At 33.4% G+C, this 94,664-nt stretch carries 75 protein-coding genes and 1 other RNA gene; 47 read left to right on the forward strand and 29 right to left on the reverse strand.

Features of this window, described 5'->3' with window-relative positions; translation table 11 throughout:
* Positions 1-37: 37 nt before the first annotated feature.
* Both IRZ99_RS20295 and IRZ99_RS20300 read right to left on the reverse strand, forming a co-directional pair.
* On the reverse strand, positions 38-316 hold the full coding sequence (locus tag IRZ99_RS20295) for a hypothetical protein (protein WP_194659209.1): 279 nt from the start codon (positions 314-316) through the stop codon (positions 38-40).
* 46 nt (positions 317-362) lie between these two features.
* Entirely contained in the window at positions 363-641 is a 279-nt protein-coding gene (locus tag IRZ99_RS20300) for a hypothetical protein (RefSeq protein ID WP_194659210.1), read from the reverse strand.
* 238 nt (positions 642-879) lie between these two features.
* Between IRZ99_RS20300 and IRZ99_RS20305 the strand changes: the two genes are divergently transcribed.
* From IRZ99_RS20305 to IRZ99_RS20355, 11 genes are all read left to right on the forward strand, one after another.
* A complete protein-coding gene (locus IRZ99_RS20305) occupies positions 880-1,470 on the forward strand; it encodes a TetR/AcrR family transcriptional regulator (RefSeq protein WP_194659211.1) in 591 nt (196 codons plus the stop codon).
* Positions 1,471-1,578: 108 nt separating this feature from the next.
* Positions 1,579-2,343, forward strand: a complete 765-nt coding sequence (locus IRZ99_RS20310) for an SDR family oxidoreductase (protein ID WP_194659212.1) — start codon at positions 1,579-1,581, stop codon at positions 2,341-2,343.
* Between the two features lie 24 nt (positions 2,344-2,367).
* On the forward strand, positions 2,368-3,369 hold the full coding sequence (locus tag IRZ99_RS20315; RefSeq protein WP_194659213.1) for an NADP-dependent oxidoreductase: 1,002 nt from the start codon (positions 2,368-2,370) through the stop codon (positions 3,367-3,369).
* Between the two features lie 302 nt (positions 3,370-3,671).
* Positions 3,672-3,863, forward strand: coding sequence for a cold-shock protein (locus IRZ99_RS20320; RefSeq protein ID WP_056194237.1), 192 nt, complete (start codon positions 3,672-3,674; stop codon positions 3,861-3,863).
* Between the two features lie 251 nt (positions 3,864-4,114).
* Positions 4,115-4,936, forward strand: a complete 822-nt coding sequence (locus IRZ99_RS20325; protein WP_194659214.1) for a phospholipase A — start codon at positions 4,115-4,117, stop codon at positions 4,934-4,936.
* 326 nt (positions 4,937-5,262) lie between these two features.
* The gene (locus IRZ99_RS20330) at positions 5,263-5,784 is read left to right on the forward strand and encodes an RNA polymerase sigma factor (RefSeq protein WP_194659215.1); all 522 of its coding nucleotides are present in this window, start codon (positions 5,263-5,265) and stop codon (positions 5,782-5,784) included.
* Positions 5,785-5,830: 46 nt separating this feature from the next.
* Positions 5,831-6,070 carry a hypothetical protein gene (locus tag IRZ99_RS20335; RefSeq protein WP_194659216.1) on the forward strand — a complete coding sequence of 80 codons (240 nt, stop codon included), beginning with the start codon at positions 5,831-5,833 and terminating at the stop codon, positions 6,068-6,070.
* Positions 6,052-6,897 (forward strand): FecR family protein, encoded by an 846-nt coding sequence (locus IRZ99_RS20340; protein WP_194659217.1) that lies wholly within the window; start codon positions 6,052-6,054, stop codon positions 6,895-6,897. The genes IRZ99_RS20335 and IRZ99_RS20340 overlap by 19 nt, the downstream gene beginning before the upstream one ends.
* Positions 6,898-6,995: 98 nt before the next feature.
* Positions 6,996-9,608 carry a TonB-dependent receptor gene (locus IRZ99_RS20345; protein ID WP_194659218.1) on the forward strand — a complete coding sequence of 871 codons (2,613 nt, stop codon included), beginning with the start codon at positions 6,996-6,998 and terminating at the stop codon, positions 9,606-9,608.
* 5 nt (positions 9,609-9,613) lie between these two features.
* Positions 9,614-10,456 carry a DUF4249 domain-containing protein gene (locus IRZ99_RS20350; RefSeq protein WP_194659219.1) on the forward strand — a complete coding sequence of 281 codons (843 nt, stop codon included), beginning with the start codon at positions 9,614-9,616 and terminating at the stop codon, positions 10,454-10,456.
* Positions 10,457-10,684: 228 nt separating this feature from the next.
* Positions 10,685-11,788, forward strand: coding sequence for an acyl-CoA desaturase (locus IRZ99_RS20355; RefSeq protein WP_194659220.1), 1,104 nt, complete (start codon positions 10,685-10,687; stop codon positions 11,786-11,788).
* A 152-nt stretch (positions 11,789-11,940) separates the two neighbouring features.
* Here the strand turns inward: IRZ99_RS20355 and IRZ99_RS20360 are convergent, their stop codons facing one another.
* Positions 11,941-12,471 (reverse strand): hypothetical protein, encoded by a 531-nt coding sequence (locus IRZ99_RS20360; protein WP_194659221.1) that lies wholly within the window; start codon positions 12,469-12,471, stop codon positions 11,941-11,943.
* A gap of 201 nt (positions 12,472-12,672) precedes the next feature.
* On the opposite strand from IRZ99_RS20360, the gene IRZ99_RS20365 reads away from it, so the two are divergent.
* Complete coding sequence (locus IRZ99_RS20365) at positions 12,673-13,326, forward strand: M15 family metallopeptidase (protein ID WP_194659222.1); 654 nt, start codon at positions 12,673-12,675, stop codon at positions 13,324-13,326.
* On the opposite strand, the gene IRZ99_RS20370 is transcribed toward IRZ99_RS20365, so the two are convergent.
* The 8 genes from IRZ99_RS20370 to tsaD all read right to left on the reverse strand — a co-directional run bounded on the left by IRZ99_RS20370 (position 13,327) and on the right by tsaD (position 20,339).
* The gene (locus IRZ99_RS20370) at positions 13,327-13,893 is read right to left on the reverse strand and encodes a hypothetical protein (protein ID WP_194659223.1); all 567 of its coding nucleotides are present in this window, start codon (positions 13,891-13,893) and stop codon (positions 13,327-13,329) included.
* 2 nt (positions 13,894-13,895) lie between these two features.
* Positions 13,896-15,083, reverse strand: coding sequence for a class I SAM-dependent methyltransferase (locus IRZ99_RS20375; protein ID WP_194659224.1), 1,188 nt, complete (start codon positions 15,081-15,083; stop codon positions 13,896-13,898).
* Positions 15,084-15,085: 2 nt separating this feature from the next.
* The gene (locus IRZ99_RS20380) at positions 15,086-16,177 is read right to left on the reverse strand and encodes an AI-2E family transporter (RefSeq protein ID WP_194659225.1); all 1,092 of its coding nucleotides are present in this window, start codon (positions 16,175-16,177) and stop codon (positions 15,086-15,088) included.
* 103 nt (positions 16,178-16,280) lie between these two features.
* A complete protein-coding gene (locus tag IRZ99_RS20385) occupies positions 16,281-17,231 on the reverse strand; it encodes a zinc metalloprotease (RefSeq protein ID WP_194659226.1) in 951 nt (316 codons plus the stop codon).
* 158 nt (positions 17,232-17,389) lie between these two features.
* Positions 17,390-17,884, reverse strand: coding sequence for a TrmH family RNA methyltransferase (locus IRZ99_RS20390; protein ID WP_194659227.1), 495 nt, complete (start codon positions 17,882-17,884; stop codon positions 17,390-17,392).
* 12 nt (positions 17,885-17,896) lie between these two features.
* A complete protein-coding gene (locus IRZ99_RS20395; RefSeq protein ID WP_194659228.1) occupies positions 17,897-18,535 on the reverse strand; it encodes a DUF4159 domain-containing protein in 639 nt (212 codons plus the stop codon).
* A gap of 65 nt (positions 18,536-18,600) precedes the next feature.
* Positions 18,601-19,314 (reverse strand): 16S rRNA (uracil(1498)-N(3))-methyltransferase, encoded by a 714-nt coding sequence (locus IRZ99_RS20400; RefSeq protein WP_194659229.1) that lies wholly within the window; start codon positions 19,312-19,314, stop codon positions 18,601-18,603.
* A gap of 2 nt (positions 19,315-19,316) precedes the next feature.
* Complete coding sequence (tsaD, locus tag IRZ99_RS20405; RefSeq protein ID WP_072972072.1) at positions 19,317-20,339, reverse strand: tRNA (adenosine(37)-N6)-threonylcarbamoyltransferase complex transferase subunit TsaD; 1,023 nt, start codon at positions 20,337-20,339, stop codon at positions 19,317-19,319.
* A 227-nt stretch (positions 20,340-20,566) separates the two neighbouring features.
* Between tsaD and IRZ99_RS20410 the strand changes: the two genes are divergently transcribed.
* The 5 genes from IRZ99_RS20410 (at position 20,567) to IRZ99_RS20430 (ending at position 28,799) form a co-directional block, all read left to right on the forward strand.
* Positions 20,567-25,033 carry a translocation/assembly module TamB domain-containing protein gene (locus IRZ99_RS20410; protein WP_194659271.1) on the forward strand — a complete coding sequence of 1,489 codons (4,467 nt, stop codon included), beginning with the start codon at positions 20,567-20,569 and terminating at the stop codon, positions 25,031-25,033.
* 309 nt (positions 25,034-25,342) lie between these two features.
* The gene (pfkA, locus tag IRZ99_RS20415) at positions 25,343-26,329 is read left to right on the forward strand and encodes a 6-phosphofructokinase (RefSeq protein WP_072972069.1); all 987 of its coding nucleotides are present in this window, start codon (positions 25,343-25,345) and stop codon (positions 26,327-26,329) included.
* A 96-nt stretch (positions 26,330-26,425) separates the two neighbouring features.
* A complete protein-coding gene (gene gap, locus IRZ99_RS20420; protein ID WP_026984486.1) occupies positions 26,426-27,430 on the forward strand; it encodes a type I glyceraldehyde-3-phosphate dehydrogenase in 1,005 nt (334 codons plus the stop codon).
* Between the two features lie 132 nt (positions 27,431-27,562).
* Positions 27,563-28,414 (forward strand): N-acetylglucosamine kinase, encoded by an 852-nt coding sequence (locus IRZ99_RS20425; protein ID WP_072972066.1) that lies wholly within the window; start codon positions 27,563-27,565, stop codon positions 28,412-28,414.
* 10 nt (positions 28,415-28,424) lie between these two features.
* Entirely contained in the window at positions 28,425-28,799 is a 375-nt protein-coding gene (locus IRZ99_RS20430; protein WP_194659272.1) for a methylglyoxal synthase, read from the forward strand.
* Here IRZ99_RS20430 and IRZ99_RS20435 read toward each other — a convergent pair.
* Both IRZ99_RS20435 and IRZ99_RS20440 read right to left on the reverse strand, forming a co-directional pair.
* On the reverse strand, positions 28,780-29,160 hold the full coding sequence (locus IRZ99_RS20435) for a RidA family protein (protein ID WP_026984483.1): 381 nt from the start codon (positions 29,158-29,160) through the stop codon (positions 28,780-28,782). The genes IRZ99_RS20430 and IRZ99_RS20435 overlap by 20 nt on opposite strands.
* Positions 29,161-29,184: 24 nt before the next feature.
* Complete coding sequence (locus IRZ99_RS20440; RefSeq protein WP_194659230.1) at positions 29,185-31,884, reverse strand: putative LPS assembly protein LptD; 2,700 nt, start codon at positions 31,882-31,884, stop codon at positions 29,185-29,187.
* A gap of 82 nt (positions 31,885-31,966) precedes the next feature.
* Here IRZ99_RS20440 and IRZ99_RS20445 point away from each other — a divergent pair, with 82 nt between their 5' ends.
* From IRZ99_RS20445 to IRZ99_RS20480, 8 genes are all read left to right on the forward strand, one after another.
* A complete protein-coding gene (locus tag IRZ99_RS20445) occupies positions 31,967-33,085 on the forward strand; it encodes an N-acetylmuramoyl-L-alanine amidase (protein ID WP_194659231.1) in 1,119 nt (372 codons plus the stop codon).
* A gap of 50 nt (positions 33,086-33,135) precedes the next feature.
* Positions 33,136-34,101 (forward strand): MlaD family protein, encoded by a 966-nt coding sequence (locus IRZ99_RS20450; protein ID WP_194659232.1) that lies wholly within the window; start codon positions 33,136-33,138, stop codon positions 34,099-34,101.
* 6 nt (positions 34,102-34,107) lie between these two features.
* The gene (locus IRZ99_RS20455) at positions 34,108-35,445 is read left to right on the forward strand and encodes a (Fe-S)-binding protein (RefSeq protein WP_194659233.1); all 1,338 of its coding nucleotides are present in this window, start codon (positions 34,108-34,110) and stop codon (positions 35,443-35,445) included.
* A 128-nt stretch (positions 35,446-35,573) separates the two neighbouring features.
* The gene (locus IRZ99_RS20460) at positions 35,574-36,365 is read left to right on the forward strand and encodes a (Fe-S)-binding protein (protein WP_194659234.1); all 792 of its coding nucleotides are present in this window, start codon (positions 35,574-35,576) and stop codon (positions 36,363-36,365) included.
* A gap of 95 nt (positions 36,366-36,460) precedes the next feature.
* Entirely contained in the window at positions 36,461-36,943 is a 483-nt protein-coding gene (locus IRZ99_RS20465; protein ID WP_194659235.1) for an ABC transporter ATPase, read from the forward strand.
* A gap of 122 nt (positions 36,944-37,065) precedes the next feature.
* Positions 37,066-37,857 (forward strand): M48 family metallopeptidase, encoded by a 792-nt coding sequence (locus tag IRZ99_RS20470; RefSeq protein ID WP_194659236.1) that lies wholly within the window; start codon positions 37,066-37,068, stop codon positions 37,855-37,857.
* A gap of 457 nt (positions 37,858-38,314) precedes the next feature.
* Positions 38,315-39,451, forward strand: a complete 1,137-nt coding sequence (bshA, locus tag IRZ99_RS20475) for an N-acetyl-alpha-D-glucosaminyl L-malate synthase BshA (protein ID WP_194659237.1) — start codon at positions 38,315-38,317, stop codon at positions 39,449-39,451.
* A 25-nt stretch (positions 39,452-39,476) separates the two neighbouring features.
* Positions 39,477-39,899, forward strand: a complete 423-nt coding sequence (locus IRZ99_RS20480) for a protease complex subunit PrcB family protein (protein WP_194659238.1) — start codon at positions 39,477-39,479, stop codon at positions 39,897-39,899.
* A 118-nt stretch (positions 39,900-40,017) separates the two neighbouring features.
* On the opposite strand, the gene IRZ99_RS20485 is transcribed toward IRZ99_RS20480, so the two are convergent.
* Both IRZ99_RS20485 and IRZ99_RS20490 read right to left on the reverse strand, forming a co-directional pair.
* The gene (locus IRZ99_RS20485) at positions 40,018-40,515 is read right to left on the reverse strand and encodes a hypothetical protein (RefSeq protein ID WP_194659239.1); all 498 of its coding nucleotides are present in this window, start codon (positions 40,513-40,515) and stop codon (positions 40,018-40,020) included.
* 162 nt (positions 40,516-40,677) lie between these two features.
* Positions 40,678-41,505, reverse strand: coding sequence for a UDP-2,3-diacylglucosamine diphosphatase (locus IRZ99_RS20490; protein ID WP_194659240.1), 828 nt, complete (start codon positions 41,503-41,505; stop codon positions 40,678-40,680).
* A 188-nt stretch (positions 41,506-41,693) separates the two neighbouring features.
* Here IRZ99_RS20490 and aroC point away from each other — a divergent pair, with 188 nt between their 5' ends.
* The 3 genes from aroC to IRZ99_RS20505 all read left to right on the forward strand — a co-directional run bounded on the left by aroC (position 41,694) and on the right by IRZ99_RS20505 (position 46,416).
* Positions 41,694-42,752: a chorismate synthase gene (gene aroC / locus IRZ99_RS20495; RefSeq protein WP_029273121.1), complete on the forward strand. Its 1,059-nt coding sequence runs from the start codon at positions 41,694-41,696 to the stop codon at positions 42,750-42,752.
* 52 nt (positions 42,753-42,804) lie between these two features.
* Positions 42,805-44,094 (forward strand): dicarboxylate/amino acid:cation symporter, encoded by a 1,290-nt coding sequence (locus tag IRZ99_RS20500; protein ID WP_194659241.1) that lies wholly within the window; start codon positions 42,805-42,807, stop codon positions 44,092-44,094.
* 144 nt (positions 44,095-44,238) lie between these two features.
* Positions 44,239-46,416, forward strand: coding sequence for a response regulator (locus IRZ99_RS20505; RefSeq protein ID WP_228519136.1), 2,178 nt, complete (start codon positions 44,239-44,241; stop codon positions 46,414-46,416).
* Here the strand turns inward: IRZ99_RS20505 and IRZ99_RS20510 are convergent.
* Positions 46,413-47,663, reverse strand: a complete 1,251-nt coding sequence (locus IRZ99_RS20510; RefSeq protein WP_194659243.1) for a DEAD/DEAH box helicase — start codon at positions 47,661-47,663, stop codon at positions 46,413-46,415. The genes IRZ99_RS20505 and IRZ99_RS20510 overlap by 4 nt on opposite strands.
* 134 nt (positions 47,664-47,797) lie before the next feature.
* Positions 47,798-48,835, reverse strand: coding sequence for a formimidoylglutamase (locus IRZ99_RS20515; RefSeq protein WP_194659244.1), 1,038 nt, complete (start codon positions 48,833-48,835; stop codon positions 47,798-47,800).
* A 97-nt stretch (positions 48,836-48,932) separates the two neighbouring features.
* On the opposite strand from IRZ99_RS20515, the gene IRZ99_RS20520 reads away from it, so the two are divergent.
* Positions 48,933-49,811, forward strand: a complete 879-nt coding sequence (locus tag IRZ99_RS20520; protein ID WP_072972025.1) for a hypothetical protein — start codon at positions 48,933-48,935, stop codon at positions 49,809-49,811.
* Between the two features lie 83 nt (positions 49,812-49,894).
* On the opposite strand, the gene hutI is transcribed toward IRZ99_RS20520, so the two are convergent.
* Both hutI and IRZ99_RS20530 read right to left on the reverse strand, forming a co-directional pair.
* Positions 49,895-51,133 (reverse strand): imidazolonepropionase, encoded by a 1,239-nt coding sequence (hutI, locus tag IRZ99_RS20525; RefSeq protein WP_194659245.1) that lies wholly within the window; start codon positions 51,131-51,133, stop codon positions 49,895-49,897.
* 108 nt (positions 51,134-51,241) lie between these two features.
* Entirely contained in the window at positions 51,242-52,294 is a 1,053-nt protein-coding gene (locus IRZ99_RS20530) for a glutaminyl-peptide cyclotransferase (protein ID WP_194659246.1), read from the reverse strand.
* 88 nt (positions 52,295-52,382) lie between these two features.
* On the opposite strand from IRZ99_RS20530, the gene ffs reads away from it, so the two are divergent.
* The 5 genes from ffs (at position 52,383) to IRZ99_RS20555 (ending at position 55,962) form a co-directional block, all read left to right on the forward strand.
* Positions 52,383-52,480: signal recognition particle sRNA small type (gene ffs, locus IRZ99_RS20535), an RNA gene on the forward strand.
* A 176-nt stretch (positions 52,481-52,656) separates the two neighbouring features.
* A complete protein-coding gene (locus tag IRZ99_RS20540) occupies positions 52,657-53,460 on the forward strand; it encodes an SDR family oxidoreductase (RefSeq protein WP_194659247.1) in 804 nt (267 codons plus the stop codon).
* A gap of 17 nt (positions 53,461-53,477) precedes the next feature.
* Entirely contained in the window at positions 53,478-54,551 is a 1,074-nt protein-coding gene (locus tag IRZ99_RS20545) for a hypothetical protein (protein ID WP_194659248.1), read from the forward strand.
* Between the two features lie 171 nt (positions 54,552-54,722).
* Positions 54,723-55,379 (forward strand): fructose-6-phosphate aldolase, encoded by a 657-nt coding sequence (gene fsa, locus IRZ99_RS20550; protein ID WP_194659249.1) that lies wholly within the window; start codon positions 54,723-54,725, stop codon positions 55,377-55,379.
* 88 nt (positions 55,380-55,467) lie between these two features.
* Positions 55,468-55,962: a hypothetical protein gene (locus IRZ99_RS20555; protein WP_194659250.1), complete on the forward strand. Its 495-nt coding sequence runs from the start codon at positions 55,468-55,470 to the stop codon at positions 55,960-55,962.
* Positions 55,963-56,055: 93 nt separating this feature from the next.
* Here IRZ99_RS20555 and IRZ99_RS20560 read toward each other — a convergent pair whose 3' ends face one another.
* From IRZ99_RS20560 to IRZ99_RS20570, 3 genes are all read right to left on the reverse strand, one after another.
* Positions 56,056-57,525: an MFS transporter gene (locus IRZ99_RS20560; protein ID WP_194659251.1), complete on the reverse strand. Its 1,470-nt coding sequence runs from the start codon at positions 57,523-57,525 to the stop codon at positions 56,056-56,058.
* Positions 57,526-57,703: 178 nt separating this feature from the next.
* On the reverse strand, positions 57,704-58,405 hold the full coding sequence (locus tag IRZ99_RS20565) for a LytTR family DNA-binding domain-containing protein (protein ID WP_194659252.1): 702 nt from the start codon (positions 58,403-58,405) through the stop codon (positions 57,704-57,706).
* A complete protein-coding gene (locus tag IRZ99_RS20570) occupies positions 58,395-59,447 on the reverse strand; it encodes a sensor histidine kinase (RefSeq protein WP_194659253.1) in 1,053 nt (350 codons plus the stop codon). The genes IRZ99_RS20565 and IRZ99_RS20570 overlap by 11 nt, the downstream gene beginning before the upstream one ends.
* A gap of 273 nt (positions 59,448-59,720) precedes the next feature.
* Between IRZ99_RS20570 and IRZ99_RS20575 the strand changes: the two genes are divergently transcribed.
* From IRZ99_RS20575 to IRZ99_RS21250, 5 genes are all read left to right on the forward strand, one after another.
* Positions 59,721-62,756 (forward strand): SusC/RagA family TonB-linked outer membrane protein, encoded by a 3,036-nt coding sequence (locus IRZ99_RS20575; RefSeq protein WP_194659254.1) that lies wholly within the window; start codon positions 59,721-59,723, stop codon positions 62,754-62,756.
* 10 nt (positions 62,757-62,766) lie between these two features.
* Complete coding sequence (locus IRZ99_RS20580) at positions 62,767-64,335, forward strand: RagB/SusD family nutrient uptake outer membrane protein (protein ID WP_194659255.1); 1,569 nt, start codon at positions 62,767-62,769, stop codon at positions 64,333-64,335.
* 107 nt (positions 64,336-64,442) lie between these two features.
* Complete coding sequence (nagB, locus tag IRZ99_RS20585; RefSeq protein ID WP_194659256.1) at positions 64,443-66,380, forward strand: glucosamine-6-phosphate deaminase; 1,938 nt, start codon at positions 64,443-64,445, stop codon at positions 66,378-66,380.
* A 149-nt stretch (positions 66,381-66,529) separates the two neighbouring features.
* Positions 66,530-68,596 carry a beta-N-acetylhexosaminidase gene (locus IRZ99_RS20590; RefSeq protein ID WP_194659257.1) on the forward strand — a complete coding sequence of 689 codons (2,067 nt, stop codon included), beginning with the start codon at positions 66,530-66,532 and terminating at the stop codon, positions 68,594-68,596.
* A 497-nt stretch (positions 68,597-69,093) separates the two neighbouring features.
* Entirely contained in the window at positions 69,094-74,583 is a 5,490-nt protein-coding gene (locus IRZ99_RS21250) for a glycosyl hydrolase family 18 protein (protein WP_228519137.1), read from the forward strand.
* 497 nt (positions 74,584-75,080) lie between these two features.
* Here IRZ99_RS21250 and IRZ99_RS20600 read toward each other — a convergent pair whose 3' ends face one another.
* The gene (locus tag IRZ99_RS20600; protein ID WP_194659258.1) at positions 75,081-76,007 is read right to left on the reverse strand and encodes a WG repeat-containing protein; all 927 of its coding nucleotides are present in this window, start codon (positions 76,005-76,007) and stop codon (positions 75,081-75,083) included.
* Positions 76,008-76,103: 96 nt separating this feature from the next.
* Here IRZ99_RS20600 and IRZ99_RS20605 point away from each other — a divergent pair, with 96 nt between their 5' ends.
* Together IRZ99_RS20605 and IRZ99_RS20610 are read left to right on the forward strand one after the other, a co-directional pair.
* The gene (locus tag IRZ99_RS20605; protein ID WP_194659259.1) at positions 76,104-76,886 is read left to right on the forward strand and encodes a TlpA disulfide reductase family protein; all 783 of its coding nucleotides are present in this window, start codon (positions 76,104-76,106) and stop codon (positions 76,884-76,886) included.
* A gap of 233 nt (positions 76,887-77,119) precedes the next feature.
* Positions 77,120-78,739 (forward strand): ABC-F family ATP-binding cassette domain-containing protein, encoded by a 1,620-nt coding sequence (locus IRZ99_RS20610; RefSeq protein WP_072971983.1) that lies wholly within the window; start codon positions 77,120-77,122, stop codon positions 78,737-78,739.
* Positions 78,740-78,802: 63 nt separating this feature from the next.
* Here IRZ99_RS20610 and IRZ99_RS20615 read toward each other — a convergent pair whose 3' ends face one another.
* From IRZ99_RS20615 to IRZ99_RS20625, 3 genes are all read right to left on the reverse strand, one after another.
* Complete coding sequence (locus IRZ99_RS20615; RefSeq protein ID WP_194659260.1) at positions 78,803-78,973, reverse strand: hypothetical protein; 171 nt, start codon at positions 78,971-78,973, stop codon at positions 78,803-78,805.
* 127 nt (positions 78,974-79,100) lie between these two features.
* Positions 79,101-80,282 (reverse strand): hypothetical protein, encoded by a 1,182-nt coding sequence (locus IRZ99_RS20620; RefSeq protein ID WP_194659261.1) that lies wholly within the window; start codon positions 80,280-80,282, stop codon positions 79,101-79,103.
* 42 nt (positions 80,283-80,324) lie between these two features.
* Positions 80,325-80,918: a dihydrofolate reductase family protein gene (locus IRZ99_RS20625; RefSeq protein WP_194659262.1), complete on the reverse strand. Its 594-nt coding sequence runs from the start codon at positions 80,916-80,918 to the stop codon at positions 80,325-80,327.
* 690 nt (positions 80,919-81,608) lie between these two features.
* Between IRZ99_RS20625 and pyrR the strand changes: the two genes are divergently transcribed.
* From pyrR to IRZ99_RS20655, 6 genes are all read left to right on the forward strand, one after another.
* A complete protein-coding gene (pyrR, locus tag IRZ99_RS20630) occupies positions 81,609-82,148 on the forward strand; it encodes a bifunctional pyr operon transcriptional regulator/uracil phosphoribosyltransferase PyrR (RefSeq protein WP_026984444.1) in 540 nt (179 codons plus the stop codon).
* A 100-nt stretch (positions 82,149-82,248) separates the two neighbouring features.
* Positions 82,249-83,175, forward strand: a complete 927-nt coding sequence (locus tag IRZ99_RS20635; protein ID WP_194659263.1) for an aspartate carbamoyltransferase catalytic subunit — start codon at positions 82,249-82,251, stop codon at positions 83,173-83,175.
* Positions 83,176-83,293: 118 nt separating this feature from the next.
* Positions 83,294-83,626: a ribonuclease Z gene (locus IRZ99_RS20640; RefSeq protein ID WP_194659264.1), complete on the forward strand. Its 333-nt coding sequence runs from the start codon at positions 83,294-83,296 to the stop codon at positions 83,624-83,626.
* A 179-nt stretch (positions 83,627-83,805) separates the two neighbouring features.
* On the forward strand, positions 83,806-84,711 hold the full coding sequence (locus tag IRZ99_RS20645; RefSeq protein WP_194659265.1) for a ribonuclease Z: 906 nt from the start codon (positions 83,806-83,808) through the stop codon (positions 84,709-84,711).
* 90 nt (positions 84,712-84,801) lie between these two features.
* The gene (gene pdxH / locus IRZ99_RS20650) at positions 84,802-85,446 is read left to right on the forward strand and encodes a pyridoxamine 5'-phosphate oxidase (protein WP_194659266.1); all 645 of its coding nucleotides are present in this window, start codon (positions 84,802-84,804) and stop codon (positions 85,444-85,446) included.
* A 174-nt stretch (positions 85,447-85,620) separates the two neighbouring features.
* Complete coding sequence (locus IRZ99_RS20655; RefSeq protein ID WP_194659267.1) at positions 85,621-86,127, forward strand: CAP domain-containing protein; 507 nt, start codon at positions 85,621-85,623, stop codon at positions 86,125-86,127.
* Between the two features lie 144 nt (positions 86,128-86,271).
* On the opposite strand, the gene IRZ99_RS20660 is transcribed toward IRZ99_RS20655, so the two are convergent.
* The 3 genes from IRZ99_RS20660 to IRZ99_RS20670 form a co-directional block, all read right to left on the reverse strand.
* A complete protein-coding gene (locus IRZ99_RS20660) occupies positions 86,272-88,194 on the reverse strand; it encodes an OmpA family protein (protein ID WP_194659268.1) in 1,923 nt (640 codons plus the stop codon).
* A 13-nt stretch (positions 88,195-88,207) separates the two neighbouring features.
* Positions 88,208-89,125 (reverse strand): type IX secretion system membrane protein PorP/SprF, encoded by a 918-nt coding sequence (locus IRZ99_RS20665; protein WP_194659269.1) that lies wholly within the window; start codon positions 89,123-89,125, stop codon positions 88,208-88,210.
* A 163-nt stretch (positions 89,126-89,288) separates the two neighbouring features.
* On the reverse strand, positions 89,289-94,664 hold a 5,376-nt coding region (locus IRZ99_RS20670; RefSeq protein WP_194659270.1), incomplete at its 5' end, for a gliding motility-associated C-terminal domain-containing protein.

The following is a 94,664-nucleotide window of genomic DNA, read 5'->3' on the forward strand; positions in this document are numbered from 1 at the left end:
AACATTCCTTTTATTTTTGAATGTTTTAGTCTTTCATTTAAAAAGTCCCGGGTTGTCCTTCATTTTTATCATATTCACCTTCAAGGCCAATAGATTCCAATTCTTCCCAGTCATTTTCATCGTATTCAGAATCCATGTCATATGAAAGATTTTCTTCCAAATCTCCAAGTTCCAGATTATAATGGTTGCTGGCAGTCAATTCGGCCACGAAAGCATTATCTAAATAATCGTCATAATTTAATAACAATTGCTCTTCATAATATGTAATATCATCTATAGGTTCCTCAGACGAAAAAAAATAATTTTCAGATTTCATATAAATAAGTTTAAAGTTAGTGCTTTGTCAGCAAACTATTTTTTAATTAGACAGATTGCGAAACTTCCTGTTCAGGTTTTTCAAAACTTGCTATTCCTGATTTTAAGACGTCTTTATATTTTGCAAGGCCTATTCCTGCTATAGGCACAGCTAATGATCCAATTATAGAAGCAGCCTGCGTATGGCCAGTTTTATTTAAATAAGAAGATAAGAGTATAGATCCAAGTGCGCCTGCAAGAATCAATTCTCCGGGAATATCTTTTATTTTGTTCTCTATAAGTTCTCTAATATCTTCGAGGTTTTCCTGATTAATTAAGTTTTCCATATGTTTTTATTTAAGTTTAATAACTTTATAAAATAAAATTACCTGTTTAGTAATAGATCATTTTATATAATATATTAGGTGTAATTATATAATTCACAGTAGATTTAATTGTCAGAAATAAAAGTTAACCAATTTAATTCGCTTTTTTAGACCGTTTAACAGTAAAGTACTTTTTTTGTATTTTAATGTTTTTAAAATATACTTTTTAGTATATTTGTACTCTAATTTAGAAATTACAATGCTAACAAAGGCAGAAAGAACAAAACAATTTATACTAGAAACTGCGGTGCCAATATACAATGAGAAAGGGATTGCAGGAGCAAATATTGATGATGTACTGGAAGCAACAAAACTCACAAAGGGATGTCTTTATGGTCATTTTGATGGTAAAGATGATTTGTCGGAACAAGTTATTGATTTAGCGCTTAAAATGGTTTCGGATAAAATTAGAGCAGAAGTTTACAAAGGAAAAACGACTAAAGATAAAATATTTGCCTTTTTAGATTTTTATAAAAATCCTTTTGAAACGTTTATTTCTGGAGGATGTCCGATATTTAATACTGCTGTACAAGTGGACGATAACTACCCGGTTATAAAGGAAAAAGTTGCAAAAGTGTTCAAAATTGGCCAACAGGAATTGACTGCTTTGCTTCAGTATGGAATTGATAATGGGGAATTTTCAAAGGCCCTTGATCCTGTAGTTTTTGCCTTTAAATTAGTTGCTTCAGTTGAAGGAGGCATTGTAATGTGTAGGGTTATGGACACGGCAAAACCAATGCAAGGTCTTATTAAAAGCTTAAAATTAGAATTAGAACAATATACAGTATAACTTTTTTTTACTATAAAATATACTTTTTAGTATATTTAAAAATAGGCTAAAAAGTATAAAAAAAAATATTCAGGTTATTCCTGTTACTAATGCAAAACAATTTAAATTATGACTATTGAAGGAAAAACGATTTTAATTACCGGAGGTGGTTCTGGAATTGGTTTAGAATCTGCGAAACAATTTTTAGCCGAAGGTGCGAGAGTAATTATCACGGGAAGAAATCAGGATAAATTAGAGGCGGCGAAAAAGTTACTTCCATCAGTAATCATTATAAAAAGCGATGTCGAAAACCCTGATGATTCAAAAGTACTTTTTGATACAGTAGTTTCTTTAGGCGGAATAGATATTTTGTACAATAATGCAGGCGTTGGAAGCCCGGCGCTTAATCTCGGAATTAAAAATGACCAAATTTTGAAGAATGCGATTTACGAAATGAATATTAACTATTTTGGAGTTTTAAGACTGAATAATCTTTTTATGGATATGTTGAAGTCAGGAAAAGAAAGTGCAATAATAAATACAACTTCAATTTTGAGTATTGTACCGGCTTTGGAAGAACCTACTTATTCGGCAACTAAAACAGCCTTGAGTTTTTATACCAGAACACTTAGAAAGAATTTAGAAATTTTAGGTAGTAAGGTTAAAGTATTTGAGTTGCTTCCTCCTGTTGTAGCGACAGAAATGACGGCCCAAAGAAAGGATAAGAAAATGACTCCGGAACAGTTGGTAAAAGAATTAATTACCGCTATTAAAAAGGATCGATATACCATTCGCGTAGGCGATACAAAACTGCTATATATGGTGAGCAGGTTTTTTCCACAACTGGCTTTCAATTTGGTAAACCCTAAGAAGATTTACACAGGTCTAAAGTAATAAGTAAAACTCAAAATCGATAAAATGAAAGCATTTGTCATTAATAAATATAATAAAAAAGGAAGTTTGCAACTTGCCGAAATGCCTGTTCCTGAAGTAAAAGACAGTGATGTTTTGGTTGATGTTTACGCAGCAGGAGTCAATCTTTTAGATTCTAAAATAAAAACGGGCGAGTTTAAACTCATCCTGCCATACAAATTGCCATTAATTTTAGGACATGATGTAGCAGGAATTGTTGTAAAAGTTGGAAAAAATGTAAAAAAGTTTAAAGTTGGTGATGAAGTCTACGCTCGGCCGGCAGATCATCGCATTGGTACATTTGCGGAGTTTATTGCAATCGATGAAAGAGATGTTGCGCTTAAACCTAAAAATATTTCGATGGAAGAGGCAGCCTCTATCCCATTAGTGGCTTTAACGGCTTGGCAGGTCTTGGTTGAAAGGGCACAAATTAAAAAAGGAGAAAAAGTATTTATTCAGGCAGGTTCGGGAGGGGTGGGAACAATTGCAATTCAGTTAGCAAAATATTTTGGGGCAACAGTCGCTATTACTGCAAGTGCAAAAAGTTTTGATTTACTAACAGAACTTGGAGCTGATCTTATTATTGATTATAAAAATAGCGATTTCGAAAATAGACTGAGTAATTACGATGTTGTTTTGAATAGTCAGGATCAAAAAACACTTGAAAAGTCTTTAAGGATATTAAAATCGGGCGGAAAACTCATTTCGATTTCGGGTCCGCCAACACCTGATTTTGCTAAAGAAATTAAAGCTCCCTGGTTCGTAAAAATAATTCTTTCTTTACTAAGTTCAGGTATTCGAAAAAGAGCCAAAAATAAAAATGTCGATTATTCTTTTTTATTTATGAGAGCAGATGGACAGCAATTAAGCGAAATTACCTCACTTATAGAAGCAAAAATAATAAAACCAACAGTTGATAAAGTCTTTTCTTTTCAGGAGACAAATGAAGCTTTATCTTATGTAGAAAGCGGGCGAGCCAAAGGAAAAGTTGTTATTAAGGTCAAATAAAAGTTTTTTAAAAGATTGATGATAAACTTCCAATTTGAAATGAGTATCTAATTTACAAATAGTTATAAATGGAATTTTGTGATTTCATTCATTGTGGCCCTATTTGTAATTTAAAGGAAAATCAATTATGATTTGAATTTGGGAATGGGACTTAACTGATTTAGACCATAGCCAAATACTTGTTTTGAATTGGAATTGTTTATTATATCTAAAATTTTTTTTTTATTTTAAATATAAGTGATTCTTTTTCAGTATGGTACTATTAATTGTCTTACATTTACGCTCAACAAATAATTATTAATATGCAAGAAGGTACAGTAAAATTCTTTAATGAAGAAAAAGGTTTTGGATTTATAACACCAAAAAATGGAGGAAGTGAAATCTTTGTTCATGTTTCTGGTCTATCAGAAAATATTCGTGAGAATGATGAAGTACGTTACGACGTAGCAGAAGGTAAAAAAGGACCTAATGCAGTAAATGTAGTTGTAGCTTAATACTACTTCTCTACAAAAAGTATAAAGCATCCGCCTATGGCCGATGCTTTTTTTTATACCCAAAATTAATTTTATTTAGTGGGTCTGGTACTGTAAATAAGGCTGCTTTGTTTTAAGAGTAAATAATCTATAATAAATTTAACTCACTAATGATTGATTGAGACAAATCTCATTTTTATTGAGTCAATACCCTTCAGTAAAATAATAGACATTTATAAAGTTTAAAAATAACCCCAATTTAATTCTTATAAATGCATTTTAGATATCTATTTCTTTGTTTGATTTTCTTTTCAATCCAATCCAATTCACAAATTTTAGAACCTAAAAAGAATTTCCGCGCAGCAGATTCATTGTTGAAAGAACCTAGTTTTTCTGTCCATAAAGACAACTATTTTTTAACAGGTGTTCCTTTGGATGAACCCATCGATCGCAACTCTGCAGATGTGAAGTACCAAATAAGCTTTAAATTGCGACTGAAATCAAAACCTTTATGGGGTGGTTTTTTTCCTTATTTAATGTATACTCAAAAAGCCTTTTGGGATATTTATGCGAGTTCAAAACCATTTGCAGAAATTAATTTTAATCCCGGAGTGGCTGTAGTTCGTCCATTTTATTTAAAAGGAGGAAGATTGACTTATGGAACGATTTCATTAGAACACGAATCAAACGGAAGGGATTCGATCTATTCGAGAACCTGGAATATGCTTGCTTTTTCTTTAAAATCACAAATTTCGCCAAGATGGATTGTCGGATTGAGAGGATGGATTCCGCTAGTGGATAAAGAAGATAATCCTGAACTTACTAAATATGTAGGTTACGGTGAAGCAAGTGCAACTTATCAGATACAACCCGGAAGATGGAGTGCCGATATTCTTTTTAGAAAGGGAAGTGGTCTTATTAATTATGGTTCTCTACAAACGCAATTAAATTGGAGGCCTTATAAAAATGAGAATTATTATCTCACCCTTCAATGGTTTATAGGTTATACTGAAAGTTTAATCGACTATCAGGAACACAAAAATATGATCCGGATTGGATTTACCATTAAACCTGAAAATATGGGTATTTTTTAGAATAAAATATTCGGATTTTGCCCAATTAGATTCCCAAAAAGCCACTCAATTGAGTGGCTTTTTTTTATGTGCTAAATACCATTTTTTTTAGTTACTTACAAAAAGATCAAGGTTCCTGATTTTTTAACCTGACACTTTTTCTCTTAGAATTGATATAGAGTTGATGTTAAGATTACAAAATTTTAAAATTATATTTTTCCTATTAGATAATTTTGGTATAAAAAATTCAGTTCTTTGTACTCATGGCTTATTAAGAGAATCTTCGGCTATCAACGTGAATACAATATTATTCTGACCATTGAGTTAAGACTAATGATTATATTAGGATGGACAATAAAAAATTTATACTAAGTTTAAAAAAAGGTAATGAAGCTTCTTTCAAAGAGGCTTATCTGCAGTACTACGATAAACTGATAAATATTGCCAAACGCTTTAATTTCACCGTCCTTACCCCACAAGATTTTGTTCAGGAGACTTTTTTGCGATTATACAATAAAAGGGAATTGCTTAATGAAGATGTTTTGTTTGATAAACAATTATTTACGATCTGTAAGAACATCATCATTAATCATGTTAACCGTGAGAATAAAATAATACAACTTGATCCTTCGCAAGTTGAAATGGTGGATGAAACTGTAGAAACTGGTGTTTTTGAAGAGAGAAGAGAAAAATTACACAGCTTTATAAATCAGCTTCCTGAGCAACAGCAAAAAATATTTACTTTACATAAACTGGAAAACCTTAGCTATAAGGAGATTGCGGCTATGACGGATCTTTCTGAAAAGACCATTGCCAATCATATTTATCTTGCCAGTAAATTTATTCGAAAAAAAATAGAAGATCGTTAGGAACTTTTTTGTTCTCGTTTGTTATATATAAAAACGGAACATAAAAATGAAAATTGAATCTTATAAAACTGACGTTAAAACGAAAGAAGATGCAAACTTTATTGTACTTCTTTTGCAATTCGTTATTTCTGATTGTAAAATGAATTTTCATTTGGAAGATCAAAATCATATTTTAAAAATTGAAACCAGCAGGGACATTAAAGAATTAGTGTATGGTGTTTTCAATAAGCAGGGTTTTTATTGTCAAAAACTAAACACTCCAAAGACATGGATGAAAAAAGAATAGAAGAAGAATTGAAAAAAGTATGGGGAGAAACTCCTATTTCACATTCTAATGATACAAAGGAAGCTTCCTGGGAGAAATTTCAATCTGAAGCATTTCCTGTGAAAAAACAGAAATTCAAAACCTGGCGTTATTATGCAGCTGCCGCAGCAATTTTAATTTTTGGACTTACAGGAACGGGAATTTATTTTAACAGCAGCCCTCTACAAGATACTATTTATATGGCTTCAAATGTTGTTGAAAATACTACTTCAAAAGTAAAAACTGTTTTATTACCCGATAATTCCAGCGTTGAATTAAGCCCTAATTCTAAAATTGTTTATGCGAATAATTTTGAAAGCAACAGAAAAATTGAAATTGAAGGAGAAGCTTATTTTAAAGTTAAAAAAGATAAGAAACATCCTTTTCAGGTTTTCTGTAATGAGACTACGACAACAGTATTAGGAACATCTTTTACTGTAACCGGACAAGATGAAGATGGTGTAATAGTAAACCTTTATGAAGGAAGTGTTCAGATGAATGTAAAAGGACAAACCCAAAAATGGATACTGAAACCAGGAGAAAAATTTACTTACGGAAATAAAATAGCTTCGGTAATAGAATTCAACAGATTTATGGATTTTGATAACGAAAAACTAACAGTTGTTAGCGATTATATCGAAGCTAATTATGGATATAAAATGATAATTCCGCAGGAATATAGCAACCAGCGTATTACAGTTAGAATCAATAAAAAAGAAGATTTAAAAACAATTGTGCAATTACTATCAGAAATGTATAACCTAAACTTTGAAATAAATGATGAATTAAAGCAAATAACTTTTCGATAGAAAAGAAAAGGATGCAAGCCGCGAAACTACACATCCTCCTCATAATCAGGGTAGCAAAGAGCTAGCCCATTTAATATTATTCAAAAATACAAAATTTCATGAAGCATATAATTTCAGCGTGCTTTTTTTTATTCAGTTGGGCTGTGTTTTCCCAAAGTATAACCGTAACTGTAGATAAAACTGTAACGCTAAAAGAATTATTTAAACAAATTGAGAATCAGACAGATTATAAATTTGCTTTTACTGATCAGATAGATACAAGCCGAAAGTATTTTACTAAAAAAAAGACCTATAACGGTGTCGAAATTAAGCAGCTTATCAATGAATTAAACAGTAGCACACCAATTCAGTTTTCTATCGTTGGCAATAATATTTTTGTAAAGCAAAAGCCCGTAAATACAGCTAAGAAAAAAAATAAGCTGACAGGTCAGGTACTAGACGATAGCAGACAACCTGTTATTGGTGCCAATGTTTTTATCAAGGAACTTTCGACTGGCGCTACAACAGATGCAAATGGGAAATTTTCATTAGAACTTGATAATGGAAACTATACTGTTTTAATTACTTATGTAGGTTTTAAGAACAAGGAAAAACAAATTACGGTTTCTGGCGATGTACGAATAGATTTTAACATTGAAGCAGACAGTCAACAATTAGATCAGGTTATTATAACAACCTCTAAAGCGGTTGATGTAAGAAATACTCAAATGAGTGTCAATAAGCTGACTATGGAGGAAATCAAAAAGATTCCGTCTGCAATGGGTGAGCCGGATCCTTTAAAATCAATTTTGACCTTGCCGGGAGTTACAAATGCAGGAGAACTTTCTTCGGGGTTTAATGTCCGCGGAGGTGCAGCAGATCAGAATTTACTTCTTTTAGATGGTGCTCCTGTTTATGGAGACTCACATATGTTTGGGTTTTTCTCGATTTTTAACGCAGATGTAGTTAGTGGGCTGGATTTGTATAAAGGTGGAATTCCGTCTAAATTTGGGGGAAGAGTTTCTTCTGTACTAGATGTAACGCAGCAGATTGGTGATTTTGAAAATTACAAAGTAAATGGTGGGATTGGTTTAATATCAAGCCGTTTATTGGTACAGGGGCCTATTCAGAAAGATAAAGGCTCCTTTCTTGTGGCAGGGCGAACTTCGTACGCACATCTATTTTTGAAATTGGCAGATAATAATAATTCGGCTATGTTTTATGATATTAATGCTAAATTAAATTATCGGCTGAATGCCAGTAACACGCTTGCTTTTTCAGGATATTTAGGAAATGATGTTTTCGATATAAGTGATCGTTTTGGCAGCACTTACGGAAACACAATGGGAATTGTAAGCTGGAAGCATAAATTTTCAGACAATATAAACACGAATTTAGCTGTTTTCTACAGTGATTATAAATTTAATCTTGACATTTCTACAGAGAATTTTGAGTGGAATAATGTTATAAAAAGTTATGGACTTACTTATAAATGGAATCATTCATTATCTGAAAAGCTTAAGCTTAATTACGGAATTGATGGTCAGTATTATGATTTTAATCCAGGTACTGTTCAGCCTACCAGTTCAGATTCGCAGTTTAATTACAAGCAATTCAATAAAAAATATGCTTTAGAATCTTCCGCTTATCTCGATTTCGAACATCAAATTACAGAGAAGCTAAATCTTCGCTACGGACTTCGTTACAGCATGTTTTATCGTTTAGGGGGTGAGGAAATTAGTACTTACGAAAATGGACAGTCGGTAGTTTATAATCCGTTGTATAATATTTATGAAAAAGGTACTCCTACAGGAAGTATCTCCTATAAAAGCGGAGAAACAATAAGCAAGTTTAATAATTTAGAACCACGCGCTGCATTGTCTTATGCTTTTAATGCTAATACTTCAGTAAAAGCAAGCTACAACAGAATGGCGCAATATATTCATATATTATCCAATACGCAGTCTCCATTGCCAATGAGTATCTGGACACCAAGCGGACCTTTTACAAAACCGCAGTTGCTGGATCAATTTGCAGCAGGATATTTTAAGAATTTCAAGGATGACACTTATTCTTTTGAAGGAGAGTTATTCTATAAGAATATTCAAAATCGTATTGATTACATAGATGGAGCTGATATATTGGCTAATAATAATATAGAGCAGGTTATTTTAAATGGTAAAGCCAGATCATATGGTATGGAAATATTATTTAGAAAAAATACCGGTAATTTTACAGGATGGGTTTCTTATACCTTATCAAGGGCAGAGCAAAAAACTCCTGGCAGAACAGCTGAAGAACCTGGTATTGCAAATGGAGACTGGTATTTATCAGGATATGATAAAATGCACAACTTAAATATTGTTGGAAGTTATCAATACAATCCAAAATGGTCTTTTAATGCAAATTTTACTTTGCAGTCGGGTCAGCCAGTAACGTATGCAAATGGTTATTATGAATTTGGAGGAATCAATATTCCTAATTTTTCACTTAGAAATGAAAATCGGCTGCCACTTTACCATCATTTAGATCTGGCCGCAACTTACACACCTAAACCGGATAAAAAGAAAGGTTGGCAAAGCTACTGGGTGTTTAGTATTTATAACATCTACAACAGAAAAAATGCTGCTTCGATGACATTTGCAACGAATGAAGATACAGGAGCGAATGAGACCAGAAGACTATCTATTTTTGGGATAGTTCCTGGTATATCTTATAATTTTAAATTTTAATGATTATGCAAAGGCTTGAAAAATATGATTTTAGAAATAAAGTATTCACTTTATTGAGTTTATTTTCTGTGCTGTTTTTTTCATCCTGTGAAGACACAGTAACTCTTGATTTAGAAACCGGTGAAACAAAATTAGTTGTAGACGCAGAAATTATCTGGGAAAAAGGGACAACCGGAAATGAACAAACCATTAAGATTAGTAAAACTGCACCCTATTATAATAATACTACACCAAAAGTTTCTGGTGCTCAGGTAAGAATTGAAAATACAAATGGTGATGTTTTTACCTTCACTGAAACAGAGCCAGGTTCTTATGTGTGTACTAATTTTGTACCGGTTATCGACATGGATTATACACTTTATGTAACCGCAGAAGGACAAAGCTTTACCGCAGTTGAAAAACTGACTTCTGTAACGCCTATTGATAAAATAGAGCAGGCGATTGTTCCTGATTTTGATGGAAAAGATGTGATCGAACTTACATTTTATTACAAAGATCCAGCTAATGAAACGAACTACTACCTTACGGATTATCAAAGTGAATTTCTGCTTTTTCCTGAGTATGAGCTAACAGATGATGAATTATTTAATGGGAATGAAATTATTGCGCGATACTCAGACTCAGATAAAATGAAACCTGGAAATACGGTTAACATTACCCATCGCGGCGTTTCTAAAAACTTTTATAATTATATGAACTTAATTTTGGAAGTATATGGAGGAAGTCCTTTTTCTATTCCGCCAGGAAATATCAGGGGTAATATTGTCAACACAAGTGATTCTAATAATTTTGCTTTTGGTTATTTCAGACTTTGCGAAGCAGATAAAGTCAGCTATTTGGTAAAATAAGAAACTGCATTTTAAGTTAAAGCTAAAAACCATTCAAACGAGTGGTTTTTTGTTTTTTGAATCTGTTTTAAAATCGATAAATCAATCTTAATATTGAGTAGATAATCAATTTCTTGTTCTAATAATGATATTATTTTATTCTTTTTAATTATTAGTAACCTTTTCTTATACTGTGCTTTAACTTTTTTTTATTAAATTTGAGGTAAGAATTTCTAGCCAATAATCATTATGGAAAAATTAAATCGCCCGGTTTATGTAAAACCTGGTACTGATGATTTTTTTAAAAAGATTCGAAAGGAAGTAAATGAAACGGTTTTAAAAAAAACATCTTTGTATCGGTTTAACGTAATTAAGTCTTTAGGACTAGTTGTACTTTTCTTTTTGTTTTATTCCTGTATTTTGCTGTTCGGAAACAGCACACCATTACTATTTCTCTTTTACATTTTGTGCGGTATCACTATGATCGTGCTTTTTATAAATGCATTTCATGATGCTGCGCATGGTGCATTGTTTAAAAAACCGAAGCATAATGAATGGTTTATGTATGTGCTAGAGCTTTTTGGTGGTAATCATTGGCTCTGGACACGTCGCCACATCAATCTTCATCATGCGTTTCCAAATGTGCCGGATTGGGATGTCGATATTAAACAAAGTGATATTATCCGGATTTTCCCTAATAGCCCGCTATTTAATTACCATAAATACCAACATATTTATATGTGGCTTATTTATCCGTTCTACAGTTTGAATTGGATTTATATTAGAGATTTTAAAGATTTTTTTGGGAAGAAAGATAATTATGTAAAAAAAGTGGTGGAGAAAATCCCGACGATTGAAATCTATAAAATGTTTGCTGCCAAAATAATAAATCTGTTTTATATGCTCTTTCTGCCAATGCTGCTCTTAAATCAGCAATGGTATATAGTTTTAGGAGGTTGGTTTGCCATGCACATGTGTGGTAGTGCACTTGGCGTTGTAGCTTTGGTATCAACGCATGTAGATGAAGACGCACACTTTCCGGGTACAGATGAAGAAGGAAATCTTTCGGCAACATGGGCGATGCACCAAATGATCGTGACTAAAGATTTTAGTACCGATAGTAAATTAGCTAATTTTTTATACGGCGGATTCACACATCATGTGGCACATCATCTCTTTCCAAACGTTGGTCATACGTATTATCCCTATATTACTCCAATAATAAGACGTTATGCTGAAGAATATGATCTTCCGTATACTTCTTATCCTTTTTATCATGCCGTGCGCTCCCATTTCAGAATGCTGAAACAGAAAGGTGTACAGGAAAACATTTTGATGACCGGGGAGATTTAGAGAATAAAGAATAAAGAGTAAAGAATAAAGAGTAAAGAGTAAAGAGTAAAGAGTAAAGAATTTATGCTATGGGCATGTTTTGCAATTTGGCATTATAAAAAAATAAAATAACGGTTAAATAACCGCTATTTTATTTTATATGAAATCTTTCTTTATTTCTCCTTCGGAATATTTGCATTGATTTTTTTGGTATTCAAATCCTGCAATAAAGAATCTTTTAATACAATGCGATAATCATCCTCTGCATAGATCGTTAATTTAGACTTGCTGAATTTATAGACATTGATTTTGTTGTTTTTTATGTCAATATAGAGATCATAAGAGTAAGTATTGCAATCATGCTGTTTACATCCGCTGGCATGCAAAATATTGCCTTCTTTAACAAAAGGAGTCTCTGTATTCCAATAATTAACCATTTGATCGTAATCAGCACCTAAAAGGGTTTTTAATCTTGGTGAAAGGGCACTATCCGTTAGCAAATGTGATCCAATCACGCTTTTATTGACTAAATTATTTAAGGTATCTGAGGGATTGCTTATCGCAGAATCTGATTTTAAGGCATCTATTTTTATTGATGTTGAATCTGTTGACGGAACTCTTTTAATGACTTCCTTTTTGCATGAAATCAAGAAAAAACTACTTAATGCAACTACAAGCAAATATTTTCGTGTCCCTTTCTTCATAGTTAGAGATTTTTAAATTAAACAATTGATTTTTAAAATCTTACTTAGCTAATTTAACGAAAAAACATTAAATGGTTGTAGTGAACAAGAGTAAAAAGCAGAAGGTTATCTTCTTTAAAGGGATTTTTGCAGGTTTCGGATCGGCTTATTTATTCTTATATTTACTTTTTAGAAAATCTTTCAATTTATAAAATGCCGATCATGTCAAAATTCATCAATACTTCACTCTTTTTAATTACTCTTTTTTTAGGATTAGCTTCTAATGCTCAAAATGAGGTTTACACAAGCGAACCAAAAAAAGCGATTGCTGATACCGTTTTTGTGAATCTAAAAGACTTCAGTCAGGATTTTATTTATGATATGAAATATGCAACCGATGATAATTTTCTGAAAGCAAAGGTGTATGATTGTGCGGAGTGTTTTTTACGTTTTAAAACAGTTCAGGCCCTAATTGCTGCGAACAATGATTTCAAAAAGAAAGGCTTCAAAATTAAATTATACGATTGTTACAGGCCTTTATCAATCCAGAAAAAAATGTGGGAAATAGTTTCAAATCCAGAATATGTTGCAGATCCAAAAAAAGGCTCCATCCATAATAGAGGAGGAGCCGTTGATATTTCATTAGTAGATAAAAATGGAAAAGAAGTTGATATGGGAACTCCTTTTGATTTCTTCGGAATACAGGCCAGTCATAATTATACTAAACTTTCGAGTGAAGTGAAATCGAACCGAAAGTTTCTTAAAAAAGTGATGACTAAAAATGGCTTCAATTCATTCGATTCTGAGTGGTGGCATTATAATTTAAAAATAGGTTTAAAAGATAAAGTTTCGAATCAAAAATGGAATTGCGAATAGTTACTCCACACATCTTATGTTTTCCATGAAATAAGTATCCGGTTTGTATACTTTTCCGTTCATCTCAGATGTTAATTCATTTTTTATAATATAATCTTCGGTGGTTGTTAAGTATTTAATACGCATAATGTTTACCGGCGATTTTTTCAGCTCTTCAAAATTATCTTTCAAAAACATAAAAATACCAGTATTTACTCGGTTATCAAAACCTTTGTCATCTCGAATTAATGTTCCGCAGTTTTCCTGATCGATGTGCATTAAAGTCACAACTTTTCCATTTTGTAATTGTAAAAAAACTTTTGAATTTTTATCAAAGCAATTGGCTTTTATAAAATCTTTACTTTTTTGAATCAATTGTAAGTTTAAAGTTGGCAAACCGTCTGTTTGTGCTAATGCGAAGAAAATATAACTGGAAGTTCCGGCAAAGTTTTTCTCACTCATTAGGTATTCGTTAGTAATTTTGTATGTACCAATTGAGTCAGTTACATTGGCACTGTATTCGCAAGGTTTTTGGGCAAATGCTGTAAAGGTTAACAGAAAAAAAGTTAGCGTAATTAGTTGTTTCATTTTTAAGTTATTTTTCTGCAAATTAAAACTATTTTGTTATCATTTTTATCTGTTGTAAAAAAACAATATAAATTTCCGCCATTTTTTATTTTCCACTTTTTTCGAATGTTTTCTACCGTGTCTGGAAAATTCCGGGTTGTTATGTTTGCTTGCTGATTTAAAAGCTCGGTCTTCATCTCATTTTTATTGTATGAAATTACTTTTTCTATTTCAAAAGATCTTCCCGGAAAATCAATTAACGCTTCAGAAGTGTATAAATGAGAATGTTTATGAAGTTTATTTATTTTGAAAATAGAACTTACTTCGTCAAAACCTCCAGATTTCATTATGGCCGAATTGGGTTCATACAGATATTTTTGAGGTAAATTATAGGTTGGAAACTCAAATTCATTACCTAAAACAAATTCAAAAGTTTCGATTTTATCTTTTAAGATATTAGCCGTTTTAATCGTTATTTCGCCTTTATAATGATTGTGAATTTCAAAAAGTAATTCTTTTGCTTCGTTTTCCAAAGCAATAATGTGAATGTTTTTGACAAACTTTAATTCTGATAAACCTGCGGAGAGATCTAATAATGGTGCCGTTTTTATTAAAATTGAATTGGTTTTTTCAAAGTAAAAATTTAATAATTCGGGAACATTTGGCAAACAGTCTTTCAGCATGAATACTTTGCCTTTTGCATCATTTCTTCTTGATGGATCAATATAAATCCAATCCCATTTAAAATCTGGCTCTGCTTCGTTTAAGGTATTTGCAGAATCGCCGGCATAACAAAAACAATTTTTCACATTTAATTGTGTGAAATTATGTTTTACAATAGCAGATAAATCCTCATTTATTTCGCAGTGTGCAACGATTTTGAAATTTTTAGAGAAATAATAATCATCAACGCCAAAACCTCCTGTAAGATCAATTAAACTTTTCCCTGAAATTAATGAAGCCTTATAAGCCGCTGTTTTTTCAGATGAGGTTTGTTCGACTGATATTTTACTTGGGTAAATGATATTTTCGGTCGCAAACCAGGTTGGTAATTTGTCTTTTGCTTTTGTTTTGGCTTCTATTTGGTTCAGTATCAAAATCCACTCAACTTCTGGAAAAGGATTTTTCTGAAGTGCTAGCTTTGTAAGGGATGTACCAGTATTTTTAGCGATAAATTCCTGAATGTTTTTGCTTAAAATGGACGAATTCAATGTTAGATTTTTTCAGTTAATACGGAAACAATTTTATTGTCAGGAAAAAATTCTTTTAAAATTACTTTTAACATGGTAAATACCGGAATTGCAATCACCATCCCAACAATTCCAAAAGTAATTCCACTAATTAAAGTGACCAAAAATATTTCTAGCGGGTGCGAATTTACACTTTTTGAAGAAATTATGGGTTGGCTTATATTATTGTCAATTGCCTGAACCAATAAAAAGCCAATGACAACATAGATAGTTGTTGGTAAAATTTCGGATTGAAAATCGCTTCCAATCAAGCTAATCATGGTTAATATGGCGGCTAATATAGTTCCGATAATTGGTCCGATGTACGGAATGATATTTAAAATAGCACATAAAAAGGCAATTACCAACGCATTTTTATTTCCGAAAACCATTAGAACGATCAGATATAAAATAAAGACAACGGTTAATTGAAGTAACAAACCAATAAAATAGCGGGTTAATAAGTGGTTTATTTTTGTAATAGAATTTATGATTTTATCTTCGTTGGTATCAGGAAGAATTCTTTTGGCTCCTGCTTTAAAATCCTCCTGATCCTTAATAAAGAAGAAGGTGATAAAAAATACAGAAACAAGTCCCATTCCCATATCAGCCATAAAACCCATAATGGAGTTTATAAAACTTGTAAAGTAACCAAAACTAAAGGCAGAGGTAATTTTTGATTCTTTTAGGACTTTATTTAAATCAACATGCTGAATATTGAAATAGCTTTCTATACTACGTTCTGTTTGAATTAATTGTTGTTGAAGATGATTGGTATCCAAAAGCGATAAATTGTTTGCCTGCGAAATAATTAACGGGACAAAGAGCAAAATGAAACCGATCATTAACAGAATGAAAATTATAATTGTTGTGGTTGCAGCTAATGAATTGCTAAACTTTAATTTGTTTTTTAAAAATTGAACCAGTGGATTTGCGATCAGACATAGTATTAGTGAAATGCATAAATAAACAATCACTGTTTGTATTTCATATAAAAAATATAAAATAGCTGCAACGACCAGGATTGTAGTTAAAGCTCTTAAAATTCCGTTCGAAATGATTTTTGATGTTACCATGATTTATTTTTAGACTATAAATATAGGAAAAGCTTTTAAATTTTTCGCGAATAAAAAAAGCGAGATGTTGAGATCTCGCTTTCTTGTTTGGTATGTTTTTTCTTTAGATTCCAAATGCTGCTCTTGGACCTCCAGAAGCAAATATAGCTGCCATTCTGCTTTTTTGCCCTAATGAGAACATATACATTCCACTATCATCTGTGTAATCCATATAGTTCATAGTCATTTCGACAGGTGTTCCTGAACATGTGCTATAATGTGGGTAAGCTGGTACACCATAGTTTGCTGTGTTGTGCGTCGGAGTATCAGATACTAAATCACTTCCACAAGTAGCATCTCCCCAGATATGACGTAAATTCATCCAGTGACCAACTTCGTGAGTACCTGTTCTTCCTAGGTTGAAAGGAGCATTTGCAGCACCAGATAAACCGAAATATCTAGAATCAATAACAACTCCATCAGTAGATGATGCTCCACCAGGAAATTGTGCATATCCTAAAATTCCTCCACCAATAGCACATGACCAAAGGTTAAGTTTAGTTGTTGGAGAAGTAGGAGCAATACCACCCTGAGCTGTTTTCTTCATGGCATCATTAGTTCCCCATGAAGTTTTATTAGTCGATTTTCTGATTACCTGATCTAAAACAAATGTAATTCCTACATTAGCTTTTACTCCTGCAAAAAGTGCAGGAACACTATTGTAATCAGAGTTTAAAGCATTGAAATCTTTGTTTAAAACATCAATCTGAGATTGAATTTGTGCATTTGAAATATTTTGTGCAGTCGTTTTGTATAAAACGTTTACTACAACAGGAATTTCGACTTTACCATTAACCAAACGATTCGTAAGGATTCGATTTGTTGTAAAAGCTTCAATTTCATTCATTGTAATTGCTAGCGTTGGATTTGCTTTTAATTGAGCCTCTAGAACTTCTTGCGAAGCACAACGGCGCTGTGTAGCAACAATAGCATCTGAACCAGCTGGTTCTGTTTGGTCATTTTGACAAGAAAACAGCACTAATGCTGTAAATGCAGTAATAAAAACTTTTTTCATAATTGTTTGGGTTTTTGTTATAAAAAATTAAATTTGGTTATTTATATAGCAATTTTATAACAAAATGCTTTTTCTGCCAAACTTTTATAACAAAATTTTTGTGAGAATTTTACAACAGCCCGCACAGCTTGATTCTTACAAAAATAAACAATTATTTATTATGATGTAAATTCGTACAATGCTATACTTGCAGCTTGTACAACATTCATACTACTGTTTTTACCAAACATATTTATATGGACAATTTGTTTAGAAATTTTTAGGAGTTCATCAGAAATTCCATCAATCTCACTTCCTATAATAAGTGCAATTTTTTGATTTTCAGGAATATTGACTTCTTTTAGCGGTTTGCTGTTACTTGCAATTTCGAGCGCAATAGTTTCAAAATTATTTTCAAGCAAGTAAGTTATAAGTTCAGAAGTTTCTTCAATAATCCGATGAGGCACATGAAGATGAGTGCTTCTTGATGTTTTATTGATTTTTCGAGGTGTTAACGGAATATCTTTTCCCAGGAAAATAATATTCTCTACTCCAAAAGCCTCACTTATTCTAAATAGGGAACCAATGTTTTGCTGAAAGTAAATATTGTCACAAACCAATGTTATTGGAAATGTTTTTCTTTCAAATTGATTTTCTCTGTGAGTAAGCTGCACTTTTTTTTAGAATTAATTAGTAAAAATATAGTTGATGATATTTGCACCCATTTTTAAGGCTTTATCGCGAACATCAGTAGGATCATTATGTACTTCCGAATCTTCCCAGCCGTCACCTAAATCGCATTCGTACGTATAAAGTAAAACCAGTTTGTTTTCTATGAAAATTCCAAATGCCTGGGGACGTGTTCCGTCATGTTCATGGATTTTTGGTAATCCGTTTGGAAATGGAAAAGGTTTCTGAAAAATAGGATGATTTGCGGGAATTTCTACTAAGCTGTTATTTGGAAATATTTTTTTAATTTCTTTTCGAATATACTGATCCATTCCGTAATTATCATCGATATGCAGAAAACCTCCGGCAGTGAGATAATTTCTAAGATTTGTTACGTCAGCATCGCTAAAAACAACATTCCCGTGTCCGGTCATGTGAACAAAAGGATAGGAGAGTAAATCCGGATTACTTGGTTCAACCGTTGATGGTTTTGCTTTTATTCTCGTATTGATATTCGAATTACAAAATCGGATGAGGTTTGGTAACGAAGTTGGATTTGCATACCAATCGCCACCACCGCTATATTTTAATAAAGCAATTTCTTGTGAAAAGGAAGAAATAGAGACGAAGAATAATAAGTAAAAGATTTTTTTCATATAATTATAAATTATCTGGATAATTTGCTTTTTACATATGCGGCTTTTTGTGACAAGATCACGATTTAATTAATAATCTCATTAAAAAAAACAACAGTATGGCAAGCTACAACAGCAGCAGTTTCAGTACGTAAACGGGTATTACCCAACATAACCGGCTGGAAATTATTTTCTAAAGCCAATGCAATTTCCTTATCTGAAAAATCGCCTTCAGGACCAATCAAAATAGTTACATTTTCATTTGGTTTTAAAACTTCTTTCAATGATTTTTTATCCGTTTCCTCACAATGCGCAATTAATTGTAAGCCTTCATTTTTTTGTTTGATAAATTCCTTAAACGAAATTGCTTCATTCAATTTTGGCAGATACGTTTCATTAGATTGTTTCATTGCCGAAAGAATTATTTTTTCAAAACGCTCTAAATTAATTACTTTTCTTTCTGAACGATCACAAAAAACAGGAGTAATTTCCTGAATACCAATTTCAGTAGCTTTTTCTAAAAACCATTCAAAACGATCATTCATTTTGGTTGGTGCCACTGCTAAATGCAAACGGAATTTTGGTTCTGGAGACTTTTTTATAGACAGTACTTCAACAATGCATTTATTATCAGAAGCTAATGTAATTTCGGTTTCAAATAATAAACCTAAACCATTTGTGACATGTAGAATATCGGAGTCTTTTTTCCGTAAAACCTTTATTATATGTCGGCTTTCTTCTTTGTCAAAAGAAAAAGTTTCGGTCGTTTCGTTTATATCAGGATTATAAAATAATTGCATAATTAAAATTGAATTCGTGCTTTTGAAACTACTGCCTGAGTTTCAAAACGATTTGATAAATATTTTTGATAACCTACAATTCCAATCATTGCAGCATTATCTGTAGTGTATTCAAATTTCGGAACAAAAGTTTTCCATCCGTATTTGCTTTCACTTTCTTTCAATCGGGTTCTAATTCCGGAATTTGCCGAAACACCGCCACCAATCGCAATTTGTTTTATTCCGGTTTCTTTTACCGCTAATTTCAATTTATCCATCAAAATTTCGATAATAGTATATTGAATAGACGCACAAATATCATTCAGGTTTTCTTCAATGAAATTTGGATTTTCTAATTTCTTCTTCTGAATAAAATACAAAATAGCCGTTTTTAATCCGGAGAAACTAAAATCTAATCCGGGTACTTTTGGCTTGGTAAAAGCAAAAGCTTTTGGGTTGCCTTCTTTCGCATACTTATCAATTAACGGACCACCAGGGTAGGGAAGCCCAAGAATTTTGGCACTTTTATCAAAAGCTTCTCCAACAGCATCATCAGTGGTTTCTCCGATAATTTCCATATCAAAGAAGCCATTTACCTTTACGATCTGCGTGTGGCCTCCGCTAATTGTTAGTGCTAAAAATGGAAATTCAGGTTTGTCAAATCCTTCCTCATCAATAAAGTGTGCTAAAATGTGAGCATGCATATGATTGACAGCAATTAACGGAATTTGCAATGCTAATGATAGTGATTTACTGAATGAACTTCCTACTAATAAAGATCCCATTAAGCCAGGACCTTGTGTAAATGCAATGGCAGTTAATTGTTCTTTTTGTACATTTGCTTTGCGTAGTGCAGCATCAATTACAGGAACAATATTTTGCTGATGAGCTCTTGAGGCTAACTCAGGTACAACACCGCCATATTGGTTGTGAATAAGCTGATTGGCCACAACATTTGAGAGTACTTTATCGTTATGTAAAACTGCAGCAGCAGTATCATCGCAAGAACTTTCGATGGCAAGAATAAAAACCTCTGAATTTTGCATATAAAGGCACGAATTTTGGATTATATTTGACAAATCAAATTTTTAATTTTCTTTGATTGTAAGGAGAAGCCAAAATTAAAGAATTTTTATCAAAAACAGTCGCTCTTTGTCTGTTCAAAGTAAATTTAAAAGAAAACTAAAATTAAGAAGCTATCAAAAAAGTAAAGAAAATAATATCAAGAACCCTAATTGGGTTAATTTTACTTTTGTTAGCACTTGCTATAACGCTGTCTTTGCCTGTAGTTCAAACTGAAATTGCACAATATGTAACGAATTCCCTGAATGAAGATTTTAAAACAGATATTCACGTTGATAAGGTTGCGATAAACATTTTTGGTGGTGTAAAACTTAAAAAAGTTTTGATTTATGACCATCATAAAAAAGTTTTAATCTACTCTGATATTATCTCTACAGATATTTTAAGTATCAAAAGATTACTGGATGGTGATTTGATTTTTGGTGATTTGCGTTTAACAGGTTTAATTTTTAACCTGAAAACATATAAAAACGAAAACGAAAACAACATCAATAAGTTTATACGACTTTTTGACTCTGATAAGCCATCAAAAACAAATAAACATTTTTTACTGACAGCTAAAAACGCCTATATTTCGAAAGGAATTTTTTCTGTAGTTGACGAAAATAAAAAGACACCTAAATTTTTGTCATTTACAAAGCTTAACGCATACATCAGTGATTTTAAATTGTATGGGCCCGATGTAAATACGACAATTCATCGTTTTTCATTTTTAGATCACCGTGGTCTTTATGTGTCTAATTTTGCAGGGAAGTTTAGTTATACCAAAAAGCAAATAAAAGTTGAAAATCTGGCTATAAAAACAAAGAGATCCTCTATTTACGGTCAGGCCATTTTAAATTATAAAGTAGAAGATTTTTTAAATTTTACGGATAAAGTAAAGTTTGATGTTAGAATTGATTCTTCGTCAATTGCAACAAATGATATTCGTTATTTTTATGATGGATTAGGTAAAAACCAGCATTTTAAACTTAAAACAAAATTAAAAGGACCTCTTAATAATCTTAATTTAAAAGGTTTGAGGCTTACGGATACTAATGGTTCAAGAATTGTTGGTACAATCAATTTTAAAAACCTTTTAGGAACCAAAGAGCAAAAGTTCTCAATGGATGGGAAATTTGACAGATTGGTTTCCAGTTATGATAACATGGTGGCTTTACTGCCAATTGTTTTAGGTAAAAGACTTCCACAAGAGCTGAAAAGAATAGGTAAATTTACGATTATAGGAAAGGCAAAAGTTTCAACAACGGCGCTAGAGGCCAATTTTAAAATGGTTACCGATTTAGGTGGCGGAGACGTTGATCTGCATTTAAACAATATGGATTTTATTGATAGGGCATCTTATTCAGGAAATATTGTTCTTGAAAATTTTGATGTGGGCGCTTTACTCGAACGAAAAGATCTTGGTAGAACAACTTTAAATTTAGATGTTGATGGAATTGGTTTTACCGAGAAATATCTTAACACCATTATAAAAGGTGATATTATAAAATTAGACTATAATAAATATACCTATAATAATATAGTAGTAAATGGGAATTTTAAACTGCCTTACTACAAAGGACAAATTTCTGTAAATGATCCTAATTTATCTTTAACATTTGATGGTTTAGTTGATTTAAGTACGCGTGAGAACAAATATGATTTCCATATTAATGTAGAAAATGCAGATTTACGCAAACTCAAATTTATAAATGATAGTATATCTTACTTTACCGGTGATGCGGTCGTTCAGGTTTCTGGAAATTCAATTGAAAATCTTCATGGAAATATTTACATAAAAGATGCTATTTATCAAAATCCAAAATCAACTTATGAGTTTGATGAATTAACTATCAATTCAAGTTTTGATGCAGACAGATTGAGAACCATAACTATTAATTCTACGGATGTTGTTAATGGTAAAATTGTTGGAAAATTTCAGTTTGCTCAATTAGATAAATTGGTAATGAATTCCGTTGGAAGTCTTTACACGAATTACAAACCTTATAAAGTTAAAAAAGGCCAATTTTTACGTTTCAATTTCCATGTTTATGATAAGGTTGTCGAGATGTTGTATCCGGAAGTTAATGTAGATTCTTCTACTGTCGTACGTGGAAAAATTGATGCTGATTTAAATGAATTTAAGTTTAGGTTTAAATCGCAAAAAATTACCGCCGCAAAGAATACATTCGATAATATCCGAATAAATATTGATAATAAAAACCCGCTTTATAATGCGTTTATCGAGTTAGACAGTATTAAAACGCCGTATTATAAAATACGTGATTTTAATTTGATCAATGTAACGTCAAAGGATACTTTGTTTGTTCGTTCAGAGTTTAAAGGAGGAGAAAAAGGAGAAGATTATTTTAATCTTGATTTATTTCACACTATTGATAAAAACAAAAATAATATTGTAGGAATAAAAAAATCTGAAATGAAATTTAAAGACTATTTATGGTATTTAAATGAAGAGGAAGGTTCCGATAATCAGATTGTTTTTGACAAAAACTTTAAAAACTTTACAATTGATAATATTGTGTTATCTCATGAAGATCAAAAAATTGATTTGAATGGAGTTTTAAAAGGAACTGATTATAAGGATCTGGTACTAAATTTTGAAGATGTGGATATTAATAAAATAACGCCATTAAATTCTAAATTTGTATTTAATGGGAATTTAAACGGGAACGTCAATTTTAAGCAGAATAAAGATGTTTATCAGCCCACAGCATCTATACAGATAGATCATCTTAATTTAAATAATACTGAATTAGGAACTTTAGATTTTGATATTTCAGGAGATGAGAATCTGAGAAGATTTACTATAAATTCGTCAATTCATAATGGTTTTACAGAGTCGTTCAATGCCAGCGGAAATTTTGCCATTGAAAATAAAGAAACGATATTGGATTTAAAGCTTAAACTGGAAGGATTTAATTTAGCAACTTTAGGAACAGTTGGTAAAGATGTTTTGTCTAATGTACGTGGTTCTGTTTCTGGAAATGCTGCAGTTGTCGGGAATATTAAAAAACCTGAAATAAATGGTAGGCTTTATGTTGAGAAGGCAGGGATGACAATTCCTTACCTAAATGTTGATTATGAGTTAAGCGACAGAACTGTAATTGATTTAACTGATGAGAAATTCTTGTTTAGAAATAATCAATTAACAGATACAAAATACGGAACAAAAGGACTGCTGAACGGTAGTATTGAACACCATAATTTTGGAGATTGGAAGTTAGATCTTAATATTAGTTCAAAGCGATTGGTAGCACTCGATACTAAAGACAGTGATGACGCAGCTTATTTTGGTACAGCATTTATTAATGGAACAGCAAGTATTAAAGGTCCGACTGAAAGCTTATTTATAAAAGTAGCAGCTAAATCGGAGAAAGGTACTGAGGTTAAAATACCTATTAATAATGTTCAGAGTGTTGGTGAAAGTAGTTGGATACATTTTGTGACTCCAAAAGAAAAATATAACTTAGCGAATGGTATTGTTGAGAAAACCAGAAACTATGGAGGTCTTGAATTAGAGTTTGATTTTGATATTACACCAGATGCTGAAGTGGAAGTAATTCTGGATCGAAATTCAGGTCATGGAATGAAAGGAAAAGGATACGGATCATTGTTATTTAAAATTAATACCCTTGGTAAGTTTAATATGTGGGGAGATTTCCAGGCATACGAGGGAACGTATAATTTTAAATACGGAGGTTTAATTGATAAAAAGTTTGCAGTTAAAAAAGGAGGATCTATCATTTGGGAAGGAAACCCTATGAAAGCCCAGTTGAATTTGGAGGCTGTTTACAGAACATCGGCTAATCCGGCGGTGCTATTAGAAAATTCTTCTTTTAATAAAAAAGTTCCGGTAGAAGTTGTCATTGGTTTAAGAGGAGATTTAGCAAGTCCTGATCCTAATTTTGATATTCAGTTTCCGTCTGTAAGCAGTGTTTTAAAATCAGAGATACAATATAAGTTAGATGATAAGGATGTTCGACAGACTCAGGCCTTGTACTTGTTATCGACTGGTTCGTTTATGAGCCCGGACGGATTTAATCAAAGTGATTTATCAGGAACATTTGCAGAAACGGCTGCCAGTCTATTAGGCGGAATTATAAAATCGGATAATGATAAGTTTAATATCGACCTGAACTTTATATCTGCAGATAAACGAATTGGACAGGAAGCTGATGGTCAGTTTGTGGCTAATATATCATCACAGATTAATGAGAAAATCTCCATTAACGGAAAAGTTGGAGTTCCGGTTGGAGGTGTTAATGAATCTGCGATTGTTGGAGATATTGAAATACTTTACAGGGTAAATGAAGATGGGTCTATGAATCTCCGTTTGTTTAATAAGGAAAATGATATTAATTATATAGGACAAGGAATTGGTTATACACAAGGTGTCGGTATTTCATATGAAGTCGATTTTGATACTTTTAGTGAATTGGTTAATAAACTGTTTAAAAGTCATAAGCTTGAAAGAACCTTAAAAGGTTCTCCGGATGATTTGCAAGATTCAAATTTGAATCCCGACTATATTAATTTCTCCAGTAAAAAAGAGAGTGAAAAGAATAAAAAGAAGAATGATAAAAAAGAAGAAGAGAAGCCATCACAGCCTCAAAACAATAATCAGGGATTAATTCCGGATAATGACGATTTTTAAGCTTTTGTTAAAAAAGTACAATTATAAAACCATTCGCTGCAACGAATGGTTTTTTTATGCTAATTTTAGATGTTCCAATTTTTTTTTACCAAATAAAGCGGTTGCATATTTTTATAACACTTCATTTATGTATTGTTAATTTTAAGGATTTAATTAAAATAAGGTGCTTTTATTATTTTAAATGAATTTTTTCATATCAAAAAACTTATTAACGAAAACGTTTGAATTTAACATATTTTATTAATTTATTACAATCATAACCCGAAAAGTGGTGAATGTTTGCTAATTTTACACTTTAATACTTAAATAATGCCAAAAACAATAAAAAAAGTTGGTGTTCTAACCTCAGGAGGAGATTCACCTGGAATGAATGCCGCAATACGAGCAGTTGTTCGAACATGTGCTTATCATAATATAGAATGCATAGGGATTTATAGAGGGTATCAGGGAATGATCGAAGGTGATTTCAAAGAAATGGGACCTCGAAGCGTAAATAATATTGTAAACAAAGGTGGGACGATCTTAAAATCGGCTCGTTCTCTTGAGTTTAGAACCCCTGAAGGTAGAAAGAAAGCTCACGAAAATCTTGTGAAAGCTGGTGTAGATGCATTAGTTGTTATTGGAGGAGACGGAAGTTTTACCGGAGGTTTAATTTTTAATTCAGAGTATGGTTTTCCTGTAATGGGAATTCCTGGTACAATTGATAACGATATTTTTGGTACAACTCATACTTTAGGTTATGATACTGCATTAAATACCGTAGTAGATTGTATTGATAAAATTAGAGATACTGCAAGTTCACATAACCGTCTGTTTTTTGTAGAGGTTATGGGTAGAGATGCAGGGCATATTGCTCTTAATGCTGGTATTGGAGCTGGTGCCGAAGAAATCCTTATTCCTGAAGAAGATTTAGGTTTAGACAGATTGCTAGACTCTCTTCAAAAAAGTAAAGCTTCAGGAAAATCATCAAGTATAGTTGTTATTGCCGAAGGGGATAAAATTGGTAAAAACGTTTTCGAATTAAAAGATTATGTTGAGGCTAATTTACCTGAATACGATGTGAGAGTTTCTGTATTGGGACACATGCAGCGTGGTGGTTCTCCATCTTGTTTTGATCGTGTTTTGGCAAGCCGTTTAGGAGTAAAAGCGGTAGAGTCTTTATTAGAAGGAAAATCGAACTATATGGTTGGACTTCGTGAGGACAAAGTGACTTTAACACCTTTAGAACAAGCAATTAAAGGTAAATCTGAAATTGATAGAGAATTATTAAGAGTGTCTGACATCATGTCAACATAAAAATAAATAAAAAGTTTAAAAAAGGAAAGAAGTTTATTGTGAGGAAATTAGACTTTTAAATTAGTGTAATAAAAACAAAAGCAAAAATTAAGTAAAATGTCAAAAGTAAAATTAGGAATAAACGGATTCGGACGTATCGGAAGAATCGTTTTTAGAGAAACTTTCAATAGAGATAATGTAGAAGTAGTTGCGATCAACGATTTATTAGATGTTGATCACTTAGCTTACTTATTAAAATATGATTCAGTTCACGGTCGTTTCAACGGGACTGTAGAAGTAAAAGAAGGAAAACTTTATGTAAACGGAAGAAATATCCGTATTACTGCAGAAAGAAATCCAGCTGACTTAAAATGGAATGAAGTTGATGTTGATGTAGTTGCTGAATGTACTGGTATCTTCACAACTATCGAAACTGCAAATGAGCACATTAAAGGTGGTGCTAAAAAAGTAATTATTTCTGCTCCATCTGCAGATGCTCCAATGTTTGTAATGGGGGTAAACCATGAAACTGCAAAAGCTACTGATTTAGTAGTTTCTAACGCTTCTTGTACTACAAACTGCTTAGCTCCTTTAGCTAAAGTTATTCATGATAACTTCGGAATTGTAGAAGCTTTAATGACAACAGTTCACGCTACAACTTCAACTCAAATGACAGCTGACGGTCCTTCTAGAAAAGACTGGAGAGGTGGACGTGCTGCAAGCATAAACATCATTCCATCATCTACAGGTGCTGCAAAAGCGGTTGGAAAAGTTATTCCTGAATTGAATGGAAAATTAACAGGTATGGCTTTCCGTGTTCCTACTGCTGACGTTTCTACAGTAGATTTAACTGTAAAAGTAGCTAAAGAGACTTCTTACGAAGAAATTATGGCTGTTTTGAAAAATGCTTCTGAAACTACAATGAAAGGTATCTTAGGATATACTGAAGATGCAGTTGTTTCTCAGGATTTTATTTCTGACAAAAGAACTTCAATCATTGATGCTACTGCAGGTATTGGATTGAACTCAACTTTCTTCAAATTAGTATCTTGGTACGATAATGAGTACGGATACTCAAGTAAATTGATCGATTTATCTGTGCATATCGCAGGTTTAAAATAATATTATATATTTTTGCAAAATCCCGTTATTTAATTAGTAACGGGATTTTCTTATTTTGTTTCGTCTTTAATTAATGTAAAAAATACACTTTTTAATTAAATTGAAGAAAAACTAATCCAAAAACAAAAAAAAATGAAATTAATAGTTGATAGTGGGTCTACTAAAGCCGATTGGATTGCAATTGATGATAATGGAAAAGTATTATTCACGACACAAACTTTAGGATTAAATCCTGAAATTCTTGACGGTCCGGAAATTATTGAAAGATTAAACGATCGTTTTGATATTTTACAAAATAAAAAAAATGCCTCGCATTTATTCTTCTACGGAGCAGGATGTGGTACTGACAGAATGAAAATTGCATTGACTCAAATCTTTCAGGAGTATTTTGTTAACGCCATTGTAGAAGTTCATGAAGATACTTATGCAGCGGTTTATGCTACAACTCCAAAGGGAGAAGAAGCAATTGTAAGTATTCTTGGAACAGGTTCTAACTGCAGTTATTTTGATGGAAAAGTATTGCATCAAAAAGTTCAGTCATTAGGCTATATCGCTATGGATGATTGTAGTGGGAATGTTTTTGGAAAAGAATTAATCAGAAAATATTATTTCAATAAAATGCCTAAGGAATTGGCTGTTGAATTTGAAAAGGAATATGATCTAGATCCTGATTTTATTAAAAATAAACTATATAAAGAACCAAATCCAAACGCGTATTTAGCGACTTTTGCGAAGTTCTTAATCAAACATAAAGACACTGATTTCTGTAGAAAAATCATTTTTAAAGGAATGAAATCTTTCGTTAAAAATTATATCAAGCAATATGATAATTGTAAAGAAGTGCCTGTGCATTTTGTAGGCTCTATCGCTTTTTATTTAAAAGACGAATTACAAGAAACATTTGATAAATATGAACTTCAATTAGGAAATGTTTTAAGAAGACCAATTGATGGATTAATAGCGTACCATGTTGCTAATCAATAGTTCTGGTTTCATGGAGATTGCGATTATTGCTCATGATGGTAAAAAAGCAGATTTAATTGATTTTTTGCTTAAAAATGAAGCTGTTTTACACCATGAAAAAATAAAGCTTATTGGTACTGGTACTACCGGAGGAAAAGCAGAAGCGGCGGGTTTTAAAACCCAAAGAATGCTTTCCGGACCTTTAGGCGGAGATGCGCAAATTGCAGGCAGGGTGGCGGAAGGAATTACAAAAATGGTTTTCTTTTTTAAAGATCCATTATCAAGTCATCCACATGAAGCTGATATAAATATGTTAATTCGCGTTTGTGATGTACATAATGTGCCGCTGGCAACAAATGAAGCAACGGCACAATTATTATTAGATGCTATTGCACTGCAATTATAGAAATTTCAACATTTACATTTTTTGGCAAACATGCCACTTGAACCGTTTCACGTGCTGGAGCGGTTTTTTCGTTAAAATAAGATCCGTAAATCGTATTTATTGCTCCAAAGTTATTCATGTCCATAATAAAAATGGTTGCTTTAACAACATTCTCAAAAGTCATATTTGCAGCTTCAAGAATTGCTGCGATGTTTTCCATTACTTGTTTTGTCTCATCATTAATGTTTTCTGTAACAAGTTCTCCTGAAGCCGGGTTTATTGCAATCTGCCCGGAAGCATAAAGCGTATTTCCAGATAATACAGCCTGATTGTATGGTCCGATTGGAGCAGGAGCCTTTTCGGTAAAGATGATTTTTTTCATAATAATTATTTTAATCGATGTAAATTATCGGTTTGAAGTACTTCGTTTATTCCACTTAATATCACTTAATACTCCGGATTTAATTCCGATGAAAAAGTTCCAGTTTGAGTTTTCTCCAAGTGGTGTCCAGTTAAAAGCCATTCTCCAGCTTAACAAATCTCTTTCAAAACGAAATTGCGTAAAGGTAACTCCTTTTTGAACAAAGTCGTAACCGGTAGAGACCCCGCCTTTCCATTTGGGAGTAATATCCATATTAACGGAAACCATTATGGAATTATTGGTGATCTTGCTTTCTCTATTTGTATTGGAATAGGTTAAGGAGTAGGCCATTGTCATATCCCATGGAATCTTCGAATTGAAGAATTCGGTTATGACATCTTCGCCGTCATCCTCTTTATCTTGGGCAAACTGGCTATTACGACTGTCGTTTAAGTCTGTGTTGGTACCAAACAAGTCATCTTTACGACCTCCATTCCGCTCACTTTGTTTGTTTTCTTCTTTTGTCCCTTTATTGGAAAATGAGTAGTTTAAAGTTAAGTTGGCACTTGTCATTCTGAATAAACTACCACCATTGTCAATGTTGAACGTATTCATCTTCTTTCCAGAATTGTCAATTGCATATGGATCTAATGTAGCGCCGAAATTGACATTCATTTTATTGTCAAAAAGTTGTGTACCTCCACTTACTAATACAGGTTGCCACGCAAGAATGTCTTTTCCGTCAGCATTAAAATTATAGCTGGTGCTGAAATTTAAGTTGTTCAGCAACATTATTTTTTTAGGTTCTGTTTTTGTGCTGTCGCGATCTCTTACTTTAGCTTCAAAAGTATTGCTTAAGGCAAAGCCTACAATGTTTGAGTTTTCTTTGCTAGGAGCTCCGTAAACACCTCCATCAAAGCGTGAATAAGAGTTTTGTATTTTTCCGGAAGCGTCAACATAGTACTCGTCGTAGTATTTCTCGAAACTAGGAGTGTATGCGTACGTAACAGAAGGTCTCATGACGTGACGTATCGATTGAATTCTTTTGTCATCACCAAAATTAAAAGTACCATAAATTGTAGTTCCTAAGTTAGAGCTAAAGTTATAGGTTCTGTAAGCGTCGAAACCGTTGATTGTTTGTGTAACAACTTGGTTTTGACTTGAGTCGTAATTTTTTTCTACAGTTTTAGTAACCCAGGTTTCCTGATAGTTTGTGGATGCTCCTGCACTAAAATACTTAAATATCTTAAAGTTTGTACTAATCGGAATAGATTGTTGTAGTCCAATTTGCGCATCTCTAAACATTTGAGGTTTAAAGAATAAAGAATCGGTTGTTACAAATTTATTTTGTCCGGTAACATTGTACTGTAAGTTTATGTTTTTAATAAAACCTTTTTTAACACCATCTTTACCCACAAAAGGATAAACACGATCGATACTACCTTGTAATGAGGGTAATGTCATTTGAATTTCTTCTGTTTGTGTATTTTGCTGATGTGTTGCTGTTAATGCAATACGGGCCCCAGGAATCGTATTAAAGGTTTTATTATAGGAGATGGACGAACTTAAAGTATTATTTAGATTTGATCCAACATTCGCCTGATTAATAGATTGTTTAAAGTATTTACTACTACCCATATTTACCGAAGCAGAAAAACTCGAGTTTGGGTTTGATTTAGTATCTTTTGAGTGCGACCATTGGATATTGTAAATATTTTGCTTCGAATAATCAGGATAACCTCTTTCGCTATTTATCAGGTTTTCAAAACGAATATTTACATTTCCACGATATTTATATCTTGTAGCATAGGAAGATTCAAAGCGCATGGCATAACTTCCGTTGGTATAGTAATCTCCTAAAACGGTCAGGTCATAGTTATCACTTAGAGCAAAATAATAACCACCATTCTGTAAAGAGAATCCTCTTGTGTTAGAGTCGTTATAACTTGGTATAATGATTCCTGAAACACTTTTTTCCTGACTCATTGGAAAATAAGCAAAAGGCAAGGCAAGAGGAGTAGGGACATCAGCAATAACCATATTGGTTAATCCAGTAACTACTTTTTTTCCGGGAATAAACTTTACTTTATTAGTTTGAAAATAATATTCGGGATTGTCAACATCTGCGGAAGTTGTGAAGCGGGCACCTCTTAAGAAGTAAACAGAATCGTTTTCTTTTTTGGTAACTGCGGCTTTTATTTTAAATTCACCCTGTTCTGTTCTGGAATTGAATATTAAAGCTTTTTTTGTTTTGAAATTAAAACGAATAGAGTCTGGCTGAACTTCACTGGCGCCTTGCTTAAAATTAGGGTATTGGCTTAAAACACCTGCAGAATCTTTTATTCTTCCGGCATATACTTCGTCCTTTTCATAATCCAAAACGATTATACCCGATTTTAACTCTACATCTTTATAGTATAATTCAGCTTCGTTATATAAAGTGATGCGTTTGCTTTTTTGATCGATTTTCGCATAATCCTTGGCCCTGTACTTTACTTTTCCGTCCAGAAAAGTCTTTTTAGGCTTAACAGTATCCAGTTTTATAGTATCAAGTACAGTAGTGACAGGTTTATCTGTTTGTTTTACAGCAGGTAATGCGTTTTTTTTTGATTTTATCTCTTGCGAATATAATTTACCACATCCTAGTGTTAGGAAAAATGATAATAAAACGATATTAAATAAGTTTGTATGCAAAGGTTTAAATGCTATTTTTGTAAAAGTATGGCTTGTTTTTTGACATGTCAAACTTACATATAATTTTTTGGCAAAAATAATCAATTGTAAAAATTATAGCAGTTGCATTTTATTAAAATTAACTTTTAGATTTATGAATATATTTAACAAAACTAGGCTAATATTTAGTTTTTTTCTAACTATAATTTCATTTTGCGCATACAGTCAGGCAAATGTTTTTAAGGTAACACTTGATGCCGGACACGGTGATCATGACTTTGGCGCCGTATATAGCGGAAGAATTGAAAAAAATATTGCATTGGCTATTGTGTTAAAAGTTGGAAAAATATTAGAAGACAGTCCAAATATTAATGTTATTTATACTCGTAAAACCGATGTTTTTATCGATTTGGTTGAAAGAGCCAATATTGCGAACCGTGCTAACTCTAATATTTTTGTGTCTATACATTGTAATGCGAATAAAAATACGGCTGCAGACGGAACAGAAACCTATGTAATGGGTTTAAGTAAAGTGGCATCGAATCTTGAAGCAGCGAAAAAAGAGAACTCGGTTATTACATTAGAAAAAGATTATAAACGTAAATATGAAGGTTACGACCCAAATTCGCCAGAATCTATGATGGCAATGACCTTGATGCAGGAAGAATATCTGGATAATAGTATTGCATTAGCGACTAAGATTGAAGATAATTTTGACAGATTAGGAAAAAAGCTTCGCCAGGGTGGAGTGAAACAAGCACCTTTTATGGTGTTGCATAAAGCGTACATGCCAAGAGTTTTGGTTGAGACTGGATTTGTATCTAATCCTACAGAAGGAAATATTTTAAATTCAGAGGAAGGGCAAAACGATATAGCAAAGGCTATTGCCGAAGCTATTATAAGTTATAAAAGAGAGTATTTTGGATCGGGAGTTCCGGAAATAGCAGATGCACGACCAGTAAAAGATACTGCCAAACCAAAAACAGTTGTAACTCCTCCAGCAAATAAAAATACACCAAAAGGAACTATTTTTAAAGTACAGTTAATTGCCAGTATCAAGAAAACACCATTAGAGCCTAAAAATTTTAAAGGACTGACTAACGTAACAATGTTGTATGAAAATAATATTTATAAATATTTCTATCAGGAAACTTCAGATTACCAGGCGGCACAAAAATATTTGCAAGAAGCTAAAAGTAAAGGATATGGCGCTTCTTTTTTAATTGCATACAAGGACGGCGAAAAAATCAGTATTCAGGACGCTACTAAATAATAAGCACAAGTTCGAATATTTATATTAATTTTGTACAAACACTTAGAATTTTGAAACTAACAAGAGAAATTAAAACGGCTATTTTAGTCATCGCGTCAATTTTATTATTTATTTGGGGATACAGCTTTTTAAAAGGCAGAGATCTTTTTACAAATTATAAAACATTTTATGTAGAATATGATAATGTGGAAGATTTGGCTCAGTCTGCCCCCGTTACTTTAAACGGACTTGCGATTGGTAAAGTAAATAAAATCACTATCAACGAAAATACTGGTAAACTATTAGTAGAACTGCAATTGAAAACGGATTTTCCGGTTTCTAAAACAAGTACAGCAGCTTTATATTCTCCAAGTTTAATCGGTGGAAAACAGATCAAGATTATACCTAATCTTGCAGACAAGGAACTTGCGATAGATGGCCAGACATTAGCTCCTGCAGTTGAATTAGGTTTGACGGAATCTTTAGGAGGAAAAATAGAACCAATTCAGCAAAAACTGAATGTGATGCTTGAAAATATTAACACGCTTGTTGCTGGATTGAACAATGTTCTGGATAAAAAAGGGCAGGAAGATCTTAAAAAATCATTGGCAGAATTGAGTCAGACAATGGAGCAATTTCACAAAGCTTCGGGAAGTATCAATTCTATCTTAGATACTAATAAAGCACAGATCAATGGAGCAGTTACGAACTTTAATAAAATGTCGAGTAACTTCAATAAAATCTCAGATTCTTTAAATAAGGCAGACTTAGGAAAAACAGTTAGAAGCCTAAACCAAACTTTAGCAAAAGTAGATGGCATTATGGCTAATCTAAATGCCGGAAAAGGTTCTGCAGGTAAATTACTGAATGATGATGCTTTGTATAATAATTTGGCTAAAACTTCAAAAGAGCTTGAATTATTATTGCAGGACGTTCGTCTATATCCAACACGTTATGTGAATGTTTCTCTTTTTGGAAAGAAAAACAAACCATATGTCGCACCTACAGAAGATGCTAATACAACTGAAAAAAAATAATAAAGAATGAGTTATTTAGATAATATTTTATTCGCTATACTTCTGATAGCTGGTTTTGGTTTTTTTGCTTCAAGCATAAAGAAAATCATTAGAAACATAAATTTAGGAGTTGATGTAGATCGCAAAGACAATCCAAAAGCACGTTGGAAAAACATGGCTATGATTGCTCTTGGACAATCTAAAATGGTGAAACGTCCAGTTGCGGGGGCATTACATATTGTAGTATATGTTGGGTTTATTATCATAAATATAGAATTACTTGAAATAATTATTGATGGATTATTTGGAACTCATAGAGTTTTTGCTCCTTTTTTAGGTGTCGTTTATGATGTTTTAATTGCTTCATTTGAAATATTAGCGATATTGGTAATCTTTGCTGTTACAGTTTTCTGGATTAGAAGAAATGTGATCCGATTAAAACGTTTCATTAATCCGGATTTAAATGGATTTCCAAAAAGTGACGCGAATTACATTTTGTATTTCGAAACAGTTCTGATGCTTTTGTTTTTATTCATGGATGCTGCCGATTTGCATTTACAAAATGTACCGGGAGGATTTTCGCATTTTCATAAAGCAGGAAGTTTTCCAATAAGCCAATTTATTGCTCCAATATTTAACGGAATGTCAAATGAATTGGTTGCTATATTATTTGAGGCATTTTGGTGGTTGCATATTGCAGGTATTTTGGTTTTTATGAACTATTTATACTTCTCAAAACATTTGCATATTCTTTTAGCTTTTCCAAATACGTATTTTGCTAATTTGAAACCAGAAGGGCAATTTGATAATTTAGAATCAGTTACAAAAGAAGTTAAGTTAATGATGGATCCAAATGCAGATCCTTTTGCGGCGGCTCCGGTAGATGAAAATGCTGCTCCAAGTAAATTTGGCGCAAGCGATGTTCAGGATTTAAACTGGGTTCAATTGTTGAATGCCTACACATGTACAGAATGTGGACGTTGTACATCATCTTGTCCGGCAAATCAAACGGGTAAGAAATTGTCTCCTCGTAAAATTATGATGGATACAAGAGATCGTTTACAGGAAGTCGGTAAAAATATTGACGCTAACAAAGGTGTTTTTGTTCCGGATAATAAAACGTTATTAAACGATTATATTACACCAGAAGAGTTGTGGGCTTGTACATCTTGTAACGCTTGTGTTGAAGAATGTCCTGTGAACATTAGTCCGTTGTCTATTATTATGGATATGCGTCGTTATTTGGTGATGGAACAAAGTGCTGCTCCAATGTCATTGAATGCTATGATGACAAATATTGAAAACAATGGAGCGCCATGGCAATATAGTCAGCAAGATAGATTGAACTGGAAAAACGAGAATTAAAATTAAGGTTTAATTGGTTATTGGTTTAACCGTTTAATCGAGTAAAATATTTGTGGTTTTTAGTGGGTTATAGCAGAGAGAATGCTATTAACCAATTTAACGATTAACCGCTTTAATAACAAAAGAAGATGCCAGAAAGTTTAGTAGTGCCAACAATGGCTGAAATGTTAGCCGAAGGAAAACAACCAGAAGTTTTGTTTTGGGTAGGTTGTGCAGGAAGTTTTGATGATAGAGCAAAAAAAATTACTAAAGCATTTGTGCGTATTTTAAATCGTACTAATGTTTCATTTGCAGTTTTAGGTACAGAAGAGAGTTGTACCGGAGATCCTGCAAAACGTGCCGGAAATGAGTTTTTGTTTCAGATGCAGGCCATGATGAATATCGAGGTTTTGAATGCATATGAAGCTAAAAAGATTGTTACGGCTTGTCCACATTGTTTTAATACTTTAAAAAATGAATATCCTGAATTAGGAGGTCAATATGATGTAATTCATCATACGGAATTTTTAAAGTCATTAATTGATGAAGGAAGACTGACTGTTGAAGGTGGTCAGTTTAAAGGAAAAAAAATCACTTTTCACGATCCTTGTTATTTAGGAAGAGCGAATAAAGTATACGAAGCACCAAGAGATTTAATTCAGAAATTGGATGTTGAATTAGTCGAAATGAAGCGTTCTAAAGCAAACGGATTATGTTGTGGAGCAGGTGGTGCACAAATGTTTAAAGATGCTGAACCAGGAAACAAAGAAGTGAATGTTTTGCGTACCGAAGATGCTTTAGAAGTACAACCTGATATTATCGCTGCGGGTTGCCCGTTTTGTAATACTATGTTAACTGATGGTATAAAACATCAGGAGAAAGAAGGACAGGTTAAAGTAATGGATATAGCGGAGTTGATCGCAAACGCACAAGATTTATAACTAAGGTTCTGAGGTACTAAGATTCTAAGGTTCTAAGTTATCTAACTTGAAACTATCCTGTAATCTAAAATCAACAATCTAAAATCTAAAATTAAATGTATATACCTTTTGAAAATTTACCTGGTGAATCCAGAGTTTGGATTTATCAATCAAACAGAAAATTTTCTGAGGAAGAATTTTCTGAAATTGAATCTGACCTAAAAGCTTTTGTAGAAGAATGGGCAGCACACGGAACAAGTTTAGAAGCTTCATATTTATTGAAATATAACCGATTTATTATTTTGGCTGTAAATCAGGAAGTACAAGCGGCGACAGGATGTTCTATCGATAGTTCTGTTGAATTTATTCAGAGTTTGGAGAAAAAGTACAACGTTGATTTGTTAGATAAAATGAACGTAACTTTTAAAAACGGTGAACATATTGCACACAAAACATTAATCGATTTCAAGAAAATGGTTAAAGACAAATCGGTTTCTGAGAATACGATTGTTTTTAATAATTTGGTAAATAATATCGAGGAGTTTAATGAATCCTGGGAAGTTCCTGCTGCTGATAGTTGGCACAGTCGATTTTTCTAAGAGAAAATTATAATCATATTTGAAAGGCATAAAATTTAGTTTTTATGCCTTTTTTTGTGGAGAAAAAATAACTTCTGTTAATTAAAATAATTAGTTTTACGAAAAATTTGATTAAAAAATACATGGAGAAAAAAGTACTTTTATTAATAATGGTTTTAACCTGTAATTTTATTTTTTCGCAAGATTATATGGCAGGACAAAAAAGATATTGCGAAACTAGTGATGCTAAAATATTAGATCTTTATGATTTGGGATTTAAGTGTTTACAGTATAAAAAATATCATAATGCTGCAACACGGGTATTTTTAGATATAGTAAAAAAAGATTCAACATTATGCGATGCTTATTTTTGGGCTGGATATACTTTAAGATTACAAAATAAACCTGAGCTCGCTATTGGGTGTTATTATATAGCGGATAGTTTGTCAAACAACAAATCGATAGAATTTAAGCAAAATTTGGCAATGACTGGTTTGATGGTAGGGAAGATTGATTTGGCAAGGAAAAAGTATGTAGAAATGACAACTTTTTTTCCAGATAGTCCTGAAGGTTATTATGGTCTAGCTTTAACTGCTCCAATGATCGGAGATGTTGATAAAGGTTTGGAAAATATTAAAGTGTCAATTGAAAAATACGGTAAAAGAAGTAGCGAAATTAAAAGTCAGACAGAATTATTATACGGTATACTTTTAACATTAAATAAAAAGTATGAGGAAGCTTTACCTCATTTTGAAGAATGTGTTTCTAAATTTAAAAATGATGATAATTTTAATATTCATTATTCTTTGAGCTTATTAAAAGTTGCAGAACAAAACAATGACGAAAATGGGAAGAAAAAAGCTTTGAAAATTTACGATAAGATTAAAAATAAAGAAGAGATATCAGAAAAATTGAAAAATGAATTTAAGGTTTAATTTAGATATTTTAAAAATGTATTTATAAAAAGGCATTAAATTTTGTTTTAATGCCTTTTTTTATTTTCTAGATTTTAAGTTTAAAGTTTTTATCACAGTTTTTTCAGTTTGTTAATAGTGCAAAAACTTCCGTTGTTATAAAAATAAAAACCTCTCATCTAGCCCCGATGGGAGTGATATCTCCCGATTTAGAAAAACAAGGCTTTTTAGCTGTAGTTTTTGTTAATCGGGAATATAACGGACAGCGGGACAGGTCGTTCTTTTGAAAATGAATTTTCTGCTCCTAATAAAAATTAGAGCGGAAAATTTCTGGCCATCATTCATATCTTAGTGTATAAAATATTATATAATTTAAAGTATTAGTAATCTGATACTTCTAAGATTCACAAAAATCTAACATTTTAAATACGGTAATAAACGTGATTTTTGAGTACTTTCGTAGTACTAAATTTAATACATGAAAATAGCAATAGTTTGTTATCCGACATTTGGCGGTAGTGGGGTTGTAGCCACTGAATTAGGCCTCGAATTAGCCAGACGCGGACACGAAATCCACTTTATTACCTACAGTCAGCCGGTTAGACTGGCACTTTTAAATCCTAATGTTCATTATCACGAAGTAAACGTTCCTGAATATCCTCTTTTCCATTATCAGCCTTATGAATTGGCTTTGTCAAGTAAATTGGTCGATATGGTGAAATTATATAAAATAGAAGTGCTTCATGTACATTATGCAATTCCACACGCGTATGCGGGTTATATGGCGAAGCAAATGCTGAAAAATGAAGGAATTAATCTTCCTATGATTACAACGCTTCACGGGACAGATATTACGCTGGTAGGGAATCATCCATTTTATAAACCTGCAGTAACTTTTAGTATCAATAAATCAGATTATGTGACTTCGGTTTCACAGAGTTTAAAAGATGATACGCTGAAATTATTCAAAATCAAGAATAAAATAAAGGTAATTCCGAATTTTATTGAATTGGATAAAGTAAAAACGGATCCGACTGCTCCTTGTCATCGTTATGTGATGGCAAAGGAAAATGAGCGAATCATTACACATATCAGTAACTTTAGAAAGGTAAAACGTATTCCGGATATTATTAAGATTTTCTATAATATTCAGAAAGTGATGCCTGCTAAATTAATGATGGTTGGTGATGGTCCTGAAAAAGAGAAGGCGGAAATTTTATGTATGGAATTAGGAATTTACGACAAAGTAATTTTCTTTGGAAACAGTAATGAGATCGATAAAATTTTATGTCTTACTGATTTGTTTTTACTTCCATCTGAAACAGAAAGTTTTGGATTAGCTGCTTTAGAGGCTATGGCTTGTGGCGTCCCGGTAATTTCAAGTAATTCGGGAGGTTTGCCAGAGGTTAATTTTGATGGTATTTCAGGATATTTGAGCAATGTGGGAGATGTTGAAGAAATGGCTGCAAATGCAATTAAAATTTTGGAAAGTGATGAAGTTTTAAATCAATTTAAAGTGAATGCTCTTGAAGTGGCAAAGAAATTTGATATCAAAAACATACTTCCAATATATGAGGCGTTGTATCAGAAAGCAATTGACGATTATAAAGATTAGAAACATTAATTTTAAAGTAACGTAAATGAAAAAAGTAATTTCGGTTTTAGCAGTTTTTGTTTTAATTTCTTGCGGAGCAAAAAAAACATCAGATTCAAATGCATTATATGAAGTTTTAACAACGCAATCTGACGGTGGTGGAAATATCAAATTTTATGAGATTTTGACAGAACCAAATGAAATCAAAATGTTAGTAAATGATCCTCTTTTGGCAGATAAAATGAAGCAGGATGATATTAGTAATTCTAACTATGTTATTTTAAATATGGGAGAGAAAAATACTGGCGGTTATTCTATTGGTGTTGAAAAAGTGGAGGAAACTGATAAAAATATCATTATTACCGTAAAGGAAAATAGTCCGGCTCCGGATGCTATGACGATGCAGGTAATTACTTATCCCTATACGGTTGTGAAAGTACACTCCAAAAAAGAGATTATCATTAAATAAATTTTGTTTTTGGCTTGAGACTTATCCAGGCTGATAATTGTTTCTTGTATAAAATAAAAAAAAACCTGTCGTAGTTAAAGCGACAGGTTTTCTTTTACAATTATTTTTTAATTTTATTTTAGAACTTGAATTTAATTCCTAGACCAACATCAAATCCAAAGTTGTCATCGTCGTAATATCCTGAACCAATTTCAGGTCTTGCATCTAAAGATAATAGAATTGGCACTTCTTTAAAGCCATATTCGATACCAATGTCACCTGCTGCAAAAACGTAAGTTCCGCTGTCATTATATTTAACGTTTCCGTTATAATAATCATGATCCCAAGCAGCGATACCAGCACCAACACCAGCGTACCAATTAAAACCTCCGTCGATATTCCAAACCCATTGATAAAGACCAACTGCTTTAATAGCGTCAACATCACTGCTGTTTCTCCATCCTAAATCGAACTCAAGTCTGTTTTTTTCGTTTAATCCTCTTTGGTAAGATATTTCTCCACCAAAGCCATTATTATCTCCTAAACGTAATCCAAGAGCATTTTTCGCGATGTCTTGTGCTTGAGCCGTGAACGCTAAACCTAATAGCATAATGGCAGATAAAATAACTTTTTTCATAAAAATGTGAATATTAATTTTTTTCAAATGTATAATTAGACTCTGCTATTGAACGTATAATATTCTTGAAAATTGTTATATAATTCACATTTTTAGCGTTTCTAAATTAAAGTTTTTTAATCGAAACACTAATAAAAATATAACTTTCTGTTGCTGAAGGTTTTATTTTTTACTAATCATTGAAGTGATTAATTGAGAAGTTAAAATATCTTCCATTTCGAATAAATTTTCTTCTTCTTCCGTTAAATTTGATTCGGCATAGGAGAATAATTTCCAGCGTTTTTTGTGATACTCTAAAGCAGTTAAATTTTCAACCCAATCGCCAGAGTTTAGGTATAAAGTCGATCCGTGTTTGTTTTCTTTGGTGATAATTTTTGGTTCGTGTATATGTCCGCAAATTACATAATCGTAATTTTTTTCGATTGCTAAGTCAGTTGCGGTAGTTTCGAAATCAGAAATAAATTTGACGGCTTTTTTGACGCTTGCTTTTATTTTTTTAGAAAAAGAATAAGGTTCACGGCCTAATTTAGCCAGGCACCAATTTGCAAATCGATTGCTCAAAATTAAATAGTCGTATCCTAATCCGCCCAATTTTGCAATCCATTTCGAGTGTTGTACTGAGGCATCAAAAACATCTCCATGAAAAATCCAGGCTTTTTTATCATCTAAATCTAAAACTAATTTATCAAGGAGTGCAAAATTCCCCATGTTCATGTCGCTGAATTTGCGAAGAATTTCATCGTGATTTCCAGTAATGTAATACACTTTTGTACCTTTAGAAGCCATTCCGATAATGCGTTGAATAACTCTTAAATGTGCTTTTGGAAAATAAGATTTCCTAAACTGCCAGGCATCAATAATGTCTCCGTTTAAGACTAAAGTTTTGGGTTTAATGCTTGATAAATAGTTGTTTAATTCTTTAGCGTGGCTTCCGTAAGTTCCTAAGTGCACATCTGAAAGGACAACTAACTCGACATTTCTTTTTTTCAATTTTTCCTGATTTGAAGTTTAGCAAATAAAAGAAACTTAAGTCAGTTTTATTTTATCAAATGGTTACCAATTTGGCTTCAATTTTAATAAATTATGATTTTTATCCAACTTAGTCTTTACTTAATAATACCAACTTTAAATTTTTTAATTTAATTCATAAAACTTACATTTGCTCAAAACAAATTACAATGGCAGGAAATAGCTACGGCACCCTATATAAAGTTACAACATTTGGAGAATCTCATGGTGAAGCTTTAGGCGGAATTATAGATGGATGTCCATCAGGAATTGAACTTGACTTAGAAGCAATTGAGGTTGAAATGTCTCGAAGAAAACCGGGACAATCAGCAATTGTAACCCAAAGAAAAGAACCAGATGCGGTTCAGTTTTTATCTGGAATTTTTGAAGGAAAAACAACTGGAACTCCAATTGGTTTTATTATCCCGAATACCAATCAAAAATCAGACGATTACTCTCATATAAAAGATAACTACAGGCCAAGCCATGCTGATTATGTATACGATCAAAAGTACGGTTTTCGTGACTATCGTGGAGGTGGAAGAAGTTCTGCTCGTGAAACGGCAAGTAGAGTAGTAGCGGGTGCTATTGCGAAGCAAATGTTGCCGGAGATTAAAATTAATGCTTATGTTTCATCTGTTGGTCCAATTCATTTAGATACACCTTATCAGGATTTGGATTTCTCTAAAATTGAAAGTAATCCTGTTCGTTGTCCTGATGAAAAATCGGCTGCAATTATGGAAGAATATATTCGCGATATTCGTAAACAGGGAGATACTGTTGGAGGAGTTGTTTCGTGCGTAATTCAGAATGTACCGGTTGGTTTAGGAGAACCTGTTTTTGATAAATTGCATGCTGAACTTGGAAAAGCAATGCTTTCAATCAATGCTGTAAAAGGTTTTGAATACGGAAGTGGTTTTTCAGGATCTGAAATGAAAGGAAGTGAACACAACGATTTATATAATCCTGACGGAACTACAAAAACAAATCTTTCTGGAGGAATTCAGGGTGGCATAAGTAATGGAATGGACATCTACTTTAGAGTAGCTTTCAAACCTGTTGCGACTATCATGCAGACTCAGGATTCATTAGATAATAAAGGAAATATTACACCAATGACAGGTAAAGGCCGTCATGATCCTTGTGTAGTACCTCGCGCAGTGCCAATTGTGGAAGCGATGGCAGCGATTGTTTTGGCTGATTTTTATTTGATCAACAAAACATATTAATAAAAGTTAAGACAGTGAGGGTCTTAATATTTTAATTTAAAACAACAAATTAATGCAACAACAAGTTACAGAAACCAAAAAAAAATCATTTCTTTCAGGATTAACAGGGCAGATTATAATTGCTATGGTTCTTGGAGCAACTTTAGGAATTATATTGCACAATTATATTTCGCCTGAAGCTGCACAATCGTTTAGTAATAAAATAAAAATGCTGGCGACCATTTTTATTCGTTTGGTGCAAATGATTATTTCACCTTTAGTATTCACCACTTTAGTAGTGGGAATTGCAAAATTAGGAGATATTAAAACGGTTGGAAGAATTGGAGGAAAAGCACTAGCGTGGTTTTTTACAGCATCTTTTATATCTTTATTAATTGGGTTGTTTTATGTAAATGTTTTACAGCCAGGTGTAGGTTTAAAACTTGACCATGTTGATATGGCGGCTGCGTCAGAAGTAACTGGTAAAACTAAAATACTTTCTGTTGAGAATTTTGTAGAGCACATCGTTCCTAAAAGTCTTTTTGAAGCAATGGCAACAAATGAGATTTTGCAAATTGTAATATTTTCAATCTTTTTTGGATTGGCTGCAGCTTCTTTAGGAAGTACCGTAAAACCGGTAATAAATGCTTTAGATAAAGCTTCTCATATTGTTTTAAGAATGGTGAATTACGTAATGAACTTCGCTCCAATTGGAGTTTTTGGTGCTATTGCAGGAGTATTTGCTATTAGAGATGCAGAAGAATTAGTACTTACTTATTTTAAATTTTTTGGATCCTTTTTGATCGGAATTAGCACATTGTGGGTTCTTTTAATTGCAATTGGATACATCTTCTTGAAAGGAAGAATGACCGAGTTATTAAAACGTATTGTTGGGCCATTGGCAATTGCTTTCGGAACAACAAGTAGTGAAGCTGTTTTTCCAAAATTAACGGAGGAATTAGAAGCGTTTGGTGTAAAAGATAAAGTAGTATCATTTATGCTACCATTGGGATATTCGTTCAATTTGGACGGAAGTATGATGTACATGACTTTTGCCAGTATTTTTATTGCCCAATTTTATGGCGTTCATTTAGATTTAGGAACTCAAATGGTAATGCTTTTGGTTCTAATGTTAACCAGTAAGGGAATTGCAGGTGTACCAAGAGCTAGTTTAGTAGTGGTTGCGGCAACATGCGGTATGTTTGATATCCCGGTTGAAGGAATCGCATTAATCTTACCGATTGATCACTTTTGTGACATGTTTAGAAGCGCTACGAATGTACTAGGAAATGCTCTTGCAACTTCTGTTGTTGGACAATGGGAAAATAATAAAGAATTAGCAGCAGCTAATTTGGAAGAATAAATCATAAAGTACTCTTCACCGCCTTGATTTAGTTAAGGTTAAAGAGCATAAGAAAAATAAAGAAAAGCTGTATTTTTAGTGGAAATACAGCTTTTTTTTATTTTTAAGTGTATATTTGAGAAAATTAGCCGACCTATGCCCCGTATGCGGATTTTTTTCCTTCTTATGTTGTTTCTGAATTGCTTTGTCAATTCAGCTAATGCGCAGTCGGAAGTCATTTCAGACGCTAAAATTAATAAACTTGTTCAACAGGCTTGGGACGATTTTAAAGATGCAAATTTTGAAAAATCACTAATTACTTCAAGAGTAGCTTTAAACTATGCTACGGCATCAAAAAACAATTATTTAATTGCGAAGTCTTATAAGATAATTGCTGGCAATTATAACGAACTATCGGAGTTTGACAAGGCTATTTTTTTCTACAATAAAAGTTTGACCTATGCAAATAAAACAAATAACGATTCTATAAAGTACAGCCTTCATAATAATTTAGGAAATATATTTTGTTTTGAAAAAAAACAATTTGATAAAGGAATTGACTATTACAAAAAATCAATTGCATACAGCTTAAAGATTAACGATATCAGTCAGGTGTATTATACGAATGTTAATATTGCCTGGGCGTATTTTGATATCGGAAAATTTAAAGAAGGTTATCCTTATTTGAAATTTGTGGGTAATAATATTGAAAAGTATGGTGATAAGTCTACAGAGATTGTTGTGAATATGCTTAATGGCATGTATTCTAGTTATTTAAGTAATAATGATACTGCAAATGCTTATTTTTTATCTGCCATTGCTGCTGGACAAAATAGTGATGAGAAGTCTGACTTGTCTTATGCACATTTAGAATATTCGAAGTTTCTAACTAAAACAAAGAAATTTAAAGAAGCTTATGATAATCTTACTGCATACAATCAAATCACAGAAGAACTGTATAATCAGGAAAAGCTTAAAAAAGCCTCTATTGCAGGTTTTAATCTTGAATTAGATGAATATAAAAGACAAATTGATAAAATTGAGAATGAAAAAATTTCACAATATCAAAGTCTTAAAAAATCTCGAATTATTGTTATACTCTTCGTTCTTATTTCTCTTATTCTGCTTGTTTTGATAATTACATTGATAAAGAATATCAGATTTAAAAAGAAACATAATTTAGAGCTATTACAAGCAAAAGAAATTGCTGAGGAAGCCTCTTTGCTTAAAACACAATTTATTTCGACTATAAGTCATGAATTACGTACTCCCTTATATGGAGTTGTAGGTATAACGAACATGTTGCTTGAAGAACATAAAGAATTGGCACAAAGTCAACATTTAAGTTCCTTGAAGTTCTCTGCACGCTACCTTCTTTCTTTGGTAAATGATATTCTACAGATTAATAAAATTGAAGAAAATAAAGTTATTCTTGAAAATCTGACATTCAATATTTCAGATGAAATTACAATGATTAAAAATTCACTTTCTTTTCTTTCACAAAAAAACAATAACAAGATCAAGGTTTATATTGATCCCTGTATTCCTGAATATTTGATTGGAGACAAATTAAGATTAGCACAGATTTTAATGAATCTTGTTAGTAATGCTTTGAAATTTACGAAAGACGGAGAAGTAGAAATTATTGTCAATTTGAATAAGGTAGAGGAGAAGTTTTATTTTTTAGAGTTTCATATAAAAGATAATGGTGTTGGAATTGCAGTTGTTGATCAGAACAAAATTTTCGAAAAATTTGTACAAGTAGGAAGAAAAGAGGAGGATTATCAAGGTACTGGATTAGGACTGAGTATCGTAAAACGACTTTTAGGATTGTTTGGAAGTAAAATTAATTTAGAAAGCAATATTGGTGAAGGAACTTCATTTTCGTTTGTAATTCCGTTTGAACATGATCCTCAAAAAACGAAAAAAATTATTGATGAAATAGAGGTGGATTTAACATCCAGCGAGGTTTATAAAATCTTAATTGTTGAAGATAATCTGATTAATCAGTTAGTTACAAAGAAGATTATCGAAAAAAATAATTATGTATGCAAAGTAGTTGATGACGGTTTTGCTGCATTGGATATTATAGAGAAAGAAAATTTTGACCTAATTTTAATGGATATTAATATGCCATTGATGAATGGATTTGAAACTACTAAAAGAATTCGCTTAAAGGGCATATCAACACCAATTGTGGCACTTACAGCTTTTGATAAGGATGAAATAACAGATGAGGCTATTTCATCAGGAATAAACGATATTATAGTAAAGCCTTTTGAGCCAATTAAGCTATTTAAGATTATAAGTTACTTAATAAAAGAAGCAAAAAACGTTGGTTAATACCAACGTTTTTTATTTTGCTTAGAAGCACTTGACTTTCTTGATTTATGAGCACCGCCGCTTCGGTTTGAATTTTTAGGTTTTTCTGCCATTGCTTCCGGACTTCCTGAATGCCATGGGTAAGGATGGTCACTAATTGTTTTTACATCTACTTTAATTAGTTTCTGAATATCCTTCCAATAAGGCTCTTCATCTTTACCACAAAACGAGATTGCAATTCCGCCGTTTCCTGCACGTCCAGTTCTACCAATTCGGTGAACGTACGTCTCAGGAATATTTGGTAAATCAAAGTTGATTACATAGGGTAATTGATCAATATCGATTCCTCTTGCAGCAATATCTGTTGCGACCAAAACTCCAACTTCTTTGTTTTTAAAAGCATCCAAAACGCGTTGTCTCGCATTTTGAGATTTATCACCGTGAATGGCTTCAGCAGGAATATCTTTTTTACGAAGTGCTTTTACAACATTATCTGCACCGTGTTTGGTCCTTGAAAAAACCAATACGTTTGATAAATCTTCGTTTTTTATTAAATGATATAATAAATTTCTTTTCTCTGTTTTTTCAACAAAATAAACACGTTGTTCTACAGTTTCAGCAGTTGATGAAACAGGTGAAACTTCTACTTTTGCAGGATCTTGCAGAAACATTTCAGCCAATTCGCGAATCGCAATAGGCATTGTTGCAGAGAACAGTAAAGTCTGACGGTTTTTAGGAGTTAATTTTACGATCTTTTTTACATCGTTTATAAAACCCATATCCAGCATTTGATCGGCTTCATCTAAAACCAATGTATGTAAATGGTCTAAATCAAGAAATCCTTGTTTCTGTAAGTCTAATAATCTTCCTGGCGTTGCAACCAGAATGTCAACACCATTTTTTAAAGTATCAACCTGAGGATTTTGAGAAACTCCACCAAAAATAGTCAATTGAGTTAGGTTGGTGTATTTGGCATAAGTATCAAAACTTTGTCCAATTTGAACCGCTAATTCACGCGTTGGTGTAACTATAAGAGCACGAATTTGTTTTGCTTTTTTTGATGAGCCTACAATTCGGTGTAACTGATGTATAATTGGAATAGCAAATGCCGCTGTTTTTCCTGTACCCGTTTGTGCACAACCAATTAAATCCCTTCCCGATAAAACGATCGGAATAGATTGTTCCTGAATAGGTGTGGGGTTAAGGTAGCCTTCTTCAAATACGGCTTTTTGTATACTTTTTGAAAGTGATAAATCTTCGAATAACATATCTTAGGTATTAAGATTTTAGTTTAAAGTACTAAATTCTGTGCAAAGATAGGTTTATTCGGCCAATCGTTTATTTGAATTGGGGTTTATTTAGGAAATTCACTAATTACGAGCAATTAAAATTTTAGTTTATATTAGATTTTTTCGTTGTTGGCCTTGATGAAATCGGTTACCAGATAGCCAATTAATTTTCCTATTAAATTATTATTTGGCGAATCAGCTAAATCTGGAGCACCTTCACAAATGTGTAAATAGGTAGCATTTTTATGTTGTCCAAAGAAGGAGATAAACTGTCTTAATTCTTCTACAGAAAAACCACTTATAGTCATAGCGCTACTGGCGATATTTGGTATGGCATCCAAATCAATTTCAATACCGAAAGAATCATTTTTTATAAAATCTAAAGCCATGATCATTTCTTTGTTGAATTCCTTTTCTTTTCGAATGTTTACGCTGTCATAGGTGTTATATCTAACGCGATCTTCTAATTTTTTAATAATATCAAGAACGCTCTTTGAAGTATAATTTTCATGCAATCCAAAAATGAAATATTTTTTAAGGAAACCTTCCTCATAAGCATAAGAGAAACCATTTCCGCTGTGACGTCCTTCTAAAATTCTAAAATCGGAATGCGCATCAAAATTAATGGCATTTATAGGTTTTCCTTTGGCTAAAGCCGAACCTTTTATATTTCCGTAAGCATTATTATGCCCTCCGCCAATAATAATTGGTGTTTTTCCAGCTTTTATAATAGTGAAAATAATATGAGAAACTTCTTTGTCTATTTTTTCTACTAACTGACTTAATTTAGATCGGTCGTCAATATCATTAAAATCAAGATTTTCAACATCACGCATTTCTTCTGCAACATTTATTTGGCCTAGAACAATAATTTGGCTGCCTTTGCAAAAACGATTATGCTGAATATTAGCAATACTTTTTATTGCACATTGCCATGCTGATGCTGCTCCGGGTCTCCCGTAGTTTGCACGCACGCCAATATCTTCAGGAATTCCTAAAAGCACGTATTTAGCCTCACTTTCTTTTAGAAAAGCAATCTTGTCAGCACCTTTAGGGACAACAATCATCTTTTCTCCAAACTTTATTTCGCCACTTCGGTGATTTGTGACTTTTGCTAAATCATTAACAGTAAAAGGAATTAATTTCTCCATAAAAAAAAATTATTGTCCAAAAATAATATAATTGTATTAACTTACGTTATTAGGATATATTAATTCTTAAATTTGTTTTAAAGAAAATTATTTAAATATGGAAAACCCAAAGAACAACAACTCAAGTCTAAAAGCGGTAATCGCAGTTTTAGCAGTCCTACTTATTGGTAGCTTAGTGTATATTTTTAAATTGTCTTCTGATACAGAAGTAGTTAAGACGGAACTTACAACCACCATGACAGAGAAAGAATCTGTTATGAAAGATTTGCAGGAATTGAAAGCAACGTATGATGCTGCTATCGCTGAAAACACTTCAATGTCTGATGAGTTAATTCAGGAAAGAGATAAAGTAGTAGCGTTGATGGACGATTTGAATAAATCTAAAGGAGATGTGTCTAAATACAGATCTCAGGTTCAGGCAATGCAAGGTAAAATGAAAACTTTAGTTGCTGAAAACGACGAATTGAAAAAACAAAACGGTGTTTTAACAGTTCAAAGAGATAGTACTATTGTGGTTTTAGGAGAGTCTAAAAAGTATAACGAAGTATTAGTTGGTCAAAACGAAGAATTGGCTAAAACGGTTGAAAAAGGTTCTAAATTATCAGTTTTAAACACTAAAACTATTGCTTACAAAGTAAAAGGTTCTGGTAAACAAGTTGAAACAGATAAAGCAAGCCGTGCAGATGTTTTAAAAGTTAGTTTTACAATTGCTGAAAATTCAATTGCTAAATCTGGAGATAAAACGTATTATGTACAAGTTATCGATAGTAAAAACAATGTTTTAGGAGATAAAAAAACGGAAACGTTTGGAGATAACACTTTGACGTACAGTTTTAAAACTACTGTAAAATATGAAAATAAAACGGTTCAGGTTTCTGAAGACTTAATTGGTAAAGATTTCGAAAAAGGAACTTATTTTATCAATGTTTTTGATAATGATGAGTTAGTTTCTAAAACTAGTTTCTCTTTAAGATAATCTCCAGCGGGATACAATACCACTAAAATATTAAAGGTCTGTAATTTTTACAGACCTTTTTTTATTGTGCTATTTTTTTTGATTTAGTTTAGAATTTTCCCTTCCAGAAAGATGCTTTCGATTAAATTGCTGCCAAAAGCATATGGAATTTGGTAATAAGAAGAAATTGGTTTTGTCAGAATTAAATTGGCTTTTTTGCCTTTAGTAATACTTCCGTGGGTTTCAGAAAGTCCCATCGCGTATGCACCGTTTATAGTGGCTGCATTAATGGCTTCTTCAGGAGTCATTTTCATTTTAATACAAGCTGTTGCAACAACAAAATTCATATTTCCTGATGGAGTAGAGCCAGGGTTGAAATCTGTTGCTAAAGCAATAGGTAAACCTGCTTTTATTATTTCACGGGCAGGTGTGTACGGAATACTTAAAAAATAAGAACAAGACGGTAAAGCAACAGGCATTGTTTCAGTATTTTTTAAGGCTTCAATGTCTTCTGGGTTCATAATTTCGAGATGATCGACAGAAAGGGCTTTAAATTTGATTCCAGATTGTATTCCTCCAATTGAGTTGAATTGGTTCACATGAATTTTTGGCTTTAAGCCGAATTGAATTCCGGCTTCCATAATTTTTTCCATTTCTTCAACAGAAAAATAACCAGTTTCACAAAAAACATCAATATAATCCGCTAGTTTGTTTTGAGCGATTTCAGGAAGCATTTTTGTTATAATTTCATCAATATAACCTTGTTTATTTTCTTTATAGTGCAGAGGGAAAGCATGAGCGCCCAGAAAAGTAGCCTTTATAGCAATGGGATAATTTTCTGCCAGTTTTTTAATAACGCGCAGCATTTTTAATTCTCCTTCAACAGTAAGTCCGTAACCTGATTTTATCTCAACAGCTCCGGTTCCTAAATGCATAACTTCTTCTAATCGAAGTTTGGATTGCTCATAAATTTCTTCTTCAGAAGTTTCATTGAGTTTTTTGGCCGAGTTTAAAATTCCACCACCGCGATTGGCGATTTCTTCATAAGTAAAACCGTTTATTCTGTCGACAAATTCCTGTTCGCGATTTCCTGCATACACAATATGCGTATGACTGTCGCACCAGGTAGGTAAAATAATTCGGCCAGTTGCGTCTATAGTTTTATCAGCTTTAATTTCTGGAAGATTTTCCATTGATCCAAAATCTTCAATACGATTATCTTTTAAAATTAAAAAAGCATTTTTAATAGTTGGGAGAATTGCCATTTCGGCTCCGGAAACTTTGGAGAGTGTAGTTTCTCGAACCTGAAGTAATTCTTTTATGTTGGTAATAAGAGTAATCATTATATTGATTTAGTTATTTAAGTATTGCTGTAAAATACAAATTTCACAAATTATCACTAAACAATTCGTGAAATCTGTGAAATTCGTGTTTTTGGCTTTCTATTTAGCTTATTCTGATACTGTAATTTCAAACATTTTGCTCCAGTTTTTACCGGTTACGAAAATGGTTTTAGTTTTTGGATTGTAAGCAATTCCGTTTACAACATCACCAGAATCAATATCGGTCATTAATTTACGCAAACTTGACATGTTTAAAATTCCTTCGACAGCGCCATTTTTTGGATCTACGATAGCAATTGCATCTTTTTGAAATACATTCACATAAAATTTTCCGTTGATTAATTCTAATTCGTTTACTGCTTTTATTTTTGAAGTTCCTGAATAAACATTGATATAATCAACCATTTTTTGTGTTGCCGGGTCCATTTTCCAGATTTTCTCTGTACCGTCTGATTGATAAATAAATTTACCATCATTTGTCATTCCCCATCCTTCTATCTCTTTTTCGTAAGTAAAGGTTTTTTTAAGTTTTAAAGTATTAGCGTCATAAATAAAACCTGTTTTTTCCTGCCAAGTTAGCTGAAACAATTCGCCGTTGATAAAAGTAATTCCTTCGCCGAAATATTTTGGTTCAAGGTTTATTTGTTTAAAGGTTTTGCCTGTTTTATAATCGTATTTTCTTAAAAACGAATTTCCTTTTTCTCCGGTACTTTCATATAAAGTGTCTTTGTAGAATTCTAAACCTTCGGTAAAAGATTTTTTATCATGAGGATAGGTATTTACGATTTTAAAGCTTAATAATTTAGGTTCAACATTAGAAACGACCTCAATTCTTTTTGTTGCATCTGAAGAATCTCCATCAAAATAAACACTCGCTTTTAAATATTGATAACCTAATTTTTGATCTTTTAATTCAAATTTGAATTTTTCTGCACCTTTAGCACTTCCAACTTTTTTGTCGTTAACAAAGTAGGCAATGCTGTCAATTTCCTTTGCATTTGGATTTAAAACTGCGATCGAAACAGCTTCCTGAGGAAGAAAATGTGCTGGAAAAGCGGAATCATCAATAGTAAAAAAAGAATTTTCACTTTTATTTTTATCTCCACATCCAATTAATGTGATTCCTAATAAAATGACAGTTAGGAAGTTATATTTTTTCATAGTTAAAAATTTGAATAAGCCAATATACGACGATATTTTTATAGCAACAAAGCTCTTGCAAAAATATAAAAAGATTGTATATTTGCACCGGCAAGTCCTACACGACCAGCTCCTGCAGACTCCCCCAGGATGGGAACATAGCAAGGGTACGTGGTTGAGCGGTGCGATGTAGGTCGCTTGCCATTTTTTTATTTTTTAGATTTAATACAAAAGTAGTCTTCCTTCGGGAGGATTTTTTTATTTTTGGACCTTTCGTATAGTGAGAAGTTATATGTTAGAGGAAAAATGTTTTTAACTATTGCATTAATTTCTATCTATGATACATCACATTTCACTTATAACATTTAATATCTAACCAGCAAATGAGTAAAGTCGTTTTAATTACCGGAGGATCCTCAGGGATCGGAAAATCTATTGGAGAATTTTTACATAAAAAAGGTTTCGTTGTTTACGGAACAAGTAGAAATCCTGAAAAAGTTCTTAATTCTATTTTTCCATTATTGACTTTAGATGTTCGTAATACAGAATCGATTCAGTCTGCTGTTGCAAAGATTATTGAAGTTTCAGGACGATTAGATGTTGTAATTAATAATGCTGGTGTTGGAATTACGGGTCCGTTAGAGGAAATTCCGATGGAAGAAATTAAAAACAATTTCGAAACCAATTTTTTCGGTCCAATTGAAGTAATGAAAGCTGTTTTACCGCAAATGCGTGGGCAAAAATCGGGTTTGATTATTAATATAACCTCAATTGCGGGTTATATGGGATTACCGTACAGAAGCGTATATTCAGCTTCTAAAGGAGCTTTAGAGTTAATTACTGAAGCTTTAAGAATGGAAGTGAAGTCTTTTGGAATTGAAATTACAAACGTAGCGCCAGGCGATTTTGCTACAAATATTGCTTCAGGGCGTTATCATGCACCAGTTATTCAGGGTTCTGCTTATGAGAAAGTTTATGGAGACACTCTTGCAACGATGAATGAGCATGTTGATGCAGGAAGTAATCCTAATGAGATGGCTGAAGCTATTTTTAAAATTATGCAACAGAAAAATCCAAAAGTGCATTACAAAGTTGGTGTCTTTATGCAGAAATTTTCGATCGTGTTAAAACGTGCTCTTCCAGATAAAGTTTATGAAAAAATGTTAATGAACCACTATAAATTATAAAATTATTTAGCCCCAAAATGAAATACCTTTTATTGCTTGTTACTGTTGTTTTTTGTTCTTGCTCTCCAAAAATTAGAACTTCTGTTTCTGAAAAACATGAAAAATTAAATGAAATTGATAAAGTTGTCATTTTTAACGCTAAATCTGAACTTCCTTCAAACTATAGTAAAATTGGAACCACTAAAATCGGAGATACTGGTTTTACTACCACTTGTGATTTGAATACTGTCCTTGAAAAGGCAAAAATAGAAGCTCGTAAAAGTGGTGCTAATGCGTTATTAATTACTGAACATTTATATCCGAGTACATTTGGAAGTACTTGCCATCGAATTACTGCTGATTTGCTGAGGATTGAAAATACAGCCGTTTATAATCAGCCAATAATTACGAAAGATACTATTCAGCTAATTTCGAGTTCGAAAGTTGTTACAGCTAATGAGGTTGTTTATGGTCCGGGTTATGGATTTAAAACTTCAAAATTTTTAGTAACTGCTAATGTTGGACAAAGTTTTAGAGTTGCTTCTTCACCGGATGGCCTAAATTCTGAACAAAAAGAATATTTAAAAAAATTAAAATCGGGATTAAGTTATGATATAAGTGCTTATTATCTTAAAGAAGGCCGAACCGGATTTGGTTTGAAATATAATGTTTATAAATCTTCTGGAACTATTCATAATCAGCAAATTACTCTGGATAATGGGACAATTGTGACAGGTGATTTTAGTGATGATATTACGATTTCATTTATTGGACCTTCCTTTATATTGACAGAGGATGAACATGCGAGAGTTGGTGAAGCTAATTTAGAGTTAGCGCTTGGATATCTTTCGTATCAAAACAAATCTACTATTATTGGCAGCCCATTGAAAATAACGGGAGCAAATTTGGGTATGATTGGTGGAATGGGGTATCATTTTAGAATAACGCCTCATTTTTTACTAGGACCACAAGTTAATTTTGTTGGAGGAGTATTGAAAAAATTTAAGTACAAATATCCAGATGGTAGAACAGAAACTATTAAGCTTAAAGACGACGAATTTGAAAATTTATGGAGAATTGATTTGGCTATTGGTGCTAAGTTTAGATTCTAAGTTGTAATTTTGCAGCTGGGTTTGCGTGAGGGATAGAAGCTAATTACCGAAGTAGTGCGTATAGCCCGACCCTATTTGCAAAAGGCGCTCATAAGCGGTTTGTTGAGTGCGCCTTTTGCAAATAGGAGTCACGCCCAAATAATATTCAACACAATTATAAATATATAAATTATGAAATTTTTTATTGATACAGCTAATTTAGCGCAAATTAAAGAAGCACAAGTATTAGGTGTTTTAGATGGTGTAACAACTAATCCGTCATTAATGGCGAAGGAAGGTATTACTGGAAAAAACAACATTTTGAAGCATTATGTTGATATCTGTAATCTTGTAGAAGGTGATGTAAGTGCTGAAGTAAATGCGTTGGATTATGATGGAATGATTAAAGAAGGTGAAGAATTAGCTGAATTGCATGACCAAATCGTAGTGAAATTACCTATGACTAAAGAAGGTGTAATGGCTGCAAAATATTTTTCAGATAAAGGAATTAAAACAAACGTGACACTTGTATTCTCTGCTGGACAAGCTTTATTAGCTGCAAAAGCGGGAGCAACTTATGTTTCTCCTTTTATTGGTCGTTTAGATGATATTTCTACAGATGGTTTAAATTTAATCGAAGAGATTAGATTGATTTATGATAATTACGGATACGAAACTCAAATTTTGGCTGCTTCAGTACGTCATACAATGCATATTGTAAACTGTGCTAAAATTGGTGCAGATGTTATGACAGGTCCGCTTTCAGCAATTTACGGATTGTTGAAACACCCGTTAACTGATATTGGTTTAGCTCAGTTTGTTGCTGATTTCGAAAAAGGAAATAAGTAATACGATTTAAACATTACATAGAATCGCCATCTTTCTTGTGAAAGGTGGCGATTTTTTTTATATTTTTATTCTTAAAAATAACCTACATATGAAAAAAGTACTAGTAATGTTTTTGTTTTTAGTAGCTGGTTTGCAGGTAAATGCACAAGCGAGGGTTTTGAAATCAGTAAATGAGGCGGGTGATGTCGCCACTTTTGAATTAGACTGTACAGTAAAGTTTCAGACACTGGCAAAAGGGCTGAGATATAATATTACACGCCACGAGTTTAAAGGTCCGGAAATGAAAAACTCTTACCGTTTATTATTGGTAATGGATGGTTTTTACTCTAAAACGTTGAATAAGGAAATGACCATTTCGGCTGTTTTAAATGATGGAACTGTAATTGAGGCAAAAAAGACAATTGAAGATGATGGATTCTTTGATGGTGCCTGTACGTTGAAAATTAAAGAGCCTAAGGCGCTTTTAGAGGCTAATATAGCTAAAATTATTGTTCATGCTGATAAGGATGTGGTCTATACTTTATCAGAGCAAAATAAGGCAATTTTTAAAAAGAATTTGAGTAACATCATGACGGAAAAATAAAATACAATTCTTATTGTTTAAGCTAAAAAAATCCCAAATCTCAATTGGTAAAAATTGAAATTTGGGATTTTTTTTATTTTTTATTTTTAGGTTTTAGTGACCTCCGCCACCACCTTCAACATGATTAATTCCTTGTCTTTTTAATATTTTAGGACAGTAGAAACCGTAAAAGCCTAAGTATGCGAAACCAGTTAAAGGAACAATATACGAGAAATGTGTCCATGTGATTCCAAAAATACCTTCTGGACTTGTTAGATCTATATCACAGATACTTCCCTGTACTAAAGGAATAACTCCTCCACCAAGAATCATCATAATTAAGAATGAGGATGCTTTTCCAGTGTTTTTCCCTAAACCTGCAATCGCTAAATCGAAGATTGAAGGCCACATGATAGATAAGAATAAACCTCCAGAGATAAAGAAGAATTTAGCAATTGAAGGATCCGGGCAAACCAATCCAATCAACATCATTAATACACCTGATATACCGAAAAGCATTAAAGTTTTTCCGGCATTTTTACCTCCCACAAAACTTACAGCTATAAATAGTAAAATCCAGATTGGGTAGATATAAAACGAAGAAACGTCATGTCCGGCGAAAATATTTGCTCCAATGATTACCCCAAATGCGATAGCGGGAACAATGAACTTAAGAGCAGTATTTACAAGGTTTGATGTATCGAAAACGTTTACTCCACCATTCCAACGACCAATCATTAAACTTCCCCAATAAAGGGCAATAAATGGTGCAATGGCATCTTCTAAAACATTACCAAATTCAGCAGTATGAAGTAGAGCAGGTAAATTACTAATGATAGTTACCTCAGTTCCCACATAAATGAAGATACCCAACATTCCTAAATAAAGTTGTGGGTAGTCTAAAATGTTGAATTTTTCATGTGCTACTTTAACCACTTCTTCCTCTTCTTTTGCAGGATCTTCAATTTTAGAGAAGTTCATGAAAATAGCCACAGCTATAAAAGCAAGACCTAAGATGATAAATGGCAGTTTAATATCTTCTAATGAAAGTGAAGTTTTCTTGTCATCTCCCATTCCGAATAGAGCAATTCCTAATAAGATAGCTCCAATAGTTGTTCCGAAAGAGTTAATACCTCCTGCCAATGTTAAACGGTGTGCTCCTGTAGCAGGACTTCCCATTTTAATGGCTAAAGGATTAGCTACAATTTGTTGAATTGAAAATCCTAAACCAACGGTAAATAAGGCAGTTAAGAAGAAAGGGAAACTTTCCATTGTAGCAGCCGGAATGAATAAGAATGAACCAACAGCCGAAAGAAGTAAACCAGCTGAAAGTGTTCTTTTGTATCCGAATTTTTGTAAAACGTCTACTTTTAAAGAAACTAAAAAGAAGATTATTGATCCTACAAAGTAAGAAACGTAGAAAGCCCAAGCTACTAATTGTGATTGTACCTGAGATAAAGTAAATACTTTTTTAAATACCGGAATTAGGATATCGTTGGCAGATCCAACAAAACCCCAAAAGAAGAAGACGATTATCAATGAGATAAATTGCCCCCATTTGGTTTGCACATTTTCTGAACTCATAATTGTAATAAGGTTAATTTTTTAATTTATTGTTTTTTTGAAGACCGTAAATATATTTGTTAAGTATATCAAAAAAAAATAAAAAGGCACAAATAATGTTAAATTTAAACCAACAACATCATTTTTTCAACAATGTGTTAATTTTTACCTAGTTATAAAATGAGAAATGAAATGATATTTATTCAAGAATTTTAGTTTTTACATCTTTACTGTAGTTTCTTCCAATTGGAATAGTGTAGGATTGTATCTGTACACGGTTTCCTTCAATAGATTTAACCTTGTTTAGTGCAATAACGTAGGATTTATGGATTCTAAGAAAGCGATCTGCAGGCAATTCTTCAGATAATGAAGTTAATGATTTGTGGGTAATATAGGTTTTATCAGGAGTAACAACTTTTATATATTCCTTCATGCCTTCAACAAATAAAATCTCTTCAATATTAATTTTCATCATCTTTTTATCAACCTTAATAAAAATATGAGAATCACCTTTTGTGGTTTCTACTTTAATATTGTTTTTTAAATTAAATTCTGTTGTGATTTTATTAATGCACTTTATAAATCGTGGAAGTGGAATAGGTTTTACCAAATAATCTAAAACATCAAGATCATAACTTTCAGCAGCAAATTCTCTAAATGCTGTTGTGATAATTACTTTGGTTTTGTTTTCTATCAGGCTGATTAATTCAAAACCGGTCATCATTGGCATATTAATATCCAAAAATACCGCATCGACAGTTGTACTGTTTATAAAATCAAGCGCTTCAAGAGAATTATTGAATGTAGCAATAACCTCAAAATCAGTAAAATTATTAAAATAATTTTGCAAGACTTTGATAGCTAATGGCTCATCATCAACCAACACGCATTTAATCTTCATTTTGAATAGGTATTTGCAAACGGATTATATAGTAATTTAATTTTGTCGTTTGTTTTAAACTGAAATTATTTTTATAAATTAACTTCAGTCTCTTCTTAGTATTAGTTAACCCAATTCCGCCTTTTGAATTAAGATTTTGTGAAATTACAAAATTATTTAAGATTTCAAAATCTAACATTTTATTGTCGATAACTTTACAATTGATCTTAATTTTTAAGTTTGGATTGTTTAAAGCGCCGTGTTTAAAGGCATTTTCGACTAATGAAATGTATATAAGAGGCGGTACAACAATGTCTTCAATATTGGATTCTAGATTGATCGTAACTTCAACATTTTCAAAACGTAACTTTTCAATTTCTATATAATTTTGAATATAATCGATTTCTTTAATTAAAGGAACAAATTTGGTTCCCTTTACATCGTACAAAACGTATTCCATCAAATTCGATAATTTGATAATTACATCAGGAACCTTCGCCGAAGATTCTAAAGATAATGCGTATAGGTTATTTAAGGTGTTGAAAAAGAAATGCGGTTGAATCTGGTTTTCGAGATATTTTAATTTAATCTTAAACTGATTCTCGCGCAACGATCTGTTTCTTTCTCGCTCGCGTAACCAGGTTAAGGTAAGGTAAACAGAGGACGCCATTGCTAAGACATACAGCTCACCAATACAAACGGCTACAATGTGATTAATTTCAAAAGGGTGATATTCTCTATTGGCTTCTGGCCAGATATTTTCGGATATAATGTAATAGGTAAGCGCTGTCTTAAGTAAATAGATAGCAAAAAGACTTAGCAGTAATGAAAAGGTATAAGTAATATACTTCTGTTTTAGTACAAATCTCGGAACTAAAACAAAGAGATTAAAATATACTAAAGGAATATGCAGCGAGAACTCAACTAAATTCGATTTGAAAGAATAAGGGTAATCATTAAAGTACGCTCCCCATCTTAAAAAATTCAGAGTAAAGTAACTGCCCCAAAACCAGAAGTGATTTTGAAGTTTTATGTCAAAGTTTAATTTTTGAATTTCGTTCAATGTTCAATGTATTGATAAGGGATTAACTTTTTTTTAACTATTCTTAAATATAGTGCAACTTTAAACAATTAGTTGGTAAAACGCAATTCTTTTAAAGAAAAAAACAATAAAAACTTAAAAAGGCGTAATATTTTCATATGAAAACGTTTTCGAAAAACGCATTATTGATTGTTTTATGTCGTTTGTTTAAAAAATAAAGCTGTTTGTATAATTTATTTTTTTTAACAATACCTTAAGAATAATTTTACCTCATAACTAACAAAATAAATAAACATGAAAAAAATTTTCTTAATCTTTATGATTGTTTTTACGGCGCAAGTTTCTCTTGCTCAGGTAAAAAATGTTAAAGGTGTGATTACAGATTCTGATGGAATGCCCTTGCCTGGTGCATCCGTTGCTGTGCAAGGAGGTCAAAGAGGTACGACTACCGATTTTGACGGTGTGTACACAATTGAAGCGCAAAAAGGACAAACATTGGTTTTTAGCTATGTTGGTCTAGAGTCACAAACTTTAGTTGTAGGAGATAATACTACAATTAATGTGAAGATGAATCAAGCTACTTCAAATGCATTAAGCGAAGTTGTTGTAACTTCGTTAGGTATCAAAAAAACTAGAAAATCTTTGACTTATGCAGCTCAAGAGCTTAAAGGAGAAGAGTTGACTCGTGTAAAAGATGCCAACCTTATTAACACTGTTGCAGGTAAAATTGCTGGTGTTGCTGTAACAAAAGCTGCATCTGGATCAGGAGGTTCTACAAAAGTTGTAATTCGTGGTAATTCATCTTTCGTAAACAACCAGCCTTTATATGTAATTGATGGTATTCCTTTGTACAATCAAGGTAGTGGACAACCAAATGGAACTTTCGGAGATTTAGCAGGAGGTAACCGTGATGGTGGTGATGTTGTTTCATTAATTAATCCTGATGATTATGATGGAATGACTGTGCTTAAAGGTGCTGCGGCTTCTGTATTATATGGTAGCCAAGGAGCTAATGGTGTAATCTTGCTTACATCTAAAAAAGCAAAAGCTGGAGTTGAGTCTTTCAATGTAAACTCTGTTACTACATTTGATAGTGCTGCTTACTTGCCAGAATTCCAATCAGATTATACTTCGAATGATGGAGATCCAAGAAGCTGGGGTGCTAAACAAAAAGTTGAAGGAGATATCAAAGATTTCTTTAACACAGGAACAACTCAAATTACTTCTATGGCATTCTCAAAAGCTACTGAAGGAAACTCAACTAGTTTAACTTATGCTAATACAAATGCTTCAGGAATTGTTCCTGGAAATCATTTAAAGAAAAACAACTTCGGAGTTCGTCAAACTGGTAAATTTTTCAATGACAAGTTAAGTGTTGCAGTAACGGGGAATTATGTTGCTCAAACAATTAACAACAGACCAACAAATGGTTTATACTTCAATCCAATTGCTGGTGTTTTTTCTCATCCAAGAGCTTTCAGTTTGAATGATTTAAAAACTTATGAGATTTTTGATCCAGTTAGAAATATGATGGTTCAAAATTACCCAGGTTTTGCTACAGTAAGCGAAAACAATGAAAATCCATATTGGCAGATTAACAAGCAAAAATCGGTTGATACAAATAATTTTTTTAACGGAGCTATTGCTTTAGATTATAAAATTGCTGAATGGTTTCATTTGACTTCAAGATATAGCTATAACAGAAGTGAAAGTAACTTCCAAAAAGAAATGTATGCTACTTCTGCAACTTCATTGGTTCATCCAACAGGAAGATACATTAATGCTAATTTGATTGGAACTCAAAATTATGCTGATATTTTAGCTTTATTTAATACAAAAATTAATGATAACTTTTCATTTAATGGTACAGTTGGAGCAAGTATTAATAATTCTAAAACTACTGGTTTAACTGTTGATTCAGGAATTGGTGGAGGTTTAAATTATGCTAATATTTTTACTTTAGGTAACTTTGTTAGTAATAATGGTAACGTACAATCAGGTGCTGAAAGAGAAGTACAATCTCTATTTGCTGCTACAACTTTTGGATACAAAGATTATTTGTTCTTAGATCTTGCTGCAAGAAATGACTGGTCTTCTACTTTAGTTAATACAGATGATCCAAGTTTCTTTTATCCATCGATAGGTCTTACAGGTATCCTTAGTGATATGTTTGCAATGCCAGAAGTTATCAGCTTTGGAAAAGTTCGCGCTACTTATGCGCAAGTTGGTAATGATATTTCTGCATTCATTACAAGCCCTACTGCCACTATAGTTGCAGGAAGTATTGTAAATCCACCTGTTGGACCAATGCCAGGAACTACATTAAAACCCGAATTAAAATCAGAGGTTGAGTTAGGTACAGAATGGAGAATGTTTAATAATAGATTAGGATTTGAACTTTCTTACTATGATTCAAAAACTAAAAATCAGTTTCTTCAAGTTGCTGCTCCCTCTACAAACCCTAATGGTTATACTAATTATGCAATTAATGCGGGTAGTATTTCTAATAAAGGTTTTGAGGTTGTATTATATGCTGATGTTGTTAAAGGCGAAAAATTCAATTGGGAATCTAGAATTAATTACTCACAAAATAAGAGTAGAGTAAACGATATTCCTTCAGCAGAAGGCTCAAATGGAAGAATTGTTATTACTGACCCAGGATCTAACAGCTACAGATACTCATTAATTGAAGGAAGGCCTTTTGGAGTAATTGAAGGTAAAAATCTTAAAAAAGATGATCAAGGACGAATCTTGATTAATGATGACAATACAATTCAAAGGACAGATTGGGAAGAAGTTGGTAATGCAAATCCTGATTTTATGTTAGGTTTCTCTAATACATTCAAATTGGGATCATTTACAGCAAATATCTTACTTGATGGACGTTTTGGAGGTGAAGTTTTAAGCTTAACTCAAGCTATCAATGATTACAATGGTGTTTCTAAAGCAACTGGTGATGCAAGAAATGCTGGGGGAGTAAAAATCAATGGTGTAAAAGCAAGCGATGGTTCTGCAGTAACTACTATGGATGCTTTAAATTATTACAGCACAGTAGGAGGTAGAAACGGAGCTTCAGGTGAGTATGTTTATGATGCTACTAATGTAAGTGTTAGAGAAGTTTCTATTGGTTATACTTTCAAAAAAGACAAATTGCCATTTGTACAGTCAGCCAGTATATCTTTAATTGCTAGAAACTTATTCTTCATATATAAAGATGCACCATTCGATCCAAACGTTGCTTTAAGCACAGGTGAAGGTTTACAAGGTGTTGATGTGTTCGGTTTGCCTTCAACAAGAAGTATTGGTCTTAATTTAAACTTAACATTCTAATCTTACAATCATGACAATAAATAAATTTAAAAGAACAGCAATATGCTTCTCTTTACTTGCAGCGTTCAGTTGTACAGATAATTTTGAGGAGATCAACACTAACCCTGAAGGGGCTAGTACAGCACAATTAGAGCAAGATTTTAATAATATTAAAAGTTTGTTTAAACCAGCATTTAGTAGATTATACATTTCTGATATTACTTGGCAATATCAGATTCAGCAGAGTTTGCAGGCAGATGCATGGTCTGGTTATATGATTACTCCAGTTCCTTTTGGAAATGAAAATAACTATGATTATGCTTTAAATCCAGGATGGAATGGTTTTGCTTGGGATACAGCTTATGTCGATATTATTGCAAATCTTTTCAAAGTTGAACAAAGAGCTAAAGGTAAATTTGACCAATTTTATGCATGGTCGTTGATTATCAAAGTGGCACAAATGCAAAGAATTACTGATATGTACGGTCCTGCTGTGTACTCTAAATATGGTGCAGATGGCACAGTTACTTATGATTCTCAAAAAGATATTTATAGTCAAATGTTTAAAGATTTAGATTTTGCAGTTGCCGAATTGACAAAAAGAATCAACGCAAACGAAGCTTCAACTTTTACAGGGACAGATCTATCTCTTTACAACGGAAATTACACACAATGGGTTAAGTATGCTAACTCACTTCGTTTAAGAATGGCTATGCGCATTGTTAAAGCAGATCCTGCATTAGCAAAAACTGAAGCAGAAAAAGCGGTAAGTAATTCAATTGGTGTTTTCAAAGTAAATGCTGATGTCATGAAAGTTAAATCTCCTGTTGATCTTAACGTAATTGACGTAATGAGCCATGTTTGGGTTGGTTTAGCTATGGGGGCTGACATGCAGTCAATTTTAGAAGGTTATGGAGATCCACGTCTTGCTAAATACTGGAATACTTCAGATCAAGTTCCTGGGGAATATGCTTCAGTAAGAACAGGTGTAACTTATCCTTCAGGAACAACTTATGCAAAATTCTCGCAAACAGGTCCAAGAACGAAAACTGGTGAAGTTACATGGATGTCAACTGCGGAAGTTTATTTCTTAAGAGCAGAAGGAGCTTTAAGAGGATGGAACATGGGCGGAACTGGTAAAGATTTGTACGAGGCTGGTATCAAAGCATCTTTTGATCAAAATGGTGTTGAAGGTGCGGCTGCTTATGCTGCAGATAATACTAAAAAAGCAGCTGATTATGTAGATCCATTATTCCCAGCTAATAATACTCCTGCGGTTTCTAAAGTTACAGTAGCGTGGGGTGCTGATAATGAAACTAATCTTGAAAAAATCATAACTCAAAAATGGATTGCTACTTATCCTGACGGACAAGAAGCTTGGTCTGAGTTTAGAAGAACAGGTTATCCAAAATTATTCAGAATCGCAAATAATAAAAGTGGAGGTGTAATTAGTACTGAACTTGGAGTTAGAAGACTTCCTTTTGCTCAATCTGAAGCTGCAAACAACCCTAAAGGTGTTGAATCTGGTGTAGCTGTTTTAGGTGGGCCAGACAACGGAGCAACAAGACTTTGGTGGGATGTTAACAAAGCAAACTTCTAAAACATAAAGATTAAAAGAATTTAAGTTTGGTTGGTAAATGGTATAAGCAGCGAAAGTTGTTTATACCATTTCAAAAACCAAAATTGTAAATACAAAAAAAGAAAAAAATGAAAAGTGCTTTAGAAATCAAACCTGATATTAGCTATAAAAGTGCTGGAAAATTTGAAGAAACTCGATTTGAAAAAATTCATAATGAGATCTTTAAAAGTTCTGCAGAAGCTTCAGTAATTGTGGCGCAGGAAATCGCTCAGTTAATCAGATCTAAACAAGAAAAGAATAAATCTTGTGTATTAGGTTTAGCAACAGGTTCTTCTCCTATTAAGGTATACGCGGAATTAGTTAGAATGCACAAAGAAGAAGGTCTGAGTTTTAGCAACGTGATCACTTTTAATCTGGATGAATACTATCCAATGACAAAAGAGAACAATCAGAGCTATCACTATTTCATGCATCAGCATCTTTTTAATCACATTGATATTAAACCTGAAAACGTAAATATCCCTGACGGTACCGTATCTATTGATGAATTAAATCAATACTGTATCGATTATGAAATGAATATTAAACAAGCAGGAGGACTTGATTTTCAATTATTAGGTATCGGACGTACAGGTCACGTAGGTTTCAACGAACCAGGATCACACATCAATTCTGGTACAAGAATTATTACACTTGATCACATAACAAGAGTAGATGCTTCATCTGATTTTAATGGTATTGATAATGTTCCAAAAAGAGCAATTACCATGGGAGTTTCTACCATAATGAGATCTAAAAGAATTGTATTAATGGCTTGGGGACAAAACAAAGCCGATATCATCAAAAGAACTATTCAAGGTGATATCAGTTCTGAAGTTCCTGCTACATTTTTACAAAATCATCCAAATGCGACTTTCGTATTGGATCAGTCCGCAGCTTCAGAATTAACCCGTTTCAAAACGCCTTGGTTAGTTGGGGAATGCATCTGGACACAAGAATTAAAAAGCAAAGCGATTGTTTGGTTATGCCAAAAAACAAAACAATCTATTTTAAAATTAACAGACAGAGATTACAACAATAATGGAATGTCTGATCTTTTGGCGCAAGAAGGTTCTGCTTATGATTTGAACATTAATATGTTCAATGTATTGCAGCATACGATCACGGGATGGCCAGGTGGAAAACCGAATACAGACGATTCTCATCGTCCTGAAAGAGCTAATCCTGCAAAAAAACGAGTGATTCTTTTTAGTCCGCATCCAGACGATGATGTGATTTCTATGGGAGGAACTTTTTCAAAATTGATAAAACAAGGACATGATGTACACGTAGTATATCAAACCTCTGGAAATATAGCAGTTACTGATGACGAGGCTCTGAAATTTGCCGAAGTAGCCAAAGATTTTATAGGTGAAGCTGGTAGTGGAATAAACTTCAAATCGGTAATTGAATTCTTAAATAGTAAATCAGAGAATCAAATTGATTCCTTGGAAGTTCGAAAATTAAAAGGACTTATCAGAAGAAGAGAATCTTACGCAGCGACAAGATACATCGGCTTAAAAGATGAAAACACACATTTCCTTGATCTTCCATTTTACGAAACAGGACAGGTAAAGAAAAACCCGTTAGGCCCTGAAGATATTGAAATTGTCAAAGATATTATCGCAAAAATAAAACCACATCAGGTATTTGCTGCAGGTGATTTGGCTGATCCGCACGGAACGCATGAAGTTTGTCTTAATGCAATTTTCGCAGCAATGGCCGCCCTGAAGCCAGAAAAATACATGGATGATTGCTGGTTATGGTTGTACAGAGGAGCATGGCATGAATGGGATATTCACGAAATTGATATGGCCGTTCCGCTTTCTCCATCAGAAGTATTATTGAAGCGTCATGCCATTTTATATCACCAGTCTCAAAAAGACAGAGTTATGTTTCAAGGAAACGATTCCAGAGAATTTTGGGTTAGGGCAGAAGATCGTAACAAAAATACCGCAATTCTATATGATGAATTAGGTTTGGCAGAATACGAAGCAATCGAAGCCTTCAAACGTTTTGATTACTAAAATTAGTTTAAGATTCGGTTAACGAATCAAATTTCAAAATTCAGATTGATTTTATAACGAAAGTGAGGTTCAATAGAAGTCATTCTGAGTTTTGTTTCTTTTATCTATTATTATGTTATCTCCGGATAGCATCTTTCAAACACAATAAAATGAAATATTTATTAGTCCTACTATTAGCGGGTTTAACTTCTAGTGCTCAAATTCAGAAAGAGCAACTAAATCTTATGCCGTGGCCTCAAAGTGTTGTTTTAAACGATGGTAATTTTACTTTAACTAAAAATTTTAAAGTAAATGTTACAGGTAATCCGAATCCAAGAATTTTTGGAGGCGTTACCCGTTTTTTAAGACGATTAGATGGTAGAGCTGGTATTTTTTTCGAGCAGGGTTTTATTACAAAGTTAAATGAAGTTCCAACAGCAGAACTTCAGATAAACTGTACTAAAAGCGGAAAAATTGGATTGTATGAAGACGAAAGTTATCATTTGGATATCAAACAAAATAAAATTACAATCAATGCAACAAGCGATTTAGGAGCTTTACATGGTCTTGAGACGTTATTGCAAATGTTGCAAAATAATAATGCTTCATTTTATTTTCCAAACGCACAAATTTTAGATTTTCCAAGGTTTACGTGGAGGGGTTTAATGATTGATGCGTCGAGACATTTTCAGCCGGTAGATGTTATCAAAAGAAATATCGATGGATTGGCCGCAATGAAAATGAATGTTTTTCACTGGCATTTAGTTGATGATCAAGGTTGGAGAATAGAAATGAAAAAACATCCGAAACTGATTGAATTAGCTTCAGATGGAATGTATTATACACAAGAGGAAATTAAAAATATCGTAAAATATGCTGATGAGCGTGGTATTTTAATTGTTCCGGAAATTGATGTTCCTGGTCACGGATCGGCAATACTTACAGCTTACCCGGAAATTGGTAGCAAAGTGATTACGCTGACTGGTGGAACTTCAGAAAAAAATATTCAGGGAACCGCTATTGCGACCTATGGAGTTGAAAGAAATGCTGGTATTTTTTCGCCAACATTAGATCCTTCAAACCCTAAAACATATCAATTATTAAGTGAACTTTTTGATGAAGTTTGCCCGTTGTTTCCTGGTGCTTACTTCCATATTGGTGGAGATGAAAACGAAGGGAAAGACTGGAATGCAAATCCGAAAATTCAAGCTTTCAAAAAGAAAAATAACCTAACGACTAATCACGAATTGCAAACTTATTTTACCATGCAATTAGTGCCGATGCTTAAAAAGCATGGAAAACAGTTAATGGGTTGGGAAGAAATTTTGACAAAAAACATGTCAAAAGAAGCTATTATCCATTCATGGAGAGGACCTAATGAAGGCGTTGTTGCTGGTCAATCATTAGTTGATGCAGTAAAAAAAGGTTACAAAACAGTATTGTCAAATGGATTTTATATTGATTTGATGTATCCTGTTGAAAGTCATTATCTGAATGATCCAATGCCAAAAGGAGCTGATTTATCTACAGAAGAAAAAGCAAGGATTCTAGGAGGAGAAGCAACAATGTGGACAGAACTCGCCTCAGCTACGACTATAGATTCGAGAGTGTGGCCAAGAACGGCCGCAATTGCAGAAAGACTTTGGTCAGCAGAAAATATTACAGATGTTGAAAATATGCGTAAACGTCTTGATGTAGTTTCGTTTCGATTGGAAGAATTAGGATTGACGCATATTCGAAATAAAGAGGTAATCTTAAGAAATGTTGCAAACAATCAAAATACAAAAGCACTAGATGAATTTACAAATGTTTGCGAGCCATTAAAAGGATATAAACGTAATAAAGGTGGAACAGAATATCAAATGTATTCTCCCTTAACATTATTTGCAGATGCTTGTACACCAGATGCTAAAGACTCTTTGGCTTTTGATGCAGCAGTTGCTCAGTATTTGGCAAATAAAACCCCTGAGAATAAAGCAAACGTAGCCGCATTTTTCAATAAATGGATTGCGATGAATAAAGGATTAATTGAGCTGAGTTCCACTGCGCCATTAGTACAGCCAATTTTGCCTTTGTCTAAAAAGTTAAGTGAAGCATCACAGGAGTTATTACTTGTTCTGGATAGTAAATCAACATTAAAAAGTGATGATTTGAAAAGTTTGATAGAACAATGTAATAGCAAAGATCACGCAGATGTTGAGCTATCAGTATATGAAAGTCTTAAAAAATTAATTTAAAGTTTGGTTTGAATTAGTACGTTGTAGTTAGCATTATTTAGTAATTATTTATCTCTACCGGAATTTCTGGTAGAGATATTTATAAGCTGATGAGAATAATTTCAATTTTTTCAAATTATACAGGTCAATAAAAATCTTAAAATAACCATTAAAAAAGAGTAATAACATTTAAAACCAAATAAGAGAATAAAACAAAACATGACAAAAAATAGAATTTCAGATTGATGAATCCCCAAGTTTATCTTCTTGTATTTAATACTAATTTTTAAAAAATTATATCTAAATATCAATCAATACTATTGGCTAATGATTATGGTAGAATCGGTAATAGTAATATTTATTTATAGAAGTAATATGAATTAATTCCACCTGACTGCAATCTCTCCAAGTTGCAGTTGGCTGAAAACCCCGGTTATTGTTTTTTTATGTGCTGCATTGTGGCATGTATAATAGGGTAACCGGAATATTTATTTTCTATTAACCAATATTTATTAATTATGAAACATTATTACAGATTGCTTTTTTTGTTACTGTTTCCCTTACTAGCGTTAGCTCAACCAGCTCACGGAAAAAAGGTAGTAGGGTATTATGCGCAATGGTCTATCTATGCCCGGGATTTCAATATTCCGAAGATCGACGGAAGTAAATTGACGCATTTAAATTATTCTTTTTATGGGACAACTTATGATCCTGCCCATCCGGAGAATACAAAGTTATTATGTTTAGATTCGTATGCTGATTTTGAGCATATGGAAGGTGGAATCCCATGGGATGCTCCGGTAAAAGGAAACTTTTATGATTTGAAAAAATTAAAAGAAAAGTATCCGCATCTTAAAATCTTAATTTCTGTTGGAGGATGGACTAAAGGTCAGGATCTTTCTCCAATTGCTGCAAGTCCGGTAGCAAGAGCTGCATTAGCTGCAGACATGGCAAACTTCATTGTAACGTATCCATTTATAGATGGATTCGACATTGACTGGGAATATCCACTTTCCGGAGGTACAGATGGAACTGAAGTTCTTAATGGTGCGCCGGTGCCTCCACAAAAGTACAGCCCGGATGACAACAAAAACTTAGTTTATTTATTGAAAGCAATGCGTCAGGCAATGCCAAATAAATTGGTTACAATCGCAGCCGGAAATAATGTTCGAAATGTATCTAAACAATATTTAGGACCAAACACCAGAGCACAATACGGAATGACAGAAGACATTTCGACTTATTGTGATTATATTACTTATTTTGGATATGATTTTGGAGGAAACTGGTTTGATAAAACCTGCTATAATGCTCCTTTATATTCAAGCGGAAATTCAAATGATCCATTATACAATGCAACTCAATCTGAATCATTAGATGAATTGACAAATCAATATTTGAACGTTGTTGGTTTTCCTGCGAACAAACTAATAATGGGATTACCTTTCTATGGGAAAAAATTCGACAATGTTGCGAATAATGGAACCAATCCAAACTTACCCGGATTATTCGTTTCTGCACCGAGATATATTGTCTCAGGGTGTACAAACCCGCAAAATCCTGTTGGAACGTGGGACGGACCTGCTGCCTGTGAAAAATCAGGAAGTATTGAGATTTGTGATTTAGTTGGAAATCCTGTAACCAATTCACATCCTTATTTAGACCCAAATACGATGTTAGTTACGCCAACTGCGGCAGCTGCAGGATGGGTACGATATTTCGATAATACGACTAAAGTTCCTTATTTATACAATGCTACTTTAAAACAGTTTATCTCTTATGAAGATAAACAGTCGATGGATTTAAAAGTGCAATATATTAAATCAAGAAATCTTGCCGGTGGTATGGTTTGGGAATTATCTCAGGATACCAGAGGTTCTATCCAGAATGCATTATTAAACCAGGTTGATACTTCTTTCGGAAGCATCGTTGCCGGATCAGTAAGTATTGCCGGTTCAGTAAAAAACGGATCAGCTTTAGTACCAGATGTAACAGTAGAATTGCGTGATGCAAGTAATGCAGTATTACAAACAGTAATTTCTACAGCAGGAAATTTCACATTCAACAATTTACCTTCTGGACAGACTTATAAATTAACGGCGCTAAAAGCGACTTATACTTTTACACCAGTAACTTTAACGAATGTTACGGTTAACCAAACCGCCGTTGTAATTAACGGAACTCAGCCTTTATACACCGTTAGCGGAACTGTTCTTGACGGAGCAACCCCAGTAGCAGGAGTTACAGTTTCTGCAACTTCAGGAGCTACAGTTTTAACTGCAGTTTCAAATGCAAGTGGCGTTTACAGTATTGCAGGCTTAACAGCAGGACTTAGTTTTACTGTAACCGCAGCAAAAACAGGGTTCTCTTATACGCCAACTTCTACGGTTTACAATGCAATCGATGCCAATAAAACATTGAATTTTGTTCAGGGTGCCCCAATTGTATATTATACGGTAAGCGGAACTATTTTGAATAATACAACGCCAGTTTCAGGAGTTACAGTTACGGCAACTTCAACAGGAGGAACTTTCACAGCAACTACAAACGGAAGCGGAGTATATTCAATCGCTAATTTGCCATCAGGCGGAAATTATACTGTAACGGCTGCTTTAGCAGGTCAAACATATACACCGGCTTCAACAGTTTATACTAATTTAACAGCCAATAAAACATTGAATTTTTCTCAGGATGTTATTGTAGTTGGTGCCAGTAAAATTAGCGGAACAGTTAAAAATGGAACCGCTGTAGTATCTGGTGCAAAAGTTGAGTTGATTTTGCCGTGGACAGATAACACACATCCGTATGTAAGCAAAATAGCCGTGACAGATGCTCAGGGAAAATATAGTTTTGACAATGCTATTTTAGCAGGATACACAACAGTTTCAAGTTTAAAATTAAACACTTGGGAAAATGGAGAGGTTGTTTATTTACCAAACAATTTAGCAAACTTCCCTGTTCCTGCAAACCCAACGGTTTATGATTTTAATACAGGTGTTGTTACGCCAGTATATTATACCGTAAGCGGAACAGTTCTTAATGGTTCAACTCCAATTTCAGGTGCTACGATTTCAGCTGTGACAGGAACGACAACATTAACAGCAATTTCAGATGCTTCTGGAAATTATAGTGTGGCTAATTTGGTTTCGGGATCAAATTATACTGTTACTATTGCTAAAACAGGATTGACATTTACTCCGGCTTCGACGGTCTATAATGCAATTAGTTCTAATAAAACATTGAATTTTACTCAATCAATTGTTAACCCGGTTTATTATACAGTTAGTGGAACAGTATTAAACGGAGCAACGCCAGTTTCTGGAGCTACGATTTCTGCTGTGACAGGAACAACAACTTTAACAGCAACTTCAGATGCTTCTGGAAATTATAGTGTGGCTAATTTAGTTTCAGGATCAAATTACACTGTAACTATTGCAAAAACAGGGTTAACATTCACGCCGGCATCAACCGTTTATAGCGCTATCAGCTCTAATAAAACGTTGAATTTTACGCAAGTTGTAAATCCGGTTTATTACACTGTTAGCGGAACAACTAAAAACGGAACTACAGCAGTTTCAGGAGTAATCGTTTCTGCTGTGACGGGAACAACAACTTTAACAGCAACTTCTGATGCTGCAGGGAATTATAGTGTTGCCAATTTAGTTGCAGGTTCAGATTATACAGTAACAGCTGCGAAAACAGGTTTAAGTTTTAGTCCGGCTTCAACAGTTTATCCTGCAATTAATGCAAATAAAACATTGAACTTCACGCAAAATGTTACCAGCGGTAATTTAATCAGCGGAACTGTAAAAAGCGGTTCAACTCCGGTTGCAGGCGCTAAAGTAGAATTAATTTTACCATGGACTGATAGCACACACGGATATGCAAGTTATATTGCAACGACAGATGCTTCAGGAAATTTCAGCTATGCTAATTCAATTTTATCTGGTTATTCAATTATTACAAGTTTAAAATTGAATGCCTGGGAAAATAACAGTGTTGTTTATTCTCCAACGAATTTGGCCAATTTTGCTGTACCAACAACGCCTCAGGTTTACAACTTTAATTCAAATTCAGTTGCGCCTCAGGTTACTATAACAAGTCCTTCATTAGCAACGGTTGCAATTGCTCCGGGAACTGCAATTCAGTTAAAAGCAAACGCAAGTTTAACTTTTGCAGATCCAACCGTAACGATTTCTTCTGTTGTATTTAATATCAACGGGCAAAATATTACGGGGACACTTTCTACAGGAACAGAATATGTAGCAAGTTGGACACCAGTTGCGGCTGATTTCAATAAAAATTATACTTTAAAAGCAACTGCAACAGCTTCAAATAGTATTACTGCAGAGAATACTCGTGCATTTTATTTACAATGTTCAGGTACTTCTTGTCCAAATCAATTACCGGAAATTGCATGGGTTGCACCTGCAGCAACATCTATTAATCAGGCTTCAGGATTTCAGGCGGTACCGGTTAGTGTAAATGTTACAGATGCTGATGGAACAATTTCTACAGTTTCAATCAGTATTGACGGAACTTCTTTTGCAATGACAAAAGGAACCGGAAATGCTTATAATTACACTTTTACACCAAATGCATTCAAAACGTATGCAATTGTGGTAACAGCGACAGATAATTCTGGTGGAGTAAAAACATTCAACCAGTCAGTAAGTATTATTAGTTCTTCTTTCAATCCGTTACCGGCAAAAGTAATTGTGGGTTATGCTCACGGATGGGATAATGCCAGTGCGCCATTCTTATACTTCAACCAAATGGGAGATAAGAAATTTAATGTTGTTGTTTATTCATTTATCGAAACTTTAAACAGAGACGGTTACACGCCAATCCTGGTTGTAAACGAACCGAGATACATGACAAATGGTGTTTTCAATCCGCAGTTATTAAAGAATGATATTAAATTCTTAAGAGACAAAGGAATCCCGGTTATTGTTTCTATCGGAGGACAGAATGGTCACGTAGAATTGCAAACAGTTGCTCAGAAAAACACTTTCGTGAATGGTTTAAAAGCAATTGTAGATCAATATAATTTTGATGGAGTTGATATTGACTTCGAAGGCGGATCAATGAATTTTGGAGCAGGAGCTTTAAAAGATTTCTCTTATTTAGCGATTTCGGCTTATCCAAAATTGAAAAACATTGTAGATGCATTTAAAGAATTAAAAGCCAGTTACGGAAGCGGATTTATCTTAACATCTGCACCAGAAACGTTCTACGTTCAGGTTGGATATTCTGTTTATTCTGATGGAGCAGGTTCATTCTTACCGGTAATTCACAACTTGCGTAACGAACTGGATCTATTAATGGTGCAACTGTACAACACAGGATCTATAACAGCTCTGGATAATGTAGCATATTCACAAGCAACACCAGACTTTTTAGTTTCAATGTCAGATATGTTGATGAAAGGATTCAATGTAGCTTCTACAGGTTTCTATTTCCCTCCATTACCAGCTTCTAAAATCGTAATCGCAATTCCGGCGTGTGCTCCGGCAGCTCCGGCAGGAGGTTATTTAACTCCGGAAAAAGGAATTCAGGCATTTAATTATTTAAGATACGGAACTACATTCTCTGGAAGAGCCTATACCTTAAAAGGTGGTCCTTACCCAGACATGAGAGGAGTAATGACGTGGTCAATTAACTGGGATGCTTCATGCGGAACAGGATATGAATTCTCGAATGCTTACGCAGCCTATTTTGCATCAGCGGCTAAAACATTGGCTCTGGATAAAATTGAAGCAAAAGGAAGCACGATCCCTTATTTTAAAAATGATGCTTTATCGGTTACTAATGAAACAGAAGAAATTGCTCAGGTAGATGTATTTAATACTATCGGACAATCATTGGTAAGTTACAAAAACATTCAAAACAATAAAGAAGTTCTGCTTCAAAATCAAAGTTTTACTACGAAACAATTATTCATCGTTGTGGTAACAGATAAGGCAGGAAATAGAAAATCATTCAAAGTAATGAACTTTTTAAATTAGTTATTATGAATGAAAATTTAGAAATAAAAAATTGGGACGGTTAAAATTGAGTTTGGTTATTTATTTTTTAATCTGGTTTTTATTTCAAATAAATGCGACGAATTTAAGTGATTTGTTATTTGGTTTTCACTTAGAGGAGCGTATTATAGACCCGGCAATTTATTGCCGGGTTTTTTTATTTTTAATGTGAGATGTAAAATGTAAAATGCGATTCGTTAGAAAAATTGGGATTTTAGTGTTTTTCAGGAGCTGTTTCCGGCTATCCGCTTGTATCTTTTCCTGGCTAAAGGAGCCAGAAAAAGGATACCGCTTCTATCCGGGCTAGGGCACTCGTTTTCATAAGAAAGTTTATTTGATGAAATCTGTAAAAATCCGCATCATTTGCGTTCCATTTAAGAGAAACAAAATACGCAGAAAGCTTTGCGAACATTGCTTAAATCTTTTGCGTTTTTTGCGGTAAAAATCATCAGCATCTACATTTCTAAAACAAAAAGAATTTATTTTTTACTTTTTAAGCTCTTTGTAATCCATTTATCAACCAGAATTTTTCGTTCAACATATTCAGATTCCTTTTTACGTTTAACCAAATCGATATAAGTGACATAGAAATTTTTGACATCTGCTGAAACTTTAAAATTTTTAAAATCATCAAAATCTTCATCAGATCTGTTAATGTAAAAGTCACATAACTCAAATGTTGTTACTTTATAAAAAGGCTCAAACTCTGTTGGTTTTTCTGTTATTTCAAAATAAATTATTTTATTATCACAATCGAAGCCATTAATTTGAGTGATTTGCTCTTTTCGTTTTTCAAAAAAATCAAGAATTTCTTTTTCCTTTTCGCTGTATTCAAATTGATACGGTATAAACTGATGATTTTCGGTTTCAAAATCTTTAGGATGATTTCGTTTGTTTGTAGGCTGAATTTCTATTCCATTTTTACCAACAAAACCATAAGTTCCTCCAACCAAAGGGGGATGTTCATCATCTTTTGATCGGTCAAAATAACAGCCATTGCAAAAGTGAGCAAATCCAAAGTCTATTGGCGACATCCAGTCGTATTTAGCCGGGATAATTTTTTCACCTAGATAGTTATATAAACCAACTTTTTTATTTTCGCTGTACCGAATAAAACCTTCTTGAAAATAATCAGGTCCTTCGCCAGTCGAATAAGGGTCAAATAAAAAATTACCTTTTCGGTCGTAATATTCCGCGAAACGCATACAAAAAACCATATCTTTTATTTCCTGTCCATTAAAAGATGAATCTGCGTTTACAGAAGACTGCGGAGGAATAATGATTTTCCCATTTTGATTTTTTACTCCAAATAAACTATCTTTTTCTACAAAATAGTATAGTTTTTCGGTTTGAGAAAAGCTGGTGAAATTAATAAGGATCAAAAGAAAAATAATTATTTTTTTCATCAAAAAAGATTTTAAAAGTAGAAGACAACTCAAATGTAATAATAAAGTCTTTATATTTTAACTACTTTTGAATCCCAATTATTCGATTAAAACCTCATGCAAAAATCAATCAGCTTAATAATAGCGCTCCTAATATTCACCATTTCTTCAGCCCAAACCAAATTAGGAAATCCAGAAGTTGACCCCATCCAAATTCAAAAAAACTTCAGTGAATGGTCACTATATCAAAGTAAAAATATAATGCTTTCGAGAGATTTTGTGGCGCTTGATCTGCTTTCAAAAGAAATCTCAAAAGAAACTTTTTTAAACGAATTGACCAACGGAAATTTTATCCCAATCCGATTAATATCAGAAGATTCATTTTATTATTACAAACTATTTCAAATTGAACCCAATTCCGATTCAAGTATAAAAGCAACCATCAATCAAATTGGTTTTGATGCGCTTAAAAACTATAAAATGGAAGGGACGGCTTTTCCTAAATTTTCATTTAAAGATTTAAACGGAAATGAAGTTTCAAACGAAACCATGAAAGGAAAAATCATTGTTATAAAATGCTGGTACATTCACTGCACACCTTGTATAAGAGAATTTCCACAAGTAAATCGTTTAACAGAAGAATATAAAGACAGAAAAGATATTCTTTTTATAAGCTTAGCTGAAGATTCTCCAGAACAATTAAAAGCCTTTTTAGCCAGAAAACCATTGTCATATGATGTAATTCCAGATATGAAAATATATATGAATGAAACGTTGGATTTGAATGCTTTTCCAACCCATTTCATTCTAAACAAAGAAGGTTTAATAGCAAAAGTATTGCCCAATTTCGAGAGCTTAGAAGTCGCTTTGGCGAAAGAAAGCGCATTGCAGTCGAATTAATCTCGCAAAGACGCAAAGGCACCAAGTTTTTATTTTGATTGTTTTTTAAGTTTAGTGTTGAATGGCTTATCCGACTTATCTTTTGAGATTTTCACCTTTAATTTTTCTTTTCTTAGCGGCTTTGCGCCTTTGCGAGAAATTTTCTTTGCATGGTAAAAACTTAGAGCCTTAGCACCTTTGCAACTTAGAACCTTTTTCCGTACTTTTGCACAAAATTAATTAAAAAGACATTCATGTTAACAGTCAATAATTTATCAGTTCAATTTGGCAAACGAATTTTGTTTGACGAAGTAAATACCACTTTCACTCACGGAAATATTTACGGCGTTATTGGAGCCAATGGTGCTGGAAAATCTACTTTTCTTAAAATCATTTCGGGCGATATCGACCCAACTTCTGGCCATATTCATTTAGAACCGGGAAAACGTATGTCGGTTTTGAACCAAAATCACAACATGTTCGACGAGCATACTGTTTTGGAAACCGTTTTGATGGGAAATAAAGTTTTGTACGCTGTTAAAAAAGAAATGGATGAACTTTACTTAGACTACAACGATAAAAACGCTGACAGAATTGGAGAGCTTCAGGTTCAGTTTGAAGAAATGAACGGTTGGAATGCTGATTCTGATGCGGCTGCGATGTTGTCTAACTTAGGAATCAACGAAGAACATCATTATACTTTAATGGGCGATTTGGAGGGAAAAATTAAAGTACGTGTGCTTTTGGCGCAGGCACTTTTTGGAAACCCGGATTTGCTTATTATGGATGAGCCTACCAACGACTTGGATTTCGAGACAATCGCCTGGTTAGAAAACTTCTTAGCAAATTATGAAAATACTGTAATTGTAGTATCTCACGACCGTCACTTTTTAGATGCGGTTTGTACACATATTTCTGATATCGATTTTGGAAAAATCAATCACTATTCAGGAAACTATACTTTCTGGTACGAGTCTAGCCAATTAGCAGCGAAACAACGTGCACAGCAAAACAAAAAAGCAGAAGAGAAGAAACAAGAGCTTGAAGAATTTATTCGTCGTTTTAGTGCGAACGTTGCAAAATCTAAACAAGCAACTTCTCGTAAAAAAATGATTTCTAAATTGAATATTTCTGAAATCAAACCTTCCAGCCGTCGTTATCCAGCGATTATTTTCGATCAGGATCGTGAAGCAGGAGACCAGATTTTGAATGTTGAAGGTTTAGCAGCTTCTGTAGAAGGAGATCTTTTGTTTAAAGATGTAGATTTGAATATGGCAAAAGGCGACAAAATCGTTCTTTTCTCTAAAGATTCACGTGCTACAACAGCTTTCTACGAAATTCTAAACAATCAACAAAAAGCCGATGCAGGAACGTTTGATTGGGGAATTACAACAAATCAGGCTTATTTGCCAGCTGAAAATCATTCTTTCTTTGAAAATGATTTGACATTGGTAGATTGGTTACGTCAATATGCAAAAACAGAAGAAGAGCGCGATGAGGTTTTCATTAGAGGTTTCTTAGGGAAAATGATTTTCTCTGGAGAAGAAGCTTTAAAAACAAGCCGTGTATTATCAGGAGGGGAAAAAGTACGTTGTATGTTGTCGAGAATGATGATGGAGCGCGCTAATATCTTAATGTTAGACGAACCAACAAATCACCTGGATTTGGAGTCTATTACGGCTTTCAATAACTCATTGAAAAACTTTAAAGGTTCTGTAATTTTCACAACGCATGACCACGAGTTTGCACAAACTGTTGGTAATAGAGTAGTGGAGTTAACGCCAAACGGAGCAATCGACCGTTACATGACGTTTGACGAATATCTTGATGATGAAAAAATTCAGGAATTAAGAAAGAAAATGTACAATTTGTAATATTGTAACTGACTATAAAAAAGAAATCCCGATCATTTTGTGATCGGGATTTTTTTATGTTTTTTATTTTCTGAAAAGCTTAGCGAAAATGAAAATAATGATCGCAACAATAAAGATTACGATAAATATTCCGAATCCCATTCCGGCTTTAAAAATATCTCCTATAACTTCGCAACTTGTAAATGAAAATAGTATTACGAATACCATTAACAAACGTGTAATGTTCTTTTGCATGATTTTGCTGTTTTAAATTTTTTAAAAAGAATTTAGTATTCTAATTATCGTTAGAATAAAATTACTTCAATCAGCAAAAAAAGTTCTTACACAATTTGGTTGAAAAGTTCTATGATTTGGAGATATACTATTGTTCTACAATTTCAAACCATGGGATTTCAAATCGACCGTTCATAAAATAAATGTTTACTTTATCATTATATTTTAGTCTGTCGTATAAATCTTGTGATACAGAAACATCTTCAATTTCTTTTAAGCTTCCCCAAGGAGTTAATTTTAAATAATATGTCTTTGTTTTGCCACTACTAACATGTTTATCTAAAATCGTAGCATTATATATTTTTGGTTCTGATTTGTCATACATACAATTTAAAGTTACAACCGTACTGTAACTGTAACCATACATAAAAAGTGCAAAGCCAATAATAGAAAAATTAATTTTATTATCATTACGACTAAACTCTTTATTTCCAACGCATAGAATGGCCAGATATACGAAAAGTATAAGTATTGACGGAATCCAGACATTTGAATAATCAAAAATCTCGTAATCTAATAACCCTCTTAAACAAAGTCCCATTGAAGACGAAAATATCGCCCAAAAAATACTAGGATAAGCACTGTCTTTTCGTTCATCAATTCTAATTAATCCGTGATGATATTTTAGAATTAAAAGACATGCCAGCGGAAATATTATGGATGTAATTATAGCGTATTCATAAGGATTTGGAAAAAATAATGTCCAGCCACCAATGATTCCACCAATCCAATTTAGAATTTTGGCAGTTTTAAAAGCTTTAGTCAGCTTAACTTCTCTTTCTTTAGAAGTGATTCCAAATTCTTGATTGTTTAATATTTCTTTTCTTTCCTGATCAATTTGAACTATATCAAGATCAGAAAAATTATTTGATAACCATTCCTTAACTTCAGCAGTTTTTTCAAAATAGGTACTAATTTTAATAGTTTTTTTATGTTCATTTTTTGATTCAATGAAGATAAATTTATCAGCTATTCTGTATCCCTTAATTTCATTAAATAGTAATTCTTTTGTTGAAAAAACACCAACTGTAAATATTTTATTTTTATCAATAACAAATTTTCCCTTATAGGCATCTACCATTCCAATAATCATTAATGAAATCATTGCTAATGACATCAAAGCTAAAAACCAATATGCATCTGGATTTATATCATTTTTAAATCCCGGTATGAGGGGAGTAAATAAAAGCCAGGTAAAAAGAGCAATGAATAAGGGGCCTATGATATATATAAAAATTGCCCAGCCTTTAGAAATTTTGTATTCTTTCATTTTTTAATTGAAAAGGTTTGTTTTGTTATTTTAGTTATTTTCTTATTCTCCAATTGTTCCAGTCTTAATATCTCCAGCGCGTTTATAACTCACAGCAATAACGCCACTTGGTGTAACCGTACTTTCAATTAAAGTAAATCCTGCCGCAGTTGAGCTATCATCAAACAATTTTTTCCCTTTGCCCAAAATTATAGGATAAATTAAAAGTGCAAATTCATCAACTAAATCATGTTGAAGCAAAAGCTGTACAAGTGTTGCGCTTCCCCAAACTTTAATGTCGCCGCCGTCTGAATTTTTCAGTTTTTTTATATCTTCTATAGTGGAAAGGAATTCGATATTTTCCCAATCAGAGTTTTCTCTGGTGGAAGATAAAACGTATTTGGTAACGTCATTAATTCCCTGCCAGCCTTCTGCATGTTTTGGCCAATAGTCTTCAAAAATATCAAATGTTTTTCTGCCTAAAAGAATATCTGCAGGTTTCATTTGTTTCTGCATGACATTGCCATATTCTTCATCTCCAAAAGGCGCCACCCAGCCTCCATATTCAAAACCGCCCGAAGTATCTTCTTCAGGGCCACCGGGTGCCTGCATTACGCCATCGATTGTAATCATGGTTATGACGATTATTTTTCTCATGATGTTTGGTTTTTATTGTTTTATCAAATATAAAAATAGTAATAATATATTGAAATTAAGGTTGTTAACTGTTTGTTGCTTTTAATTAATACATGTTGTTTTGTAATGTTTTTTCATGATTAAGAAATGGAATTCCTCTCGCTGTTTTTTTGTTTATGAATTTGTTTTTGGAAATTTATTGTAAATATTATGCAAAAGAAGAAGAATAAAATCAAAGCGTCTACCTTATTAGAGAAGTGTTTTTTGTCATTTTCTGCAAATCGTTTCATAATTTGTTTTGTTATTATATTCTCATTCTTAATTAACTTGGTTGTGTAGAGGTCAACTTGTCTATTGTAATCTGAAGAAATAGAGCTTCTGTGGAAATAAACAATAGTGAGAAATATTAAAATAATAAATATTTGATAAAAATGGGAAAGAGTTAATTTAGTAATTTTAATCATAATTAAAATTTAGTTTAAGAGTACACTTTGCAGTCGAGGAAATTGATCGTATTAAAATGTTGAATTTTTGGTATTGCTAAAATATGATTTTATTGCCATAAATGTTAGTTGCAGAAAAATATTAAAATATCCACTTCTAAACTCCAAAATTCCCCATCCAAACCAAAAAAAAATATTTCCCCACTCAACACCCCAACAAATAAATTCTGATTTCGTATATTTGCCCAACCAAACATCACACTTAATTATGAGCCAAAAAGTATTACTTAATTCAAAAGAAGTTACTATCATACTCCATCGTTTGGCTTGTCAGTTAATCGAAAAACATCTTGATTTCTCCGATACTATTTTGGTCGGGATTCAGCCAAGAGGCGTTTTTTTAGCTGAACGTTTAAAACAAATATTAGAAGATGAATATAAGGTTCCTGAAATTTCTTTGGGATATCTGGACATCACTTTTTTTAGAGATGACTTTCGCCGTACTGATAAACCGCTTGAAGCCAATAAAACACAAATCAATTTTATAGTCGAAGACAAAAAAGTCATTTTTATCGATGACGTTTTGTTTACAGGACGAAGCATTCGTTCTGCCTTAACCGCAATTCAGTCTTTCGGGAGACCGTCAGAAATCGAATTGTTAGTGTTAATCGACAGACGTTTTAGTAGAAATTTACCCATTCAGCCCGATTATCGTGGCCGTCAGGTAGATGCCATTAATGATGAAAAGGTAAAAGTTAGCTGGAAAGAAAATGAAGGCGAAGATGTAGTTTACCTGGTGACAAATTAGTTTAATCGGTTAACCGGTTAATTGTTTAATCGGAAAAGCCAAGCGATTAAACGATTTAATAAATAAACGATTAAACAAACAAAACATTTAAACAAACACAATGAAAGAATTAAGCGTAAATCATTTATTAGGAATCAAATACATCAACGAGAATGATATTAACCTAATTTTTGAAACGGCAGATCATTTTAAAGAAGTCATTAACCGACCGATTAAAAAAGTTCCTTCATTACGAGATATTACCATTGCTAACATTTTCTTCGAAAATAGTACCCGAACCAAGCTTTCGTTTGAGTTAGCCCAAAAAAGATTATCGGCAGATGTTATTAGTTTTTCTGCAGCTCAGTCTTCGGTTAAAAAAGGAGAAACACTTATTGATACTGTAAACAATATCCTTTCGATGAAAGTGGATATGGTTGTAATGCGCCACTCCAATCCCGGAGCGGCTTATTTTTTATCTAAAAATGTCAAAGCAAGTATCGTAAACGCTGGCGACGGCGCGCACGAACATCCAACGCAGGCTTTGTTAGACAGTTATTCAATCAGAGAAAAACTGGGTGATGTTGCCGGAAAAAAAGTAGTTATTGTAGGCGATATTCTACACTCTCGTGTAGCGCTCTCAAACATATATGCTTTGCAAATGCAAGGCGCAGAAGTAAAAGTGTGCGGACCAAAAACATTAATTCCAAGATATATTGAATCACTTGGAATTACCGTCGAGCCGAATTTACGAAAAGCCTTAGAATGGTGCGATGTTGCCAATATGCTTCGTGTACAAAACGAACGTATGGACGTAAACTTTTTCCCATCAACAAGAGAATACGCACAACAATACGGAGTCGATAAACCTTTATTAGATTCTCTTGGAAAAGAAATCGTCATCATGCACCCGGGACCAATCAATAGGGGAGTAGAGATTACTTCTGAAGTAGCGGACTCTGATCATTCCGTAATCCTGAATCAGGTAGAAAATGGAGTGGCGATAAGAATGGCGGTTATTTATCTTCTGGCTTCTAAAATACAGTAAATTTTAGTTTATTTTGTTTCAAGTTTCAGGTTTCAAGTTTTGGAACGCTGAGTTTGAACTTGAAACCTGAAACTTGAAACCTGAAACAACAATAAAAAAAACTTCGTACCTTAGTAAAATGAAAGTAGATCAAAAAGGACATACCGTTACGATTAAAGACACCCAGGGAGATTTTAATTCTTTTTTGGAAAAAGTGACGCAACAATTTAAAACCTTTGAAAAACAAAATATTATAATCGATTTGTCAGCTGATACTAATTTAGCGGAAAGCGATTTGAAACTTTTTCTGCCACTTTCTAAACAACACAAAAAAGCTAAGAAATCATTTGTAATTGTAGTTTCTGATCTTGATTTCAATGCAATTTCCGGTAAATTATTAGTTGTTCCTTCTCTTTTAGAAGCGCACGATATTATCGAAATGGAAGAAATTGAACGTGATCTAGGATTTTAAAAATGGGTTAATCGTTTATTTGTTTAACTGGTTAATCGTTTTTTTGCAGAGCTTAAAATTTTAGACAATTCACTACTTATCAACAAACGAATAAACTAAATTTGTTGAGCCGTTTAATCGATTTTGTAATTTAACAGTTGTTCGATTAAACAAATTAACAATTAAACGAATAAACCAAATTGAAGCTCACGATACTTGGCTGTTATGCCGCAACTCCCAGAACGCTAACTAATCCGACTTCGCAGGTTTTAGAAATTAAGAACAGATTATTTTTAATTGATTGTGGCGAAGGAACTCAGGTGCAATTGCGTAAGAACAAGATTAAATTCTCAAAAATTAATCATATTTTTATTTCTCATCTTCATGGAGATCACTTGTATGGATTAATTGGAACCATTTCGACTTTTTCGCTCTTAGGGAGAAGTACTGATTTGCATATTTACGGACCAAAAGGAATAAAAGAGCTAATTCTGCTTCAATTAAAACTAACAGAATCCTGGACAACTTATAATTTGTTTTTCCACGAATTACAGTCGAAGGAAAGCGAAGTGATTTTTGAAGATCAGAAAGTCATCGTAAAAACGATTCCGTTAAAACATCGTGTTTACACCAACGGATTTTTATTTCAGGAAAAACCAGGAGAAAGAAAATTAAATGTTGAAGCAGTTCAGCAATATGATATTCATGTTGCTTACTACCAGAAAATAAAAAACGGCGGTGATGTTACACTAGATGATGGGACTGTAATCGAAAATGCAAAATTATCTTTTGACCCAATTCCATCAATGAGTTATGCCTTTTGTTCCGATACGGTTTACAGTGAAGCAATTATACCGATTATTGAAAATGTAGATGTTTTATACCATGAATCAACGTTTTTGGAATCGGAAGCTGCTTTGGCACAAAAAACTTTACATTCAACTGCAAAAGAAGCTGCGAGAATAGCGCTCAAAGCAAATGCAAGGCAACTCGTTTTAGGCCATTATTCCACCCGATACGATGGAATAGAACGTTTTAAAGAAGAAGCTGAAAGTATTTTTCCGAATGTACTTTTGGGAGATGACGGAGTTTCTTTTGAGTTTTAATTAAAAAAGGTTCTAAGATTCTGAGATACTAAGATTCTAAGTTTTTTTGAAACCTGAAACCTGAAACCTGAAACAAAAAAAACAAAAACTATGAACGATTTAAGCAATTATAGAAAGTCTTACGAAAAAAGCGAATTATTAGAAACTAATATTCCGGAAGATCCAATAAATCTTTTTAACCGATGGTTTCACGAAGTAGAAGATTTTGGTGGAAACGGAGAAGTAAATGCCATGACGGTTTCAACTATTGGTTTAGATGGTTTTCCGAAATCTCGTGTTGTTCTTTTGAAGAAATTTTCTGAAGAAGGATTTATCTTTTATACCAATTATAATTCGGAGAAAGGAAAAGCGATTGCTGCGAATCCACATGTTTGTCTGTCTTTCTTTTGGCAGGAAATGGAACGTCAGGTAATCATTAAAGGAATTGCGCAGAAAACTTCTGAAAACATTTCAGACGGCTATTTTGATTCCCGCCCGGACGGAAGTAAATTAGGCGCGATTGTTTCTAATCAGAGTGAAGTAATTCCATCAAGAACATTTTTAGAAGAAAACCTTAAAAAATTAGAAGTAGCATTTGAAGGAAAACCAATTCCGAGACCTGAAAATTGGGGCGGATTTTTGGTAACTCCTTTAGAAGTAGAATTTTGGCAAGGAAGACCAAACAGGTTACATGATAGGATTCGATACCAGAGTCAGTCTGATTATTCGTGGAAAATCGAACGATTATCGTCTTAGTTGTAAGAAAATTACTCAAGTGTAAAAAAATAGTATGTAGTTCGTCGATTATATTTGTAGTTTAACGGTAAATTGAATACGTTTGGTGTAAGAAAAAACGATTTAATTTAAATATAAAAATTTAAAGGATTTGCCCCAACATTTACTTTAAGCTTGCGTAAACTACTGATGACTATGAAGAAGAAAATTATGCACACCATGCTGTTCATTGCAATAAATATTGCAATGAACTCATGCTCTGCCGATACTGCCGAGGGAACTGAAAGTAGTACTCCAACAAAAACTCTGATAACTGATTATACTTACAATGATTCAGAGTTAGAAACAATGCAATTGATAAACAATTACCGCGCAACAATTGGTTTAAATGCATTGCAAAAAATCAATCATATTTCATCTCAGTGCCTGGATCATAATAATTATATGATTGCTACTAATACGGTAAATCATAACGATTTTACTGCTCGTTCCGAAAATATAATGGAAGTACTTGGCGCTACAAAAGTTGGTGAAAATGTTGCTTATAATTATAAAACTTCTGAGGCTGTATTAAGAGCCTGGCTGGAAAGCCCTGGTCATAAAGAAAATATCGAAGGTAATTTTACCCACTTCGGTATAGCGGTGACAATAGATCCTGCAACAGGAAAAAAATATTACACTAACATCTTTGTTAAAATTTAAGATAATTTAAAACTGGTTGGTTTTTATTAGTGATCGTTGCGACTCTAAGGGTTGCAGCGGTTTTTTTTTTTTTTTTTTTTTCAAAAAAAAAGCTGTCTTTTTTAAGACAGCTTTTTAAAATGTATGAAAATCTTAATTAACTAATTACAGTGCAGTAATAATAAATTCGCTTCGTCTGTTTTCTTGATGTTCTGCTTCGGTACATGGTACATTATCAGCACATTTGTTTACTAGTTGCGTTTCCCCATATCCTTTACCGGTTAATCGGCCTTTATCTACACCATTTTTAATTAACCATTGAATAGTCGATTTTGCTCTTCTGTCAGATAAGGCTTCATTGTATTTAAATGTTGCGCGGCTATCTGTATGCGAGCGAATATCAAGTTTCATTCCTGGGTTTTCATTTAATACAACTAGTATCTTTTCTAAATCAATGGCCGCTTCTATTCTAATATTTGATTTATCTAAATCAAAATAAATCATTTTTATGCCAAAGCAGGTTCCTAAATCATCGCCTATAGTTACACGACAGGTGCTTTTATCCAAAGCGATGGGTAAGTTTGTTTTTCCACTAACTTTTCCTATTGTGATACTAACTTCTTTAGTTTCATATTCTTCTTTTTCGGCTCTCACATTATAGGTTTTTCCACAGTCAACCGGGAAACTGTAATTTCCTGATACATCTGCAATTGTGGTATTCAACACAGTTTGGTTATCATATAAGCTTACTTTTGATTCTGGCAAAACAATACCCGTTTTAGCATCGGTTATAGTACCGGTTAACTCCTGAATACATCTTAATTTTTTGGTCTCCAGAAATTTGTAAATGTCATCTGAACCCTCTCCGCCATCTTTATTAGAACTGAAGTACCCTTTTCGGGTTTCCGGATCAATCACATAAGCAAAATCATCTTTTGGTGAGTTAATATCGGCACCTAGATTTTGAATGTCACTAACAGTTCCGTTACTTCCAAGTTTTCCGGCAAATACATCTAAACCTCCAAGGCCGGGATGTCCGTCTGAGGCAAAATAAATTTCGTTTTCATCGGTTACATATGGGAATGTTTCTTTCCCTTCTGTATTTATAGTTTTGCCCATGTTTTCGGGATTGCCAAAACTACCGTCACTGTTAATACTTACTTTATATAGATCAGACTGACCTAACGTTCCAGGCATATCAGACGCAAAATATAATGTTTTTTCATCAGGATTAAGTGCCGGGTGTGCAGTGCTGTAATTATCGCTGGAAAAAGATACTGGTGTAATGTTGGTCCATTTTTCATTTTCCAGAGTGGCTTTATAGATTTTGATTAAAGTAATTTTCTCGCCATTTTTTCCTTTTTTTCCGTCCGCGTAATTGTTTCTTGTGAAATAAACCGTTTTTCCATCTTTGGTAAAAGCCGGTGATGCCTCATGGAATTTGGTATTTAGATCTGTTTTGAATTTTTTTACTTTTGCAGAGTCGACATCGGCTACATATAAATTTGTAAAATATTCTCCAGTCCATTTGTGTTTACGTTGAGAAAAATTTCCAGTATCTCTGGCTGAAGCAAAATAGATTTTGTTGTCATGGACAAAAGTTCCGTAATCAGAATATTTAGAATTGATTCCAGCATTCTCAATATTGTAACGTCCGGAATTGGCTTTTATCTGATCAAGATAGTTTACATTTTGCTCGTAAAGTTTTGCTCTATTATCTGTTTTGTTTTTGGCGTTAAATTCACCTAAAAGTCTATTAGCCTTATCTGCCTCTCCAATAGATTTTAAGGACTGAGCATATCGGTAATAATATTCAGGTTCAACGGCTGTGTTCATAGCAAATAGTTCACCATACCATTTTGCTGCTCCTTCAAAATTTGAATTGAAGTAGTAGGCGTTCCCCAGTTTCTTAAACATGTCTTCGGACTTATATCCTTTACTTGCTACTTTCTCGTAGGTCTTTATTGCATCAACATATGCATAGCTGTCGTATTTTTTATCAGCAGCATTTATCTTTGATTGCTGTGCATAACTGTCAAATGAAAAAACATTTACAATTATTAGGCAAAGAAGTATATAATTTTTCATAATCATAGTTTTTTTAGAAGAAACGAGGGGTTGTCATTTTACCATTTTTTTTGAAGAATTCATAACGAAGAAATATCTCGTGTGATCCTGAATTGTAATTGTTTAGGTTTGTGGTTTCACGGTCATAACCATAACCTAAATAAAGCCCGTCTGTGATCTGAAATCCAACCATAGCACTCAATGAAGCGCTCCATCGATAAGCAACACCCACTACGAATTTGTCATAGAACATAAAATTGGCTGATAAATCTACCTGAAGTGGTGCTCCTTCTACCATTTTGGTTAGAACGGCAGGTTTGAATTTTATATATTGGTATTTATCGAGATCAAATACATAACCCGCCATCAAATAATAATTGATTTTGTCTTTGTAAATGGCTACATCATTATCATCATATCTGTTTGTTTCAATGAAATTAGGAACAGAGAAACCAATATATGCCTTATCGGAATGCCAGTAAACTCCAGCTCCCACATTTGGAGAAAATTTATTATCAAGATCCTGAAACTGTGGATCTCCAGCATCTTCCGGATTCAGTTTGCTGACATCTAAATTGAAAATATTAGCGGTTCCCTTGATACCAAAAGATAGTTTGAAATTGGCAGATGTCTGCACGGTATATGAAAGATCAACAGAAATATTATTCTCATTTGTTGGCCCTATTTTATCATTTACCAGAGAAGCTCCAATTCCAATATTACTATTGTTGATTGGTGTGTTAACTGAAAAGCTACTTGTTTCGGGAGCTCCATCCAGTCCGACCCATTGTGTACGGTATAAGCCGAAAACACTTAAGGCTCCACGAGAACCTGCATAGGCAGGATTAATATTTATAGTATTGTACATGTATTGCGTAAATTGAGAATCTTGCTGTGCAAAACCTACAGTCGTTACAAACATTATGACGAAGGAAAATAATTTTGTTCTCATAGTAGATATTTATTATTTTATTATTACTATTGATTTTTATTAATGGGACTTCTAAAATAAAAGTCAATACATTCGTATTTTTAAAAACAAGGATTTTGTTTGTTAATTTTACGCAACTCACTATAAATTAGTATCTTATAGTGAGTTGCATAATTTGTAATCTTTATTTTGACAAATACAGATAACCATCTTTTTTATTAGATTGTATTACATTGTTTCCATCTAAAGATTTATAATTAACAATGTAAAAGTATGTTCCCGGTGGCAGACCATCAGATTTATTGACAGTCGTTCTACCTCTGGAAATTCCGTCGAATGCGTTGGTTGTATTGTTGTAATTAGAAGTTTCGAACACTAATATTCCCCAACGGTTATAAATTTCAACTGTATTCTCAGGATAACATGTTATCTCATCAATACCATCAATTGTAAATACGTCATTTATTCCATCACCATTAGGAGAGAAAGCATTGTGTACCAATATGTTTTCACATGGCAATACTAGACAGTCATCATTTACTTGTATTGAAAGCACTATAGTTCTTGGACAAGTCTCGTCGATTATTTTGTATTCAAATTTATAATTGCCTACTGCAAGTCCAAATGGGTTAAATACGCTACCTTCTAAGGCATTGGTATTACTGATGTCAGACCATGTTCCCGTTCTCGGTTCTTCTGCAGGTAACAAATTCATTAAATCAATAAGAGAAGAATCTTCATTACAAGCCTCGCTTACAAGATTTGATATCGTTGGATTAACTGTTATAGTAATTGTTCTTGTTGCACAAACTTCAGGATGGTTTTTAAGACATATTTGATAATCATAATTATATGTTCCCGGAGGAGTTGTACTTGCAACATTTACATTTCCTGATCCATCAACTGTAATTCCCGGATCGCCATTAGTGCTAGGAAGTAAAGTAAAGTTTAACAATTCTATTAATGCAGGACCAAGATCAATTGTGTCATTGCTCAATACATTTCCGACATTTCCATAACCTTCACAGCTAACACTATATGTATCTGCAAGAGCATTTACTACAGGCGGAGCAGGCGGTGTGTTGATAACAGTTACAGTTACGATTGCTGTATCACAGTTTCCAAAATCAGCATTTTCACAAATTTGGTATGTTAATACGTATGTTCCTGTAGGTGTATTAGGAGCAACATCAACAGATCCATCAGGATTTAATGTCAAGGCTCCTGTAGGGTCCGGTGTAACTATTGTAAGCGTTACATCAGCAGGATTAAGAACATTTGCATTCAAGGTGTCATTAGGATAAACGTTTAGTACGCTTGTAGCTCCTGTATTTCCATTTATTGGTCCTGCGCTATCATCATTTGCAACAATTGCAAAGGTTGGTCGTGCAATACAATAAGGGTCTGCAGGCGGATAATTTAAAGTTATCGTTTCACTAGGATTTACAGATATGGTTAAATTTACCGTTGGACGCAATGTTTCAAATCCGTCTGGAGCTTCGATCCATTGATTGTTTTGGAATACCCATCCTGGCCAGTCAATACCATTTCCTTCACCATCAACCACAGCTCCTGGCCATAGTACTCTTCCGCTAAGTGGTAAATCGGTCATTGTGGTAATAACATTATTATTACTGTCTGCCCATGCAATTGTTACGCCATTTACCGGAGTGAAATTTCCAGGTATTACTACATAATCTACATATGGAACATCGTTTACACAAATTGCTGTTGCAGTGACAGTCATTACCGGAGCTTCTATGGTTACTGTAACAGTTGCAGTATCGCAATTCGAAGTTTGATCTGCTTCGCAAATTTGATAAACCATTGTTAAAGTGCCTACCGGAGCATTTGGTAAAATATCAACAGAACCATCAGGATTTAATTGTAAAAACTCATTTGGAGTTACCGTTGTTATAATAACATCTGAAGCAGTTACTACAACTCCTTCAATAGTATCATTTGGTAATACATTAAGGACATTAGGAGTTGTATGATTAACACCTGCAAATGGTCCTGCGCTATCATCGTTAGCAATGATATCTCTGTATTCTTTGCAATTGACACCAAAGTCAATATCTAAATGAACTAAATCTTCAGGCGTTACATTTACAATATATCCTGCATCAGGCGATGTTGTACAAACTGTATGCAATTGTGTTTTACCGGTTTTTGATGGTGCTTTTTTGTCTGCCAATGATGGTAGTACTTTTACTAAGCCACCAACTCCTAAAGCAATTGCAGTTGTTTCTAAATTGGTATCACGAACCAGTTTAACAGTATATTGTCCGTAAGGATTTTCAGTTTCTGGTCTGTCTCTCCAATATCCCTGAATTCCTATAATTACTTCTTCATGATATCCGTTTGGACCATCAACAAATACATTAGCACTTGATGCATTTCCGAATCCGCCAGCATTTAATTCACCAACATTTTGTGGACCTGCATAACTTCCATCTCCATTAAAATCAATCCATTCCCATAGACTGTACTCGATAGAGCCTTCGCTATCTGGAATGTTTTGAGTTACGCTGCCATCATTGTTGGCGTCATACCATTCATCCTGGATTCCATTTGCGTTTGTATCGTACCAAACATAATCTCCTAAAACAGGAAGGTTTGATTTTCCATAATTAAAGTTATGAACCTGGAATTTACAATCTTCAAGAGTAGTAAAGAACAAGCTGGAATCTACAGGGTATAATTGATAAGCACTATTTAAATTAGCATCTTGTACCTGAACTAAATAACTTCCTGCAGCCATGCCTGAGAAGGTATACATTCCATCTGCTCCCGTTAGACGGAATAAAATAGGTCCTGTGGTTGTTCCTTGCGGAATCAAGGTTACAGGTACATTTGCAATTGGTGTATTAGTGTCTACATTTATTATTTGTCCTGAGATTTTAATTCTATAGTTAGGCTCAGTTATAATTACTGTAGCTGTTGCAGTACAGGTTTGATTTCCACTATTTACAGATGATGTTGCTGTAAGCGTATAAGTTCCGGCTGGTAAATTGGTGTTTCCAACAACTTCATTATTTCCATTTGTAATAACAACTGTTGATCCAGTGCTGTTGGTTACTAAAATTGAACCATCGCTTTCTCCCATACAAGTTACATGTGATGCGATACCCGATACAGAAACTTTGTTTTCTACAGTAAAGGTTTGTGTCAATTCTGTTTTATTACCGGCACAATCTGTTAAAGTATAGGTTCTGATTAGGATATAAGCATTTCCTTCACAACCACTTGCTCCGTTATTAGAGTCAGTTATTGTAATGTTTATATTTTGACTGCAATTGTCCGCCGCATCGATTATATCACTTGGGCTTCCAACTGGAATATCAGCAATACTTTGCAAATTAGCAACATCAATTGGAGCGGTTCCGGTTGGAGGTGTTGTATCTTCTACTTTTATAATTTGTGTATGAGAAACTATATTTCCACCACAATCACTTGTTGTCCATTTGCGGGTTAAGGTATAATTGGTATTACACTCATTTTGAATATCACTTTTGATTTCAGAATATACAATAGGTAAATTTCCATTGCAATTATCAGAAGCTTCTAATGTAGCTGCTTCAGGAACGGCATCACAGGAAACTGTCATGTTTTGTGGAAGATCTCCGATAAATGTTGGAGACGTAGTATCCTGAATATTGATTAGCTGAGTAAAGGTATCCGAGATATTGCCACAATCATCTTTTACTGTCCATGTGTTGGTGTAAGTACCAGTATTGGCGCATCCTTCAGAAGCAATAAATTGTCCGCTTACTTTTTCAATATTACTAACATCTGTATCACATAAATCAGTTGCAACAGGGAATGAGGCTTGCGCCAATGCCAAAGCTGTTGTGTCACTACATTCTATTGTTATATTTAAAGACGCTGTTTCTGTTGTCCATGTTGGAGCTGTTGTGTCTTCGATCGTAATTACCTGAGTAAAGATATCGGAAGTATTTCCGCAAGCGTCTTTTACAATCCATGTATTGGTGTAAGTGCCTGCATTAGAACATCCTTCAGAAGCGACAAATTGACCACTTGTTTTTTCGATATTAGCAACATCACCATCGCATAAATCAGTTGCAATAGGGAATGTGGCTTGCGCCGATACCAATCCGGTTGTATCATTACATTCTAAAGTTACATTAAGAGATCCAACAACAGTAGTCCATGTTGGAGCTGTTGTATCTTCGATAGTAATTATCTGAGTAAAGATATCGGAAGTATTTCCGCAATTATCTTTTACAATCCATGTATTGGTATAAGTGCCCGCATTAGTACATCCTTCAGAAGCTACAAACTGACCGGCTGTTTTTTCGATGTTGCTAACATCAGTATCACATAAATCAGTTGCAGCAGGGAATAATGCTTGAGCGGCTTCTAATCCTGCTAGGTCACTACATTGAATCGTTTTATTTAAAGAAGCTATTTCTGTTTTCCATGTTGGTGCTGTTGTGTCTTCGATAGTAATTATCTGAGTAAAGATATCGGAAGTATTTCCGCAAGCGTCTTTTACAATCCATGTATTGGTATAAGTGCCCGCATTAATACATCCTTCTGAAGCTACAAACTGACCGGCTGTTTTTTCGATGTTGCTCACATCTGTATCACATAAATCAGTTGCTATAGGGAATAATGCTTGAGCGGCTTCTAATCCTGCTAGGTCACTACATTGAATCGTTTTATTTAAAGAAGCTATTTCTGTTGTCCATGTTGGTGCTGTTGTGTCTTCGATAGTAATTACCTGAGTAAAGATATCGGAAGTATTTCCGCAAGCGTCTTTTACAATCCATGTATTGGTATAAGTACCCGCATTAGTACATCCTTCAGAAGCTACAAACTGACCGGCTGTTTTTTCGATGTTGCTCACATCTGTATCACATAAGTCGGAAGCTGTTGGAAATGCGGCCTGCGCAGTAGCTAAACCGCTTAGGTCACTACATTGTAAAGTAACATTAAGAGATGCAGTAGCGGTGGTCCATGTTGGTGCAGTAGTATCTTGAATAATGATTACCTGTGTGAAAATATCAGTAGCATTTCCACAATCATCTTTTGCGATCCATGTATTAGTGTAAGTACCGGCGTTAGAACATCCTTGCGTTGGTATAAACGGACCACTTGTTTTTGTATAAGTAACAATGGTGCATTTTGCATTTGCAACTGGTGCCTGCCCTTGTGCAGCTGCCAATCCTGCTGTATCACTACATTCTAAAGTTACGTTTAACGTACCCGCTACTGTAACCCATGATGGTGCGGCACTATCCTGAATTGTAATTACTTGAGTAAAGGTACTTGATGAATTATTGCAAACATCTTTTGCTACCCATGTATTAGTATATGTTCCGGTACTTCCGCAACTTCCTTTTTGTAATGTGCCGCTTGTTTTGGTATAAGTTACTGTTCCTTCACAATTATCTGCAGCAACTGGTGCCTGATTTTGCGCAGCATTAAAACCTGCATCATCACTACATTGTAAGGTAACGTTTAGTGCATCAGCTGAGGTTGTCCATGTTGGAGCCGTAGTATCCTGGATAGTAATTAACTGAGTAAAAGTTTG

The sequence above is a fragment of the Flavobacterium sp. LC2016-12 genome (assembly GCF_015351595.1).
Lineage (GTDB): Bacteria > Bacteroidota > Bacteroidia > Flavobacteriales > Flavobacteriaceae > Flavobacterium.

Excerpts from the sequence above, each read along its gene's own strand:
- IRZ99_RS20315 (WP_194659213.1), top strand. The coding sequence starts at position 2,368 with ATGAAAGCATTTGTCATTAATAAATATAATAAAAAAGGAAGTTTGCAA.
- pfkA (WP_072972069.1), top strand. The coding sequence starts at position 25,343 with ATGCCAAAAACAATAAAAAAAGTTGGTGTTCTAACCTCAGGAGGAGAT.
- IRZ99_RS20335 (WP_194659216.1), top strand. The coding sequence starts at position 5,831 with ATGAAAATTGAATCTTATAAAACTGACGTTAAAACGAAAGAAGATGCA.
- IRZ99_RS20370 (WP_194659223.1), bottom strand. The coding sequence starts at position 13,893 with ATGAAACAACTAATTACGCTAACTTTTTTTCTGTTAACCTTTACAGCA.
- IRZ99_RS20385 (WP_194659226.1), bottom strand. The coding sequence starts at position 17,231 with ATGAAAAAAGTTTTTATTACTGCATTTACAGCATTAGTGCTGTTTTCT.
- IRZ99_RS20320 (WP_056194237.1), top strand. The coding sequence starts at position 3,672 with ATGCAAGAAGGTACAGTAAAATTCTTTAATGAAGAAAAAGGTTTTGGA.
- gap (WP_026984486.1), top strand. The coding sequence starts at position 26,426 with ATGTCAAAAGTAAAATTAGGAATAAACGGATTCGGACGTATCGGAAGA.
- IRZ99_RS20465 (WP_194659235.1), top strand. The coding sequence starts at position 36,461 with ATGTATATACCTTTTGAAAATTTACCTGGTGAATCCAGAGTTTGGATT.
- IRZ99_RS20515 (WP_194659244.1), bottom strand. The coding sequence starts at position 48,835 with ATGGAGAAATTAATTCCTTTTACTGTTAATGATTTAGCAAAAGTCACA.
- IRZ99_RS20345 (WP_194659218.1), top strand. The coding sequence starts at position 6,996 with ATGAAGCATATAATTTCAGCGTGCTTTTTTTTATTCAGTTGGGCTGTG.
- hutI (WP_194659245.1), bottom strand. The coding sequence starts at position 51,133 with ATGATTACTCTTATTACCAACATAAAAGAATTACTTCAGGTTCGAGAA.
- bshA (WP_194659237.1), top strand. The coding sequence starts at position 38,315 with ATGAAAATAGCAATAGTTTGTTATCCGACATTTGGCGGTAGTGGGGTT.
- tsaD (WP_072972072.1), bottom strand. The coding sequence starts at position 20,339 with ATGCAAAATTCAGAGGTTTTTATTCTTGCCATCGAAAGTTCTTGCGAT.
- IRZ99_RS20380 (WP_194659225.1), bottom strand. The coding sequence starts at position 16,177 with ATGGTAACATCAAAAATCATTTCGAACGGAATTTTAAGAGCTTTAACT.
- IRZ99_RS20360 (WP_194659221.1), bottom strand. The coding sequence starts at position 12,471 with ATGAAGAAAGGGACACGAAAATATTTGCTTGTAGTTGCATTAAGTAGT.
- IRZ99_RS20485 (WP_194659239.1), bottom strand. The coding sequence starts at position 40,515 with ATGAAAAAAGTTATTTTATCTGCCATTATGCTATTAGGTTTAGCGTTC.
- IRZ99_RS20400 (WP_194659229.1), bottom strand. The coding sequence starts at position 19,314 with ATGCAATTATTTTATAATCCTGATATAAACGAAACGACCGAAACTTTT.
- IRZ99_RS20530 (WP_194659246.1), bottom strand. The coding sequence starts at position 52,294 with ATGAAAAAATATAACTTCCTAACTGTCATTTTATTAGGAATCACATTA.
- nagB (WP_194659256.1), top strand. The coding sequence starts at position 64,443 with ATGAAAAGTGCTTTAGAAATCAAACCTGATATTAGCTATAAAAGTGCT.
- IRZ99_RS20460 (WP_194659234.1), top strand. The coding sequence starts at position 35,574 with ATGCCAGAAAGTTTAGTAGTGCCAACAATGGCTGAAATGTTAGCCGAA.
- IRZ99_RS20560 (WP_194659251.1), bottom strand. The coding sequence starts at position 57,525 with ATGAGTTCAGAAAATGTGCAAACCAAATGGGGGCAATTTATCTCATTG.
- IRZ99_RS20620 (WP_194659261.1), bottom strand. The coding sequence starts at position 80,282 with ATGAAAGAATACAAAATTTCTAAAGGCTGGGCAATTTTTATATATATC.
- IRZ99_RS20665 (WP_194659269.1), bottom strand. The coding sequence starts at position 89,125 with ATGAGAACAAAATTATTTTCCTTCGTCATAATGTTTGTAACGACTGTA.
- IRZ99_RS20575 (WP_194659254.1), top strand. The coding sequence starts at position 59,721 with ATGAAAAAAATTTTCTTAATCTTTATGATTGTTTTTACGGCGCAAGTT.
- IRZ99_RS20500 (WP_194659241.1), top strand. The coding sequence starts at position 42,805 with ATGCAACAACAAGTTACAGAAACCAAAAAAAAATCATTTCTTTCAGGA.
- IRZ99_RS20545 (WP_194659248.1), top strand. The coding sequence starts at position 53,478 with ATGAAATACCTTTTATTGCTTGTTACTGTTGTTTTTTGTTCTTGCTCT.
- IRZ99_RS20655 (WP_194659267.1), top strand. The coding sequence starts at position 85,621 with ATGAAGAAGAAAATTATGCACACCATGCTGTTCATTGCAATAAATATT.
- IRZ99_RS20430 (WP_194659272.1), top strand. The coding sequence starts at position 28,425 with ATGGAGATTGCGATTATTGCTCATGATGGTAAAAAAGCAGATTTAATT.
- IRZ99_RS20455 (WP_194659233.1), top strand. The coding sequence starts at position 34,108 with ATGAGTTATTTAGATAATATTTTATTCGCTATACTTCTGATAGCTGGT.
- IRZ99_RS20660 (WP_194659268.1), bottom strand. The coding sequence starts at position 88,194 with ATGAAAAATTATATACTTCTTTGCCTAATAATTGTAAATGTTTTTTCA.
- IRZ99_RS20580 (WP_194659255.1), top strand. The coding sequence starts at position 62,767 with ATGACAATAAATAAATTTAAAAGAACAGCAATATGCTTCTCTTTACTT.
- IRZ99_RS20310 (WP_194659212.1), top strand. The coding sequence starts at position 1,579 with ATGACTATTGAAGGAAAAACGATTTTAATTACCGGAGGTGGTTCTGGA.
- IRZ99_RS20445 (WP_194659231.1), top strand. The coding sequence starts at position 31,967 with ATGAATATATTTAACAAAACTAGGCTAATATTTAGTTTTTTTCTAACT.
- IRZ99_RS20355 (WP_194659220.1), top strand. The coding sequence starts at position 10,685 with ATGGAAAAATTAAATCGCCCGGTTTATGTAAAACCTGGTACTGATGAT.
- IRZ99_RS20605 (WP_194659259.1), top strand. The coding sequence starts at position 76,104 with ATGCAAAAATCAATCAGCTTAATAATAGCGCTCCTAATATTCACCATT.
- IRZ99_RS20615 (WP_194659260.1), bottom strand. The coding sequence starts at position 78,973 with ATGCAAAAGAACATTACACGTTTGTTAATGGTATTCGTAATACTATTT.
- IRZ99_RS20295 (WP_194659209.1), bottom strand. The coding sequence starts at position 316 with ATGAAATCTGAAAATTATTTTTTTTCGTCTGAGGAACCTATAGATGAT.
- IRZ99_RS20610 (WP_072971983.1), top strand. The coding sequence starts at position 77,120 with ATGTTAACAGTCAATAATTTATCAGTTCAATTTGGCAAACGAATTTTG.
- fsa (WP_194659249.1), top strand. The coding sequence starts at position 54,723 with ATGAAATTTTTTATTGATACAGCTAATTTAGCGCAAATTAAAGAAGCA.
- IRZ99_RS20330 (WP_194659215.1), top strand. The coding sequence starts at position 5,263 with ATGGACAATAAAAAATTTATACTAAGTTTAAAAAAAGGTAATGAAGCT.
- IRZ99_RS20305 (WP_194659211.1), top strand. The coding sequence starts at position 880 with ATGCTAACAAAGGCAGAAAGAACAAAACAATTTATACTAGAAACTGCG.
- IRZ99_RS20565 (WP_194659252.1), bottom strand. The coding sequence starts at position 58,405 with ATGAAGATTAAATGCGTGTTGGTTGATGATGAGCCATTAGCTATCAAA.
- IRZ99_RS20600 (WP_194659258.1), bottom strand. The coding sequence starts at position 76,007 with ATGAAAAAAATAATTATTTTTCTTTTGATCCTTATTAATTTCACCAGC.
- pyrR (WP_026984444.1), top strand. The coding sequence starts at position 81,609 with ATGAGCCAAAAAGTATTACTTAATTCAAAAGAAGTTACTATCATACTC.
- IRZ99_RS21250 (WP_228519137.1), top strand. The coding sequence starts at position 69,094 with ATGAAACATTATTACAGATTGCTTTTTTTGTTACTGTTTCCCTTACTA.
- IRZ99_RS20625 (WP_194659262.1), bottom strand. The coding sequence starts at position 80,918 with ATGAGAAAAATAATCGTCATAACCATGATTACAATCGATGGCGTAATG.
- IRZ99_RS20510 (WP_194659243.1), bottom strand. The coding sequence starts at position 47,663 with ATGTTATTCGAAGATTTATCACTTTCAAAAAGTATACAAAAAGCCGTA.
- IRZ99_RS20635 (WP_194659263.1), top strand. The coding sequence starts at position 82,249 with ATGAAAGAATTAAGCGTAAATCATTTATTAGGAATCAAATACATCAAC.
- IRZ99_RS20425 (WP_072972066.1), top strand. The coding sequence starts at position 27,563 with ATGAAATTAATAGTTGATAGTGGGTCTACTAAAGCCGATTGGATTGCA.
- IRZ99_RS20590 (WP_194659257.1), top strand. The coding sequence starts at position 66,530 with ATGAAATATTTATTAGTCCTACTATTAGCGGGTTTAACTTCTAGTGCT.
- IRZ99_RS20470 (WP_194659236.1), top strand. The coding sequence starts at position 37,066 with ATGGAGAAAAAAGTACTTTTATTAATAATGGTTTTAACCTGTAATTTT.
- IRZ99_RS20350 (WP_194659219.1), top strand. The coding sequence starts at position 9,614 with ATGCAAAGGCTTGAAAAATATGATTTTAGAAATAAAGTATTCACTTTA.
- IRZ99_RS20540 (WP_194659247.1), top strand. The coding sequence starts at position 52,657 with ATGAGTAAAGTCGTTTTAATTACCGGAGGATCCTCAGGGATCGGAAAA.
- IRZ99_RS20340 (WP_194659217.1), top strand. The coding sequence starts at position 6,052 with ATGGATGAAAAAAGAATAGAAGAAGAATTGAAAAAAGTATGGGGAGAA.
- IRZ99_RS20325 (WP_194659214.1), top strand. The coding sequence starts at position 4,115 with ATGCATTTTAGATATCTATTTCTTTGTTTGATTTTCTTTTCAATCCAA.
- pdxH (WP_194659266.1), top strand. The coding sequence starts at position 84,802 with ATGAACGATTTAAGCAATTATAGAAAGTCTTACGAAAAAAGCGAATTA.
- IRZ99_RS20365 (WP_194659222.1), top strand. The coding sequence starts at position 12,673 with ATGTCAAAATTCATCAATACTTCACTCTTTTTAATTACTCTTTTTTTA.
- IRZ99_RS20505 (WP_228519136.1), top strand. The coding sequence starts at position 44,239 with ATGCGGATTTTTTTCCTTCTTATGTTGTTTCTGAATTGCTTTGTCAAT.
- IRZ99_RS20300 (WP_194659210.1), bottom strand. The coding sequence starts at position 641 with ATGGAAAACTTAATTAATCAGGAAAACCTCGAAGATATTAGAGAACTT.
- IRZ99_RS20555 (WP_194659250.1), top strand. The coding sequence starts at position 55,468 with ATGAAAAAAGTACTAGTAATGTTTTTGTTTTTAGTAGCTGGTTTGCAG.
- IRZ99_RS20395 (WP_194659228.1), bottom strand. The coding sequence starts at position 18,535 with ATGAAAAAAATCTTTTACTTATTATTCTTCGTCTCTATTTCTTCCTTT.
- aroC (WP_029273121.1), top strand. The coding sequence starts at position 41,694 with ATGGCAGGAAATAGCTACGGCACCCTATATAAAGTTACAACATTTGGA.
- IRZ99_RS20480 (WP_194659238.1), top strand. The coding sequence starts at position 39,477 with ATGAAAAAAGTAATTTCGGTTTTAGCAGTTTTTGTTTTAATTTCTTGC.
- IRZ99_RS20435 (WP_026984483.1), bottom strand. The coding sequence starts at position 29,160 with ATGAAAAAAATCATCTTTACCGAAAAGGCTCCTGCTCCAATCGGACCA.
- IRZ99_RS20640 (WP_194659264.1), top strand. The coding sequence starts at position 83,294 with ATGAAAGTAGATCAAAAAGGACATACCGTTACGATTAAAGACACCCAG.
- IRZ99_RS20520 (WP_072972025.1), top strand. The coding sequence starts at position 48,933 with ATGGAAAACCCAAAGAACAACAACTCAAGTCTAAAAGCGGTAATCGCA.